Genomic DNA, 111,209 nt, shown 5'->3' on the forward strand with positions numbered 1-111,209 from the left:
GGCTGTTGAGGTCGGCCAGATGTGTAGCAAGACCGTTGATTTCAGCCAGCAGTGCACCATAGAACAAGTAGGTGTGCCGCTGGTCGATCGCCACCGGCCCGGCCTCGGCCTCCAACCCCGACATGTAGGCGGCGGCTATCGTCGCCAGCGCACTTTCCGTAGCCGCCACATCAGCGAAAAAGTGCGGCTTGTCTGTAGCTTGTGGGTTAGGGATGCGCCAGATACCGCCGCCTTCACACGTGGCCTCGGCAACCGTGAGGTCACCGACTCGTGCTTCAATCCGGTCAAGATGGTTGACGATAGTTACCTCAGGCACGATGGTTTCCCTTTTCTGGTAGTGGCGGTTTCTGGTTGCGCAGCTGCGCGGATAGGCGGGTTTCGGGCACGCTCATGACGGCGCCCCGGCGTCGCGGTATTCGACGAATTCGATGTAGTCAATGACGTTGTGACCCAGGCTGTCTCGCAGACGAACGGGCATGTGGTGGCGACCGAAACGTGGATAGACAACCGCCGCCTTGACGGCACCACTGGCCGCGTACCGCACATCGGCGATGCGCTCGCCATCCGGACTCACGTAGCGTCGGATGAATAGACCGACCGCCTCGCTGGTCCACTGGCCAGCGGCTGCGGCCCGCTCGATGGCCTTGCGCTCATTTCGGGTACTACGATGCGGCACGCCGCACCTCCTAGCGGGGTGTAGGTGAATGAGGGCGTCGGTGGCGGGAATTCTTTGGCGAGAGAACCGCCATCGACGTCTATTCAGTTGTCGTAAGACAATCGATTACGCTGATATACTTCTGTATTCGATTGCTGCCCATTCGATTTGGGCACGCTGTGTGCGCTGTAGGCGCAGCAGTGCCCGCATGACCTCATAGGCCGACAGAGGCACCGCGTTCGTCTCGGCGATCGAGGCCGCGATAGCGGTCAGCTCATGCGGACCGCTCTCCAGGGTCATACCCGCACGTGCGGCCAGATCGGCCAAAGTTGGGACAGCATCGGGGCGAGCGGTGGTCATGCCGAGACCTCCTGTCGTTCCACTGCCGCGCTTCGTGCGAATACCGTGCGGCGCAGCACGGCGATCTGCGTCGCTGTCAGCACACGGCCTTGCGCACGGGCGGCATCACGTTTGGCTGCAGCGGCAATCGCCGCCGCATCCGTTGCAGAAACAGCCATCACCGTTACCGCCCCGCCACGGTGGTCAGCAAGGTGCCTGTAGCCACCCCGAGAACACGTTCGATGGAGGCGACCATCGCCGGTGTGCACGAGGAGCGCTTACCCGAGACCAACAGGTGGATCATCTGGCGGCTGCACGCCACCTGCCGCGCCAACGCCGCCTGCGACAGGCCACTGCGCCGCAGATAAGCCACCAACAAGGGCCCATCAACGCTCACACTGCCGGGCACATCCCCCGCCATACTGTTGGACTTCATCACCGCTGTCATCACCGGCTGCCTCTCGTCATTCATCTGGATCTCGGATTCGTCAACAGTCTGACACCAATATCCGACAAACCAGGCGATCCTTGTTGACAACAAAGGCGGCACCGGCCTACTCTGACCACTGTTAGTGCAGATCACTGACCTGTTGACACGAAAGAGAACTGTTGACAACAAAGGGTTGACAGTCATCGTGAATCGGCCCGCCAACAAGGAAACGAGGCCCCCTGTGGCGCACGCTTTGAGCCGCTGGCTCAACGATCAGCTCGCCGCCTACCACTACACCGTCGCCGAGCTGGCCGAGAAGGCACAGATCTCGCGCACCTACGTCTACAAGCTGCTCAACGACGAACGCACCTACCTGCCACAAATGCCCAGCAGCGCCCTGTTGGCAGGTCTAGCCGACGCGTTCCCTGACGTTGACGAAGCCCTCGTGCGCTCCATCGCCCTACAAGCCACCGGCGCGGCCGACAATCCCGCCGCCAGCACCGAGGATCTGACCGAGGTAGTCACCAAAATCCCCACCGGGCTCCTACTCGCCGAACTCGCGCGCCGCGACGCCATGCTGCGCGATGCCGTCCAAGCACTGGCCGATGAACTCGACCAAGTCAACTACGACCGCGACAACATCAACGCCCTGCTACACACCCCCGAAAACGAAAATAGGCGGCACGCCCGCCGCCGCAAAACCCCCTGAAATTACACGAATGTAAGACAAAGACGCAGGTCAGGGTGGGTTTACTTGTCGGAGGCCCGCTCTACCGTGTGCGCCATGACCAACGTGGATACCCTCGACGCCCGCTACCACCCATGGCGACACCTCGGACAGCGCTACCCGAACATCCGGGTCATCTACACCGACCACCTGCCCGCCAAGACCCCGGCCCGCCACGACGGACGAATCATCTGGCTCTCCACCGACCTCGACCAAGCCGCACGGCGCAGCCGCATCGCGCACACCATCGTGCACCTGCAGCAACACCAGCACTGCAGCCCCGGTGGCGAGTTCGTCGCCGACACCACCGCCGCCTACCGTCTCATCGGCTTACCCGATTTGATTGACGCCTACCAGCGCCACCCGCACGGCAGCATCACTAAACTCGCAGCGCACCTCTGGGTCGACGAACACACCCTGGCACACCGGCTAGCCACCCTGGACCCCATCGAGACCGCCGAACTCGAACACCACACCAACGGCACCTGGACCCCACCAACCCTCGGCTCCGGCAACTCCCGCTAACCGTCAACGCCACTCAATCGCAACATCATCAGGATTAAACCTGCGAGTGCCTACCGTCGACTTCAGAATCGTCACCTTCGCCAACGACCGAATAACGTCACGCTTCTCAATCAACGTCAATCGATCCCACCGCAACCGCGCCTCCGGCCCCGCAAGTCTCTCCGCCAGGGGGTTGGACATCGCCACGTTAGCCTTGCTTTCCATCTCAGCAATCTCCGCCAACAAGCTGCCCTCAATGCGCATGAACGACTCCGGCGACACCTTCCCCTTCGACGCTAATTCCGCATACTCAGCCAACCGGTCGCGCAACACCTGCGCCTGTTCCAAGGCCGCTACCGATTCGCGATCATCACCACTGGCGAACACAGACGCGTCAACCGACGTCAGGAACGCTAGTACCGCTTCTTGAACACGCGTATCGACCAATTCCGCACGCCTGGCTACACAATTCCTAAGCGAACATAGATACCTAGGCCTGGAACTGCTTGACGGTGGAGCGAAGAATCGCATTACACCCCCACATACGCCACACACTGCAATCCCTGTCAATAGGTGTTTAACCTCACACCCCCTGTGAGTGACCCTGCGAGAGTCAGTCAGCAAGCGGACTAATTGACGGTGTTCTTCTTCGGAGATTAATGGCTCCCACGAAGCCTTTCCGATGACCACTCCTTGATGAATCCGAAGTCCCGCGTAGCTGGGCGACATCAATGTCTGCCGCAACTTCTGCGGCTTCCACTCCCCCGGCTGACCAGGCTTTCTCGTTGGTGCCGGGACTCCGCGTTCCTCTAGCTCCCTAACAATCGGCCACAAAGACTGACCGGCCAGAACCTTCTCGACCACCTCGCGAACAACTGGGGCCAACTGCTCGTCTGGAACCCACCCAATGGACCGACCGCTGACGGAATCCCGTTTAGTCCGATAACCCCAGATCGGGCGAGTTGGCGGACGGCCCGCCAACGCTGCTGCTCGCTTACCCCTGAGTACACGCTCACGGATCTGCTCAGCTTCTTTCTCCGCAAGCAATGCATCCAGGCCTGTTCCGAACCGGTCGTCACCCTGCGACAAATCGAACGTCCGCCCGCTGTAGGACCACAACACTCCACGCTCAAAGCACAGATCCCGAAGCTCTACATAGGCCCGGAGGTCACGCTGAGCCCTTGACGCCTCCCACGTCACCAACACGTCGCCAGGCGACAAGATCTCCTTCAACTTCAGATACGCTGGCCGGCCCTTACCCGAGAATCGGGATGCTCCAATATCGTTGTCGCACAATACTTCACGGACCATCCAACCCTGCCGATCGCACTCGGTCCGACATTCGCGCTCTTGATCATCCGTCGACCGCGACCGGCCCGACTGGTCGTTAGACACCCTCGTATAGATCACCGCAGTAGGCATGCCGTCAGCATAATCGATTAGTACCTATTATGAATGATGGTCGAAGCCGATGTCTGAAATAGGTATAGATGGCACTCGCGCGAAATTAGATCGTGAGCTGCGCTTTCTCGCCACGGTGCGTGAGGCTATCCGCACGCAAGTTGAACCCGGATCGATCATTCCTACGACAACGATCGACCGGCTCCTCGATGAACGCAACGCAGTCGGCGAAAAAGCCCACCCGGACGAACTCCCAACGGGCAGTGGCTGAGTTACGACCGAACAGCTAAGCCGGACCGTCATCGGCGCTGGTCCCGACTTTATGACGCAGGCACGACGCAGTAATCGTGTATCGGACCCTCGTGAAAATCCGCGAGATGGGCTCGGTCTAAACAGGCTTGGGTGATAGCGACAGTGCGTAGGTCACCCCGTTTTCCAATCTCGCTCAGAATTGAATCTTGATCCCAGACCGCGCATTTCCCTGCCGGTAAAGGGTATGAGCGGCAATGATCGCCGAGCGCCTGTTTCCAGTTCTCGGGTACGCAGCCGTGCTTTAACGCGTACATTCCTGGCTCTGTTCCGGGCTGGACCACCCAGTAGTTGAAGCAATTGCCAACTGGGTCGCTGAAGTCGCGCAGCCATGGCCCGTCCCAGTAGGGACGAACACCGCTCGTCGTGGTCGTAGTCGTCGCAATGGTGGTTGTTTCGGTAACAGTGTGCGTAGTCGCCCATGGCGCTGAGATTGGAGTCGTCGCCGCTGGTAGCGAAGGTGTTGTCCATGCCAACTGACTGGCACGCGCAGTATCGCTATCGCTGGTACCCGAGTACTTCTGGACGAGCGCGATGCCAGCCAGTAACACGGCAATACCGATGATGGGTACCAGAACAGAGGCCCGCAGTAGCGGCTTCGGTTGCCTGTATGTGTCGGCATGTGACTCAAGCGGAGCAGCAGGGGGCGACGGAGGTTTCCTAACTGCTGCGGCGGTACCTGCATCCCACGTTGGACGATCACTTTGTGCACATTCGGCCAGTGCGGCAGCGAAATCTCGGCAGCTGGGAAACCTATCGCCAGGGGTGGGTGCTAGCGCCTTGCCGATTACCGTATCGAATGAGGCTAATTCGGGCTTGATGGCGCCAAGGCGCGAACCCACAGCCATGTGCTCGCCGGTGAACAACTGAAACGCGGTCGCTGCCAGCGCATATTGATCTGCGCGCGCGTCGATCCGTGTGCCAGCGAGCTGTTCGGGGGCGGCGTATCCGAAGGTGCCCACCACCATGTTCGTGGCGGTCAAGCCGCCGCTATCTTCCAAACCACGCGCAATACCGAAATCAGCGAGGAATACTCGCCGTTGACCGGGGTGTGAATCAGTGATCAGGATGTTGGCGGGCTTCACATCTCGGTGCAAAAGATTGCGGGAGTGAGCGTAATCGAGAGCGTCCGCAACAGCGGTCACTATCTTGATCACATCGTCCTGAGCGAAACCGGCAGGATATTTGGTCTTCAGAAGCCGGGCGGTGTCCAGTCCGTCGATGTAGGCCATCGAAATCCACAATCGGCCCTCATACTCTCCGCAGTCGTGCACGCCAACGACGTTCGGATGCGCCAGCTGCGCGGCCAGGTTCGCCTCTCGCAGAAAGCGGGCACGCAAACCTGCGCTTTCCGCGTCCACATCGGCCCGCAGAATCTTCAGCGCCTCATCACGCTGCAGACGGGGGTGGCGAACTAGATACACCTCGCCCATGCCACCAGAGCCCAGCAGCCGCACAACCTCAAATCCCGCGAACAACTCACCCTTGCGCAACGGCATAACTTCAGACCCTAATCTGCGAATCGCGGTCGACGCGGATATATATCTAGCACTAACAGAAGATCTAAGCTAACGAAGAACGCGCGCATAATCAGTTCGTTCCCCCCGCAACCTCGGCGCCCGGCGCGGCTGGCGCCATGACTGTCAGAGCCAAAGTTAAATAATGCTCAGCTTCGGCTTCGTCATTCCAATCCCGTTGCGCAGTGGCAGCCATACTGCGAGCGAGTGTCACTACAGCGTTGGCGATCAAGTCCAGATCAGTCCATTCGGTGTCAGGGTCACCTTTTATCCATCCGGCTACTCGACGCCGCTGTGCGGCCGTTGGGGCAATCGGGTTGGCCTGCGCTTCGGTGAGCGGAGTCGACGGAGTAACCCGCACGAGCGGTAATTCCATGTCACGCGCCACGTCATTGATGAAGTAATTACCGTCGCGACTTTCGATGGCCTTCCCCCAACGCGAATATGCGGTCTGTTTTCCAATTCCTACACTGGCTCCAATATCGGCCCATGATGCCCCCATATCACGCGCCGACAAGACAATCTGTTCGATTTGAGCCGCTAGAGCTTTCTGCCACTGTGCGGCAAAGTCAAGAAGGTCAAGAGTCTGCTGACGGTCAGTCCTACCAGGCTCAACCGCCTGAGCCTCATGCAGGTAAAACACAAGGACGAGCCCAAGAGGGTCCACGTTCCGGTGTCGCGCAAGTGCGCGACCAAGCCGCTCAGCGGCGTCGTTGGTGTCAACATCTACGTTCATTGCGTAAACTTTATCAGACGATCGTATGATATTTGGTACGCAACCGCGTGGGTGCATTCGGTGGCAACATCCAGAGGTCGTCGACCTACCACGCCGAGCCCCTTGCTATTGTGGCTATCTCCCCCGTTGCAGAGGGTCCGCCGCTGGATCCCATTCCTGACCGTCCGCGCCGACATCGCGGCGCTTGACGGTTGGCGTCGGTGGGCGGATCAGTTTCTTCAACCCCGCCAAATCCGCGTATTGTGCACGCAATTCGCGCACACGCCCCGCGAGCATGGCATCACCGGATACATCCGCTGCGATCCGTGCGTACACCATGTCCAACTGTCGCAACGCTTCCACGTACGCGCTGGCATACGCCCGCTCAATGGCTCGGCTCAATGCCTCCGGTTCTACACTGACTGCTTCCGGACTCAAGTTCAGCTGTTGCAACTCCCCACGCACCGACACCGTCACCGTGCCGACTCTGGCCGCTGGGGGACGCTGAATCTCGACGGTCCCGGCAACCTTGTCGACCCAGCTGCCCAACCACCCAACAAGATCATCACCAGCCAACTCATCAAAACCCATGAGGATTGGTCAAGCCCGATGATGCGGGTCGTCGTACGACTGCGGCCCATCCTTGGTGATGATCGCGGGCATCAGCCCGTCATAGCGAGATTCTGGCGCCGGGAAGTAGGGCGACGTCCAACTCATGCTCACGCTGCCGCGAGCTCCACGATAAATGTCGAAGCGATACCCGTCTTGCGTACGTCCGAAAGCGGAGCGTGTCGGCGAGTCTGCAGGCTCTGCTGACTCGATCCAGCCCCAGGTGTTCCATACGTTGACGAAGGCATCGAACACCTCGTCTCCGGAGAGGTCACCGTAACCCCACACCCAATAACCCACGTCGAAGTTCCACTCCCCATTCGGGCCGACTGCACCGCTACCTGCGCTGAGTGGGCGGAATCCTGGCGCTTGGAATCCAACGATCCAGCCGTCAGGGAGGTGTTTGAGGGTCCCAACGATGTGCTCAGCAGTGCGTTGGCGCGCGAGTGCTTCGGTGAGCTTGGGGTGGATCTGCGGTGCGGTCATGTCGTATCCCATGGTAGTGACGTGCATGTGCTTCTAGCGCCGGATGCCTGCGATGATTTCGCCGATGATCTGCAGGCTCTTGCTGTCGTCTGCCCAGTAGGCGTGGGTGTGGGCCTTGATGCTGGCGGGTAGATGTTTGAGGGGCCAGGGGCCGGTTCTTTCGCTGATGCGTTCGGGGTGTGCTCCGAAGTCGTCTTTGTAGGTCAAGCGACCGTGCCCGATCGAGGTGCGATCGGCTGGCCCAAGGATGCGGATCGGATCGTTGGGATGGATCAGCCCCCATACGGGTGCCGACCCGGGTTGGAGTGGAACCCCTTGCAGGATGAGGTCTTCGACGGTGCGCGCGTGCATACCTGCCCCGCCGAGAGTGACCAGCGAGTGTGCGTTTAGTCCTGCGTCTTGGGCGGCTTCCCCGACGACGACCGCGCCATAGGAATGCCCGATCACGGTGCGATGCGCGTCCGGTATCTGGCTGGTGTGATCGAGGCGATCGAGGAAGTCGCGTAATCGTGGGGCCCCGGCTTCAGCGAAGCTGTCCCGCGCGGCACCTGGGAGAAGGGATTGCGGGGCACGGTAGTTCTGCCAATCCACCACCGCGACACCACTGCCTTCGCCCTCTAACCGCCGCTCGGCGCTGTACTGGAAGCGTCGGCTGACTTCCACGTAGCCAGTGTCCTTGGCGCTAGGGATGAGTTTGGTTGCGTCGGTGAATGTTCCGGGCACGAACACACCGGTGTGTGAGGCTAGATCGGGGTTACCGATCGAGACGATGGCGCGCCCATCGGTGGGTTCAAATCCGAGTAGGAACCGCTGTGGCTGGTTCAGGTGCTGCTGGACGGCTTCTTCGATGCTGCGATAGAGCGGATCATCGGGTACACGTTCCAGCCAATAGTTGAGTGCATCGCGGGCGTACTCGTCACACAAGCTAACGGGTAGACGGGCTTTGTCGCCGAACATGGGGTCTTGCCGGAACAGGTCCGTGCGTTGAGCAGGGTTCAGGTGATCCCACAGTTCACGCATCCGGCCCGGCTCGGTGGGCGCATCGGAGGCGCCGTCGATGAACTTCTGGACCCATTCGGGCCGCTCCCCGTGCGCCCCGAGAAGAGAACCGATGTCGGCGGGTGGTTTTGGTGGCTCACCGCCATCATGGCCGCGCCCGCCACCCGGGACGGGCTCTGCGGGACGCTCGGGGCCAGGACGCCCATTGGCTGCGTGGCGTTCGGCAGGTGCGGGTTCGTGTGCTCGGGCTGCTGCCGGGGTCGCTTCGCCCGGTGTGGTCTTGGCCAGGGAGGGTTTGGACTCCACCGGTGCGGGCGGCTCGTGTAGCGGACGGTTGGGGGTCAGCGGTTCGCGGATGGGTTCGCGCAGCGGTGTGATGGTGGACGGCTTGACGGGCTCTCCGTGCGCGGCAGGCGTACTGGGGGCGTGAGGCGTGGCGGGTGGCGCCGAATGCGGCGGCGCTGCTGGCCCGGCTGGCGCAGCGGGCACGGTGGGTGTCGCTGCGGGTGGTGTGTGCTCGCTTGCTGCGGGGGTGCGAGCGGGAACGGGTTCACCGTGCTCGGGCAGCGCGTTGTGTGGTGCGGGTGCGCGTTCGGGCGGGACCGGGCCGTCTGTGGGGCGCGGGGTTTCGCCGGGATGAGTCGGTGTGCGCTCGGCGGGTACGGGTTCGTGTGGGCGCTCACCCGGTGCCAGAGGGCGTTCGCCAGGTGGGGTGCCGTGCTCGCTGGGTGCGGTGGGCCGCTCGCCGGGGAGGTGGTCGCCGGGTGTGGGTGTGCGTTCGGTGAATTGGGGTGTGGTGGTTTCCGAGGGTCCGGGTCCGGGCCGATCCGGGGGCGTAGGATGCGCCGACGATGGGGCGGGTGTGTGTTCGGCGGGCCCGGCGAGCGCGGGCTCGGTGGCGCGTTCACCCACCGGCACGGGGCGCTCAGCCAGGGCGGGCACACCGTGTCCTGGTGCCTCGCTGTAGGCGGGGCCACCGTTGTGGCCGAGCAGCGCCGCGTCGTCAGCCGGTTTGGGCTCGGCGCGCTCCAGCGCGGGGGCGCCGCGATGTTCTGCTTGTGCCGGAACGCCGCTGCCCTCGGAAACGGGTTGGGCGATAGTGGGTTTGGTTTCAGCAGCCGGAACGCCGGGGTGTTCGAGGGCGCTGGGCTTAGGTTCGCTGATGGTGGCCGTTGGTGGGTGTATGTCGGTGGGCGGGCCGAGTTTGAGTTCGCCGGGGTTGATGCCGTCAGGCAGCTTTCCGAGTGTTTCGGTGATCTTGCTGGTCTGGGCTCCGATCTCGGCCACCGGGTTGATGGCGGCGGCGTCCCGACCGAGCGCAGTGGTGGTTTTGATTTCCGCGTTGGCCACGCCCCCACCGACGCGGGCCGCATCGGTGCCCACGGTGGCGGCCCTGGCCGCGCCGCCGCCGGGGACCAGGAACGTGGCGGCAGTGGTGAGGTTGTAGCCGACCGCCTCCCACGGGTCGCCTTTCTTGACGTCTTCCCAGTCCACCAGGGCTTTGACGGTTTCCAGGGTTTTGTCGGTCTGCCCACCAGGATCGGAGACAAGTTTGGAAATCTCGCGGGCGGTGGTGCCGACCGGATCTAACGCGCTCAGCCCGGTTTTCGCCAACCCGCCCCACGCCTGCTGTGCGCCCTGGGTGTCGTAAGCGAACCGGGTCGGGTCTAGCCCGGCCACATATGCCAGCGGGCCGGTGAACATGCCGGTGATGTTTTTCAGCGCCCCAGCATCCATACTCACCAACGCATTGATGACCGGAGCCGCCGAGGGAAACTCTTTGGACACCCAGTCTTTGATTGCGTCCTTGGCCGCATCGATCTGCGCCCCGATACCCAGCAGATCGGATTTACGGGCCTCAACCTGATTGCCGTGATTATCGAGCACGCCCTTGATGTCGCGGGCCACGGCCTTGATCTCCTCGATCGGTGATTCGCCGTGAAACAGAAAGTCGCCCAACGTGTCCAACATGTTCGACGGCGACAACCTCCGCAACAAATCCCGCACACTGTCTTGGGCGTGCTGCACCTCGTCGGCGAACCCTTCCAGCTCATGGGCGAGCTTGCCCGACAGCTGCGCCAGCTGAGTCAGCGAGGACGTGATGGTGTCGATCGCCTTACCGATGGTCTCGGCCTCGGGCATCGTCTGCGCCGAGATCCCGGCCTTAGCAGCCTGCATTTGTGCGGCGACCCGAGGAAGGGCCTGCCACAACGCTTTCCACGGCGCAGCCACTTCCCTAGCGCCGGATGGGTCGCCGTTGGGCCACACATCGCCGACGAAAAATTCGACCACCGACCACAGCGCCGGGGCCATCACCCCGCCCCCGTTAGCGTTGGAAATGCTCACAGAGATTTTCGGATGATGGGGTTTGGCCGGCATCGACACCGACGGGCTTGCTTGCGGGATGGTGGCGGCGGCATCGGCGAGGGCGTAGTTGGCTGCTGACACCCCGATCCCGTGCCCGACGGAGCTGGCAGCCCCGAGCGTTTGGAAGAGGGCCTCAACGATCTGGCGGGCGCTCGCGGTGTACTGCTCGCCGAAATTTTCCCCGGCATCGTCTTGGCCCGCATTGAAACTCAGGCGCGCACCGGAGAGGGCTTGTGCCGCAGCCCGCAACGCATCGGCAGCCTCGTCCACCGCTTTGCCGGAGGCGGCTAGCTGCGGCGGATCGACATCGAGCTGCGTCCCGCCCCCTGCTGACCACATGTCGGTGTTGCTTTTGGTGGCCTGCACATAGCCCTCGCGCGCCCCGTGTAGGTAGTCGACGATCTTGCCGACCATCTCACCGAGTTCACCGTTGGCGCTCACCCACTTGCCGGTCGCCTCATCGGCACTGGTGGCAGAGCGCCCGTCCCACGCCGCTGCCATCTTGTGTTGCCCGTCGCGGCCCTGCTCGACGGATTCACCGATCAGCGTCCGCAAGGCTGCGACCGCCTCGGCCATATCGGCCATCGCGGCCGGATCAACCCGAAACCGGGTCACAGGCGCTCGCTGGCCTCATGAAGGTGCTGTGCACTGTCGCGCGCCTTGGCCGTGGTGTTGGTCAAGGCTTTCGCCGAATCGGCGGCTTGTTCATGCCAACCGTCCCAGATCGGGGAGAACGAGGACGCCGCGCCCCCAGACCAGCCATGTCCCAGTACCGAGCGCACCCGTCCATCAGCGGTGCGCACGCCACCGCCCAGACGCTGTGCAACATCGGCGAGCAACGCAAACGCACTGGACAGGGCAGGGGCATCGATCCGCAACACCTCATCAGAAGGACCGCTCATGGCCGCACTCCTTCCCCGTTGCCCGCGCGGGCAGAAAAACTAGAACCGGGTGACACAGTTCACCCAAAGTTGACGATGAATGTAGTAGCCAATGCGGTCGCCGTCTAGCCAGACGGCGCAATTCAGGGCAGAGTTGACAGATTTGCCCGTGTGCGATCCCCGCCGCCGAATAGCGAGTACTGCGCATTTGCCGCCGCACCCGCTCGGTGCCATTGGGCCGGGGTGAGGATGGCACAGCTATAGCCGCCATAACGAATATCCTAAATTGGGATACAAGGTGGTGCAAGAGTGCGCTAGAACGCGTGGACAAGTCCATCGTGTCAGCCGAGTACCAGCGCCTGTGCGCGCTGCTGCGGCAGATGCGCGAACAAGCGGGCCTGACGCAGGTACACATAGCCGAACAATTAGATGTGCCACAGTCGTTCGTCAGCAAATACGAATCCGGCGAACGGCGCCTCGATGTCATCGAACTCGCACACGTCGCCACCGCCATGGGCACCACACTCGCAGCCATAGTCCAGGCGTGGGAGCAGGAAAGCACTATCTGAGCAACCCCTGGACCCATCGGCCCTCACGAGATCGTGATCGATGACAGGTCGATCACGGCGTCGGCAGTGTTGGGTGCGGTGAATTTTCGGGGTTTGAGGTGCCGGTCGTGGCTTTTGTTGAATACCACCTCGGAGAACTCGACCCGGTAGATCAATGCCTCGTCGGGTAGCTCGATGGCGGCGGTGTTGGCGACAAGCCAGATATCGGTTTGTGTCGCCGAGGTTTTCAACACACCATCATCGAGTCTGCCCACGACCGGGCACAGGATTTCGATGTGTGGTGCGCCGTCGATCGTGGCCACGACTTCGGGGTATTCGATGTTATTGACCAGTGGGGTTAGGGTGACTCTGGCGTTGATGCCTTTGCGGTCGGGCACCAGGTTCTCGTCGACCTCGTCGGTGACTACCGCATCCATGAAGCCGGTGAGCCTGAAGTACTCCAGGCCGGGTGTCGGTGTCGTCACTGTCGCCCCTCCTCTTCATCGGTGGGCGCGCTGCTGCGGGGGAGGTGGGCGGTGGCGACGATCTGGCCGCCCACAACGAATATCGTTGAGATCAGGTTCAACCACAGCGGCGCGGCTTTCTCATCGACGATGTTGTAGTAAAGCATCAGCGAAAACAGTGCGACCGCTACCGAATACAGCCACAGCCGCACTTTCGGCGAGAGCAGTTCTTTGCATTTCATTTGGACCACACCTTGTCGCGCAGTGTCATACCTTTCGATGCCCAGGCTGGGTCACCGGGGCCAAGTTGGGCGGCGATGTATTCGAGCAGCTCGCGGTCGGACAGATCCTGCGGGAAGCTCTTCTGAACCGGGGCTGGCGGCTGGCTTGGCGTATAGATGCCGAGGAATCCGGCGCGGAGCTTGGCCGCGAACGCGTCGTTGCGTGTGTCGCCCTCGGGCCATGCCATCTGGTAGTGCATTTCGTCGGCACGGTTCCAGTCCGCACCCCAATACACCGCTCCTTCAAAGAGTTTGAGTCCCGCACGGACTTTAGCGATGCGGGCGGCGGGCATCGTGCGGTCACCCCACGGGTACTTGGGTGCGTTGATGTCCACGGCGGTGCCCGCCAGGTGATTCGAGTTGGCGACGTCGTTGGTGGCTGACCAGCCCCACACTGGGGAGGTGATTTCTTCGACGTTGCGGTCATACCAGTACAGCCAGGCGCCCAGGATAGTGAGCGGTGCCCCCGTGCGCAGCGGCGCAGTGTCAACCAGGTACAGCTCGGGGATGCGCACGATGTCGCATTCGTCGCGGTTGCACATGCGCCAGCGGTTCTCCGAGTAGGTGTTGCCGTAGGCGGTGCGAAAACTCATGGTGTGCCTTTCTTTTAGGGTACAAAGAAGACCCCCGTGCGGATGTCACGGAGGCCGAGTTGGGGTTGGCGGCGATGCCGCGTGTGTTGTTAGGTGATCGAGTGCCCGAGGGCCTCTAGCGCCTCGGTGTGTGTCGTGCCGGGTGCGAATTCGTAGAGGCGTTCCAAGCTTGTAGCGCAGGCGTTTTCATCGACTGCGATGACCACGGTGGGCCGCTGTGTGTACGTGTATGGGGCGCCGCGGGTGATCTCGTCTACGTGCCGGTCGTGGCGCTCTTCGGGGGTGTCGATGTCAATGACGACATACGACCCGTCCGCTAGGCGGTAGTGCTTACAGCCTGCGGGCCATGTGCTCAAATCAGTCGGTATTTCAACAGCTTTCACCATTTTCTATCCTGTCTTGTAGATGATGAATGCGACACCGTTAGGCGCGGTCCCTGGCTGGCCCGCTACTTGGGATGAGCCCACCGAGCCGCCGCCTACTGCGGCACCGCCGCCGCCAGAGCCGCCGCCGGGGTAGCCGCCGTTGCCGCCTTTACCGCCCGTCTTGGTCCCCGAGCCGGTGGAACCGTTGCCGCCGCCACCACCGCCGCCACCACCGCCTGCCTTGGTCGGGCCGGTTAGCGACGCTGGACCCCCGTCTCCGCCAGCGGTGGCGGTGCCTGACCCGCCTGTCTTACCCGCACCGCCTGCACCCCCAGCGGCCAGCGGCGTGCTACCTCCTGGTTGCCCCGCACTGCCAGCCGAACCCGTGGCCTGCCCCCCAGCACCACCCTTACCGGGTGTGGAGGAAGCCGGGGTGAATCCGGCGATCGTGGATATGCCGGAGCCGTTCGGCGACGAGGCCACCAGCGAGCCAATCGAGGTAATGGCGCCGTTAGCTCCATTGGTGGTTGCCCCGGTCCCGACCGTGACCGAAAGCGACGCCGGTACGTCTGCCGGTGCGATCTGCTGGGCAATGTAGCCACCCGAGGAGCCTTCGACGCCGCCAAGCCTTACATCGGAGTTGGTGGCCGAGGTGGTGCCAGGCATGGCCTTGCCGCCGCCACCAATGCAGATGCCCCACCATTCAATGAGGTTGGCGGGCTTGGTCCATGTGCCATTGGACGTGAAGGTGTCGACGGTGTAGCCGCCGATGACGGCTTGCTTGATCGCCGCAATCGTCTGCTGCACCTCGACGGGTGTCCCGGCTGCCTGATCACTGCCGAACCAGGTGTTGAAGATGTTCTGCGCGACATGCGTGACCCCAGAAAGCGCGTCGCTGGCGGCTGATTGTGCGGCGTTGGCAAGGGAATTGGCGTTACTGGCGGCTGATTGGGCATTGCCTGCAGTCGTCTGCGCGCTCGATGCCGCCGATTGTGCGGAGGTGGCGGTGTTGCGGACTCCGAACACCGAATTGAACAAGTCCGTGATGAACGAGTTGCCTGGCGTCGGCGCTGAGCCGCCCGTGGCGCCGTTGCGTATCGCGTCGAGGGCGCCCCGGATGAATGAGCCTGCGTCGCCTGCGTCGCTGTCGGGGTTGCCGGTGATGATCTCGAAGAAGTCGCCCAGGACCGGGATGTTTTCGACGCGCTCTTGCAAGTCCGCAATCGAGGCCCACTTGCCGCCGAGAAAGTCGCGCAGCTCTTCTAGTGGGTTGTCGGTCTGACCGAGGATGGTCTGCAAGACACGCTGCCCGAGTCCCCACAGGGGGCCGAGAGCGTCACCGAATACCTTTCCGGCGTCGCCGAGTTCAGCCTCCCATCCGAGCAGGTTTTTCAGCGGGTTGTGGTCGTCGTCCGGTACATGCCTGTCAAAGGCCCCGTTACGCGCCATCAGCTCGCCGGGAGCACCACGATGTCGGCTTGAGCACCAGCGTTGTTGAACGAATAGGCGCCGCTGCCGCCGATCTTGACCAGCGAGAAGTAGATGGTGGCCTGAGCGCCCGTGGAGCCCGCCACGATGCGGCCTACGTTGGTTCCGGGGGCGAATGCGCGTGATGGGCTGCCAGCGTCCGAGGTGTGCGCCCCGAAGTTGGCTTCGGCCATCTGCGTTAGGCCGTCCATGTTCATGCCCGAGAACAGTGAGCGGGATAGCAGAACGCCCGTGGCGGGGTCGCCGAGGCGGGCCTCGACGATCACCTGCGCCGAGGAGAACAGTTCGCGCTTCCAGATGAGATGGCCCGACACCCGAGGGACCACGTCTATCTCGTAGGGCGGCACGGTGAAGGTGGCGATCTGTTGGCGATTGGCCGATCCGCCTGGGCTGTAGTTGTTGAAGAGCTGTTCAGGGACCGAGTACAGCTCCCCTGCCATCGGGTTGATGTCTTGGGAGGTGATCCCGCCGCCTGCGCGGATGACGAGGGCCTGGCCGACCTGTGTGCCGCCTGCGGGGGTGTGGAAGTCGCCAGCGTCGAGAATGCGGGCGTTGTCCCCGGTGTCGCCCTTGAGGGTGGGCACCTTGAGGTGAATGTGCGGGTCCTCGGGCGTGCCGGACGGAATTGCCTCGAAGGGGTCAGTCGGCCCTACCGATTCACCGGACATCGTCAGCCTCGGCGTCACGCCCGGAGGTCCGGCCCAGCCCATTGGGCGTACCAGCCAGTCGTTGCCGATCCATACGTGCGCCATGTTGTTGATCCACCACGCGCGGTTGGCGTCGGTCTCATCGAGGTTGGTAGGTAGGTCGGCGGGATCGGTGATCGAGGAGTCCTGCCAGATGACGGCCTTGCCTGGTGTGCCGGGATCGCCCTTGTCGCCTTTGATCGCTTCGAGGGTGACCACGCCATCGGGTCCGAGCAGGGTGAAGGTTCCGCCGATGCCGGGCGGATCGCCCGGATTGCGGACCATGGCGTAGAACTTGAGCAGCGCAGGGTGTTCCCCGAGATATACGGGTTCGGTGGGCAGGGGGTCAGTGACACCGATCATTGCGTTACCCCTTCTGGGTTGTCGTCGGGTGTGAATGTGCGTGTGGCACCGCCCAATTCCTGTAGGCGGTTGACGAGTCGGTCGCGGACTCCGGCGCTCAGTGATCCGGCGCGCTCGATGAGAAGCTCTTCGATTTCCTTGGCGACCTGTTCGGCTTCGTCTTGCGGGTCATCGGGGGTGTCGATGGACACCCATTCGTGAGCGCCCTTGAACATGCCGGTCTGATCGCGGTAGGGGCGACGCTTGATCAAAGCCTTCTCGGGCACGACGCGTACGCCTGCGAGGGCGAAGTGAAAGCACCACGACTTGAGCAGATCGGGCAGCATGCCGAGGGTTTGACCACCGGGGCCGATGCCGTCTAACGCTGCCTGATACAGCTCCTCGATTACGTCGTTGACCTCGATGGCCTGCTCGCGCGTCAGCTTGTAGTTCGGTGGGTTCATCAGTTTTCTTGCAGGACCGGCCATCTGGGAAACCTCCTAGAACATGTCTCCGGAACCGGCGAGCAGGGCGGCGAAGTTGGCTACGTTGGCGATCTGGGCGAATCCCCGCGAGATGGGGTCCTCTTCGCGAGAGTCGTCGCCAAGAGAGATGAGCGGACGATGCGAGACCAGGCGCCCACCACTGCGCCGGATCGCGAGCACCTGATCGGTGTGCAAGATGCCGCGACGCTCGGCCTGTATCCGGTCCCCTAGCTCGAAGTCCTCGCCGAGCTTGTACGGGAAGCCGTCCAGCACATCGAATTTGAATGTGGTGTACGCCTGGCACTTGTAGTCGCCCTGGCGCAGGCTTTGTACCCCGTTGATGGTGTACGCCGAACCTGTTCCGGGCTCGAAGTACTCGCGCCGCGCATACGGGCCGACCGTGGCCGACCGTCGTGGGTCGACCCACCGCATGTAGGCCAGGAACACGTCGTCGAGCTGGCCTTGATAGAGGTTGTCCAGGCCCTCTGTGCCCTGCGCCTGCCCGTAGAACGCGATGGTCTGGGCCAATTGGGACAGGGCATAGCGGATAGCGAAAGTGATGGCCTGGTTGACCCATTGGGGCGATTTGCCCCCGGTGACGATGTCGGTGGCCTGGCTCTTGTGGATTGTCATCGTCGACTTGAGTGGCCCGCCGTATCCGGCGTCGCGGTACACGATGGGCGGGGGTGCTGGGGCCACCCCTAGAAGACGCCGGATGAACGGGTCCGTCTCCCCGTCCCCGTCCGCGTCGATCGGGAACAGGAACTCTGTGATCATGTCGTCAGCGGTCGCCGCGATCAGGTTCATGCCGCCATCGAGAGCTGTACCCGTCCAGCCGGTGACACCCGACTTGTTCTGAAAATCGACGATGAAGCACGCCCGCGACGGCTTGAGGGTGTCAGCCAGTGGACCGAACATGGTGTACGGCGGCGGATCTCCCGGCAGCCAGCAATAGACCTTCGCGACAACGCCGGCATTTTTGAGCAGCGGATCGAAGATCGTATGCGCGTCTTTCCATTTCGCGCCGAGCGTGCACCACCGCGACTGGTCCGTGATCGGATTGAGCGGCATGACCTGTACCGGCCAATTCAGCGGCGAGACGTTCTCCAAGTAGGTCTCGGGCGCGAAGAGGTTGCGCGGCAACGGAAAGAACCCGTTGAGGGTGTAGAGACGGAACAGGTTGATCCACAGAGCCGAGGCACAGGCGGTCGCCGTGGGGCCACCCCACAGGAACATCTTCGGCAGCTGTATCTCCTGCGGAAACACAGGATTGCTTGCCAGCAAGGTTGTTTCGAGGTAGCGCCGACCATGCAGGCACTTGAGGACGGTTCGGGTGGCCTTGCCCTGCTCTTCGGTGTCAGTGATCGTGTCGACGAATCCGCCCCACCGGTTGCGCCAGTCGTGCGGCTTGTCCGGGTCGAAGTCGAACGTGATGAACAAGTCCTCTTCGGGCTTGGTGTCGTAGACGATGATTTCGCGCAACCAGGCGTTGGCCTCGCCGACGATCTCGATCGTCGCCTCGCCCGCGTTGTGGGCCAGCTCTTCGGCGTCCCACGTCTCCGGCAGGGCGATACGGGAGATGAGCTTGAAATTCTTGTCCCACAACCGGATGAGAGGAGGCTTTGTCTCCCGATTGAGGTAGGCGTGCTGTCTTTCGAGCAGTTGGCTTTCGATCTCTGGCGTCAGCACATGGCCGAGGTCAGGCGTGGGCACGCTCAAATCTCTGCGGTAGCAGTACCCCGACCTTGCCGCCCGGTGTCGGGTGTATCACCTTGAGTGCGCCGACCTCACCCGGCGCTATGGGGCGCGTAAATCCCTGCCCGTGAAAGCGTTTCAGGACAGATTCGCCCGTATCGCCGTAGTTCCCGAGCAGCCATGACAGAAGCTCGGAGTTGCGTATGAACTTCTTGAAGAAGTCGTCAGCCGGATCGGTGGCCGAGATCGCGATACGGTGCGTCGGGTCGGTGTCGATAATGCAGTGCTCGCCGGGCAACAGCTCAGGGACGGGCACCATTTCGCCGCCGTTGCCGTTGGCGAGCTTGATGCCATGATGCGGTGCCGGGGCCGAGACAAAGAACACCGGCCATGCCTCGGCCTCCTTGCTCTGGTTGGCCACATACAGCGTCGCTTCGGCCTTGCCCTGGTTGATGTATCGGTCAACCTTCGGGGGCCTGCGCCAGCGGGGGTTACCGGACTGAGCCAGGTCCATCGTCCAGATCTGATGGTTGTTCCCGTTCAGCCCTGCCGGGTCGTCTTCCATCTCGGTCTCGGTGGGCTTGTCGCGCATAACCGGAATCCACAACTCGCCGAGTCGACGTGTCCACATCGAGAGCCATCCGGGGACGCCGACCGGCCAGTCTTCCCACCACTTCGCCTCGGTGTCGAACCACCCGAATTTGGTGTCCGACATGAGCAGCACATCGAATCCGGGTGTGCGCTTGCCGTCCACGGTGCGCTCAAATTCCGGTGCCCCGTAAGCCGGTTCGGTCCACACCGACTCGTACGGCATGTGCCACAGTCCGCGTATCGGGCCGTTGATCATGGCGCCCTCGGCTCCGGCGTTCCATCCGGTCAGGTGCCAGATGCGGCCCGAGCGCGGCGCGATGTACTTGATGCTGATGCCGTCGCATCGAAGATGTTGGGGAAGGTCTTTCCAGAGCGTCATCTACCCACCCACCGGGGTTCGTCCGCGTAGGCGGTTCTGGTTGCGCTCGGAGATCCCCTGCACCTGCTCGGGCGTGTACCCGACGTTGCCGTTGATCGTGACCGAGGCGTCGTAGGAGGTCCCGCCGTCCACGCCGTCGCCTGCGCCCGCACCGATGGGCGGTGCGCCCTGCGGTAGTTCCATGCCATCGGGCGACTGCCCGCCCTTGATGCCCATGATGGCGTCGGCCATCTTCACGACGCCAAGTTCGCGGATATCGGGCAGCCACGACCCGTCGAGTCCGAAGGTCTCCAAGATGCCGCCGCCGAAGATCTTGATCAGGTCGCCGAGGTCTCCCCCGCCGCCACCACCTGCGCCGCCGGAGCCTCCGCCACCGCCGAACACCGACCCGAGTCCGCCGCCGCCAGCTCCTCCGCGTTGCGCCACGCCGAACTTGCGCAAGTCGCTGTCTTGCTGCGCGGCCTTGCTCGCCTTGTCCCTGGCGCGTGCCTGTCGCTCGGTGGCGTCGGCGAGTTCGCGTTCGGCGACCTCTACGCGCCGCTGTGCGGCGTCCATCTGCTCTTGGCTGTGCTTCTTACCCTTGACCTCTTCAAGGGAGGCCTTGGCCCGCTCTAGCCGGTACTGGTGGTCATCGACAGACTGGTCAGCATTCTTGAGTGCCGTGTTCGCCGAGGTGACCCGATCGCCCGACGCGGACAGCTCCGAGCCGGTCGCCGAGCGATATATACCGCCGCCACCGGAGGATCCGCCACCGGGGGCACGGAATGCGCCGCCGCCTCCGCCGCCGTAGGTCGGTGCGCCAGCGTCAAGCCCTCCGAAGTATTCGGGCGGCAGGTGGGCGTGCTGAGTGAACTGGCTATCGCCCGCACCAGCTGCTGCGCCGCCGAACTGGCCGTTGCCGCGTCTGCCGCCCATCTCGAAGTTGGTGCCATCGGGCAGTGTCGCGGCGGTGTGACCGCCACCTGGCCCGCCGTTGACCCATCCGATATTGAGCGAACCGGCAGGGCCAAGGCCGGATTTGAAGCCGCGCTTGGCCAGTTCGCCTTGCTCGGTCGCGGTGGCGAATCGGGATCCAAACGGTGCCATTCCTGTCGCGTAGTTCGCCAGTGCGCTCACGGCGCCCGAGCAGTCGCCCCAGTTGGTCCCGCCCCACACGTAGGGCTTGCCTTCGACGCCGCTGGCGAAGTTGGTCAGCTGGTCGGCGGAGATGACACCGCCACCGGCCAGCCCGACGAGGCTGTTCAGGTACTCAGGCGATGGCACCCACCCGGCGTTGAGCGCCGCGACGAGCACCGAGCCGCCGCGCCCCATTGCTCCGGCGTTCACTACGCCCTCGCCCTTGGAGACGCGCACGGTGGGTACGCCAGTGGCGTCGATGCCGACCAGGCTGTCTGAGGTGCCGGTGCCGGGGCCGTAGAAGACGCCGGAGTTGGTGCGGCCCGCGATGGTGCCGCCAGTGTTGAGGCTTTGAAGTGTCTGCCCCCAGCTCTTGACGGCACTGGCTCCGGGTATGTCGAAGCCAAACACCTTGTCCGGTAACGCTGATAGGAACATGCCGAGCAGCTTGAGCGGGGCCTTCAGGATGCCAACTACTCCGTTGAAGGCGCCCCGGAATGCGTCACCGATGCCCGAGGCGATGCCCGAGACGGTGTCGCCGAGGAATTGCATGCCGCTGCGAATCTTGTCGATGACCAGCTTGATGATGTCCCAGCCGGTGGTAAAGGCGAGCTTGATGCCTTCCCAGGTGGGCGTGAAGACGTTGCGCCACAGCCACATCGACTTCTCGCCGACCCACTGCATGCCTTCCCATATGCCTTTGATGGTGGGTTGTAGGACCTGCGTCCAGGCGGCTTGCGCGGCGACCTTGATGCCATTCCAGGCGCCTTGCACGATGTTTCGGAATGTCTCGGATCGCCGGTAGGCCAGCACGACCGCAGCGCCGAGGGCGACCAGTCCTGTGATGATCAGGCCGACCGGGTTGGCGTTGAGTGCGACATTCAAGAGCCACTGCGCGGCGGTCCACGCTTTGGTGGCGGCGACGAGCGCGTTGTAGCCGACCGCGACCGCTGCCTGGCGGGCGAACGCCAGGGTCGTTGCGTACAGGGACGGCAGAAGGGCGGTTGTCACGACAGCGGCCAATGCCGCTGCTACGTCACGGTTTTGGTTGAACCAACCCACGGTGGATGTGACCGCGGTGACGACGCCTTCGACGGTCGAGAACAGGGCCGAGAATGCGCCCTTGACTACGTCGATGACTCCGGCCTGATCGAGGGCCGAATAGAAGCCTTGCACGACCGGCACGGCGCCCTTGAAGGCCTCTTCGGCGCGGCCAATGCCCGCCGCAAGGTTGTTCGTGAACTGTTCGGTCGGTCCCTTCACCACGTCGTAGATCGACAGTGCGAACGACTCCACCGAGTTCTGCACGCGCTCCCACGCGCCGGGCAGTCCCTTTGTCTTGGCAGCCGCTACATCAGCGGCGGCGCCCGTCTTGCCCATGGCCTGCGCCATGGCGGCGAAGCCCTGCGCGCCCTCTTTGGCCCCGATGCCTGCCAGGCGGGCGGCGTCCGAGCCGAATGCGAGGGCCGCGTTCTCTTGAAACAATTGCGGGGTGAGGCGCTTCGAGGCGTCTTGCAGCTGGCCCATGAGCGCCTGTAGGCCGACGAAATTGCCCTGTGCGTCGTAGGCCTTCACGCCGAGGGCATCGAGCGCGCCGGAGGCCTGATCGCTCGGTGCGGCCAGGTGCAGTAGCGCGGACTTGAGCAAGGTACCGGCGTCAGAGGACTTGATGCCGTTGTTCGCGAGTAGGGCAAGGGCCGCTGCCGTGTCGTTGGCGCTGATGCCGAACTGGTTGGCGACTGCCGAGCCTGCCTGTAGGCCGTAGGCGATGTCGGTGATCTCGGCACTTGACGCGTTCGCGGCGTTGGCCAGGATGTCGGCCATTTTGCCGGCAAAATCTGCCTTGAGACCAAACGCGTTGAGCGCGTTGGCCTGTATGGTCGCGGCTTCGCCCGCTGAGATCCCGGCAGCTGCCGCGAGTTGCAAGGTGCCCTTGGCGCCGTCCATGGCCTGTTGGACGTTGAATCCGCCCTTGGCCAGTTCGGTCATGGCGTTGGCGGCGTCGTTGGCCGAGGTGCCCGGCAGGGAGATGTCGTTGCCGAGTTCGCGTGCTCGCGCCGATACCTGGGCCATTTGGTCGGCTGTTGCGCCGGACACCGAGGCCATGGTGTTCATGGTGCGCGTGTAGTCCATGCCGACCGTGAAGGCCTTGGAGAGCATTCCGGTTACCGCTGCGCCAGCGCCGACGATGCCGACCTTTCCGGCCAGGCTGGTGGCAAGATCCTTGGCCCCGGAAGCGGCGCCACCGAATACACCTGCGAGCTTGGACCCGATACCCGCCTGGCGGGTGGCCGCTGCCGTGGCGGCGTTCTGGGCCTGCGCAAGATCCCGCGTGGCGTTCGTGGCCGACTGTGTGGCTAGCACTTGTGCACGGCGGACGCGTGCCAAGGCCTCCTCGGCGGCAACGACGCGATCGTTCTTCCCGGAGTCGCGGGCAGCCTGTAGCTTGGCCTCGGCCACGCGCACGCGGCCCACGGCATCCTCTTCGGCCTTGCGTGCCTTCGCCAGTGCGTTGGACGCTGATTGCACGCGCGCCTTGGCCGATTCCAGTCCCGAGGCGAAGGCCTTGCCTGTGTCGGCGCCAGCCTTGCGTCCGAAAGCTGCCAGCGGCCCGGACATCTGGCGGTTGACCGCCTTGTCGATGTCCTTGATGACCGGGATGACCTGTAGGGGGTAGTAGCCGATCGGGTCGGAAGCTCCAGCCACGGTTATACCCCCTTCTGTGATAGGTCTCGGTTTCTGATGACGTTGGCTTGCGCCTCGGCGATCGACTCGTCGACGATGCGTTGCCTCTCGGCCTGTTTCGCCTTGGCACGGTTCGCGCGGGCTCGGCGCTCTTCCATGACCGCCGCCATCTCGCGGGCCTTGGCCTTCTGGTCCGGCGTCAGCGGGCGCGAGGGGTGCGGCTCACCGGTGAGGGCGTGCACCACGTCGGAGATCAGGTAATCGGCAAGGCTCCAAGGAATTTCACCCTCGGCACGTGCCAAGGCTTTCGCGATGGCTGAATCGTGATCGAGGTACGAGACGCGGTTATGGATCATCCGCAAGGTCAGCTTGCGCCGACCGTGCTCGTCGAAACGCCAGCGGTCCCGGTAGTCGATCCCGTGGAACCGTGACAGGTCCGAATCCACTGCCGCCTCGTACTCGTCGAGCAGCATGTAGAGCCAGAGCATGTCGCCGAATGACCCTCGGGCCATCGCGGCGACAAGCCCCTGGCATGCCGTCCAGCGCCGCAGCGCCAGAGCGGTCGCTATTTTCCCAGGCTGTCCATTCCGGTTGCCTTGGCGATCACATTCGAGAACTCCTCGAATTGCTTGTTGGTGGGCTCGGTGCCGAGATACCGGACCCACTGTTCGCCGCCGAGCAGTACTCGCAGCGCGTCAATGGGATTGCCGCGCAAGATAGCCTCGGTGAAGAGCATCGGGAAGTCATCGTTGGACGCCGGGACGGTGTACGACTGACCGCCGTACTCGACCACGATCGTCTCGACGCCCTCGGCCTCATTGCGTGCCGGTGAGTCCGCGCTGCCGGTCTTAGCCATTGTCTTGCCCTTCGGTCTCGGTGTTCTGTTCGGTCTGGTCGCCCTTGGCCTTGTCACTGGTCTGCGCGCCCTTGGGCGGATACCGCACAGCGTCTTTGCGCCGGATCAGGGCCTCGGCCGAGTTTTCATCGACTGAAGCAACCTGGCCCTTGGCGAAGTCGCCCACGTTCTTGACGAACTGGATCGTGATCACGGTGTGGGGATGCCCTTCTGGACGAGGTACAGCGAGAAGTCGCCCTTGGGGAAGATGCGCGAGGTGAACTCGTAGCCCTCGACCGATCCCTCTTTCTTGTTGACGTTCTGCGCCCAGTGGCGGGCCTTGGTTGCCGAGATGTAGCGCTCGATGCGCCCCTCGTCGTCCTTCAACTCGAAGGCGATGTACCGAAGCGCAGGCTTGGGCACCACGATCTGCGTGTCGGTGGAACCGGGCCACAGTAGGTCGTAGGTGACCTTGTTGTCTTCGAGCGCAGTCCATTTGCGCTCATCCTTGTAATCCTTCGAGGCGACCTTGATCACGCCGTAGCCCCAGGCCTTCACGTCGGACTCGTCCCACTCTCGGGACTCCTCGAATCCGGCGTCGCCGTTGAGCATTCCGGCGACCGTCCACAGTGGCGCGGGGCCGGTGCCAGCGGGGAACGGGTCGGCGATCGTCGCCGGAAGATGCGTCGCGGGATCGAACGTGGTCGACCCGTTGAACACATAGACGTTGGCCTCCGGCCACAGCTTCACATTGTCAGCACTACCCGCCATAGCGGAATCTCCCTGTCTCCCAAAAGGGTCTAGGTGGTTTTTACGGTTCTCGTGATCGCTTTGACCACGAACGACGCGAGCAGTGCGCCGGTGTCCTTATCTCTGCCGTCACGGACGGTCATCGAGCCCTGCAAGCGGGCAATGCCCTCGGGCCTGTTGGCGCGAAGGTGTGCGGCGCAGCGAGTTATCAGGTTGCGCAGCGGATCACGCGAGTTGCCGAAGGCAACGACGCGGATGATGGGATCGGTGTAGACGTTCTCGAGTCCCCCGCCACCGTCGTCGGCCACGAGCACGAACACGGGCTTGGCGGGGGTCCAGGCCGCGGGCAATTCCAGGCCAGCCGAAGCGCCGGTCAGCACCGTGGGGACGTATACGGCAAGGGCGTTTTTGATGCGCTTGGCAGGATCGGCCGGCCCACGCGATTCCCCACTTCCCCAAGTCAATTGAGTACCGTTCCGTCAGGGGCAGCCTTGGTCAGCACGCCGTATTTGTCTTGCGAATGGGCGTCAACGGTGACCGCAGAGGCGCCACGGTCGGTCTCGTATTCGGCGACTACAACGAACTGGGCGCCGTTATCCCTGGCGTCCTGGGCGATCTGCTCGGCGATCCTGCGGCGTGCCGCCGCGATGCCGGGATCTCGCTTGAGGATCTTCGAGACGGTCTTGGCGTTGCGTACGAACCGGGCCATTAGTCGCTGGCTCCGTGGGCGAGAACCGCGACCCCGATGCGATCGGTCCATGGCGATACCCAGCGATGGACGTATGCGATCAGGTTGTCGCCGCGCACTTTGATCCGGTGCCCGGTCTGGGTGGGGATGTCGTGCTGAAAGAACGCGGTGTATTGCACGTTCGCGATGTCGCGCCCGACCTCCCAGGCGAGCAGTTGGTTTCCCGGTGCGACGGCCTTGGCTTCAAGGTCATACGGGGTGCCGTCTGGCGGTTGGTTGCCGTCCGCGTCGCGCCGGAATGTCGGTGTGACGGTGACGGTTTCCATCTACGGCTTCGGCTCCAGCGCGTAGAGGTCGATGATCGCCTTCTCGGCGGTCGTGAATGCCGAGCCGGAAACGACAGCCTCGGCACCGAGCCATTGGAACGGCCCGAGGATTTCGCGGTCTCCCGACTGATGTCCTGTGACCGAGGTAATCGCCTCGGTGAACGCCGCCATGTCCGCCTCGGCGAATCCGTGTTCGATCTCGATCACGATGCCCCCGAGGCGATCAGTCCATGGCAACCGTCCGGCCTTGAACACGCGCCCATCAGTCGACCATTCGAGGGTCGCGGGGTCCATGTCGACACCGTTCTCCCGCACGGAAAGGATGGCGCCGAGCCGAAGAGTCGGGAGCCGCAGAAGTGCAGCCCCCGACCCATTCAGCCGCAGGGTATGCGTCTTGACTGGGGTGACGTGCCACCCGCAGTACCGACGCACCAGGACGCCGACAGCGCTAGCGCTGAGAGCCATTCCCGCCCTTGTTGCGTGGCGTGTGAGCCTTGTTGGCGGGCTCGTGGGCCTTCGGCTGGACAAGTCCGCGACGCTCGGCCTCGGCCCTGTCCAGCTGCAACGTGGTGGTCATCCCGTTGATCTCCACATCCACCTCGACGAGGTTGGACGCTTCATTGCCGGTCATGACGGCCTTGTCATCAACTTCGACGCTCATCAGGACAGGGCCACCTTCACGAACGCGGTCGGGCGGGTGACCGCGAAGGCCAGCCGCTCTTCGGCCAGGACTGCCACCATGTTTCGGGTGAAGAAGTCCTCATGGCTGTCGGAGATCGTGACCGTGGTCTGCTCGCGGTCCCACACGACAGCCTTGGAGAAGTCGCCGAGCAGAGGGACGCCCGCGGGCTGGTCCTCGGCCTCCACGATCGGACGGCCCCAGAGGGTCCGCTGACCGATCGCGAATGGCCCGCCGTAGTAGAAGTCGCCCTGCGCGTTGCGCAACAGATCGATCGTCTCGGCATCGGTCGGGTTCATCACCCATGCGTTCGGGTTGACCCGGCCCACGACGCGGGCCTTGGTGATCGCCTTGCGCGTGGTGGTGAACAGGTCAGTGGTGAACGCCTGCGTCTGGACACCCGACCAGCTGTTGATACCGGTGAAGTTCTCCCCGGAGCCGTCACCGACGAGCAGCTGACGCTCTTCGGCGTCCTTGACGTCCAAGGCCAGCTCGTCGTTGATCAACCCTTCGAGCGCTCCCACGTCGGACAGCGACCGCTTGGTGGCGGGCACCCACTCGGCGATCGTCTTCACGTTCGCCTGACGGCGGGCGTAGGACCACGAGCCCTCGGGCTTGTAGCCGCCGTCCGGGTTGCGCACCAGCGGTCCGGCAGAGCCCGGCGCGGTCGGCGCTGCCGAGCTGGTCGCCTCGGGCACGGGCGCGGCTGCGTTCGTGTGGGCGGTCTGCTCGATGTACTCGACGACATCAGAGCCGGTGCGGCGCACCGACACCAGGTCACGCACCACCAGGGGCTTGCGACCGAGCGTCTCGACGATGCCCGACTGGTCCGGCACCACGAATGCGCCAGCGCTGGTGTCGTTGCCACCGACAAACAGGCCCTTCATGGCGATCGGGCTGGACTGCACTCGGGACTTCTCGGGCACCCGGCCATCGGGGAAGCCGGACATCATCGCCTTGAACTCGGGCGACTCGACCACCTGCAAGCCGAGGGACTTCACGCGCTCGCGCACCGGCACAGCCGCGCCCTGCTCGTCGATGTCGCCCTTGGCACTTCCGGGCAGGCCGATCTCGTCGGCCATCGCCTTGGCCGCGTCCAGCAGGTCGCGGTCGCGGCGGGCCACCTTGATCTGCTCCAACAGATCCTTGCCCTTGGCCATGTGCCGGTCGTAGTCGGCGGTCATGTCGTCGGTCCAGCCCGATTCGAGGGCCTTCTCGGCGATCTGGCGGGCGTCAGCGACGGCCTTCTGGGCTTCGCCCTTGAGGTCGTCCAACTTGGTCTTGGTGAGCATGGTTTCTCCTTATCCGTCGTGGATTGTTAAGCGCCGCACTCGATGTCGATATCGAGTGACAGCATTTCCAATGCCGAGGTATCGACGGACGGGTTATCCGCAGCCTTGCCCTCGCTTGATGCGCTGTCGAGGACCAACAGAACGCGTCCGATCGCCTCGTGCGCGGTCCGTAGCTCGTCCTCGTTTTTGGCCGACAGCGCGCGGCCAGCCTTGATGTCCTCGGTCACCTGATCGGTAATGGCCTTGATGGCTACCACCGAGGTGTCCTGGTTCGCGCCGATGGGCACGAACGAGAACTCGTACACCTTCAACTCGCGCAATTCGTATGCGCGAATACCATTTTCAAGCTCGACGCCCTTGGCATCGATGATGTCGTAGGCGAAGCTCAGTTGCGTTATGCGGCGATCCCTGACCAACCGGTAGGTCTGTTTGCCCTTCGGCGATTCGAGATCGAAGACGCCCTTGACCCACCAGCCGTGCTCGTCCTCGCCCATGTCGAGCGCCGAGGCGACGTAGTAGTCGGGGTCGTCCATCCGATGCCCGAACAGGCCCGGCAGGGTGTTGCCCGAGTTCTTCCATGTTGCAATGGTTTTCAGGAACGCACCGGGTGCGACAATGTCGCCGTAGCTGTCCGGGGTCTTGATGAACGTCGAAGGGTAGACGATGAATTCGCCCTCATTCAGACCGTCGTCGGGGCCTGCCTTGACGTTCAGCGCCGCCGTGTTCTTTGTGAGCATCAGTCCTCGCTCTCGTCCTCTTCCGGCTTGTCGGTCGGTCGAGGCGTAATCATGGGATCGGCCTGCGCCAGGGTCGGTTCGTCGTCGCCGTTCTGTGTGACGTTGAGCGGCTGCACCAGCTCGTCGCCGCCCTCGATCGGCGGCAGGTTCTCAAGGGCCCTGGCCTCATTGCGCGTGCGCCAGGGCGCGCCGGTCGACTTCTGGATAGCCTCTTGGCGCTGCTCGAAGTTGCCGCGTAGCTTCTCGTCGAGGTTGAACTCGACGTACAGGTCCGAGTTGTCTGTCATGTCGGGCACCAGCTGCAAGGCGATCTCGTCGCAGATCATCGACAGCCATGGGCCGAGGGTGTCCTGATACAGCATTCGGTGCTGCTCGGTGATATTCGAGAAGGTCGCGTTGTCGAGCAGGCCGAGCATCGGTGGCGGGATGTAGTACGCCGCCGCGACCTCTTCGCGGGTCAGCTTGCGGGCCTCGATGTACTGCAAATCCTTGGGCGTCTGATTCGCCTCGACGAACTTCATGCCGTCTTCGAGAATCGGCGTGCCGCCCGCCTGCGGCCCATCCCCCGCGTACTGCGCCTGCCACTCGCTCTTGAAGCCGATCTTGGCCTCGTCGGACCACTTCACGCCCGGTGGACGTTCGATGTAGCCGGAGGTACGGGCGCCATTGCGCAACACCTGCGAGCGCATAACTGATGCGTTGTGGGACTCTTCGAGCACCTCGCGCAGCGCTTCAATCGGCGGGACACCGCCCACATCCGAGCTGCCGCCGTTGTATCCCCGAAAGAACACCACCTCTTCGGAGGGGATTCGTATGGTGCCCTTGGACCCTCGCAGCTCGAATACCTCGGGGTAGAACCAGTTGTCGCCCTTCGGCAACACCCGCATCGGGTCCAGGCGTATCAGCCCGAGGCCGTGCTCGGTCTTCACCTTCCGCAGGTACGACGCATCGAAGATGCCGAGGTCGTGCACGAGCGCTTCGAGCATCCGGTAACGCGTGGTCCATCCGTTCGGCTGCCGGATCAGCTGCGCCAGCGGGTGGTTTGTCAGCCGTTCACGCTCGTTGTCGCCATGGCGTCGGTAGACGTGAAGGCCGAGTTGCGCGATGTTGCGGGCCAGGTAGGACACCGTGGTTCGCACCGCGTAGTGCTTACGCCAGATCTGCAAGTAGTCCTGTGACAAGCCACCGATGGCCAGCCTGGCGGGCTTGGGCGAGTCGAGCCGGCCAAGGCGTTGCACCTCGCCTGCGGAGACGACAAATCCCATGTGTCGCCTCCTTTTACGTGATCTGTATGTAGTCGATCTGGTTGCGGTCGATCAGGATCTCTCCGTCTACCGCGACCGGGTGTGATCCGGCCTCGTGCACGTGCGCGTCTTTGATCACGCAATAGGTCCGGGTCGCTTTGACGACCACACCCGAGATCGCCGCGCCAGACCACAGGTTGACGAAGGCGCGCCGGTGAAGCGCGTAGCGCAGTGGTCCGGGGATCGGAAAACCGAACATGCCTTCCCCTTTCAGACGGTCATCAGGTGGCCGGTCTCGTACGCGCTTTCGTACTCGACCTCGCGCGCAGCGGTCGCCCTGGCCAGGGCCATGATCAGCGCCACAACGCCGTCGATCTTGTCCCCGGCGTTCGCCTTGTCCGGCTTGACGTTTCCTGCCGGGTCCAAGGCAACGCCGAAGTTGTCGATCTGCCAGCGCATCAGCGGATTGCCGCCGTGCCGGATGAGCGGCACCTCGGGTGTTCCCCGCTTGATGAGCCGCTGCAAGTCCTTGGTCGGCGCGGACATCGAGGCGAAGCCCTGCCCCATCGTCGACATCGGCGCACCATCGGTCGTCAGATCGTTGACCAGCTGCGTGGCGTTCCAGCGGTCGTACGCGATCTCCTTGACCACGAACGCGTCACGGTCACTGGCGATCTGAGCTTTGATGAAGTCGTAGTCCGTGACGTTGCCCGGTGTGAGCGTGAGCCAACCGGCCTTCGCCCACACGGACGCCGAGCCCGCGGTGCGGGCATCGAGTGACTCCAATGAAGCCTCGGGCGCCCAGCTGCGCACCAGCACGTCGAAGGCATCCCCGTCTGGGAACACCCACGCCAGCGCGCACAGATCAGACGTTGACCCGAGATCGAGCCCGCCATAGCACTCGCGGCCCTTGAGCCGGTCGACATCGACGATCGAGGCGTTGTTGTCCCACGCCCCGAGATCCAGATACCGGGTCAATTGCTTGGTCCGAATACCCAAGTGCAGCCGCAGAAATGACGCCAGCTCAGCGGGCGAATCCTGCGCCTTCTTAGCCGCCTGCTGCATGAACCGCTTGGTCGGCGAGATCCCGAAGCCGGGATTGGCCTTGCGCCAGGTCGACTCGGCGAACGGGTCATCGCCCTTGACCAGCTTGCCCTTCTCATACTCGGGCTTCTCAGCGGCCCAGATCACGCCATAGGTCGTGTGATCGGTGAGCGCGCCACGGGCAAGCTGCTCGATCCGGTTGCGCTTCGCGTCATACGGCGTATGCCTGCGGCCACTGTCGGCGGTCGTGATGTACAGGATCAGGGGCTGAATCCTTGAGCCCGTGCCCGTTTCCAGCGCCTCAATCAGGTCGATCGTCTTGTGCAGGTGCAGCTCGTCGACGATGCCGCCGTGCAGATCCGCGCCGTGCTGCGCGTCACCGACATTGGCGACAGGCTGAAAGTAACTCCCCGTCGCCGGATGAGTGATCCTGTTGCGGAAGGCCTTCACGTACTTCTTGAGACCCGGCGCCGAATCGGCCAGCTGACGTATCGGATCGAACGCGAACCGCGCCTGATCCGCCGTCGTCGCGGCGCAAATCACCTGCGCGCCCGGCTCACCATCGGCAGCCGTCAGATAGATCCCGATGCCACCGGCCACCGTCGTCTTGCCGTTCTTACGCGGCAACTCGACATACAGCGTCGTGATGATCCGGGCGTAATCGCCGGTATCGACCGAGGGCGCAACCCATCCGGCCCACGGGGCGATGATGTACGCCACCTGCCAGCAGTCCGGCTCAAGCGTCTGACCGGCGAAGCGGCCCTTGACGTGGCGCAGCTGCCGGAACGCTCGAATGACCTTATCGACGCGCTCGGGGTCGAATGCCGCGCCCGGAACCTCTCGCGGCTCCGGCGTCTTGTGCAGCGGCGGGCAGTCCGGCACCGGATAGCCGCGCGATTCGAGGTACCAGGCGACCTCGGGTGAAAGCTTTAGCGCGTCAAGGTCGGCGTCGGCCCACGTGCTATTGGCCCGAGGCGAAGGGGTTGTCTCCGCCGCCATCCGGGTCACCGGCCCCTCGGGCGATGTTCTGCTCAGACGAAGGTGTCAACCCGAAGTGCTGCGCATACCGCAGTAGCTCCCGACTCGCCGTCTGCGCCACCGTCACCGCAGGGTGCACCGACTCGCGCCCCGACTGCGGATTGATGATCGTCAGGCCCTCGTCCTTGTACATCCGCACCGCTTGCACATACTGTGCCCACGCGTTGCAGTAGGCCGCGAAAGCCGCTCGATCTTCGGGTTTGATCAGCTTCAACGTCGCCAGGGTCGGTGCAACACGAGCCCATTCGGCCTTGCCCTCGTCCGGCAACCACTCGGGAGCTTCCGGCACCTCGCCATGCTCGAAAGCCGCAGGCGGTGGCACTTCGCGGCCACCAGAGTCGCGCCCCTGGCTGCGCCCATTGATGAGCTTTAAGTGTGCTGGCGCAGCGATACGGCCCATCTACAGGCCCCACCCAAAAAACGAAACGAATTCTGAGCACGCGCGAGAAAAGCCACCTCGGCGCAAGTCTGGGCGCCAGAACGTAGAGATAGCGACCCCACTACCCCCCGCGCGCCGTCTACGCATCGACGTGTCCTGCCTCGATATCGTGGGCTCTGAACTCGTCAGCGAGATGCGGCAGCGTAACGTCCAAGGTGACCGCGTTCTCGCCGACCTTACGCGCTCTGGCCTTGGCATCAAGTGTCACAACAACATCGGCGTTGCACTGCGGGCACGCCACGGTGGCAGTGCCCATGTCCCGGCCAATGTCCTGACCAATCTCGTCGATTGTAGCCATCGTGCTCACCTCGCTCTCTTTTTGCCGCGCAACGCATCCTGCGTCGTCTTCTCGGTGTGGTGTGGGTCGCATAGCGACTGGAAGTTCTCGGGGTCGTACTTGTCGCCGCCCTCGGCCAGGGGCCTAATGTGGTCTACGGCATCGGCGATGCGCGCGCATCCGGTGTGCTCGCAGAAGGGGTGCGAGCGCAGGTAGTCATCACGTGCACGCACCCATCGCTTGTCGCCAGCGCCAGTGTGCGTCGAGCCTTCCCATGCCGGGCGGCACTGGCAGGGCGCGCCTTTGACAGCTAGGCCCTTGCACCTGGCGCACACCCGTGGGGGCGCACTGGGCATCAGTGGTCCTCGGCCAGGCGGTCGGTCAGATCATCAAGCGCGGCCTGCGCCTCTTCGATGGCGGAGAAATCGCCTCGGGCTTGGGCGTCGGCGAGCAGCTGTGCCTGGTCTTCGATGCGCCGTAGCAGCCCGAGGGTGGACATCTAGAGTGTGCGCCTGGCCCTCTTGCGTGTTGCCGCCTCGGCCTTGGCCACGTCGAGCAGGCAGTACAGGTTGCGCCGACGCCGATCTTTACCCGCAACAGGCAGTTTCACCCATTCCCCAGTCGGGCAACGGTAGCCGCGATTGGCCCAGCCCCACACAGTCACCTTGGACACCTTGCAATGCCGCGCCGCCTCATCGGCGTCCACGAGCGTTTGAATGCCATCGGGCAGGATCAAAGGCGCAGTCATGTTCGTCTCCCGAAACAACAAAACCCCTCGCGCTAATGCGGTGGAGGGGTTTGGATATAGCTATGTCAGCTCCCTGCACTATACCCGAATAGTTGGGCGGACGCGAAATCCGCAGGCGCTCAGGGCGTGTCCGGCGTCCGAGACCTACGCCGAGGCCTACTGGTCTTTCTTCTCCTGGCGGTCTGCGCCACCTCCACCGCCCCACTCGACTTCGGGAGATCGCTTAAGCAGCCTCCACGTATCAGCGTGACTCCACATACGACTGCGTTTCAGCCGATGCTCAATGTCTCCTGGCGGGGCGAACATGGCGAATACCCCTTCTCTCGGCTGCACCTCAACGACATCATCGTCGTCTCGTTGTCGGTCCACGCGATACCAGAACTCAGCCCGTGGATTGATGACAAACCACTGCGCGCCCAACGCTGCGGTGCCCCGAATTAGCAAGAAGCCGACTATCCAGGGCAAGTCGGCCAGACTCCCTACAGCGTGAGCAAGTATGTAGTTCAGCCTGTCTCGGAGTCGATGGTATCGAGAACCAAAGCGACTCACGTGCACTTGCGCGACAACGAGAGCTATCGCCACCGCGATAAGCAGCATCGCCCATGCCGCACAACCCGTCTCCCGCAGGACACCTAAGCCGATCCAGGTCAGGCTCACGTGAAGGTTCTCGACCGCATTCACGCGATACCGAGCCGCCCAATACAACCCTGAGCACAAGGCGATCACACCCACTAGCCAAGCAAGTTGATTCTGGGGCTGCTGATTCAGCCATTGCCCCACCTGGGTCAGCCAGCGCTCAGCAGGAGCAAGGTGTGCACGATTAGCGATGGACGCCAGCAGCCCGGTCGGTGTTGACGGATACGGATAAATGGACTTTTGCAGCACCGCGCACCCCAATGTCGCAATACCGATCAGCGACGCCACCATCCGCCATAGCGCTGGCAGGAGTAGTTCGGGCTTCAATTTCGACAGCGCCCACTCAATCAAAGACATGGTTTGAATAATTCCTCACAACGTCGAGGTGTCAAGGCGTGTTATCGATCGCTGACATCGCATCCATGACATACCGGAAATATGTGTCAGCGTAGAAGCGGTAGTGGCTTGTGGTGATCGTGCTCTGGCAGTTGCCGCATTCGATCCAGTCGCCGCCGAAGTCCGAGATCCGCACCAGGGCCGCTACCTCGCATTGGGGGCAGGGCATCGGCACTGAGATGCGTGGGCGTGAGAGTCCGAGTTGGCCGCGCACCTTGGCGTGTAGGTCGATCCATTCAGTGATGATGTCTGGCGCGTAGTCGGTGCGGCACAACTCGACGATGCGCACGGACAGGTACTTGTACGCGGCCCGGACGCGGGCTACCTCACCGGCTCCAGGGTGGGGCGGGGGCGTCTGCCCGAGCGTGTCCGCCAGCGAATCATGGTCCGCGTTAAGGCATTCAGCGATGTCCGCCGCCATGACCGAGGCCCATTCGGCGGGGTGCCCGTACTCCTTGACCTTCGCCGTCCGCTGTTTCTCGCCCTTGTTGGGTGCCGGGAGCGTGGCATGCAGCGTGACCCAGTCCATGACAACACGATCGAGTGCGCGTGCGACTCGGCGCTGGCACGGCTCACACACACCGAGTTCGGTGTAGACGGGTTCCCCTCTGTCGCGCTTGCAGTCCGGATGTGCGCAGCGCGCTACGGTCGTCGTCATTCGTCAGCACCTCGAGTAATCATTGAAGTTTCAACAGTCGTGGTCTCGGCCAACGGGGCAGACCACTCGGTTGCGGAGACGGGGACTTCGAGAGTGACCCTTACCCCTGGCGTTTCGGCTGGCTCGGCGATGCGCTTGCGCGCCGTCAAGCTAATGATCTGAGAGTCATCGAGGTAGCAGACGGATGTCATGGCATCGAGGCACGCTCGAGCCAGCTTGTCTATGTCGGGCCTTTTGGTCGCAAACCTGGTGAACGTCTTGGGCGCCGTCTTGGGCCGGGGCATCACGAATTCGAGGTCTACGCAGAGTGGACCATCATCGGGGCCTTGTGCGTGAGCGTGGGCAGCTAGTGCGACCCGCTCACGCCACGGGCCGACCGCCTTGGAGGATTCGATGAGAATGCCTCTGCCAACGTGACGTTTGGAGCCTTGAGGCGCTGGCGAGCCAGGCACGAAGAATTGAATGGTCACTGACTGATCCCTTCACTGTTGCCGGTTCGCCGGTCCGAGGTGGACAAAGGTGGACAGGTGGACATGTCCACCTCGCACTCACGCGCGTCATGAATTGAAACTATTGTTAGTTTTCCTAAATACTTTGCATATGCGCTGGTAGAACCGCTGCGCAAAAATTGGCGAATTAGGGCACCCTTATGAAAATTGGCGTGAACGCAGACGCGGGCGTTGTCCACCTGTCCACTTTGTCCACCTTCGACGGCCTGTATCTGCATTTGCTAGCTCCCAACCTTCTGCCACTGATCGCCGTCGTGCCAGGCCAGCTCGTTGCCCTTCAAGGTGGCCAGCGCAAGGTCCAGCAGCGCGCGGTCTCGACTGGCCAGCCGCTTGCGCAGGGCACCCTCGGTGCTCGGCATCTTCTCCAGCAGTAGGCGAGCGACCCGGACCACGCGTTGTTGCTTCTGGTACGCCTGCTCGGCGTCGGAGGCTTCGCGCGCGACCCCGGCCATGCGCCCCTTATGGGATGCCTCCTCGACCTCGGACACCGCCAGCTGATCAATGACCCACTGACGCACCGCGTCAGAGACTCTGGCCGCGATCCCGGACAGCTCCCAGTCCTCGATCGACATCACCGCCCTGCCATCGAGCACCGCCAGCGCATAGGCGAACTTCTCCCGGCAGAACAAGGCGTGACCGTCCAGCGCCGCCGTATCGCCCCGAGCCGCCTTCACCCGCTCAGACCGAATCAGCCCCTCGCACTCGGCGGGCACCGTGAGCACACGCGGGTACTGCCAGTCCGTGAACGACGGCAGCGACAGCGACCCGGACGGATACGGCGACGACGCACTGATCCTCTGGTCCGTCCCCGGAAACCACATGAACCGCTGAGGAGTGCCACCACCCGAGTCAGCGAGCAGACCACCGGCCCTGTCCGGCTGAATCGACGCCACCAGGGTCAGCCGGTAGGTGTGCGCCAGCAGCATCGGCAGCTTGTTGCGGTAGGCGAAGCCGAGGGTCTCCCCCGAAAACGCCTGCCGCAGAATCGGCATGATCGTCGCACCGGAACGCCCACCCACCGCCGACAAGGTGTCAATCTCGTCCACCGTGAACATCAGCGCCTCGCGCGCGTCATCGCCCCGTGGATTGCCCTCGTCATCGCGACCGCCATACGCCGCGATCAACCCCTCGCCGCTACCCGGCGTGCGGGCATGCACATGCTCGTCGACCAACTCGCGAGCTGTCGCGCTGGCCGCACCCTTCCCACCGCCCGACACCGCCGTCACCGCACCAAACCAGTTCAGCGAGCCAGGACCACCCACGATCGGCGGCAACTGGATATGAGGCGGCACCAGAGTCAAGGCACGGGCAGCGCAGTGCGCCAACACCGCCCACGGCGAGCACATGCGGAACATCGCCGTCTCGTAGACGGTGCGCAGGCTGTCGCGCGCATCCCAGAACCCGCCTTCAAGCGAGCACACATCGAAGTCCTTCGCCTGCGGATGGTCAGCCTCCGTGACCGCCACCCGGCTCGGCATCGCCACCACATTCGAGTTCTCCGGCGGATACCGGGGGTCGCGGCGACCCGAGTTCATGCCCGAGCGAATCGTGGCCCGGATCTCCGAATCGGTCAGCGGCTCCTTACCGTTGCGGCTCGCCGACCACGCCGCATTGGTCAACGCATCGACCACCTCCTGCTCGTCGAGCAGGTGCGGCACCAGCTGCCCCAACGCGAACGCCGACTTGTTCAGCTGATCGTTGCGGCCCGGCTCGGTGGCCTCGGACATGATCCGGCACTCATCCGCCAGAGCGGCCATCGCCCAAGCATTTTCGGTATCCCGCGGTTTGGCCGGCAAGCGCTCGACAGCACGCTTCTCGCCTTTGCCGGGCAGCAGCCCGTAGCGGGTCAGGTTGTCGACGAAACTCTCTGGCTCACTCACAGGTGCAGCCACCGCCGAAACGCCTGCCACCGTGCTGAGCAGACCTCGTGCAGCCCCATCCACGCTCTGACCACGCGGGACGCGGGCATGTCGTCTAGTTGGTCGATCAGACGATCGACGTGGTCGGACATCGACCATCCGTGCGTTGTGCCGCCCCACGGCCCGATCTCGTGGCCGTCCTCGTCGATCACCAGCGCAGGCCCATCGCCGCTCACGTATCCGACTGGCCGGAAGTAGGGATCGACATCGTCTCCGGGCATCCAGGTGCGGCCATACACGCGCGCTGGCTCGCCGCCGCCCCATTGGATAGCCTCGATCTGATCGACATAGACAGCAGGGGCAGGCGCGATGTCGTCGAGCGGAATCTCGGCAGTCAGTTCGCCCACCGTGGCCGGATCGAGGGTGATTGAGCCACCGGGGTATCCGAGCATCGTCCGAATCTGATCTTCGATATACGCGATGGTCTGCTGCATCAGCTCGGTCACCCAATCCGGCGTGTCCTCAAGCTCGGCGGTTGACGCAACCAGGTTGAAGTCCGCGTCCCAGAGCCTCACTACGGGGCGCGATGACCACCGACGCGATCGCATAGCCATCAGGTCGGCGACGGTGTAACCCTCGCCGGGGCCGACCATCTGCAGTGTTCCGGTCCTGACTCTCGATCGGCTCCATCTCCACCGGATGCGTTGCGGTCCAGTGGTGGCCGATGCTCCGGGGCAGCCGACGAGACGCCCGTGGTCATGCTGGTCATACTCGCCGAGATGCGCATAGTCGATACCAGTCCACGCCTCGCCATGCCACGCACCGCCGCACAGCGAACACCTATCGATGTTGACGGCTCGGGCGCGGTCGCGGTGTGCGATCTCGCCTCCGACCATCTGCTCATCAACCAGCGCGTCAATGGCATCGATCACGTCATGCTCGGGGTTGATGCTCACGCTGACAACGCCTTTGACTCGGTGCTGGTCAGCGCCGGTGAGGGGCGGTAGGACCATGACCAGGTTCGGCCAGGCTCGCCGAGGGTCGACGGCGGGGCTACCACATAGCCGCCTCGACTGCGGATATCGATGCCTGGCAGTAGGTTCACGGCGTTGCCGCGCCCGGCGCGCTCAATGTACAGGTGCACACCGCCGCTGGCGGTGGCGACCTTGCCGTGCACCTCGGGTATCGGGCTCTTGCCTGTGTGTGGATCGCCCAGCGCACGCAGTTGCAGATACGAGTGCATACCGGTGGGTGGGTCTATGTCGATGACGTCGAACCGGATGCCGGTCGGCAAACCGATGTTGTACCGGGGGTTGGTGTTCCACCATGCCTTGATCTGTCGCGGGTCGGTGGTGGCGTCCTTGAACCCGGCCCGAGTCGCGGGCACCTTCGAGTACGGTTTGAGTGGGAACACCGGCCAGCGGTATACCTGCGCGTAGTACAGCGCCGAGGCCTTCAAACGTGGCGGCATCCCATCAAGTCCGTCGATCTCGACTTGCAGGGCATCGGCTTTCGCGTCGTCGCCCGCTATCGCCGCCTCAAGCCAACGTGCCGTCAACACCTCGATCGGAGTCAGCTGGTCTGTGTCCTCACACAGGGGGTGTGTCGTCTGGCCGAACGCGATGACGGCCATCCCCTGGCCGCAGACCCGACATGTCGAGAACTCCCTCATGACTTCCCTTCTGGTGGTGCTTGGTCGGTGGCTGTGGGGGCCTGGATGCCTAGACGCTGGCCGATCAGCTGCACGTAGTGGCTTTCCTGTTCGATCCCGATGCAGGACATGCCCTGCTCGCGGGCGGCCTGCAAGGTGGTGCCGCTGCCCGCGAACGGATCCAGCACCAGCCCGCCCACGGGAACCGTGAGGCGCACCAGCCATTTCATGAGGTCCAGCGGTTTGACGGTTGGATGCGCTATGGCCCGCCCGTTGACCTCGATGCGGGGCCGCTGCGCGCTCGGAGCTTTTGGCTGGTATCGGAACACCGGAAAGTACCGGGACGCACCGCCATTAACCGATGCGGTGTCTTCATCGAGTAACGTCGCCGCGTCGTGGTCCAGGGCTACGTTGGTGGGCCAGCGCCCCGTCACCTGCTGGGCGGCAACGGTCCCGGAGAACTTGAACACGCCCACCTCGGGGTCGCGGTGCTCGACACGGGCTGGATGGGTGCGCACCTGATTACCGACCCGGCACGCGTCAATGTGCAGCGCTCCGGCGCCGTGTTCCAGGACATTCGCCGCTACAGTGCCTCGTAGCGGCTTGCGCGCCAAAATGATCGGCTCGAACGCTGGTTTGAGGGCGGTGCCCCAACCCTGCCACTGCCGTGCTGCGTCGGTGATCGGGTCACCTTTGTCGGTGCGCTGGTAGTTGCCGCCGCTCATCGAGCCGTTGGCCGATGTAGGTGTTCCGGCGCGACCCCGCCAGATCCCTCTGCTCTTGTCGATGGCTTTGGCCACGCCCACCGATTTCGGGAAGCCCTGGCCATAAATCCAGGCGATCTGATCGCGTAGCTCGAATTCGGCGTCCTCGATCGCTACGGCTAATCGGTGCCAGGTACGTGATCCACCGAAGGCCAGCAGGTGTCCGCCAGGTTTGAGAACACGTAGGCATTCACGCCAGACCTCGGTGTTGAACGCGATACCTGTAGCGTCCCAACCCTTGCCCATAAACCCGAGCTCATACGGCGGGTCGGTGATCACCGCATCGACGCTGGCGGCCTCGATGGTGGGCAGCCAGTGAAGGCAATCTCCGGCCATCAGTGTGACGGCCCCATCGGCTTGGGTGTTCATCGTGGCCACCATGCGGGCGTGTTGGGCGCCAACAGGTCCGCGATCCACTCGGGCAGCTCACTGCCCTGGCACCACAGCTGCATGCCCTCGGCGAGAACCCCTTCTGCTTCGATGCGGCGACCGGCGACGTTCACCTCCAGCTGGCACGCCTGTCCGCGCCGCACCCAGCAGGCGTGCAGGTGACTCACGCGCAGGCGCCCAGTCCTGTCTTCACCGTGGGTGGACAGTGTCCACTCGCGGCTGCTGTCGATGAGATAGAGCTGCACCGACTCGCGTTGATATTCAACAATCTTCACCGCGTTTAGTCTCCTTACCTGGTTGGTTGACACGTGATGAGATGGGTCGCTGGCCGTGGCGGGCGACAGCACTGGATCTCATCGCCCGCCACGGGTGCTACTGGGCAGCGATCACCAGGGCGGCTCGTCGTCGGACACCGGGCGCGACGACTGCGCCGAGGTGGTCGGCAACGTGCCGCCGCCCCGCTTGAGGCGAACGTCGAAGATCTTCGCCGTGCCATTGGAGGTCTTGACGAATTCGGTCAGCTCGATCTTGACCAGGTCGCCGACTTCCGGCGCCGCCTTACGGATCGCCTTCTTGAGGTTCACGCCACCGGCTGTCACCGAGACCTCTTCGCCTGCATCGAAGTCGGTCCGGTCACCGGACTTGTTGAACGACGCCGCACGCTCGGCGAGGACCAGGGTCAACTCCGGGCATGGACTCCCGTTGAAGTCAGTGCCGGTGCGATCTCCATACTCGGTGACCGTTCCGATGACCTTCTGGCCCTCGCGGTTGCCCCAGCCGATGAACGCGCCCGCAGGCACCTCGATCGGGTCGATGTCGTTCCAGTCCACATCTGCACTCATTGCGTATTTCCCTTTCTTTACTTACTTGTTCGCGCAAGCTGTTGCCTGCGTTCAAGGCATGCCGCCTTGAAGTCTTCGGTCAATTCACCGGCCGATTTGGCCTCTAGCCACACATCACGCAACGCATCGGCATTGCACGCCAACGTGATCCGCTCATGCAGCGATGGCGCTGCTTCGTTGAGTTCGACGCCGCGCCCCATCGGCATCAACTTCCGGCCCCGGCCCTTATCGCGTTTGGCCGCTGCGATCTTCAAATCAGCGCGGCCCTTCGCCAAGTCGGCGGACACCAGTTCGCAGCTGCGCGACATCATCGGCAGATGCACGACGATGCCCATCTTTTTGTCGTAACCCATTGCCTCTAGTCGTACTTCGGCCTGCACGTCATACGGGACGCTCTCGCTGTAGCCTCCGAGCTGCGCCTCGATCATGCGCGGACCAGGCCGCTCAAATACCTTGCCGGTCTTCAAGTCGACGATCTTCGGCTTGCCCTGAGCTTTGCCCATCTTCCGGTAGGTCGACACCCGATCCGGTGTGCCAGCGATCCGGTACCCGTCATGCACATGCATCTGCTCAACGAGATGGTGCCTCAAGCATCGGGTCGCCAAGTGGTAGGCGTCGGCGTCGCGTTTCGCCTCGGGTGGGACACGCTGGTAGTCCTTGATGTTTTCGTTGAACCACTGGCGCGGCATCATCTCGCCCCGGTCCATGGCGGCGGTGACCTCGTGCATCATCGAGCCCCACTCCTGCTCGATGTCCCGGCCGCCGAATCTGGCGGCACGCAACGCGATCGAGGTTAGGTCGCGGTCAGTTTCGGCGTTGAGCCATTCGGCCTTGAGGTCATCGCAGTCGCGCAGGCCCCGCAGCACGTGGCGTTCGGTCCAGATGCGCAGGCCTTCGCGGTTGTCCTCAAGGTGGTCGATGAAGTTGGTCACCCGCTGATATGCGACGCGCTTGCCGCCGCCCGCGGGCATGATCATCGGCTGGTTGTTGCCGTTGCGGATGACCCCGAAATGGTCGCGTTCGGCGATGTCACCGCCAGCGACCGTGACGTCCCAATCGATCTCTGTGGTGCTCATGATTGAGGCTCCCTGATGTCGAATAGTGCTGCGCCGCCGTTGTTTCGATCGGCTTCGTCTTGTTGCTTGCAGAGCTGACAGAGCATCTTGATGTTGTCCAGCGACAGGTTGTCGTCGTGGCCGTCGAGCGCGACCGCGACCAGGACCACCTTGCCGACACCGCCGCCGATGTCTTCGCCTTCACCCCACGGGCAAGCACGCGACGCAAGGTGCAGGTGTCCACATTCGCCCGCGCATTCGCAGTGGTTCTTGGCGCGGCGTTTGGCCTCGGCCACCGCGTCACGCCGGGCAGCGATCTTGCCCAGCTGCGCAGCCCGCCCCTGCGCCAATTCCCTAGTGGCATAAGACCGCTTCTCAGCGAACCCACCGTTGCCGAAGAGTCTGACGACACGATGGCGCCCGCCGATGACCTCACGCACCCCATAGCGGGTACTCATTGCCAGCCCCCGCCGCCCGCCTCAAAGGCGTACCCGATGGCCTTCAGAACGCCCACCGCGTCGGCACGGTCCGGCACGTCGAACATCGGTAGGTGCTCGGCGATACCGCTGGGGTCAACCGTCCACGTACCGCCTTGATCGAGACTGGCCGAGGCCAACGGCTCCTCCACACCGACAACACGTAAGTCCAAGCTGTCGCCGTCATCGTTGATGAGGTGGCTCATACCCACCGCCGCACGTAGCTCGCGGCGCTATTGCTCTTGATCGCCGCGATTGCCTCAGCCACCTCGGCGGCGAACTCTTGGGCGGCAGACTCATTGAGAGTCAGGGCCAATGAGTGATCTGTCGATGCCACCAACAGGGTTGTGCCATGTGCCTGTGCGCACAGATACACCTCGGCACTGACCTGAGTGACGACAACACCGGTGACAACCTTCGGGGCGCTCACAGCGTCGTCACCTGCACCTCGCGGGTGGCCTGCGAGGACCGCACGAGCACCTGCGCACCCTCGACAGCGTTGATGATCTGGGCGAGCACATCCAGATGCGCACCATGGCTGGTGATGTGCACTTGACGGCTGTTGAGGTCGGCCAGATGTGTAGCAAGACCGTTGATTTCAGCCAGCAGTGCACCATAGAACAAGTAGGTGTGCCGCTGGTCGATCGCCACCGGCCCGGCCTCGGCCTCCAACCCCGACATGTAGGCGGCGGCTATCGTCGCCAGCGCACTTTCCGTAGCCGCCACATCAGCGAAAAAGTGCGGCTTGTCTGTAGCTTGTGGGTTAGGGATGCGCCAGATACCGCCGCCTTCACACGTGGCCTCGGCAACCGTGAGGTCACCGACTCGTGCTTCAATCCGGTCAAGATGGTTGACGATAGTTACCTCAGGCACGATGGTTTCCCTTTTCTGGTAGTGGCGGTTTCTGGTTGCGCAGCTGCGCGGATAGGCGGGTTTCGGGCACGCTCATGACGGCGCCCCGGCGTCGCGGTATTCGACGAATTCGATGTAGTCAATGACGTTGTGACCCAGGCTGTCTCGCAGACGAACGGGCATGTGGTGGCGACCGAAACGTGGATAGACAACCGCCGCCTTGACGGCACCACTGGCCGCGTACCGCACATCGGCGATGCGCTCGCCATCCGGACTCACGTAGCGTCGGATGAATAGACCGACCGCCTCGCTGGTCCACTGGCCAGCGGCTGCGGCCCGCTCGATGGCCTTGCGCTCATTTCGGGTACTACGATGCGGCACGCCGCACCTCCTAGCGGGGTGTAGGTGAATGAGGGCGTCGGTGGCGGGAATTCTTTGGCGAGAGAACCGCCATCGACGTCTATTCAGTTGTCGTAAGACAATCGATTACGCTGATATACTTCTGTATTCGATTGCTGCCCATTCGATTTGGGCACGCTGTGTGCGCTGTAGGCGCAGCAGTGCCCGCATGACCTCATAGGCCGACAGAGGCACCGCGTTCGTCTCGGCGATCGAGGCCGCGATAGCGGTCAGCTCATGCGGACCGCTCTCCAGGGTCATACCCGCACGTGCGGCCAGATCGGCCAAAGTTGGGACAGCATCGGGGCGAGCGGTGGTCATGCCGAGACCTCCTGTCGTTCCACTGCCGCGCTTCGTGCGAATACCGTGCGGCGCAGCACGGCGATCTGCGTCGCTGTCAGCACACGGCCTTGCGCACGGGCGGCATCACGTTTGGCTGCAGCGGCAATCGCCGCCGCATCCGTTGCAGAAACAGCCATCACCGTTACCGCCCCGCCACGGTGGTCAGCAAGGTGCCTGTAGCCACCCCGAGAACACGTTCGATGGAGGCGACCATCGCCGGTGTGCACGAGGAGCGCTTACCCGAGACCAACAGGTGGATCATCTGGCGGCTGCACGCCACCTGCCGCGCCAACGCCGCCTGCGACAGGCCACTGCGCCGCAGATAAGCCACCAACAAGGGCCCATCAACGCTCACACTGCCGGGCACATCCCCCGCCATACTGTTGGACTTCATCACCGCTGTCATCACCGGCTGCCTCTCGTCATTCATCTGGATCTCGGATTCGTCAACAGTCTGACACCAATATCCGACAAACCAGGCGATCCTTGTTGACAACAAAGGCGGCACCGGCCTACTCTGACCACTGTTAGTGCAGATCACTGACCTGTTGACACGAAAGAGAACTGTTGACAACAAAGGGTTGACAGTCATCGTGAATCGGCCCGCCAACAAGGAAACGAGGCCCCCTGTGGCGCACGCTTTGAGCCGCTGGCTCAACGATCAGCTCGCCGCCTACCACTACACCGTCGCCGAGCTGGCCGAGAAGGCACAGATCTCGCGCACCTACGTCTACAAGCTGCTCAACGACGAACGCACCTACCTGCCACAAATGCCCAGCAGCGCCCTGTTGGCAGGTCTAGCCGACGCGTTCCCTGACGTTGACGAAGCCCTCGTGCGCTCCATCGCCCTACAAGCCACCGGCGCGGCCGACAATCCCGCCGCCAGCACCGAGGATCTGACCGAGGTAGTCACCAAAATCCCCACCGGGCTCCTACTCGCCGAACTCGCGCGCCGCGACGCCATGCTGCGCGATGCCGTCCAAGCACTGGCCGATGAACTCGACCAAGTCAACTACGACCGCGACAACATCAACGCCCTGCTACACACCCCCGAAAACGAAAATAGGCGGCACGCCCGCCGCCGCAAAACCCCCTGAAATTACACGAATGTAAGACAAAGACGCAGGTCAGGGTGGGTTTACTTGTCGGAGGCCCGCTCTACCGTGTGCGCCATGACCAACGTGGATACCCTCGACGCCCGCTACCACCCATGGCGACACCTCGGACAGCGCTACCCGAACATCCGGGTCATCTACACCGACCACCTGCCCGCCAAGACCCCGGCCCGCCACGACGGACGAATCATCTGGCTCTCCACCGACCTCGACCAAGCCGCACGGCGCAGCCGCATCGCGCACACCATCGTGCACCTGCAGCAACACCAGCACTGCAGCCCCGGTGGCGAGTTCGTCGCCGACACCACCGCCGCCTACCGTCTCATCGGCTTACCCGATTTGATTGACGCCTACCAGCGCCACCCGCACGGCAGCATCACTAAACTCGCAGCGCACCTCTGGGTCGACGAACACACCCTGGCACACCGGCTAGCCACCCTGGACCCCATCGAGACCGCCGAACTCGAACACCACACCAACGGCACCTGGACCCCACCAACCCTCGGCTCCGGCAACTCCCGCTAACCGTCAACGCCACTCAATCGCAACATCATCAGGATTAAACCTGCGAGTGCCTACCGTCGACTTCAGAATCGTCACCTTCGCCAACGACCGAATAACGTCACGCTTCTCAATCAACGTCAATCGATCCCACCGCAACCGCGCCTCCGGCCCCGCAAGTCTCTCCGCCAGGGGGTTGGACATCGCCACGTTAGCCTTGCTTTCCATCTCAGCAATCTCCGCCAACAAGCTGCCCTCAATGCGCATGAACGACTCCGGCGACACCTTCCCCTTCGACGCTAATTCCGCATACTCAGCCAACCGGTCGCGCAACACCTGCGCCTGTTCCAAGGCCGCTACCGATTCGCGATCATCACCACTGGCGAACACAGACGCGTCAACCGACGTCAGGAACGCTAGTACCGCTTCTTGAACACGCGTATCGACCAATTCCGCACGCCTGGCTACACAATTCCTAAGCGAACATAGATACCTAGGCCTGGAACTGCTTGACGGTGGAGCGAAGAATCGCATTACACCCCCACATACGCCACACACTGCAATCCCTGTCAATAGGTGTTTAACCTCACACCCCCTGTGAGTGACCCTGCGAGAGTCAGTCAGCAAGCGGACTAATTGACGGTGTTCTTCTTCGGAGATTAATGGCTCCCACGAAGCCTTTCCGATGACCACTCCTTGATGAATCCGAAGTCCCGCGTAGCTGGGCGACATCAATGTCTGCCGCAACTTCTGCGGCTTCCACTCCCCCGGCTGACCAGGCTTTCTCGTTGGTGCCGGGACTCCGCGTTCCTCTAGCTCCCTAACAATCGGCCACAAAGACTGACCGGCCAGAACCTTCTCGACCACCTCGCGAACAACTGGGGCCAACTGCTCGTCTGGAACCCACCCAATGGACCGACCGCTGACGGAATCCCGTTTAGTCCGATAACCCCAGATCGGGCGAGTTGGCGGACGGCCCGCCAACGCTGCTGCTCGCTTACCCCTGAGTACACGCTCACGGATCTGCTCAGCTTCTTTCTCCGCAAGCAATGCATCCAGGCCTGTTCCGAACCGGTCGTCACCCTGCGACAAATCGAACGTCCGCCCGCTGTAGGACCACAACACTCCACGCTCAAAGCACAGATCCCGAAGCTCTACATAGGCCCGGAGGTCACGCTGAGCCCTTGACGCCTCCCACGTCACCAACACGTCGCCAGGCGACAAGATCTCCTTCAACTTCAGATACGCTGGCCGGCCCTTACCCGAGAATCGGGATGCTCCAATATCGTTGTCGCACAATACTTCACGGACCATCCAACCCTGCCGATCGCACTCGGTCCGACATTCGCGCTCTTGATCATCCGTCGACCGCGACCGGCCCGACTGGTCGTTAGACACCCTCGTATAGATCACCGCAGTAGGCATGCCGTCAGCATAATCGATTAGTACCTATTATGAATGATGGTCGAAGCCGGTGACCCGGTGCAGATCTCCCCGATCCGCACCACCAACGCCGGGCAGGGATTCCATGGATTCTACCGACCCACTTCCTAGTTCCGGAGTGCCGCGGCCCGAGCCGCGTGCGAGCATCGATATGACAAATCGTGCTCGCACGCTGCGGGTCAAGGTGTCCGAATTCGGTCTACCGCTTGAGGTTCAGATCGAACCCGACATGCTCGCCCGCGGCTCGTCGGCAGTCGCACGGGAGATCTTGAACCTGTGCGAACTGGGGGCCGCGCGCTGCGGAGCAGCCCGCCGCGAAGAACTCGCCGAGACCGGTATCCCGGATTACATCCTGGACAAGCTCGGCCTGGCCACACCTGCCCAGGTCGCCGACCTGGAACTGCGCCAATCCGAAGAGCAGATGGAACGGAGATCCTGATGACGGAGCCAGACCTCAACTTCTTCAAGGCGCTCGAACAGCAGTATCAGGAGACCATGACGAAGGCTCGCGCCGGCGGCCACATCCTGAACAGTGCGGTCGAGGAGCTCAAAGACCTTCGCGGATGGGCGCGTTCGGCGCAGGGCCATGTGGAGGCGGAAGCCAACGGCAACGGCGCGCTGACCAACCTGCGACTCGACGACTCGGTCACCAAACTGTCTCCCAACATTGTTGGGCAGATCGTGGTGGCCACCGCCGCCGCCGCTGCGGGTCAGGCTTTCGATCACCGGGAGCGGGTCTTCGCTCAGCTCATGGTCGATCTGAAGAACCCACAGCCGTAACCGGCTTCGGGGCTAGAGCCCCACGCGGTCTCGGTGTGAATCGGTCAGAAAGACCGTATTTTTGGTGTCCCGCCAGTGTTGGCTGAGCCGTCCGTCTCGATAGGCGTACGGCCTCAGCCCGGCCGGCTGCAGCAGGGACACCACTTCATCCGACGGCGTCTCGATGATCATCACCGGACGTGAAGCACCGATCGTAGCCAGTCCACCGCGAATGACCGCCGCCTCCAGACCCTGCACGTCGATCTTGATCACCTGAGGATCCAGGCCAAAGTCGTCCAGCCGCCGAACCTGTACGGGATGGCGCTCGATCGTCAGTTTGGATGCGTCGAACCCCGCCAGGGTGTCCGGGTTGAGCCAGCCGCGCGCCTCGTTCTCATCGAGGGAGGCCAGACCGTCGTAAACGAAGTTCCGGTATCGGGGAACGAACAGATCGAAGGTACCGTCCGCGTCGGAGAGTCCGCAGGCATGCACGTGTACGGTCTTGCTTTCATATCGGTGTCTAAGCCGCTGAGCCAGAACGGCATTGGGCTCAAAACTAACGATCCGCTCCGGTGCCGCCGTGCGCTGCAGGGCACAGATGCTCTGGCCCCAGTTGCCGCCGATGTCCACCGCCTCCGAGATGGGCCCCAAGCGGCCCAGGAGGCGGAATTCGGGATCGATGCGCCACCCGAACAGCCGAGTGCCCATGTTGTACGCGCCGAACTTGAGCGGCCGCAGAAACGGCAGATAGGTTTGCGCCATTCTCAGCGCCGGCATGCTCACGTGGGCACATTAGCGGAAAAGACGAAGGCGGATCTGCGCCAAGGAATCACACCTCACCCGACCCGATGAGGCGCCGGGGGTCACCGTCACACCTACCGACCCCTCATATGTGCACCGGTAGGTGCTCGCGGCGACCAAAAATGTACGTGTGTGATCGGCCGAACGGCCGCCACACAGAGCACATCCACGCTGCGGGCGCGGCCCGAAGAGACAGGGTCCGCACTTAGCCCGCCGATCGCGGGAGCCAGCAGAAAATATCGCGTCTGACCTGCCCAGCGCAACCTTTTCGGAATACTCGCGGCCCTGCTCCGCACCCAGCGCTGATCGACCGCCGGCACGTGCTGCGCTGATAACATCCGAAGGTGGCACGCGAGTGGCTTCTGCTGGAAACACTCGGCGACGAGCCCACCGTCATAGCGTCCGGCAGTCAGCCCCGGAACATGATTCCGCTCAGCGTGTTCCTGCGCCGTAATCGAAATCTCGGTCTGATTCGCCGAGTCATCACCGCGGCGACCAAGGCAAACAAGGCCGCGAGCATCGGGCCACCCGATTCGGATTCGGTGATCGACATCCGGCCGATCGCCATGCCCGATGGTCGCGTACACGGGGTCTGGCTGTGGACAGGAGCAACACGCCCCTCCGCCGATCCCCCGCGCGAGGGCGGCGCGGTGGTCCTCAACGCCGATACCGGCGCCCTGCACATCAGTGACGGTGCCGCCCTGGCCATGGGAATGGCTCCCACCGAGCCGCACGCCCACATCAGCATGCCCGAGCTGTATCGCTACCTGGCGCCCAATCCGGGCGAAACAGATGTCCTGGGGCTCATCGTGACGGCGACCGAGGGCATGACCTACAGCGCGACCTGGCCCGGTGTGGACAGCGAGGGCAATCCCACGCTGTGCCATTTCGCCAGCCGACTGGTTCTGGAACCCAACCGGCAGGGCGTCCCCGAGCGTTTGGGGCGCGCGATCAACCTGCGAGTCGGCCAGCCGGCGCCGCCGGTCCCGCTGCTGGAGCAGCAGATCCTCGAGGCCACCGCCGAACCCGGCATGTATCGCGCGTTAGTCATGATCGCTTCGCGGAAATTGATCAAGTGGATCGATCCTCCTGCCCCGGAATGGCATTGGGAATTCGACCCACTGGGTCGCCCCAAGATTCACCCGGACGACCAGGCGAACCTGAACTTCATGATCGACAACGCCGTGTTTGGTGCGACCGAGGCGGTAATCCGGTTCCGCTGCCACGACGACAGCTGGGAACCGCTGCACTGCTCTACCCAACTCGTTCGGCTCAACGAGGATGCGACCGTCGCACTTATCACCCATCGGCGCCGGTAGCGGGGCCGAACGCACGCACCAGATCTTCGCTCAAAAATTGCTAACATCCCGGCATGGCCGGCGATTGGATGCTGCTAGAGACCCTGAGCGACGTGCCCACGGTCATAGCTATCGGATCGCAGGCCCGCAACATGACTCCGCTCGAATCGGTACTGGGCCGCAACCGGCACCGCCCATTGATCGAGGCGGCGATCGCCGACTGCCGTCGCACGGGTGATCCCGCAGAGGCCCTCACGCCGGCACGGGATCGCATCGTGCGCGTGCATCCGATAGCGATGGGACAGGTGCATGTTCACGGCGTCCAGGTGTGGTTTGGACCGGCAGACCTCGAGCCGCCGCCGCGCCCCGTTGCGGGGGCGTGCCTGGGCGATCTGGACACTTCGGTCACAACGCTCACCGAGGGGTACTTCGACGTGATGGGTTTCGACCCACAGAACAGATCCGAGAAACAAGCCATTGCCGAAGGCCTTGCCCCCGTCTTGCCGAGTCCGCACAACATCGAGTTGATGGCCAACGCCGTGAACCCAGAACTCGATTCGACGTTCTGCGGAACATGTCTGGCCGCCGACCACCAGGGAAACACCCTTCAAGTCCACTACGCCGGGCGGGCATCCAAGGAAACCGACGTGACAGGGACCGTGGCGCGCATCAACAGGATCGTGTGCACACGGGTGCAGAACAGTCCCGCTGAACCTCGGGTGGGACTGGCGCAGCAGATCCTGGATGCGGTCGCGATCCCTGGAGCACATCGGGTGCTGATCAACGTCGACACCTTCGCCGTCCTCAAATGGATCGACACGCCCTACCCCGACCTGGCATGGCGCTACGACCCCGATCGGCCCGAGAGCATCCATCCCGAGGACGCCGCGGTGGCGAGGAACATGCGTGAAGAGCTGCGGACAGGGTCGACCACCGGGGTGCTCCGGGTGCGCGCTGTCTCCGGCGGATGGCTGCGACTGCACGCCTCGGCCACAAAATTCGCGTTGCGTGACAATGCTTTTGCGGCCCTTGTCACCCTGACGGCCGCGCCGCGGCCGAATGCCCAGTCGTAGACCACCGGGGCCCGAGCGGCTCTGTTCGCCGCGCGTGTGCCAGTTCTCGCGGTGGGTCTTTCGCTCAACTCAGCCGTTCTGGCTAGGCTTGCCGCATGGCTGCTGACATCGTTCCCATCGAACTCGGGCTCACAGAGGGTGACGTGGTCACCCTGTGGGCCCCGCGGTGGCGCGACGCCGGAGACGAGTGGGAGGCGTTTCTCGGCAAGGACGACGATCTGTACGTGTTCGAGTCGGTGGCCGATCTGGTGGCCTTCGTACGGACCGACAACGACAACGATCTGGTCGATCATCCCGCGTGGTCGACGCTGGGTGCACTGTCGGCCGACGAACTCGAGCCCGACGACGACAATCGCTTCGATCTGATCGGGGTGCCGGAGCTGGTTGCCGACAAGCCGAGCGAGGACGCCGTCGACACGCTGCGTGCCACGTTGGCGATCGTGGCCTCCATCGGCGCGGTCTGCGAGTTGGCACCCATCAACAAGCTCATCAACGGCAACCCCGTGTTGGGCACGCTGTCGGGCGGGGCCGAAAGCTTCACCGGTAAAGACGGATTGAAGCGGTGGAACCAGATCGGTGCCATCGTCGGCAAGTCCTGGGATTCGGTGGTCGATGCCATCGACGAGATCGCCGCCACCCCGGATGTCGATGAGGAACTCTCCGCCGCCGCCGATGCCGAGCTGCTTGCTGCCGCGGAGAATGCCGTCGACAACGAGGACGACCTCGAAGATGACGACGAGTTGGAACTGCTCGACGAGGAATCCGGCTCGAACGCCGAGAGCTCCGACGACGACGCTGACGACGAGTCCGGCGACGAAGACGAAGACACCGAGGACGACGACACCGAAGACGAGGACGCCCCGGTTCTGGGCGGCGACGAGGACTTCTGGCTGGAAGTCGGTATCGACCCGATCCAGATGATCACCAACTCGGGGACGTTCTACACACTGCGCTGCTACCTCAACGACGAGCCGATCTTCCTGGGACGCAACGGAAGAATCAGTGTGTTCGGTTCCGAGCGGGCACTGGCCCGGTATCTGGCCGACGAGCACGATCACGACCTGTCCGACCTAAGCACCTATGACGACATCCGTACTGCCGCCACCGACGGCTCGCTGCGGATCGACATCACCGACGACAACATCTACGTGTTCACGGGCCTGGCCGATGACCTGGAGGACGGCGTCGACGAGGTGGACCGCGATCAGCTCGAGCTGGCGGTGGAGCTGCTGACCGATGTCGCCGAGTACTCCGAGGATGACAGCGTCGACGCCGAGCTGGATGGCGACACCGCGCTGGGCAAGCTGGTCGGGCATCTGCTCGAACCGGATAAGCACGACGAGCCGAAGGGCCCCTTCGCGGATGCGGCCGAGAGCTGGCGGACGCTGGAGCGCGCCCTGGAAGCGCGGCTGCGCCGCGAGTAGTGCGCGGCTAGCCAGTTTAGCCGATCAAGACCGCGTATCCGGGTTTAATCACGTCGTCGATGATCGCCAGCCGTTCATCGAACGGGATGAAGGCTGATTTCATCGCGTTGATGGTGAAACGCTGAAGATCACTCCAGCCGTACCCGAACGTCTCGACGAGCCGCAGCATCTCGCGGCTCATCGAGGTATCGCTCATCAGCCGGTTGTCGGTATTCACGGTCACCCGGAATCGCAACCGTGCCAGCAGGTCAAAGGGATGATCGGCGATGCTGGCGACCGCTCCCGTCTGCACATTCGAGCTCGGGCACAGCTCCAACGGCACGCGGGTGTCACGCAGCAGCGATGACAGTCGGCCAAGATGCGCCGTACCGTCCGGATCGATGTCGATATCGTCGACGATGCGCACACCGTGGCCCAGCCGGTCGGCACCACAGAAGGCGATCGCCTCGTGGATCGAGGGCAATCCAAACCCCTCACCGGCGTGGATGGTGAACCGGGCGTTGGCATTACGCATGTACTCGAAGGCATCGAGGTGGCGGCTCGGCGGATAGCCCGCCTCGGCTCCGGCGATGTCGAACCCGACGGCACCCCGATCGCGGAACTTCACGGCCAGCTCGGCGATCTCCCGCGACCGTGCCGCGTGCCGCATCGCGGTGACCAGGGTGCGCACCTTGATGCGCTTGCCGGCCGCGCTCGCCTGCCGTTCCCCGTCGGCGAAACCGGCCAGCACGGCGTCCATGACGTCGTCGAGGGTCAGGCCGGCATCGATGTGCAGCTCGGGAGCGAAGCGCACCTCGGCGTACACCACGCCATCGGCCGCGAGGTCCTCCACGCACTCGGCGGCCACGCGGTGCAGCGCCGCCGCCGTCTGCATCACACCCACGGTGTGCGCGAAGGTCTCCAGGTATTGCTCCAGAGAGCCACTGTCCGCGGCGGTACGGAACCACGAAGCCAGGGCACTCTCGTCCTCGGCAGGCAGGCTCTCGTACCCAGATTCCCGGGCCAGGTCGAGGACGGTGCCGGGCCGCAGCCCCCCGTCGAGATGGTCATGCAGAAGCGCCTTGGGAGCCTGGGTGATTGACACCAAATCAAGTTCGGCCGTCACACCGAAAGTCTATCGATGATGAGTGCGGCAGCGGGCGGCGCCGCACCGATACCCCATCCACCTTCCAGCGCGTCGAGCGCCGCGGGCATCCGTTCGGGGGTATCGGTGTACAGCGTGAACAGCGGTTCGCCGGCCACCACCGGCTCACCCGGGCGCCGGTGAATACGCACGCCCGCGCCATGTTGTACCGACTCTCCGGGACGGCTGCGCCCGGCCCCGAGCCGCCACGCGGCGACTCCAACCGGCATCGCATCGATGTGATGCACCACACCATTGGACGGAGCGAGCACAGTCTCCTGGCACTTGCCGACCGGCAACGGCACCAAAAGATCCCCGCCTTGCGCACTGATCATCGCCCGGAACACGTCCATCGCGGTGCCGTCGGTCAACGTCGCAGCCGGGTCCTTGCCGTCGATACCGGCAGCGGCGAGCATCTCGCGGGCCAGAGCCACCGTGAGGGCGACAACGTCATCGGGGCCTCCCCCCGCCAGCACGTCAAGTGATTCCTGCACCTCGACCGCGTTTCCCGCGGTGGCCCCGAGCGGGGTATCCATCGCGGTCAGCAGCGCACTGGTGGCAACTCCGTGTGCGGTGCCCAGATCGACCATCGCCGAGGCCAATTCGCGCGCCTGCTGCTCGGACTTCATGAATGCCCCGGCGCCCACCTTGACGTCGAGGACCAGCGCGGCGGTGCCCTCGGCCAGCTTCTTACTCATGATCGACCCGGCGATGAGCGGAATCGATTCCACGGTGCCGGTGATATCCCGCAACGCGTACAGCTTTCGATCGGCGGGCGCCAACGAAGCCCCGGCCGCACAGATCACCGCCCCGACATCGGAAAGCTGGTGACGTATCTCCTCGTTGGTGAGGTCGACCCGGATGCCCGCGATGGACTCAAGCTTGTCCAGCGTGCCGCCGGTGTGCCCGAGACCGCGGCCGGACAGCTGCGGCACCGCCGCCCCGCAGGCGGCCACGACCGCGACCAGCGGCAGGCTGATCTTGTCCCCCACGCCACCGGTGGAGTGTTTGTCCACGGTCGGGCGAGACAGTCCGGACAGATTCAGCCGCTCCCCTGAGGCCAGTATCGCCGCGGTCCATGCTGTCGTCTCGGCGGAGTTCATCCCGCGCAGATAGATCGCCATCAGCAGCGCCGCGACCTGCTCCTCACCGATGGCGCCACGGGTGTATTCGCCGATCAGCCAGTCGATGGCTCCCGGACTCAGTTCCCCGCCGTCACGCTTGGCAGCGATGATCGACGGCATATCGAACGTGTACATGTTTGCCATCAGAGCCGGCCTCGTTCCAGGTCATCGGGGCCAAAAGCCTCCGGGAGCAGCTCCGCGAGCCTTCGTGGCGCATCCGAGTGATCGATCAGCAGGTCAGGGCCACCGTGTTCGAGAAGTAGCTGGCGGCACCGGCCACAGGGCATCAGGGCCTCACCGCGCGAATCGACACAGGAGAGCGCAACCAGCCGCCCTCCACCGGTGGAGAACAGGGCGCACACCACAGAACACTCCGCACAGAGACCTAGCCCATATGAGACATTCTCCACATTGCAGCCGACGACGACCCGACCATCGTCGACGAGCGCGGCCGCACCCACCGGATACTTCGAATAGGGCGCATACGCATGCTTGGTGATCGCATATGCTTTGTCCCGCAATTCATTCCAGTCGATCAACATGATCGGGAATCCTCCCTGTCGACCCCATGAGAGTCGCGTCGGCTCATCATTTGCTCGTGCAAGGTTTACCTAACTTACTTTGGAGTACGGTGCATTTCGGCGCTTTTTCGCGCTCACGCGATTTCGGCGCCACCTCGGAATGGGTTTAGAGTTCGGATGACGGTTCGCCGACCACCGTTGGGCCATCGGTTGCGCGTCATGGACGCCCCCATTTACCGCGCCGTTTGGCCCCAGTCCACCATTGGTGTTGGAGGCCCACGTGACGACTGCGACGCCCGATACGGCCACATCTGGCCGTGAAGGTAATCGCCTCAAGCGATCGCTATACCGTGGTGATCCAGGAATGTGGTCCTGGGTCCTGCATCGCATTACCGGTGCCACGATTTTCTTCTTCCTTTTTGTCCACGTCTTGGATACCGCACTCGTACGGGTGAGCCCCGAGTCGTACAACTCGGTGATTGAGACCTATAAGACCCCGATCGTCGGGTTGATGGAACTCGGCCTGGTCGCGGCGGTGCTCTACCACGCACTCAACGGCGTCCGGGTAATCCTCGTCGATTTCTGGTCCAAGGGCCCGCGTTATCAGCGGCTCATGCTGTGGATCATCGGCGGCGTCTGGTTTGTGGTGATGGTTCCCGCGGTAACCCGGATTCTCATGCACATGGCGGAGCGTTTCCTATGACAACACCTCAGACCGGTCCGAACGCGAGTGCCCGCGCCAGTGGCCGCCTCGCTCCCGTCATGGAGCGCAACTACGACCGCCCTGCCGCACTGGACAATCCACGCGCACCCCGGCGGGCATCGGGTATGCCCAACTTCGAGAAGTACGCGTGGATCTTCATGCGTCTGTCGGGCATCGTCCTGATCTTCCTGGCCCTGGGCCACCTGTTCATCATGCTGATGTGGGACAACGGCGTGTACCGCCTCGACTTCAACTTCGTGGCGCAACGCTGGGCGAGCCCGTTCTGGCAGACCTGGGATCTGACGATGCTGTGGCTGGCTCAGCTGCACGGCGGCAACGGCATGCGCACGATCATCGCCGACTACACCCGTAAGGATTCGACCCGGTTCTGGCTCAATTGCCTGCTGGCACTGTCGATCATCTTCACGGTTGTGCTCGGCACGTACGTCCTGCTGACCTTCAACCCGAACATCGGTTAGGGGCGATTTCCACAATGATTCAGGAACATCGGTACGACGTCGTCATCGTCGGCGCGGGCGGCGCGGGTATGCGTGCCGCGGTGGAGGCCGGACCTCGCGTTCGTACGGCGGTACTGACCAAGCTGTACCCGACACGCAGTCACACCGGCGCCGCCCAGGGCGGCATGTGCGCCGCGCTGGCCAACGTCGAGGAAGACAACTGGGAGTGGCACACCTTCGACACCGTCAAGGGCGGCGACTATCTCGCCGACCAGGACGCCGTGGAGATCATGTGCAAGGAGGCCATCGACGCCGTCCTCGACCTCGAGAAGATGGGTATGCCGTTCAACCGGACACCCCAGGGTCGAATCGACCAGCGCCGCTTCGGTGGCCACACTCGCGACCACGGTAAGGCGCCGGTGCGCCGCGCCTGCTACGCCGCCGACCGCACCGGGCACATGATCCTGCAGACGCTGTACCAAAACTGCGTCAAGCACGACGTGGAGTTCTTCAACGAGTTCTACGCACTGGATGTCGTACTCACCGAGACGCCCAACGGCCCGGTGGCCACCGGCGTGGTCGCCTACGAGCTCGCGACCGGCGATATCCATGTGTTCCACGCCAAGGCAATCGTTTTCGCCACCGGCGGTTCGGGCCGCATGTACAAGACGACCTCCAACGCACACACCCTGACCGGCGACGGCCTGGGCATTGTGTTCCGCAAGGGACTTCCGTTGGAGGACATGGAGTTCCACCAGTTCCACCCGACAGGCCTTGCCGGTCTGGGCATCTTGATCTCCGAAGCCGTGCGCGGCGAGGGTGGTCGTCTGCTCAACGCCGACGGCGAGCGGTTCATGGAGCGCTACGCCCCCACCATCGTCGACCTGGCACCTCGCGACATCGTCGCGCGCTCAATGGTTCTCGAGGTGCTGGAGGGCCGCGGCGCGGGCCCCAACAAGGACTACGTCTACATCGACGTGCGCCACCTCGGTGCCGACGTGCTGGAAGCCAAGCTGCCGGATATCACCGAATTCGCCCGTACCTACCTGGGTGTCGACCCGGTCACCGAGCTGGTTCCGGTGTACCCCACCTGCCACTATGTGATGGGCGGCATCCCGACCAACATCAAGGGACAGGTGCTGCGCGACAACGACAACGTGGTTCCCGGGCTGTACGCCGCGGGCGAGTGCGCCTGCGTCTCGGTGCACGGCGCCAACCGGCTGGGCACCAACTCGCTGCTGGACATCAACGTGTTCGGCCGCCGGGCGGGTATCGCCGCAGCCGAGTACGCCGACTCCCACGACTTCGTCGAACTGCCGGAGAACCCGGCCACGATGGTCACCCAGTGGGTGGCGGACGTGCTTTCCGAGCACGGTGACGAGCGCGTGGCCGACATCCGCACCGAGCTGCAGCAGTCGATGGACAACAACGCCGCGGTGTTCCGCACCGAAGAGACACTCAAGCAAGCGCTGCAGGACATCCACCGGCTCAAGGAGCGGTACAGCCGGATCACGGTGCACGACAAGGGCAAGCGCTACAACAGCGACCTGCTCGAGGCCATCGAGCTGGGCTTCCTGCTCGAACTCGCCGAGGTGACCGTGGTCGGTGCGCTCAACCGCAAGGAATCCCGCGGCGGCCACGCCCGCGAGGACTACCCGAACCGGGACGACACCAACTACATGCGACACACCATGGCGTACAAGCAGGGTGCCGAGCTGCTGTCCGATATCCGGCTGGACTACAAGCCCGTTGTCCAGACCCGGTACGAGCCGATGGAACGGAAGTACTGAGATGACTGCGGTTATCGAGAAAGCCGAAGCCGGCGACCCGCCGCTGCCGCCGGTCCCCGACGGCGCGGTCATGGTGGAGCTCAAGATTCAGCGCTTCAACCCCGAAGATCCGGACGCCGCCGGCTGGCAGAGCTTCCGCGTGCCGTGCCTGCCGACGGACCGGCTGCTGAATCTGCTGCTGTACGTGAAGGGCTACCTGGACGGCACGCTGACCTTCCGCCGCTCCTGCGCGCACGGCGTGTGTGGCTCGGATGCCATGCGCATCAACGGTGTCAACCGGCTGGCCTGCAAGGTGCTGATGCGGGATCTGCTGCCCAAGAAGCCCAAGAAGACGCTCACCATCACCATCGAGCCGATCCGCGGGCTGCCCGTGGAAAAGGACCTCGTGGTCAACATGGAACCCTTCTTCGACGCATTCCGCGCCGTGAAGCCGTACATGATCACCAGCGGCAACCAGCCGACACGTGAGCACATCCAGAGCCAGACCGACCGCGCGCGCTTCGATGACACCACCAAGTGCATCCTGTGCGCCTGCTGCACCACCAGCTGCCCGGTGTTCTGGAGCGATGGAAGCTACTTCGGTCCCGCGGCGATCGTGAACGCACACCGGTTCATCTTCGACAGCCGCGACGAGGCCGCCGCCGAGCGCCTGGACATCCTCAACGACGTGGACGGGGTGTGGCGCTGCCGCACCACGTTCAACTGCACCGACGCCTGCCCGCGCGGTATCGAGGTCACCAAGGCGATCCAGGAGGTCAAGCGCGCACTGATGTTCGCGCGCTAACCGATCGACCCGTCTGCACCGCCGGGTGTGAGCGCCAATGCTCACGCCCGGCGGTTTTTTCTATGCCGAGGCGCGCCCTGTCACACATCCGAGGGCTGCCTCGTCATACGGATATGACCGCACAATCACGCAAAACAACCCGTATCAATCCAGTCCCCCCGCAACAAGCCTCCTTGCTCACACGCATCATGTACCGGGTCGCCAAGCGGCGATACGGCCAAGTGCCCGAACCGTTTACGGTGCTTGCCCACCACCGCAAGCTGATGGTGGCCGCCGCGACGCACGAACAGATGCTGGGCAGCGCATCCAAGGTTCTGCCGGCCAGCGTGCGAGAACTCGCGGTGTTCTGGACCGCCCGCACGGTGGGCTGCTCATGGTGCGTCGACTTCGGCTCCATGCTGCAGCGGCTCGACGGCTTGGATGTCGAGCGCCTCAAGGCCATCGACGACTACGCGACCTCGCCGCTGTACACCGCCGACGAGCGCGCAGCCATCGCCTATGCCGATGCGATGACGGGCAATCCGCATGACATCACCGACGAGCAGGTCGAGGATCTACGTCGGCGGTTCGGTGACGCCGGAGTGATCGAGCTGACCTACCAGGTCGGCGTCGAGAACATGCGCGCCCGGACGTACGCCGCCCTCGGAATCACCGAGCAGGGCTTCAATTCCGGCGATGCCTGCCGGGTTCCGTGGGCCATCGAGGACACGTCGGACGCCTAGCCGCTGCGCAATGGTGTACCGCTGAACTTGTCGGGATTGCTCACATCCCAGACCGCCAGCACCTTGCCGTCCCGCACGGTGTATCCGCTGACCCGCGGCAGCACCGGCCTGAAATCCGGGTCGGTGTCTGTCTCGGTCAGGTACATGCCGAACTGTCCGTTCACCAACGCCGGATTGATGGCCTGAATCATCTGCGGGCCGTAACGGTCCAGCAATCCGAGCAGGAACCGCGCCACCTTGTCGGGGCCGCGAATGACCCGCACCGCGGTGGGTGCCTTGCCATCGGAATCCCCCGTCATTGTCACGTCCGGATGCAACAGTCGGACAACGGCTTCCACACTGCCGGACATGAGGGCCTCGAGCAGCTGGCCGACCACCGCATTGTGCTCGGCATCGCCCACCGGCTCCGGCGTCGCACTCACCGTCCGACGCGCACGCGTGGCGAGTTGACGCGCGGCCACGTCGTTGATGCCGAGGATCTCGGCAATCTGTTTGAAGGGCACGGAGAATCCGTCGTGCAGCACGAAGGCCACGCGCTGATCGGGTGCCAGACGGTCCAGCACCACCATCGCCGCAAAGCGCGCGTCCTCACTGGCCACCAGCACGGCCAGCGGATCATTGCCGTCCAAACCGGTGACCACCGGCTCCGGAAGCCACTCCCCCACATAGGTTTCCCTGCGATAGACGGCCGACCGCAGCCGATCCAGGCCCAGCCGGGACACCACGGTGGTCAGCCACGCCGCCAGGTCCTCGATCTCGACGGTCGTAGAGTGCAGGCGCAACCACGCGTCCTGAACGATGTCCTCAGCGTCGGCGACGCTGCCGGTGAGGCGGTAGGCCACCGCCTGCAACCGAGGGCGCAGCGCCTCGAACTCGTCGGTGCGATCGCGAACCGGAACTGCCACCTCTTGAGCCTAGGCCTGCAATAAGGTGAGCCCATGGCCAAGCCGTCGATTGACCCCGTCCGCTGGCAGCCGCCCGGAGTGCGGGCACTATCCCTGAACCCACGGCCCCTACCCCCGCTCACGGTGGTGCCGCTCCCGGGCCATGGGCCCGAGGATGTCGTGGCCGATGCCGCGGGAAACATCTGGACGGGCGTGGTGGACGGCAAGATGCTCCGCATCTCCCCCGACGGTGCCGAGGTCACACACGTCGCGACCACCGAGCACCCACCCCTGGGCCTGCATGTCGCGCGCGATGGACGCGTGCTGATCTGCAGCCGCGACAAGCTGCTGGCCCTCGATCCGGCTTCCGGAGATATCGAGCCACTTGTCACCAAGGTCGATGGCCCCCCACTCATCTTCTGCTCGAATGTGACCGAAGCATCCGATGGGACAATCTATTTCAGCGAGTCGACGGCACGCTTCCCCTTCGAGGAGTATCGGGCCGCCGCCATCGAGGGCCGCGGCACCGGCAGGGTATTCCGCCGCGATGTCGACGGCACCGTCACCACCATCGCCGACGGGTTGTACTTCACCAACGGCGTCACCCTGACCGCCGACGAGTCTCGCTTGGTGTACGCCGAAACCATTGGCCGGCGCCTGAGCACGATCGCGCTGTCGGGTTCTGCGCAGGGACAGACCTCCAGGCTCGTCGAGGAATTGCCGTGCATGCCGGACAACATCAGCACCGGCTCCGATGGCCGGATCTGGGTCGCGATGGCGGGGCCCCGCAATGCCGCGCTGGAAACACTCGTGCCGCGCGCTCCGCTGCTACGCAAGCTCCTCTGGCGGCTTCCGGAATCGATTCAGCCTGCCGTCGCGGCCGACGCCTGGGTTGTCGCGTTCAATCCGGACACCGGGGCCGCGGTGGTGAACATCCGCGGCCGCGACCCACTGCTGCAGACCACGACCGGCGTCGTGGAGTCCGGCGGGCGTCTCTGGCTGGGCTGCATCGGATCGTCGGCCGTCGGTCATATCAACCTGGCCGATATCGCGCCGTCAGGGTAGTCGACCCAGAAGTCACATCCGACACAGGCGTAACATCCCCCAGTTCAGGGTGGTGGTCACTTACTGTGGCAAGGCGATGACCACCTGGATTCCTGCGCCCGATCGCCGCCCGTCGCTGCGAGCAGCCGCGACGCGCTTCGCCGCGGCCACCGCCGCCGGGCTGATCGTCGCCGCCCTCCCCATAAGCACACCGTTGGCCACTGCCGAGCCCGGGTTCACGCCGCCGGATACCAGCGGGTGCCCCTACAAGGTCGTCACGCCACCGGCAGTCGACACCTCCGAGGTTCCCAAGGCCGGTGGCGATCCGCCCGCGCCACTCCCGGTGCCCGCCAAGCCCATCGGCGGCGAGATGCTCGGAAGCTGCGATGTGATCACTCCTAACGGGGCGGGGCCCGTCCCCAATGACGTCTCTGCGGAATCCTGGCTCATCGCCGACCTGAACACGGGAAATGTGGTGGCGGCCAAGGACCCCCACGCCCGGCACCGACCCGCCAGTGTCATCAAGGTGCTGGTCGCCATGGAGGCCATCAACAACCTGAACCTCAACCAGGCGGTGGTGGGTACCCAAGACGACGCGAACAGCGAGGGCACCAGAGTCGGTGTCGACGTCGGCGGCACCTACACCGTCCGGCAGCTGCTCACCGGTCTGCTCATGAACTCGGGCAACGACGCCGCACACGCGCTGGCCGTCCAGCTCGGAGGCATGTCCGAGACCGTCGCCAAGATCAATGACATGGCGCAGAAACTCGGCGCGCGGGATACGCGGGTTGCCACCCCCTCCGGTCTCGATGGCCCCGGCATGAGCACCTCGGCCTACGACCTGGGCTTGTTCTACAAGTACGCATTCGCAGACCCCACCTTCGCCGATCTGGTGTCGGCTCCGAAGGCGACCTTCCCCGGCCATCCCGCCAAACCCGGTGAACCCGACGATCATCCGGCCTACGAGATGACGAACGACAACCGGCTGCTCTACAACTACCCCGGCGCGCTCGGCGGAAAGACCGGATACACCGATGACGCGCAACAGACCTTTGTCGGCGCCGCCGAGCGTGACGGCCGCCGGTTGGTGGTCACCATGCTGCGAGGCACGCGTCTTCCGATAGCTCCGTGGGAGCAGGCCGCCCATCTACTCGACTACGGGTTCTCGACGCCACGCGACGCCTCGATCGGCAAGCTCGTCGATCCCGACCCTGCGCTGCTGACCAAGCCGCATGCCGACAACGCGGCCACGCCCCAAGCCGCCGGTCTCACCACGGATGCGGTCAACAGCGTCCCGGTCCGGGTGGGCGTGACGATCATCGGCGCGATGATCGTCTTCGGTCTCATCCTGGCGGCGCGATCACTCAACCGCCGCCAGGCCTAAACCGCTAGTCGCCGCCGCGGCCTAGCCACGAAATACCCAGAGCACCAAGAGCTCCAGCGCCGAAGGCGGCGAGGACACCCAGCTTGGTGGGCCGCTCGACGGTCTCGATCCGCGTAGTGATGACCACCGGCTCGGGCGGCGGCACATAGACAAAGGGCCGGTTCCCATCGGAGGTGGCCGCCCACGCGGTGGCATACAACAGCAGACGCGCAGTGATGTAGGCGAACACCATGATGCCCAGCACCGGACCGAACGTGGAGCCCGCGGGACCGTGCATGATCACGCTCAGATAGATCGACGCGACCTGTTTGAACAGCTCGAAGCCGATCGCCGCGATGAGCCCGGCCCGCACCGCACTGGAGAACGGCAGCCGCTCTCTGGGTAGCCGCGAGATCATCCAGGTGAACAGCGCCCACGACAACACGGTCGCTATGGCGATGGTGACGACCTTGAGCAGCACTGCCGGTATCGAGACGTCATGCAGCCCGAACCAGCCGAGTACGCGCAGGATCGTTTTCTCATTACCGACAACGGTGACCGCGATGGTGAGAGCCAGCGCCACGAACGTCGACCCCAATGCCACCAGATCTGAGAGCTTGCCCCGCACGAACCCGTCGGAGTCGTTGGGCTGCTCCCACATGGCGCTCAGTGCCGCCCGCACGTTGGCCATCCACCCCAGCCCGGCCCAGGCCGCGGTCGCAAGACCCGCGATGCCCAGGCTGGTACGCGAGGCAATCGCGGTATCCATCAGATTGATTAGCTGATTGCCCACTTCGCCGGAGATGGCCCCGCTGATCCGGCCCCGTAACTCCGCAATCGTGTCCGGCCGCCTGGACAAGACGAAGCCCATGACCGCGAATCCGACCATCATCAGCGGAAACAGCGCAAAGACGGTGAAATACGTGATTCCGGCGGCGTAGAAGTTGCCGTTGACCTTCTGGTAGCGCTCCTGCATGCGCATGATGTGGTCGAACCAGGGAAACCTTGCGCGATAGCGGTCGAGAATCCCGGGCTTATCGTCTTCGGCCACCACTCACCGCCTCTACTGTTCGCTACCTCGCGGGCCGGACAAACCCTATCCGGTCATAGACCTCGGTGAGAGTTTTCTCTGCCAGCTCTCTGGCGCGCGCCGCACCTGCCGCCAGGATGTCGTCGAGCACCGCGGTATCGGTGAGCAGCTCGTTTGTCCGGTCACGCACCGGCGTGACGAACTCGACAAGCGCCTCGGCGGTGTCCTTCTTCAGGTCGCCGTAACCCCGCCCGGCATAGCCGTCGACGAGTGTGTCGATATCGGCGCCGGTGAGCGCGGACTGGATGCTCAGCAGGTTCGAAACACCCGGCTTGGCTTCCCTGTCGAAACGAATCTCCCGATCGCTGTCGGTCTGCGCCGACTTGATCTTCTTGGCCGAGACCGCTGGATCGTCGAGCAGGTTGATCAACCCGGCGGGCGTCGAGGCGGACTTGCTCATCTTCACCGTCGGGTCCTGCAGGTCGTAGATCCGCGCCGCATTCTTCGGCACGAATGTCTCCGGCAGCACGAAGGTCTCGCCATAGCGGCCGTTGAACCGCTGCGCCACATCGCGCGTCAGCTCGAGATGCTGGCGCTGATCATCGCCCACCGGCACCACATTCGTCTGATACAGCAGGATGTCGGCGGCCATCAGCACCGGATAGGTGAACAGGCCGACGGTGGTGGCGTCATTCCCCTGCTTGGCGGACTTGTCCTTGAACTGCGTCATCCGCGACGCCTCGCCATAGCCGGTCAAACATCCCAGTACCCAAGCCAATTCGGTATGCGCCGGGACATGGCTTTGCACGAAGATCGCACTCTCGGCCGGGTCGACACCCAGCGCCACGTACTGGGCAACTACTGCGCGCGTGCGTCGGCGTAGCTCCTCGGGGTCCTGCGCGACCGTGATGGCATGCAGGTCGACGACACAGAACAGCGCCTCGTATTCGTGCTGCAACCGCACCCACTGCTGCACCGCGCCCAACACATTTCCGAGATGGAGAGAATCGGCGGTGGGTTGAATCCCCGAGAACAGGCGTCCCCGGGCGGCGGTTTCAGCGGTCCTGTCGGCAGTCATAGTGCATCCATCCTGGCATGACCGGTCAAAACCATTTTTCCCGAGCACAGGACGCTCAATCGGCTAGTGCAGCCGGTACTCAACCGTCACCGGCGCATGGTCGGACCAGCGCAGCGCGTAGGCGTCGGCGCGTTCGACCCGCGCCGCGTGTGCGCGCTGCCCCAGATCGGCGGTCGCCAGGTGGTAGTCGATGCGCCAGCCCGCGTCATTGTCGAAGGCCTTACCCCGCCACGACCACCAGCTGTACGGTCCATCAACATCGGGGTGCAGCAGCCGGAAGGTATCGACCCATCCGGCCTCGAGCAGTGAGCCGACCCAGGCCCGCTCCTCCGGCAGGAACCCGGCCTTCTTCTGGTTCGCCTTCCAGGCCTTTATGTCTCGCTCGGTATGCCCGATGTTCCAATCACCGCAGATCACCGTGTCGCGCCCGCTCGCAACCAGTTTGGCCATCCTGGCGCCCACCGCCGCCATGAATCGTTCCTTCTCGTCCTGGCGCGCCGTGCCCGCTTCCCCGGTGGGCAGGTAGATGCTCGCCACCGTGAGATCGCCGACCTGGGCCTCCAGATACCGCCCGGCTTCGTCGAACTCGCCGCCATCGGCGTCGAGCGACACCTTGGTCGAGGTGGCCGGGACGCGGCTGAGAATCCCCACACCGTTACGTCCCTTCACGCTCGACGAGGCGTTCACCACGTGCCACCCCGCGGCCAGCGCCGGTGCCAGCGCCTCCTGGAGTTGCTCGTTCTCCGCACGCACCTCTTGCAGACACACGATGTCGGCGGTCGTCTGCTCCAACCAGGGCAGCAGCCCCCGGTTCTCCGTGGACCGCTCTTTGACCGCGGCACGAATGCCGTTGACGTTGATGGTGGTGACGGTGATCTTCTCGGTGCTCATCGATCGCCGACGATAGTCGAGAGGTCTGACAGTGATGAGCCGCTGAGGCTAAGAACAGCCGACAGTGATGGGCACCACGGGGCACGGTAAGTTGACGCAACAGACAGTAATGTCAACGCTGATGTTGGCGCACTAGGAGGACCGCATGCTGGAAGCCATTTTGTCGAAGTCGTCGAGCAAGCGGGCGCCCATCGAGATGGGTGAGGGCGAGCCGGTCCTGCTGCTGCATCCGTTCATGCTGTCGCAGTCGGTGTGGGAGACCGTGGCCGAGCAGCTCGCCGATGCCGGATACGAGGTGTTCGCACCCACCTACCCCGGACACAACGGCGGCGGACCGTTGCCCGCGCTGCCTCCGTTGTCGCAGCGCTCGGTCGATACCTACCTGGACCAGGTCGAAGAGATCATGGATGAGAAGGGCTGGGAGACCGCCCATCTGGTGGGTAACTCACTGGGCGGCTGGATCGCGCTGGGTCTGGCGCTACGCGGCCGGGCTCGCAGTGTCACCGCCATCGCGCCTGCCGGCGGCTGGACCAAGTACTCGCCGCTGAAGGCGGAGATCGTGGTGAAGTTCGCGGCCATGCTCCCCTGGCTGGCGTTCTCCCGGCTGTTGGGCCGCCGTGCGGCGGGCCTGCCGTTCGTCAAGTTCGCCACCGCCCGCGCCCTCTGCGGCGAGACAGAGGCGCTGAGCCTGCCGGACTTCCACAGCATTTTCGAGGACATCACGCACTGCCCGGCCTACTTGCCGTCGCTGTCGTCGATTCTGCCGGCACCGGGCCTGCAGAACCTGAACACCATCGCGGTTCCGGCACAGCTGGTGCTGTGTGAGAAGGACGAGATCGTGCCCCCGGGTCGTTTCGGCAAGCTCATCAGCCAGGGCCTGCCTGCCGATGCACGGCGGATCACCCTGGCGGGCATGGGGCACGTGCCGATGCTGGAAGCGCCCGGTCAGGTCACCGAGGTCATCACCGACCTGATCGACCCGCTGGTCGCCGCCAAGCGCGCCGCGGCCTCCGACGTCGGCTAGAGATCACGTCGAGTGTGAACCTGTGGCGGAGTTTCGACTGATTCGCCGCCCAGGTTTCACACTCGACGCGGTGAGCTATACCTCGACGGATGCCAGAACGGCGTTGAAGGTCTGGCTCGGCCGCATCACCGCAGCGGTCTTATCGGGGTCCGGAGAGTAGTAGCCGCCGATATCGGCCGGGCTGCCCTGCACGGCGGCAAGCTCGGCGACGATCTCGTCCTCGTTCTCGACCAGCTGCTTGGCCAGCGGCGCGAACAGCTCGGCCAGCTCGACGTCCTCGGTCTGAGCGGCAAGCTCGGCCGCCCAGTACAGGGCCAGGTAGAACTGGCTGCCACGGTTGTCGAGCTCTCCGGCCTTACGCGACGGGCTCTTGTCGTTCTCCAGCAGCTTCCCGGTCGCCGCATCCAGCGTGGTGGCCAGAATCTTGGCACGCGGGTTCCCGGTCTTGATGCCCAGGTCCTCCAGGCTGACGGCCAGTGCCAGGAACTCACCGAGCGAGTCCCACCGCAGGTGGTTCTCTTCGACCAGCTGGCTGACGTGCTTGGGTGCCGAACCGCCTGCGCCGGTCTCGTACAGTCCGCCGCCCGCCATCAACGGCACGATGGACAGCATCTTGGCGCTGGTACCCAGCTCCAGGATCGGGAACAGGTCGGTCAGATAGTCGCGCAGAATGTTGCCGGTCGCGGCGATGGTGTCCTTGCCGCGGATCAGCCGTTCCAGCGTGTAGCGCATGGCCCAGACCTGGGGCACAACCTGAATCTTGAGGCCCTCGGTGTCGTGGTCCTGCAGGTACTCCTTGACCTTCTTGCGCAGTTCCACCTCGTGCGGACGCTCGGTGTCCAGCCAGAACACCACGTTCATCCCGGATTCACGCCCACGGGTGACAGCGAGTTTGACCCAGTCCTGGATCGCCGCGTCTCGCACGATCGGCATGCGCCAGATGTCACCCTCTTCAACGTTCTGGCTCAGCAGCACCTCACCGGTGTCGATGTCGACGATGTCGGCGACACCCGCCTCGGCGATCTCGAAGGTCTTGTCGTGGCTGCCGTACTCCTCGGCCTTCTGTGCCATGAGACCCACGTTGGGGACGGTGCCCATGGTGGTCGGATCGAACTGGCCGTGGGTCTTCACAAAGTTGATCATCTCCTGGTAAATCCGGGAGAAGGTCGACTCCGGGTTGACGGCCTTGGTGTCCTTGAGCTTGCCGTCCGCGCCGTACATCTTGCCGCCGGCCCGGATCATCGCGGGCATCGAGGCGTCGACGATCACGTCGCTGGGCGAATGGAAGTTCGAGATGCCCTTGGCCGAATCCACCATGGCCAGCTCGGGCCGGTGCTCGTGGCAGGCATGCAAGTCGCGAATGATTTCCTCGTGCTGCGATGCCGGCAGTGCCTCGATCTTGCTGTAGAGGTCGGACATGCCGTTGTTGACATTCACGCCCAGCTCGTCGAACAGCTCCTGATGCTTGGCGAAGGCGTCCTTGTAGAAGATCTTGACCGCGTGCCCGAACACGATGGGGTGGCTGACCCGCATCATGGTCGCCTTGACGTGCAGGGAGAGCATCACACCGGTCTTGTATGCATCCTCGATCTGCTCCTCGTAGAAGTCGCAGAGCGCCTTCTTGCTCATGAACATGCTGTCGATGATGTCGCCCGCGCCCAGCTTCACCTCGGGCTTGAGCACGATGGTCTCGCCGCTCTTGGTGGTCAGGACCATCTTGACCTTGCGGTCGCGATCCAGCGTCAGTGACTTCTCACCGTGGTAGAAGTCGCCTTCCTTCATGGTCGCGACGTGGGTGCGCGACGCCTGCGACCACGTGCCCATGCTGTGCGGGTGCTTGCGTGCGTACTCCTTCACCGCACGCGGTGCGCGCCGATCCGAGTTACCTTCACGCAGAATGGGGTTCACGGCACTGCCCAGACACTTGGTGTACCGCGCCAAGATGTCCTTCTCTTCGTCGTTCTTCGGGTCCTCGGGGTAGTCCGGCAGCTTGTAACCCTTACCCTGCAGTTCCTTGATGGCGGCCAGCAGCTGCGGCACCGACGCGCTGATGTTCGGCAGCTTGATGATGTTCGTCTCGGGCAACTGCGTCAGGCGGCCCAGCTCGGCCAGGTTGTCCGGAACGCGCTGATCCTCGGGGAGGTACTCGGCGAACTCGGACAGGATGCGTGCGGCAACGGAGATATCGCTGGTCTGGATGTCGATACCGGCGGGGCCTGCGAAGGCCCGGATGATCGGCAAGAAGGAGTACGTCGCAAGCAGCGGCGCCTCGTCTGTCAGCGTGTAGATGATGGTCGGCTGCTGCGCACTCATGGTCACTCCCGGCATCGTTGATCGGACTTGTTGGTCGGTCAAATCTCAGGCATCCCGTGGGTCACACGGATGACCTATTCAGTATCACGTCGCTTCCAAGCCTAGGCGGGCGGACGGGCTGTGATCGCGCTCCCATCGTGGCCCGCAGACACCGCCGAGCCGCGCCTTGCATACCTGGTGGCAACCATTCGGTGCATTGCGATACGCTTTTAAGCGGTCATGAGTACCAGCGTCAAGCCCCGGCTCGCTGGTCGGCAACCCTCCAACCGCGGTGGGGTGCCCCGGGTGATGACCAGGTTGAGTAGCCGACTGGGTTATGAAAGGACAGTCGGCCACACGGCAAGCGCGGGTCCGATGACGGGCCCCGAGAAGACAGGTTGGCCCGATGAAGCGTTCGTCACCCGGGGGTGAGTCCCTGCATTCCTGTTGTCGGTGTTGTCGCTGTCGCATGCCCTAAACCGCCAGCCCCGCACCGACCACCCAGGAGGTTCCCATGACCGATATCGATCCCACCGCCCACTGGGCGTTTGAGACCAAGCAGATCCACGCGGGCCAGACCGCGGACCCGGCGACCAATGCCCGGGCCCTGCCGATCTACCAGACCACGTCCTACGTCTTCAACGACACCGCACACGCGGCAGCGCTGTTCGGGCTGTCCGAAGAGGGCAACATCTACACCCGTATCGGCAACCCGACCCAGAATGTCGTCGAGGAGCGCATCGCTGCCCTCGAAGGCGGCGTGGCGGCGCTGCTGCTGGCTTCCGGGCAGGCGGCAGCGACATTGGCCATCATCAACATCGCGCAGGCCGGTGACAACATCGTGTCGAGCCCGCGTCTGTACGGCGGCACATACAATCTGTTGCACTACACGTTGCCGCGCCTGGGAATCTCAACCACCTTCGTCGAGGATCCCGACGACCTCGACTCCTGGCGCCGCGCCATCACGCCACAGACCAAGGCACTCTTCGCCGAATCGATCTCCAACCCCAAAAACGACATTCTCGACATTCCGGGCATCTCGAAGATCGCGCACGAAGCGGGCGTCCCCCTCATCGTCGACAACACTGTCGCCACTCCCTATCTGATCCAGCCGCTGGCCCACGGCGCCGACATCGTGGTGCACTCGGCCACCAAATACCTTGGTGGACACGGCAATGCGATCGGTGGCGTGATCATCGACGGCGGCACCTTCGATTGGACCCAGGGCCGCCACCCCGGATTCACCACGCCGGACCCGAGCTACCACGGTGTGGTGTTCGCCGATCTGGGCGCACCGGCCTACGCACTCAAGGCGCGTGTTCAGCTGTTGCGTGACCTCGGGCCCGCCATCTCCCCGTTCAATGCCTTCCTCATCGCGCAGGGACTGGAGACGTTGAGCCTGCGAGTACAACGCCACGTCGAAAATGCACAGCGGGTGGCCGAGTACCTCGCCGCCCAGCCGGAGGTCACCGGCGTCAACTACGCCGGGCTACCCACCTCCCCCTGGCACGAACGCGCGAAATCATTGGCCCCCAAGGGTGCCGGTGCGGTACTCGCATTCGAACTGGACGGAGGAGTCGAGGCGGCGACCACCTTCATCGATTCCCTGACACTGCACAGTCAAGTGGCCAACATCGGCGATGTGCGATCGCTGGTCATACACCCCGCTACGACGACACACGCACAGCTGGCGCCCGCCGAACAGGTGGCCTCCGGCGTCACGCCCGGCCTGGTGCGGTTGGCGGTCGGTATTGAGGGCATCGACGACATCCTGGCCGATCTGGACACCGGATTCGCCGCCGTGCGGCGACTCAAACAGCCCGCAGCGGTGGCATCATCATGACCTTGACCGACGATCTTCGCGCAAGCGGCTCCGCCGACCACCAGCTTCCCCAGCCGAACATCGCCCTTCCACAAGGCGATGAGATCGCCTATGTGTCAATAGGTTCGATCACACTCGAAAGCGGTGCCGTCATCGACGACGCGACCGTCGCGGTACAGACCTGGGGAAAGCTCTCACCCCGCCGCGACAACGTGGTGTTCGTCTGTCATGCGCTGACCGCCGACTCACACGTGGTCGGAGCCGCCGGCCCCGACCACATCACCGGCGGGTGGTGGCAAGGAATCATCGGCCCCGGCGCGGCGATCGATACCGACCAATGGTGCGCCATCGCCACCAACGTGCTGGGTGGCTGCCGGGGTAGCACCGGCCCGACTTCCCTTGCCGCCGATGGAAAGCCGTGGGGCTCACGATTCCCCGAGGTGTCGGTACGTGACCAGGTGAACGCCGACATCGCCGCACTCGCACAACTCGGCATCACCGAGATCGCCGCCGTCGTCGGCGGTTCGATGGGCGGTGCACGCGCGCTGGAATGGGCCGTCATGCAGCCGGATTCGGTGCGTGCGGCGCTGGTGCTGGCGGTTGGCGCACGCGCCACCGGCGACCAGATCGGCACCCAGAGCACGCAGATCGCCGCTATCCGGTCCGATCCCGACTGGCAGGGCGGCGACTACCACGGCAGCGGACGCAGCCCGGAGAAGGGTTTGAACCTCGCCCGGCGCATCGCACACCTGACCTACCGCGGAGAGGTCGAGCTGGACACCCGGTTCGGCAATGATCCCCAGGTCGGCCCGGACGGGCCCGAGGATCCGTGGGCCGACGGCCGGTACGCGGTGCAGAGCTATCTGGAGCATCAGGGCAACAAGTTCGTTCGGCGCTTCGACGCCGGAAGCTACGTCATCCTGACCGAGGCGCTCAACCGCCACGACGTCGGCCGGAACCGTGGCGGTGTCGAGAAGGCGCTGGGCGGCTGCCCCGTCCCCGTCGTCGTCGGCGGTATCACATCCGACCGGCTGTACCCGCTGCGCCTGCAGGAGGAATTAGCCGACCTGCTCCCCGGTTGTACCGGCTTGCGGGTGGTCGAATCGTTGCATGGCCACGACGCGTTCCTCATCGAGTTCGACGCGGTGAGCGAGCTGGTTCGGGAGACACTCACCCTGGCCAAGTCAACACAGGCTTCGTAAACGGAACCCGAGGAGCGCGAATGCCGGACGCACAAGCAGAGCCCTCGCTTTCGTTCGGTTCACAGGCGGCCGCCTACGAACGGGGCCGACCGTCCTACCCGCCCGAGGCCATCGACTGGCTGCTGCCCGACGGAGCGCACGACGTCCTGGATCTGGGCGCCGGTACCGGGAAACTCACCACCCGCCTGGTGGAACGCGGGCTCAACGTGATCGCGGTGGATCCGCTCGCCGAAATGCTTGAAGTACTGAGCAATTCGCTTCCCGAAACCCCCGCACTACTGGGCACCGCCGAGGAGATTCCGTTACCCGACAACAGCGTGGATGCGGTGCTCGTGGCGCAGGCCTGGCACTGGGTGGATCCCGAACGCGCCATTCCCGAAGTCGCGCGCGTGCTGCGCCCGGGTGGGCGGCTGGGGCTGGTGTGGAACACGCGCGATGAGCGCCTCGGCTGGGTGGCCGACCTCGGCAGGATCATCGGCAGTGAGGACGATCCGTTCAACCACACGGTCAGCCTGCCCGCGCCGTTCAGCGGGCAGCAACGACACCAGGTCGAATGGACGAGTTACCTTACCCCTCAGGCACTTCTGGACATGGTGGCCTCACGCAGCTACTGCATCACCGCCCCCGAAGCCGCCCGGAAGAAGACCCTGCAGCAGGTTCGGGAACTGCTGTCCACCCATCCTGCGCTTGCCCAGTCGACGGGACTGGCGCTGCCGTACGTCACCGTGAGTATCCGGGCGACACTCAACCAGTAGAAGATCTGTGAATCGGGTGCCCCAATTCACAGAGACGAATAGGCCGCGTGCCGCTACGGTGTACCCGTGCGTACGGATCGCCGCCTGCTGGCAGCCCTCTTTGTCACCACCACATTCCTGACCCCGGCACTCGCCGGCTGTGGATCGGCGGGGTCACCTTCGGACACCAAGAACCAGTCCGAATCCAGCGCCAGCAGCGCGCCCACCGAACGGCACACTCGGCAGTTCATCCCCGAACTGGGCATCTACGTCACCCTCCCGCATGACTGGGTGGCCTTCGCCGACGGGGTGCACGACAACAAGGGGCAGGTGACCTTCCAGGTCCGGCCCAAGTGGGAGTCAACGGAATTCGCGCAGTACGTGCGCATCCGCAAGTTGACGGCTTCCGACGAGAACACGGCCGCACCCGAGGTAAAGGGCTGGCTCGAATCGTCGAATGCCGATGCGGTGAGCGACTTCGTCAAGAGCCGTAAGTCGAAAGTCACTGCGGATAAACGAGACTCATGGGACGGCCCCAACTTGCCCGGAGCCTCGGCAAGCCTGGAGCTGGAGAAGCCTCCCGTCGCGGAGGGCAAGCCGCCGTCCGCCGTGACACCCAAGATCTACGTGGCGTTTGTCGGGCAGGGCGATCAACGTTGGCAGATCGCCACCAGCAATACCGGCAGCCCCAGCGGAGAACCGTCAGAGCAGTTCTTCGGCGAGCAGGCCGATGCCATCGCACGCTCGGCGCAACTGCTCAAGTAGGTCTATCCGGTGCCCAGCGGGTCGATCGTCAACGCCAGGTAGACCATCACCGCAGCGACTGCACTGAGAGCACCGACGTCAAAGGTCTTGCTGCGCACCGCCAATAGGCCCGCGGTGTCATCGGCCAGCACCAGCCGCAGCGCCGCGGCCACTCCCACAGCGATCCCCACGACCAGCGCACCGCGGCGCCACCGGTCCGCGATCACCAATCCCAGCGCCACCAGAAAGACCGCCGATACCACCAAAATGGGCCACTGCTCACGGGCGAAGCGGCGGACGGCATCAAGAGCCGCCCCGAACATGTCCCGGGTAGTCGTCACGAACGTTCCGCTCGCTCGATCACGTTGCTAAGCAAGAACGCTCGGGTCAAGGGTCCGACTCCGCCCGGGTTGGGCGAGACGTACCCGGCGACATCCCAGACGTCCTCGGCCACGTCGCCGGTCAGCTTGTCGTCGACCCGGCTCACGCCCACGTCGATCACCGCGGCACCCGGCTTGACCATGTCCGCCGTCACCATGTGCGGCACGCCGGCAGCGGCGACGATGATGTCGGCCTGCCGGGTCAAGGCAGCTAGGTCACGGGTTCCGGTGTGACACAGGGTGACTGTCGCATTCTCCGAGCGGCGGGTGAGCAGCAGCCCGAGAGGACGGCCCACCGTGACGCCACGACCGATCACCACCACGTGCGCGCCGTCGAGCTTGACGTCATAGCGACGCAGCAGATAGACGATGCCCCGCGGCGTGCACGGAAGCGGGGCTTCCTTGCCCAGCACCAGCCGGCCCAAGTTCGTCGGGTGCAGCCCATCGGCGTCCTTATCGGGGTCGATGCGTTCCAGCGCCTCGTTCTCGTCGAGGTGCTTGGGCAGCGGCAGCTGCACGATGTAGCCGGTGCAGTCCGGGTTGGCGTTCAGCTCGTCGATGGTGGCGCACAGTGTGGCTTGATCGATATCTGCGGGCAGATCGCGGCGGATCGAGTTGATGCCCACCTTGGCGCAGTCGGCGTGCTTACCGCGAACATAGGCGTGCGAACCCGGGTCGTCCCCCACCAGGATGGTTCCCAGACCTGGGGTCTTGCCCGCCGCGGTCAGCGCCGCGGCGCGAGTGGCCAGCTCCACAAAGATCTCGTCGCGGGTGGTCTTGCCATCAAGTCGAGTCGCCGTCACACGGCCAGTATTCCAGCTCTCACCAAGTGTCCCAGTGCAGGACGTCGGCGACGGGCTGGCGCTTGGCAGGCCGGAAGTCGGTGCCGACGGTGTACGCGATGGGGAACAGCCCGCCCTGGGTGATCTTGTCGAACGGGATGCCCAGGATGTCGGCGGTGCGCTTCTCACCGTCGTCCATCAGGTGCAATGTCGTCCAGGCCGATCCCAAACCGCGGTTACGGGCGGCGAGCATGAAGCTCCACACCGCAGGAAGCAACGATCCCCACGACGACGCCGCGCCGACCACCGGCAGATTGTCGAGGCGTCCCTCGATGCAGGGAATGAGGAACAGTGGCGCCCGCTCGAAGTTCTCGGCGAGGTAGCCGGCCGAGTCCACAACCTTTTCCTTACGCTCGGCCCGAGTGTCACCTTCGGCGTAGGTGGCGCCTGCGCCCTTGGCGTACTTGTTCCAGCCTTCGCGGTAGATGTCGGCGATCGCCTTCTTCTTGTCGGCGTCCTCGACGATCACCCAGTGCCAGCCCTGATGGTTCGAGCCGGTCGGTGCCTGCAGCGCGATGTTCAGACATTCCTCGACAACCGCGCGCTCGACGGGCTTGTCGAAATCAAGGCGCTTGCGCACCGAACGGGTGGTGGTCAGAACTTCGTCGGCTGACAGATTCAGGGAGGTCATACGACGAACGTACATCCACCGGGCTTACCGAAAATTAGGAGTCCGCATCCAGAATTCGCCGTCCGTGGTCGCGGCGTAATCTCCCGCTCATGGGCAATGACGCCGCTGGAGTTCCCGACGTGTTGGCGCCCGCGCGACTCGGCCCCATCACGCTGCGCAACCGGACAATCAAGGCCGCCACATTCGAGGCCGCCTCACCGGACGCTTTCGTCACCGACGATCTCATCGAGTATCACCGCAGACCCGCACTCGGCGGGGTCGGCATGACAACGGTTGCCTATTGCGCCGTCGCCCCCGAGGGACGCACCGAATACGGCCAGGTCTGGATGCGTGAAGAGGCCCTGCCCGGGCTGCGGCGCCTCACCGGCGCCATCCACGACACCGGCGCCGCCGTCTCGGCGCAGATCGGCCACGCCGGTCCGGTGGCCAATGCGCGATCGAACGGGTCGCGTGCCCTTTCTCCGATCCGGTTCTTCAACCCGTTGGGCATGAAATTCGCCCGCCGGGCCAGCACTTCCGATATCGAGGGCGTGATTGCCGCGCACGCGAACGCGGCCCGGCTGGCCATCGAGGCCGGTTTCGACGCCGTCGAAATCCACTTGGGCCATGGCTATTTCGTGAGTTCCTTCCTGAGCCCACTGTTCAACAGGCGCAGCGATGAGTACGGCGGATCGCTGGCCAACCGCGCCAAGGTGGCGCGCGCGGTGGTGCAGGCAGTGCGCAAGGTTGCCGGCGATCGGCTGGCGGTGACCGCGAAACTCACCATGACCGACGGCATCCGCGGCGGCATCCCGATCGAGGAGTCTTTGCAAACCGCGAAATGGCTGCAGGAAGACGGCGGACTCGATGCCCTGGAACTGACTGCGGGATCCTCTCTGGTCAACCCCATGTACTTGTTCCGCGGCGACGTGCCGATCCGTGAGCTCGCCAGCGGCTTCCCCAAACCCATGGGTTGGGGCGTGCGGCTCACCGGGAAGAAGTTCTTCCGGTCCTATCCCTACCGCGACGCCTTCCTGCTGGACGATGCCCGCCGGTTTCGCGCCGAACTGGACATGCCCCTGATCCTCTTGGGCGGAATCGCCGGCGGCGACACCATGGACCTGGCGATGGCGGAGGGTTTCGATTTCGTGGCCATGGGACGTGCGCTGCTGGCCGATCCAGATCTGGTGAATCGGGTGGCGGCCGACCGGGCCGCCCATTCCCGATGCACCCACTGCAATCAGTGCATGGCCACGATTTTCAGCAGAACCCACTGCGTGCTCACATAGCATCGCTGCCATGACGGCGGCGCCCGAACACCCGAGACCGGGAACCGCCGAGTCCATCGTCAGCTGGCTGCTGTGGGTGCTGGTGACCGCGGCGGCAGGCGTCGTCGCGTTCGCCTCGATCTTCCCGCTCGCCTTCAGCGGCGCCGCACCCGAACAGGCCGACGCGGCAGCCGCAGTGTTCGTCTGGTCGCTGCTGACCCTGTTCACGTGCATGGCCGCACCCATCGCCATGGGCATCGGGCACTGGCGGCATTGGCACATTTGGTACTGGCCGGCGCTGTGCGTGTCCGTCCTCGTCAGAACGCTGTTTCTGCTGCACAACCTGTGAATTCGTACCGCAGTCCCTGTGAACGTCCGGCGCGGGACGGCTGGCCTTACGCCCCGACCCGATACAGTCGGGGGCGATGACTGGTCGGGAAGCACCCACTCTCACCGTGGTATTCGATGGTGACGAACGAAAGTTCGCACCCGGGCACGACATTCATATCGGCCGCGATATCCACGCCGATGTACGCATCACACACCCGTTGGTGTCGCGTATTCACCTGATAATCAGGTTCGTCGACGGTAAATGGATCGCCGAGGACCAACGCAGCCTCAACGGCATCTTCGTCAACGGCCGCCAGGTCGGTTGGGTCGAGGTGCGCGATGACACCGTGGTCAACCTCGGTGACCCGGGCGGACCGCGGCTGACGTTCGCCCTGGGCGGTCTCGGCAGCGAGACGCAGCTGGGAATCGCTCCCCCCACCATGCGTGGTCCGGCCTCGGGTCTGCAGCCGGCCCCCTATACCGGCGCTCAGCAGCACTACCCCACCGGCGGCTACCAATCCGCTCCGCAGACCTACGGGCAGCCGCCGAGCCAGCAGCACCCCTACGGCGCACCGCCCTCGGGGCCCCAAACCTATGGGACCTCCGGGCCCACCCGCCCCCGCCAGCAGTACCCGTCGGAGCCCACCCCGGTGCCCCCCGCCGCCTATGCCTACGAGCCGGTCGAGCCGTTCGGCACCCGTGCGATGCGCGCGCTCGGCATCGGCGGCGCGCCCAAACCGTCACCCGGTGCCATCACCGTCGGTCGCGCCCCCGACAACACGATCGTCGTCAACGACGTGCTGGCCTCGCGGCACCACGCCTTGTTGCTTCCGTCGGCCGGCGGCCTGGAAATCCAGGACCTGCACACCATTAACGGCACCTTCGTCAACGGTGTCCAGGTTGAACAGGCAACGGTGCGCGAGGGTGACACCGTCACCATCGGTAACGTCGACCTCGTCGTTCAAGACGGCACACTGGTCAAACCGACAACGGCCGCCCGCGTCGGCGGGCTTGAGGTGCAGGGCATCGACTTCACCGTCGAGGGCGGCAAGAAGCTGCTCGACAACATCAGCTTCTCCGCAGGCCCCGGATCGCTCACCGCGGTCATCGGCCCATCGGGTGCCGGCAAGTCCACCCTGGCCCGGCTGATCGTCGGCAACACCCAACCGTCGGCGGGCAAGGTGTCCTTCGAAGGTCACGGGGTCCACGCTGAGTACGCCGTCATGCGAAACCGCATCGGCATGGTGCCACAGGACGATGTGGTGCACCCGCAGCTGACGGTGAGCCAGGCACTGCATTACGCCGCCGAGCTGCGGTTGCCCCCGGATACCACCAAAGAAGACCGCGAACAGGTCGTGTCCCGGGTTCTCGAGGAACTCGAGATGACCAAGCACGCCGAGACGCGCGTCGACAAGCTCTCCGGCGGGCAGCGTAAGCGCGCCTCGGTGGCCATGGAGCTGTTGACCGGTCCGTCTCTGCTGATCCTGGACGAGCCCACCTCGGGCCTGGATCCGGCACTGGACCGTCAGGTGATGAGCCTGATGCGCCAGCTCGCCGACGCCGGCCGCGTAGTGGTGGTGGTGACGCACTCGCTGACCTATCTGAGCTACTGCGACCAGGTGCTGCTGCTGGCCCCCGGTGGCAAGACCGCATACTGCGGACCTCCACGCAGCATCAACCAAGAGATGGGCACGACCGACTGGGCCGACATCTTCGCCAATGCCGCGGCCGACCCGGACGGTGTGCACCAGGCCTATCTGGCCCGGCATCCCGCTGCGAACAAACCCGTCACCGCCCCGGTACAGCCCGGCGACCTCGGCAAGCCCCCGAAGACAAGTCTGCTGCGGCAGGTCTCCACGGTGGCACGCCGTCAGGGACGGCTGATCCTGGCCGACCGCGGCTACTTCATCTTCCTGGCGCTGCTGCCGTTCGTCCTTGCCGGATTGGTGTTGTCGGTACCCGGTAGTGCCGGTTTCAATGTGGCGCTGCCCGACAACCCGAACGAACCCGGACTGCTGCTGGCGCTGACGAACCTCGGTGCCAGCTTCCTGGGTCTGGCGCTGACCATCCGTGACCTGATCGGTGAACGCGTGATCTTCCGCCGTGAGCAGGCAGTGGGCCTGTCGGCCACCGCATATCTGCTCGCCAAGATCATCACCTACTGCGGAGCCGCCATCGTGCAGTCCGCCATCATGACGGCCGTCATCGTGATCGTCCGCGGTGGACCGACGCAGGGCGCGGTGCTGCTCGGGAACGCGAACTTCGAGCTGTGGGTCGCCGTTGCCGCCACCGCATGCGCGGCCACCGTGCTGGGCCTGGTGCTGTCCTCACTAGCCACCTCCGCCGAGCAGGTGATGCCGATGCTGGTGATCGCCACCATGACGCAGATCGTCTTCAGCGGCGGACTCATCCCGGTGACGGGACGTGCGGGGCTGGAACAGTTCTCGTTCCTGTTCCCATCGCGATGGGGCTTCGCTGCCACCGCCGCGACCACCGACCTGCGCAAGCTGGTGCCGGTGGGTCCGCAGGACGAGCTGTGGAATCACGATGCCGGAACCTGGCTGTTCGACATGGGCATCTTGGCGCTACTCGCGCTGGTGATGGCCGGATTCGTGCGCTGGCGCATCCGCCTCAAGGGCTGAGTTCTTTCGAAGAGACGGGGCCGCCTTAGCCGCCGTGCACGTCCAGTCCGTGCCCTGCGGCATATGCGACGGCTTGGGGCAGATCGACTTTCGCGGCCATCAGGGTTGCGGTGGTCCACAACGTCGGGTCAATGCGGGCACCCCGCAGGTCCGCGCCGTCGAGTTTGAGATTCTGCGTGCGGGCACCGGTGAAGTCGGCGCCGTGCAGATTGGCCTTGCGCATATCGGTGCCGACCAGGTTGGCCTCCCGGAAACGGCAGTCCGACAGGTCCATCTCACGCAGATCGAGCCCACCGAGCGAGGACAGCGTGAAGTCGGTCTCGGTGAACTTCGACGGGCGCACCCGGCAGTCGGTGAGCGTGGAGCCCAGCAGACTGCACTGGCGGAACTCCGAATGCCATAGCGATGTGCGACGGAAGGTGCAGTTCCGGAAGGCAGAGCCGATATGCAGCGACTCGGTGAGATTGGCGCCGCTGAAGTCGCACTCGGTGAAAACCACACGCTCGGTGTGCAGTTCACGAAAGTCCTCGTCGTAGAAGGTCTCTCCGGTGATCTCACGGTCAATCCAGTGCTCGGCCATGACTGACATCATGCCGGGCGGGTCCGTCAGACGTTTACGTCGAAACCCAGGTCGACATCGCAGGCCGCCTGACCTCCACGGATTCCCCAATTCTCTGTCGCACTCTCACGCAGCACAATGGTGACGTGATCCGGCGGTATCCCCAGTAAGGAAAGCCGTTTCACAATCTCGGCATAGAGATTTCGTTTCGCCCCTATCGATCGGCCCGCGAAGCAGTCGATGGAAACAAATGTGTACAGCTCCGGCTGGGCCAGGTTTGGCGCGTGCGAAAACCTGTGGGGTTCATGCACGACAAGGCGTACATGCTTATCCCCTTCCGGTATCTGAAAGGCAGCGACCAGCGCGCCATGGACCGCATCGATGATCGCCACCTCTTCAGGCTCGGTGTATCGCCGACGGACCTCGACCACTGAACTGGGCATGCCGTGGATCATCACACGAAGGGACTACACAGCCAACGGATTTCTCGTCCGGGTTGCGCCGACCGCGCGGGCTATCCGTGGATAAGCAGGGTCATGAAAGTACTGTTGGGGTCTTCGATATAGGAGTTGAAGGGGCCGCACTCAACAAACCCGTGCTTTCGGTAAAACGCCCGAGCAGGAGCGAAGAAGCCCATACTGCCGGTCTCCAACGACACTCTGTTCACACCACGGCTCTTAGCGTCGTTGAGGGCATGCAGAAGCAACGTTGAGGCGATGCCCTGGCCCCGTCGCGAAGGGTCGGTCCGCATGCTCTTGAGTTCCTCGTGTTGCGCGGAGATCTGGGCTAGCGCAACGGTTCCGACCAAATCGCGCCCGTCTCGAGCAACCCACAGTCTGACTCCAGAATCCTGCAGACCCACAGCATCTAGAGCGTGCTGACTGTCCGACGGCGCGGTCGGGGCGAGATCGTCCAGGTGGGCCTGCAAGAAGGTCAGGAACGCGACGTCCTGGAAATCTGCCACAGCGATCGAGAGCACCACGATCTGTTCTCCATCAGGTTCGCATATAAGGTGCGGCCCAGAGGACAAAGATGCCGCGAGACCAGGCTACTGACTGCCCTCCAGGGGCGGTCCGCATTACAGTCCTGTCCGCTAGACGAAGCTGCTGGAGGGCTGGTGAAGCCCGAATCGCACGCCCTGGTCGTCTCTGCAGAAGGTGAAGCGTCCGAAGCCTGGTTCTTCCGGCCCGGGATCTTCGGCCTCACCGCCAAGTTCGCGAACAGTCAGGACAGCTGCCTCGATGTCCGGGACACCGAAGAATATGTCGATGCGACGGTCTTCGTCATCGCTGTGCAGCCCGCCGTTTATGCCGCCCGTTTCGAGCCAGGCCTGCCCACCCTCGCCCATCGCGTGCGGAGCCCAGCCCAAGAGTCCCTGGTAGAACTTCTGTGCGCGCACCGCGTCGGGCACTCCGATCTCGAAGAAGGTCGGTTCGCCAGTCATCGTGAATTCCTCTCTGCCGGACGTGCTTGACGGCAGAGACGTTAGGACCGCGATGCACCCTCGTCTTGTACAAATGTTTCGCGAATAGCCGGATCGTGTATGCCGGGCAGTCCTTCGCATCGCAGCGCGGCCAACTCTCCCGGCGAACACCCGGCGAATATCCGGAAATCTCGGTTGAAATGCGCCTGATCGAAGTAGCCGCATGCCAGTGCGATGGAGGCGAGCGATCGATGCCCCGGCGCGGCCAGCAGCGTCATTGCGCGGCCAAAGCGAAGCACACGAGCGGCCGCCTTGGGAGTCAGGCCTATTTGGTGGCGGAAGCGATTCGCCAATCGTGCACGACTCCAACCGGTCTCGGCCACAATCTTGCCGACGGACGCTGTTCTATGGGTTTGGCTCAGCACGCTCCACGCCCAGACCACCTCGGGGTCGGGTTCTGGGCCATTGGCCGCCGCACGCACCAACATCGAATCCAACAGATCGAACCGGTGAGCCCAATCAGGTTCAGCGGCAAGGCGTTCTGTCAGGTGACGCCCCTCGTCGCCGAACAAGTCTTCGAGACTAACCGCGCGATTGCTGATGTCATTCATCGGCAGCCCGGTCAGCCGGTGCATCCCCAGCGGCGTCAACTGCACTTCAAGGCAGTGCTGCCTGCCCGAATGCAAGGTAGCTGTGGGCCCCTGACACGCACCGGCACCGAACGATTGCCACATCCGCGCAGACCGGGTGTCTGCGGCATCGGTAACAAGCAGCGGATCACCGAACTCCACGATGAGCACCGGGTCGACACCGGCGACCTCACGACGGTCCACGGGTTTGTCGGAGCACTCACGAAACTCGGTATATCCGTGCGCAATCCCGGCCAGCGTCGCGTCGGCCGATCGAGTCACCGACTCCCATGCTGCTTCGCCGGAGGTCCCGCACTCGAATATCGCCGGGCTTCCCATGGCTCCATCGTGCCTCAAATCGGCGAGCAGGGATACCGTGTTCCGCGTCGTCTTCCATTAGCCGGATATCTATTACCGCTGAACATGATCTGCTACTCGGAATGCAGCTCACCTAAGGTGTGAAGCAATGAGAACGCCGGACCCCGACTTCTACGTCGCATTGATGGCAGCTATCAGCGGAGGCATCTGCATATTCGCGGAACCGCGCGAAAGCACCCTCCAGAAGTGGCTTTACTGGGCTGTCGCACCGGCAGTCGCCGTCATATGCATATCGCTGGCCCTTAAGAGCGTGCTGGCGGGATTAGGGCTTGGAGTCTTCGTGGTCTCGTTCATGGCCATGGGCTACCTCAGGTACAAGCTCTAGCACCCCGCCAGATTGACCACCGCCGACCTTGCCGCAAGATGATGGGGTGTTCCGCATCATGTTCCACGAGCCCCGGATCGCCCCCAACACCGGGAACGCGATCCGGATGGTGGCGGGCACCGGGTGCGAGCTGCATCTGGTGCAGCCGCTATTCGACCTGTCGGAGGCCAAGGTGCGCCGCGCCGGCCTGGACTATCACGACATGGCGTCGGTAACGGTCCACGAAAGCCTTTCCGCTGCTTGGGAATCGCTACAGCCGCAACGGGTCTACGCCTTCACCGCTCATGCGACCGTCAGCTACACCGACATCGCCTACCAGCCGGGGGATGTACTGCTGTTCGGTCCCGAGCCCACCGGGTTGGACCCCGAAGTGCTGGCCGATCCGCACATCACCGAGAAGGTGCGCATCCCGCTGCTACCCGGCCGCAGATCACTCAACCTGTCCAATGCCGCAGCCATCTCCGCATATGAGGCCTGGCGTCAGCATGGTTTCGAAGGCAGCGTCTAACGGAAGTCCCGCGAGGCGGATCTGATACGCAGGTCCAGTGGTCGCAGCTGATCGGCCACCACGGTGATGGCTCCGCTGGCATTCTGCACCTGGCCACGAATGATCAGCGCCTGCGCGGTCACCGCCAGCTTGCGGTACCTCGCCCACAGCCCCACCGAGCACACCACATTCACCATCCCCGTCTCGTCCTCAAGATTGATGAACGTGACCCCGGCCGCGGTGGCAGGCCGCTGACGATGGGTGACCGCCCCCGCCACCAACACCCGCGACCCGTCCGGCACATCGAAGAGCCCCTTGGCCGGAACGACACCCAGCTCGTCGAGCTGTTTCCTCAGGAACTGGGTGGGATAGGCGTCGGGGGTGACTCCGGTGGCCCATACATCGGCAGCGGCCTGAGTCACCTCTCCCATCGGCGGCAGCACCGGGACCCGGGAGGACACCCCGACTCCGGGTAACCGGTCGGGGCGTTGCGCAGCGGCCGCACCCGCAACCCACAGCGCCTCACGCCGGGACATGCCGAAACAACCCAGCGCCCCTCCAGTGGCCAGCGCCTCGACCTGTGCCGTAGTCAATTGGATGCGACCGGTCAGATCGAGCAGAGAAGCGAACGGGCCATGCGTTTTTCGTTCCTCGACGATGGCGTGAGCCAGGTCGCTTCCGATGTGGCGGACGGCGCCCAGACCGATCCGCACTTCCAGGCCGGCATTCTCCAACGTCGCATAGGACAGGCTGGCATTTACATCGGGACCATGCACGGTGACACCGTGGCGACGAGCATCGGCCACCAAGGACTGCGGCGAATAGAAACCCATGGGCTGTGCACGCAATAGTGCCGCGCAGAATGCGGCCGGATGATGCAGCTTGAACCAAGACGAATAGAACACCAACGAAGCGAAGCTCTGCGCGTGGCTTTCCGGAAAGCCGAAATTGGCGAAGGCATAGAGCTTTTCGTAGATGCGGTCGGCTAGCTCTCCGGTGATGCCATGAAGGTTCCGCATGCCCTCATAGAATCTGCTGCGCAGCCTTTCCATCCGTTCCGGCGACCGCTTGGACCCCATGGCCCGGCGCAGCTGATCGGATTCGGCGGGGCTGAACCCCGCGACATCGACGGCGAGTTGCATCAGCTGTTCCTGAAACAGCGGCACTCCCAGAGTTTTATCCAACGCAGCCGCCATCGAGGGATGGTCATGCTCCCAGTCTTTGTCGATCTTGTTGTATCGCCGGATATATGGGTGTACCGAGCCACCCTGGATGGGTCCCGGCCGGATCAGGGCCACCTCCACCACCAAGTCGTAGAAACACGTGGGCTTCAGGCGGGGCAGCGTGGCCATCTGGGCGCGCGACTCCACCTGGAAGACCCCCACCGAATCGGCGCGGGCCAGCATCTCGTAGACCGCCGCCTCGGAGAGGTCGATATGGGCCAGGTCCACCTCAATGCTCTTGTGTTCGCGGACCAGGTCGATGCAATAGTGCAGCGCAGAGAGCATGCCAAGGCCGAGGAGGTCGAACTTCACCAAACCCACTGCCGCACAATCATCTTTATCCCATTGCAGCACGCTACGGTTCTCCATGCGCGCCCATTCGACGGGCACCACATCGGCCAGCGGGCGATCGCAGATGACCATGCCGCCGGAGTGAATGCCCATGTGCCGGGGAAAATTCTTGATCTGTTGAGCCAGGTCGATCACCTGCGACGGAATGCCGTCAACCTCCGCCGCGTCGGCCAAGCCGCCCCAGTGCCCGAGTTGCTTGCTCCAGGCGTCCTGCTGGCCCTGCGCGAATCCCAGAGCCTTGGCCATGTCCCGCACAGCCATTCGCCCACGATAGGTGATCACATTGGCCACCTGCGCCGCATACTCGCGGCCGTACTTGTTGTAGACGTACTGGATGGCCTGTTCCCGTTCGTCCGATTCGATATCGATGTCGATATCCGGTGGGCCGTCGCGAGCAGGCGACAGGAACCGTTCAAATAACAGACCATTGGCCACCGGGTCGACATTGGTGACCCCGAGCGCGTAGCAGACCGCCGAGTTGGCGGCAGAGCCGCGCCCCTGACACAGGATGTCGCTGCGACGGCAGAACTGGGTGATGTCATGCACCACCAGGAAGTAGCCCGGAAAATTGAGTTGGGCAATGATTTCCAGCTCGCGCTCAATTTGAGCGTAAGCCTTCTGTGCCCCCGCCCGGGGGCCGTATCGACGCGCGGCACCTTCGAGGGCCAGATGCCGCAACCAGCTGTCCTCGGTGTGGCCGGACGGGACGTCGAACGGCGGCAATTGCGGGGCAATGAGTCGCAGATCGAAAGCACACGCCTCCCCCAACTCGGCGGCCGCCGTCACCACCTCCGGGCAATGCGAGAACAGCCGCGCCATCTCATCTCCCGAACGCAGATGCGCACCCCCCACCGGCTCCAACCATCCCGCCGCATCATCGAGGCTCTTACGCGCGCGCACCGCCGCCATCGCCATGGCCAGGCGCCCACTCTCGGGTGTGGCGAAATGCGCTGCGGTGGTGGCGATGACACCGACACCGAATCGCGGAGCCAATGCGGAAAGCTCCGCGTTGTGGTCATCCTCATCCGGGTGGCCATGCCTGCTGATCTCGATGCTGACACGGTCGGCACCGAACCGGCCGACCAGATCGGCCAGTGCCGCCTCAGCCGCAACCGAGCCACCGGAGGCAAGCGCCCGTCGCACATGCCCCTTACGGCACCCGGTCAGGATGTGCCAATGTCCGCCCGCCGCCTCGGTAAGCGCATCAAGATCATAGCGCGGCTTACCCTTTCGGTCTTTTGGCGTTCCTCCCGACAGGTGCGCGGTGGCCATTTGCCGCGACAACCGCCGATACCCCTCCTGGCCGCGCGCCAGCACCAGCAGGTGTACTGAGTCCTCCGTATTGCCCTGCCCGCCAAGAGATAGTTCCGCACCGAACACGGTGGGCAGGCCGAGTTCCTTGGCCGCTTCCGCGAAACGGACAACTCCGTAGAAACCATCGTGGTCGGTGATGGCTAGCGCCTTGAGGCCAAGCCGCGCGGCCTCCTGTGCCATCTCCTCGGGCAGACTGGCACCGTCCAGAAAGCTGAACGCCGAATGCGCGTGCAACTCCGCGTACGACACCGCCGACCGCCCACGCTCACGAGTGGGCGGCTCATACGGCGGGCGCTTTCGGCTCCACGCCGGACCGTCCCCGCCATCCCCCGGAGGCGCATGGCGGTTGGGACGCCCATCAAGCACCCGCTCCATTTCGGCCCACGTCGGGGGACCTTGCGACCAGCCCATTCGAACAGTTTATCGAACATATGTTCTATGGTTCAATCGCTCGCTCGGGTTCCTATTGGCAAAGTAACTAACTAGATATATACATGTATGCTGACAAGGCCCCCGCACCTGGCGCGGCGGGTAAGCACCTAGCGAGAATCTGGAGAAGCGAATGCCACACCACGGCAACTACACGCCCGAGAAGGTCACCTTCCCCTCGCATGGCGAGGACATCGTCGGTGTCGTCCACCGCCCTTCCGGTGACGGCCCCTTCCCTGCGGTGGTCCTGCTGGGCCCGTACTCGTTCGAGAAGGAGCAGGCCCCGATTCACTACGCCACCCGTCTGGCCGACGAGGGCTTCCTGGCGCTGGCTTTCGACCCGCGCACCGTGGGCGAGAGCGGCGGCACCCCGCGCCGCCTCGAGAATCCGAAGATGAAGAACGAGGACGCGGTAGCGGCCATCGACTACCTGCTCACGCGCGATGACGTCGACGCATCGCGCATCTTCGGGGCCGGCGTCTGCCAAGGCGGACCCGAAATGCTCGACATCGCCTCATACGACGACCGGATCAAGGCCGTTGCCTCGGTGACCGGTTACTACCGCGATCGCGAGACCGATCTGTTCATGATCGCCGCGGGTGTCAGCGAGAACCCCTTCGATCCGGCTACCGCACCCACCACCGAACAACTGGAAGCGCTACTGGATGCCCGGCTCGAGCGGGCACGCGATGCCAAGACCCGGTACGAGCAGACCGGCGAAGTCATCTACGCGCCCCTGGTCTCTCCTGATCTGGGCGACCCCGTCGCCGGGTCTGATGCCGGGCTGCCCGGCCCACTGGTGTGGAGCTGGTACGGATCGTGGACGCTCAAGGGCTGGGAGAACCGTTACGCCATCATGAGCGACCTCGACCACTTCGACTACAGCACCGTGCCCGGTGCCGCCAAGCTCGACAAACCCGCATTGGTGATCCACTCCGATACCTGCATGAACCCGGCGGCGGCCCGGCGGCACTTCGAGTCGATCCCCTCCGACGACAAGAAGCTTATCTGGGAGAACGGCACCAACCACTTCCAGTACTACGACCAGCCCGACATCGTCGACCGCACCGTCGGCCACATCGCCGACTGGTTCAACAGCCACCTGGCCTGACGGGGGGCGCACCGGCTGGGTTGGCGGGCATAACCGCTGCCCCAGCCGGTGCGCTGCCGAAATCACGCGGCGGCATGCCTCTAGGCTCTTGGGATGCCGCCCGACGCCTCTGCCACCAAGAAGCGGCTGCTCGATGCCGCGTACGCAGAGTTCGCCGAGCACGGACTGGCCGGTGCCCGTGTCGACCGGATCGGCGCCGCGGCCGGTGCCAACAAACGGCTGCTCTACGTCTACTACACCAACAAGGAAACGCTGTTCGACACCGTCGTCGCGCATTCCATCCAGCGGATGTCCGATGCCGTTCCGTTCACTCCAGAGGACCTACCGGGATACGCGGGCGCATTGTTCGATCACCTCATCAAGCATCCCGAGCATCTGAGACTTGCCACCTGGGCGCAGCTGGAACGGCCTGTCGCCGGCCCAGCCGAAACCGCGGCCTACGCCGCCAAAATCAAAGCAATCGCTGAAACACGCTCTCTTTCAGGGCGTGTACAGCCTGCCGACATCTTGGCCCTCATCCTTGGACTCACGACGGCGTGGTTCGGTGCGTCGCCCGCCCTGCGCGGTCTCGCGGATTCTGAACCATTCTCTCCCCAGCGTCTGACCACCCACCGTGCCGTACTCATCGCGACCGTCGAGGCCCTCATCGACATCGCGGGGTAATGACTGACGCGCGATACGAACGCGGCTTGCTAGCCCTTCGACCGTCCTGCCGACCACGATTCACCTCACCCCGGCTACCAAATCACTTGATGCCGACTACCAGATCGCGCGTAGGTAACTAACTAGATAGTATCAGGAAGCGGGCGATTGCTCGTATCGATCGAGCAAGAGAATTTGGAGGAATGCCACAGTGGCTCAGCACGGCAACTACACAGTAGAAAAGGTCACCTTTCCCTCTCACGGGGAAACCCTGGTGGGCGATTTGTACCGCCCCAAGGGCGACGGCCCGTTTCCCGTAGTGGTGACGCTCGGACCGTACTCGTTCGAGAAGGAGCAAGCCCCCACGCAGTATTCGACCCGGCTAGCCGACGAGGGTTTCGTTTCGCTCGCTTTCGACCCACGTACGGTCGGCGAGTCGGGCGGCGAGCCACGTAGGCTCGAGAACCCGGTGATGAAGAACGAGGACGTGGTCTCGGCTCTCGACTACCTGGTGAACAGATCCGATGTAGACGCATCGCGCGTTTTCGCACTGGGTATTTGCCAGGGCGGTCCCGAACTGCTCGATGTGGCCTCCTACGACGACAGAATCACAGCGGTCGCCTGCGTGACCGGCTACTTCCGTGACGCGGACGCCGACCTGTTTCCCGTCACCGCCGGGATCGCAGCCAACCCGTTCGACGAGGCTTCCCTACCACCACGGGAGCAGCTGGAGACGCTGCTATCGGAGCGTCTACAACGGGCACGTGAAGCCAAGGAGCTCTACGAAACAACCGGGGAAGTCATCTACCAGCCGCTGGTCTCCCCTGATCTCGCCGATCCCACGGTGGGTTCCCGGGCGGGACTGCCTGGCCCGGCAGTGTGGGCGTGGTATGGGCCGTGGACGCTGAAGGGCTTTGAAAACCGCTACGCCATCATGAGCGACCTGGACCACTTCGGATATTCCACCGTTCCCGGCGTCGCGAAGCTCCAGAAGCCCGCGATTGTCTTCCACGGCGACTACTGCTTGAGCCCGATTTCCGCCAAGCGGCACTTTGAGTCGATTGCTACCGCAGACAAGAAGTTGGTCTGGGATAACGACGTGTTCCACTCGGACTACTACGACACACCCGATGTCGTCGACCGCACAGCGGGCGTCGCTGCCGACTGGTTCCGCGACCACGGAGCCTGAATAGTGCTGGACTCCGAATGGAGCCACCGCGAGTCTGAATTTGCAGGGCCGCAAACGAATTCAGGCGTTCCGGCTGCGCGGCAGAAGGCGGGGCGGGCCACTAAGCCCGTCCCGCTCCCCCAGCTCCGATGTCCTGCACCACGAAGGCCCCGTATCCGTTTACCACCACCGACCGCTCACTCTGGATGAATTCCGGCAACGGTTCCTTCAGGCCAGCGATGACCATGCGCTGTCGGACTCATTGGTAGACCGAAGCCTCGTCCACCAGCCCAAACAGCTTCTCGACAACATCATGTGCGGTCGCCGCATCCAGCCCCACGATCCGCAGCTCGCCCTGATCTGCGCGCACCACCACCATCGCCAACCCCAACACACGCGACAGCGGATCTTGCCGCAGTTCCACCGTTCGCACCAGTGCGAACGGGATGACCCAGAAAGACCTGAGCCACAACGTCTTCGATGCGATATACAGCAGATCGTCATCCAGGACACCCCACCGATATGCGCGATAACGCTGCAGTGGGCGAAGCACCACCCACGCCAGCGCACAGCAGATGCACAGCAGCCCCAACACGCCCGCGACATGCTCCAGCAGCGTGCTGGCGTGGGCCGGCGGCGCCGTCACCGACCACACCGCCGCCACGACGACAACCAGCGGACTGCATGCCAATGCGTACTGGATGGCCCAGAGGACGGGAGCCGACCTGCTGGCAACAACTCCCACCGGCATCACGGAAGTCGTAGGGGTCGTGTCGATCACCGCTACTCCCCCACTACCGGAGCGAACCGGCGCATCCATATCTGCCGTATCGCAATGGCCGCAAGCACGAACACCAGCACCGCGGTCGGCGACCAGGCGATCGTAGGATCGAGCCCCCCGAACGCATAGGTGATCAGGCACAACGAAAGGAAGGGTACGACCACCGACACCACGGCCGTCCACCTCCGAACGACGGCCAATTCGGCGATGGCCGCGACCACCACGACACCAAAGGCGATCCATACGACCACGCCCACCAGCTGCACGGCAGCTGGATTGAACGGCACATAGTCGGCGTAGCGGCGTGGCATGCCGTCGGTGAGCGGGGTATAGGCAGTCCACCCGTAATCCCAGCCCCGCAGGTTCAACCCCCTGTTCACCAAGGCGGCTACCACGAACGTCCACCAGGCAGCATTGCCGGTGGTGCGCGCAGCATGGAACACCCGAACGCGTGACATTCCTGGAGTATCCCCCATGGCTAACTCCCCAATGACGAACTTGTCACACATCGTTGACGAAACACCCCGAAACGGCAACGATGACTCCAAACGGGCCGATGAGCGGCCTAACAGTCTCAGGGGTAGCACGTGAAATACATCGTCACCGGCGGCACCGGATTCATTGGACGGCGGATTGTGACCCGAATCCTGGAGACCCAGCGCAATGCGGAAGTCGCCGTTTTGGTGCGGCGCGAGTCCCTGTCACGGTTCGAAAAGCTCGCCGAACAATGGGATGACCGCGTACAGCCGCTGGTGGGTGACCTCACCCAGCCCGATCTCGGCCTGCCCACCGAGGGAGATCCGGTCACCGCCGATCACATCGTGCACTGTGCCGCGATCTATGACATCACCGTGGACGACAAGGCACAGCGCGCCGCGAACGTCGAGGGCACACGGTCGGTCATCGGACTGGCCAAACGCACCGGCGCCACCCTGCACCACATCTCCTCCATCGCGGTCGCGGGAAGTTACCAGGGCGAGTTCACCGAAGAAGACTTCGACGTCAACCAGGACCTGCCGACGCCGTATCACCAGACCAAGTTCGAGGCCGAACTGCTCGTGCGCTCGGAACCCGGTCTGCGCTACCGGATCTACCGGCCCGCCGTCGTTGTCGGCGATTCCAAGACCGGCGAGATGGACAAGATCGACGGTCCGTACTACTTCTTCGGAATTCTGGCCAAGCTCGCGCGCCTGCCCCGGTTCACCCCGATGATGCTGCCCAAGGCGGGACGCTCCAACATCGTTCCGGTCGACTACGTCGTCAATGCGACCGTCGAGCTGATGCACCAGGAGGGCCGCGACGGGCAGGCCTTCCACCTGACCAACCCCGAGGTGACCTACCTGCGGGACATCTACTCCGGCATTGCCCCTGCCGCGGGCCTGCCGCCCGTGCGCGGGTCGCTTCCCCACGCCATCGCCACCCCGTTCCTGAATGCGCGCGGCACGCTCAAGGTCTGGCGCAACATGGTGGTCACCCAACTCGGTATCCCGCCCGAGGTCATCGATATCACCGAGATCATGCCCACCTTCGTCTCCGAATCCACACAGCAAGCCCTGCGCCCCAGTGGAATTACGGTTCCCTCATTCGGCAGCTACGCCGGCAAGCTCTACCAGTACTGGCGCAAGAACCTCGATCCCGAGCGATACCGCCGCGACGATCCCGCCGGGCCATTGGTGGGCCGGCACGTCATCATCACCGGGGCATCCAGCGGTATCGGACGGGCCGCGGCCATCGCCGTCGCCCAGCGCGGCGGCACCGTTTTCGCGGTGGCGCGTGATGCCGAGGCGCTCGACAGCCTGGTCGCGGAGATCCGTGAGGACGGCGGGCAGGCGTATTCGTTCCGCTGCGATCTGACCGACTACTCGGCCGTAGACGACACGGTGAAGAGCATCCTCGGCCAGTTCGGGCATGTGGACTACTTGGTGAACAACGCCGGTCGCTCCATTCGCCGCTCGGCGATAAACACGGTCGATCGGTTCCATGACTACGAGCGGGTCATGGCGATCAACTACTTTGGCGCTGTGCGGCTGGTGCTGGCGCTTCTCCCCCATTGGCGGGAAAGGAAATTCGGCCACGTCGTCAACGTCTCGACGGCCGGTGTGCAGACCCGCAATCCCAAGTACGCGTCGTACATCCCCACCAAGGCGGCACTGGATGCCTTCTCCGATGTGGTCGCGACCGAGACGGTGTCGGATCACATCACTTTCACCAATATCCATATGCCATTGGTGAAGACGCCGATGATTCAGCCTTCTCACAAACTGAATGTGGTGCCGGGACTCACCCCAGAACACGCCGCTGCCATGGTGATTCGCGGTCTCGTCGAAAAGCCGACCCGCATCGATCATCCGATGGGCACCTATGCCGACATCGGCAGGTACATGACACCGAAGTTGACCCGCCGGATCATGCACCAGATGTATCTGGCATATCCCGATTCTCGGGCCGCTCGTGGCCTTGAGCCGGTCGACGAACGCCAGGATGTGTCGACCTCGCGCCGCCGCCCCAGGGCCGCCAAACGTGTTGCGGCCGTGTCAAAGCTGCGCGTTCCAGGCCCCGTGATGAGGGCAGTACGCCTCATTCCCGGAGTGCATTGGTGACCTCCCGGGCCGCCCGGGTGCCCGCCTCGATGGCGCCATCCAGGTAGCCCGGGTGGTCGTGCGCCGTTTCGGTACCCGCCCAATGGATATCGCCCAGGGGCGCCGACGGGAGCGGCAACTGTTCGGTGAAACCGATATCGGGCAAGGCCATGTATCCGCCTCCGGCATGTTCGTCGAGGTGCCAGGACTTCTCGTGCCAGCCTGCCGGTTCGAGAACCTCCGGACCGACGTGCTCGGAGAGTGAGCCGAGCACCGCGCGGCGACGGCCGGCGGTGTCGAGCCCATCAAGTTCACGCGCCTCGGGACCGGCGACAAGCACGCACAGGTGGCCCGGACCGCCCGGAGCGGTGGTATCGAAGACTGCCCGGCCCGGGCCGTCGAGAACCATGAACTCGCCGCCGGATCGCTCTCGCCAGAAAGGCTTCTCGTACACGGCGATCGCCTTGTACACCGACCCCATGTACATGTTCTGCTGCATCTGGACACGCTCGGCCGGAAGCTGCGGGCTGAAGGTGATGCGGGCCGCCGTGGGCGGCGGCGCGGTGACAATGACCTTCGTGGCGTGCACCTGACCCGAGGCTGTGTCGAGGGTGACTCCGTGTTCATTCCGGCTGACCGAAGTAACGCGGTGTCCCAGCTTCACTCGGGGCCCCAGTTCGGCGGCCAGACTTTCCACGAGCGCACCCGCCCCTTCGACGAGTAGGGAGTCCTGCGCGCCGCCCTTGGTCGACAACATGGTCCGCAGACCACCTTGATGCCGGATCATCGAGATCATCGCGGGGATGGGCATCCGGTCCAGGTCCGCCGTCCAGGAGATCAAAGCGATGACCTCAAGTAGCCGCCGGGTGGTGCGGCCGGGCACCTTGCGCAGCCATTCGGCCGCGCTGGTCGCGTGCCAGCGCTTCGGCGTCCTGAGACGCGAGAACACCTCCAGGCCAGTGAGGATGAGCACGCTCGGCAGTAGGGACGGGATCTTCACGCGGCGGGGTCCGTCGATCACCGCGGGCAACGGACCCGTGTGCATGGGGAACTGCGTAAGGCCGAGTTCGGCGGCAAGCCCCATGACGCGGTGGTGATCATGGCCAATCCACTGGCCGCCCAAGTCCAGCCGTGAGCCCAGCACCGTGGTCTCTCCCATGACCCGCCCACCGATACGCTCCGCCGCCTCCAGCACGATCACGTCGACGCCCTGCCGGTGCAGTGCGCGGGCAGCCGTCAGACCCGACAGCCCGGCACCCACGACCGCCACAGTGGTCGTCTGCGGTAACTCGTCCTGATGCATCCCACACTCCTTCCTGACCGACCGCCCGGCAATAGACCGGACGCCCTGAAAGCAATACTAGCCGCAGATTCAGTCAGTCGTATGACTTTGATGATTACCGGTGCTCTACCGCTTGTCGCATCCGTACACGGAGCTAACTGACGGTAGGTTGACGTCCATGGTTCCCGTTTTTGCCGACGTTGATACCGGAGTCGATGACGCACTGGGATTGATCTTTCTCCTCGCTAGCGAGGATGTAGAGATTGTCGGCATCGCCTCTACTGCGGGCAATGTCTCGGTGGACCATGTTTGCGCGAACAACCTGGGCCTGCTGGAGCTATGCAAGGCCCCGCAGATCCCGGTGTCCAGGGGTGTCGCCGAGCCGTTGAGCGCGGCACTGCGCACCGCCGAAGACACCCACGGACCCACCGGCCTTGGGTATGCCGCACTGCCGGATTCCACCCGCACACTCACCGATTACGACGCGGCCGAGGCCTGGGTGCGGGCGGCACGCGCACACCCCGGTGAGCTGGTGGGCCTGGCGACCGGCCCGCTCACCAACCTGGCGCTGGCCCTGCGCACCGAACCCGAGTTGCCCAAACTCCTCAAACGGCTCGTGATCATGGGCGGCTCCTTCGACTACCCGGGCAACACCACACCGGTGGCGGAATGGAATGTCGTAGTCGACCCGGGTGCGACGGCAGAGGTGTACGCCGCCTGGGGAGCAGCTGGCGTACAAGAACTTCCGATCGTGTGCGGCCTGAATCTCACCGAGACCATCGCCATGACACCGGAACATCTGATCAGACTGGCCGAGGCCGCGGGCGCCACCACCACCCCCCTATCGGTGCTCGATCTTCCATCCAGCCGTTCGTCGGCGAACAACTCGCTGCTGCGGTTCATCGAAGATGCCGTGCGTTTCTATTTCGAGTTCCACATGAAGCAAGACGAAGGCTTCTTGGCGCACATGCACGATCCGTTCGCCGCCGCAGTCGCGCTGGAGCCATCGCTGGTCCAAACCCGCTCCGCTACTGTCGATGTCGAGCTGACCGGTGATCTGACCCGCGCCATGACCATCGCGGACTGGAAGGGTCAGTGGGGCCAGAAACCCAACGCGCAGATCGCGGTGGAGACCAATCCCGAGGTGTTCTTCGAGCGATTCATCGAACGAGTCAGCGTCTTCGCGCGAAGGTTTGACGGCGCGCGCTAATTCCGGCGAGGCCGTCATTCATAAACGCCCTCCACATACCACCGCTGCCGCCGAAAATGCAGGAGCAGCGCCTGACCACCGCCCTTGCCTTCCAGCAGCACTTGGGCCCGAGCGGCCACCGATGCCCGGGTAGGAGTCGGTTCCCGTTCCTCCCACCATCGCTCATCGATCGGCCATGGCCCTGCCCACCAACTCAACTCCCAACGGCCATCACCCCGCCGGACCCTGGCCGGTTCCCCCGAGAACATTCCCCGCCCGGTCACCGTCACCGGTGCTCCATCGACATCCAACAGCTCCACCGGTTCGCCATCCTCACCGAGCAGCACCGCAGGAGCCGGATCGGGCAGCCTCCCGGGCCACGGCGCATCAGGATCGGCCCGCGGGCGCAACTCATCCCCTAAGGGCACCAAAGTAATTCGTTCGGCTGGGCCCCGCCCACCGCTGACCACTCCCACCTGTACCGACTCCTCTCCCAACAGATCCTGAACTCGTGTCAATGCGCGGCGGGCCCGCTGGCGCTCCTCGGCGCCCACCGCTCCCCACAACGTCAACTGCAGCGCTTCGGCGGCCACCACTTCGACCGGCTCCAACCGCAACATCGCCACCGGCCCGTCCAGAGACCGGCGCCGGGCAAGCCAGCCGTCAAGCTGCCAGCGGACCCGGTCGGCCGTCGCCTCCTCGGTGAGCGGCTCGGCACACCGCCACACCCGCGACAGCTCCTGGCCGTCCACCGTCACCGCGTGAATGGCCAACCGGGAGCAGGCAACTCCTGCCGAGGACAGCACCTCGTGCAGGCTCATCGCCAGCGTGCGTCCCGCAAAAGCCGCCGCATCCACCCGGTCGATCGGCGGATCGCATGGCAGCGCGACTCCCAGCTCCGCCGGGACCGCATGCCCCGAGGGAGGGCGCTGCGGTTCGGCTCGCGCATGGCGGTGCGCCTGTACCGCGTCATCGTCGAACCGTGAGGCGACATCGGACCGCGCTAGTTCCGCGAAGGCACCCATGGTGCGTATTCCCATGCGCCACAGCAGATCAACCAAGTCTTCACGCTGCGGATGGCACAGGCTGGGTTCGGCGGCCATCTCTTTGATCGACAAGGACGCCAGGAACTCCGCATCCCCACCGGGCGGTACCAGTGCCGCATGCCGCGCGGCGTACACCGCCGTGGACATCTGATCGGCGATGCCCACCTGACATTCGGCCCCGGCCACCGACACCGCATCGGCCAGCCGCTCGGCCGCGGTCTGCTCGCTGCCGAAGTACCGGGCCGCACCGGCCACCGGAAGCGCCATCAGCCCCGGGCGCAAAATCTCGGCCCCCGGCACCAGGTCATCCACCGCGGCGATCATCGGCTCGAAAAACCGCGCATCGCGATCGACATCGGCCACCGCGATATGCAGCTGTGGACAACGGGCCTGGGACTCGCGGCGGCGCATACCCCGGCGGACTCCCAGCGCCCGCGCGGCGGCCGTGCACGCGGTGACCCTGTTGGCCAGGGTCACCGCCACGGGCCGGGTGGCAGGAAGGTCGGCCATCGCCGCGGCGGCCACCGCCGGCCAATCCGGGCACCAAATCGCCAGCACCCGTGGAGCTTTACGCTGTCGTTTAGGCGGACCTGATCGAGCCACGGCTGCCACACACCTCCCCGGCAGCTCTTGAGCTGGACGTCGCCGCCCCGGCGGCTCTGGGCGCCCTGCGCCCTGTTGCCCGGACCGTCGTCCGCACGCCACGAATTCGGCCCAGGCCACAGGCGGACACCCCGTCATAGCCGGTCACCCGGGCCTGCAACCGCACCGCGGCGCCCTCCCAGTCCCCATCGGCAACCAACAGCGTGCATCCGTTGCTGTGCGCCCGGGCCACCATCGCGCGCGCCGACGTCGAGGTCACCTTTCGTCCCCCCAGACCCAGCACCACCAGATCCATCCCGTCCATAAGCACCGAGGCCACCTCCACCGCACTCAGACCCGGGCGAGGAATCAACGCCAGACGGCTCAGGTCCGCTCCCTTTTCCACCGCCGCCAGCACACTCACCTCCGGCATACCCACAATCGCGGCGTACCCGCCCGCCGCGGTCACCGAAGCCACCACATCCAAGGGCAACGACCGGGCCCCGCTGGCCACCGCGACCGTGCCGCGCCGCAACACGTGCCCTATCGAGCTGGCCAGCGCATCGGATACCGGCAGCAAAGATTGAGCATCCGGTAACGCCTCGTGAAACCGCCCCGCCGATGACCTGTCTCCGCCAACCTTTCCCGATATCGCAGCCATCTGCTGCCGGAGCTTTTGTAGCTGGTCAGCACGGTTCACCAGCATCTCGTCGGCGGCCGTCACTGCCGTCACAACCGCACCTCCAGACACACTCGACTAGAACACATGTTCGATGACTGGAGTAAACACCTCGCCACCGACAACCGTCAAGGCAGGAGGTAGGAACTGGGCCGCTCTGCCGACACGCCGTGTCGTGGCGGATTCGTATCGCACATACCCGCCATGAGGCGCGGTGTCGACGAGACCTAGTCGAGCTGGCGGGTGTGCGCCCAGCGGGTCAACGCGTTGCGATTGGACTGCTGGGTCTTACGCAGCACATTAGAGGCGTGCGTCTCCACCGTCTTGACCGAGATCACCAGATCCTCGGCAATCTCCCGGTAGGTGTATCCGCGGGCAAGGAGCCGCAGCACCTCAAGCTCGCGTGGGGTCAACGAATCCAGCTCCGGATCCAGTGCCGGCTCCGGGGTATTCGACCGCCCGGTGAACGAATCGAGCACGAATCCGGCAAGCCGCGGGCTGAACACCGCATCCCCACCGGCCACCCGGCGCACAGCCTCGGCGAGTTCACTTCCCGAAATCGTCTTGGTGACATAGCCTCTGGCTCCCGCACGAATCACCGCGATGACATCCTCAGCGGCATCCGACACACTGAGCGCAAGAAAGACCGGTCCCGAGCCGCCGACTCCGTTGATGACGGCGACCCCTCCACCGGAGGGCATGTGCACATCGAGCAACACCACATCCGGTGCACTGGATCGTATTCCGGCGACCGCCTCGACAACCGAACCGGCCTCGCCCACGATCTCGATATCCGATTCACCGGCCAGCTCCGCCCGCACCCCGGACCGGAACACCCCGTGATCGTCGACCAGGAATACCCGCAGCATCACTCTTCTTTCTCGTCGACGTCGTAGAGCTTGTACGGCATGGTAATTCGCACCTCGGTGCCCTTGCCGATCTCCGACTTGATCTGCACCTGCCCACCCCGGCGCATCACCCTGGCTTTGATGGAGCGCACGATGCCCTGCCGATCCTGTGGCACCGCCTCCAGATCAAACCCCTTGCCCCGATCCCTGACGAACACACTGATCTGGCCGGGTTCCACCTCGGCATACAGGTTGATATCCGATTGCCCGGAATGTTTGGCAGCATTGACGAGTGCCTCGCGGGTTGCCCCGATCAGCGCTCGTCTGGTCTCGGGTTCCAGAGATAGGTCGGCATCACCGACGATCACCGAATTGACCACCACGGTATGCGCATCCTCCACCTCTCCGGCCACGGTACGTAGCTCCTGCGCCAGAGACGAGTCCGAGGACACCCCCGCGGAGAACAACCAGCTGCGCAGTTCGCGTTCCTGGCTGCGAGCCAGCCGTAGCACCTCGCTGGGGTTATCTGTCCGCTTCTGGATCAGCGCCAGCGTCTGCAGCACCGAATCGTGGAGATGCGAGGCGATCTCTTCACGCTCTTCGGTACGGATGCGCGCGGCACGCTCGGCACCGAGGGCACGCCACAACCGCAACCACAAGGGCACCGTCAGCAGCATTGCGCCCACCAGGGTGGCCGCGATCGCCACCAACGAGTCACGCAGCGAGGACAGATCCACATTGCGCAAGACCACCACGGCGATCCCGCCGAAGACCAGTGCGGCACCGGCAATCACCCGGACCAAGGTCAGTAGCGACGATTTGCCCGACTCCCCCAGCACGGCCGAACTCGGCCCCTGCGAATCGAATTCGCGCCACACCACGGCGAGCCCGACCAGTGCCAGCACGATGGGGAAAACCAGTGCCGCCGTCGAACCACTGACCGTCGACATCAAGATGATCAGCGCGGCAAGACTCAACAGCAATAGCCCCGTCGCCCGCCTGCGGTCCGTTGCGCTGACAGCGGCAACGTCGTCGCCCGGCGGCATCAGCAGCCACAGCAGCCCGTACGCCGCGATGCCCATTCCGCTGGCCGCGCCAAGCACTGCGAAGGCCAACCGCACCCGAAACACCGGAACGTCGAGATGATCGGCGAGCCCCCCGGCGACCCCGGCGATTACCCGGCCACCGGTACGCCGACGCAAGGGCGGGGCGGCAGTCAGCCGATTCCCGCTGGCGAAGGCATTCCGAAACGTGGGACTCACCTCTGCGATACTGCCATGGCAAAGCTCCATAGGGCATCGGGCTTATCCCTGAACCCCCGCCTTGCAAAGATCAGGGTGAATCCTGATGGCGGACATGCCCGCGACTGGGCAACATAGCTGTCATGGACACGGATACCACCACCAAACGGACGCCGTCCTCCACGCTCGGAGACATGTGGCGCACCCGGCCGTTGCGGCTGCCCGGGCACGGCAAGCTGGCGGGTGTTGCCGCGGGAATCGGCTACCGGTACAACGTGGACCCGCTGCTGGTGCGCGTAATCTTCGTGGTCACAACAATTTTCGGCGGGGCAGGCGCCATCATGTATGTGGCGTGCTGGCTGCTGATGCCCACCGCCCGCTACACCACTCCGTACCACGAGTCCAAGGTGAAGATGGTCTTCTGGATCATCGTCCTGCTGCTTGTCGGGGGACCCTTCATCGACCCCGACCGCGATCCCTGGGGATTCGTCAGTGCCGTTGTCCTGCTCGGGGGCTGGTATCTGCTCTATCAGCGCCAGACCGAAACCCCACCACCTCCGGCGAGTTCGACGACGCAGCCCGGCCCGGCCGAAGATGGCGAACCGAACAGCCATACCGCGGCCACCAGCCCTCTCTTACCGCCTCCCCCACCCAACTGGGATCCACTGCGGGCGGCCCCTTTCGCCTGGGATCTACCCGATCCGGCTCCCCTGCCGGCGCCTCCGGCCAAGCCCAAGTCGCCCGTACCCAAGGTAACCATCGGCGCGGCACTCATCGTCAGTGCTCTGCTCGTGGCCATCGGACTGCTGGGCGCCAACTGGGTGACACCCGTCGTGGTCGCGGCAGCGGCACTGGTCGTCCTCGGGGTCGGCTTACTGGTGGGCGCATGGCTTCGCAGCGGCTACTCACTGCTCTTTCTGGCGATACCGCTGGCCGGGTTCGTCGTCGTAGCATCCTCGATCGGTCCGCTCGAGGTGTCACTCAACGTCGGCGACCAAAATTACCGTGTTACAGAGGCTTCCGATATCGAGGAGTACTACGAGGTCGGCGTCGGCACGATCACCCTTGACCTCACGCAGGTCACGCTCACCAACGATAAAACGGTCTACCTCGACGTCGGGATGGGCGATATCCAGGTGCTCGTTCCCCCTTCGATGAATGTACGCACCTCGTGCGAGGTGGGCATGGGCAGCTTCGATTGCCTGCCCTCACCCAAGGGTGTCGGCCCCGTCCTGACAATCAACGCAACGGCAAATGTAGGAAGCATTGAGGTGCAACGTGTCTGAGAACATCGACGAACCAACGACCGGCACCGACAATGAGCTCACCGCGGAAAATCCCGTGGAGCCGACACCGGAGGCCGACACCGACGAGAAGGGCAGACCATCCATCTTGCTAGCACTGTCCGGGCTGGTCGCCCTGCTCGTCGGAGGCTGGGCTTTGACCGGCCAAGACTTCGGAGCGCTAGTGCACAGCAATCTGCTCGGCTGGATCGCGATTGCCGTGGCGATCGCCATCGGCGTTGCGCTGGTGGCGGTTCCAACCCGCCGTAACCGAACCTAGGTAGCTCACTCCCATTCAATGGTGCCGGGCGGCTTGCTGGTGATATCCAGCACTACCCGGTTCACCTCGGGAACCTCGTTGGTGATTCGCGTCGAGATCCGTTCCAGCACCTCATAAGGCAGGCGGGTCCAGTCAGCGGTCATCGCGTCCTCACTGGACACCGGCCGCAATACGATCGGGTGCCCATAGGTGCGTCCGTCGCCCTGCACCCCAACCGAGCGCACATCGGCCAACAGCACCACCGGGCACTGCCAGATGTTGCGGTCCTGACCGGCGGCGGTAAGTTCCTCGCGCGCAATGGCATCGGCACGGCGCAGGGTATCCAACCGATCGGAGGTAACCTCACCGACGATCCTGATGGCCAGCCCCGGCCCCGGGAATGGTTGGCGGCCAACGATTTCCTCGGGCAGACCCAGTTCACGGCCTACCGCGCGGACCTCGTCCTTGAACAGCAGCCGCAGCGGCTCCACCAGGGTGAAGGTCAGATCTTCGGGGAGCCCGCCCACATTGTGGTGGCTCTTGATGTTGGCAGTGCCACTGCCGCCCCCGGATTCGACGACATCGGGGTACAGCGTGCCCTGCACCAGGAACTCGATGCCATCCTCCGAGTTACCGATCGCATCGGAGACGGCGCCCTCGAACGCCCGGATGAATTCACGGCCGATGATCTTGCGCTTGGTCTCCGGGTCACTGACACCGGCAAGCTCACCCAGGAACTTTTCCGCGACATCGACAGTCACCAGCTTGGCGCCCGTAGCCGCCACGAAGTCGTGCTCCACCTGCGCCCGCTCACCGCTGCGCAGCAGCCCATGGTCAACGAACACACAGGTCAGGCGGTCGCCGATGGCGCGTTGCACCAGAGCCGCCGCCACCGCTGAGTCCACCCCGCCGGACAGCCCGCACAGCGCACGCCCGTCTCCGATCTGCGCGCGCACCTGCTCGACCAGCGATTCGGCGATATTGGCTGCCGTCCATGCCGATTCGATGCCCGCGAACTCATGCAGAAAGCGGCTGAGCACCTGCTGTCCGTGCGGCGAATGCAGCACCTCTGGGTGGTACTGCACCCCGGCCAGACGCCGTGCCCGATCCTCGAACGCCGCCACGGGAGCACCTTCGCTGCTGGCGACCACGGTAAAACCTTGGGGTGCTTCGGTTACCGCATCGCCGTGGCTCATCCACACGGGCTGAAGGCCGGGCAGGCCCTCATGCAGGTCTCCGCCCACGACCTTCAGCTCGGTGCGGCCGTACTCGCTGGTGCCGGTGTGTGCGACGGTTCCGCCGAGCACCTGCGCCATGGCCTGAAAGCCGTAGCAGATACCGAAAACCGGAACATCCAAGTCGAATACGGCGGGGTCGAGTTGAGGTGCACCCTCTTCGTAGACGCTCGATGGACCACCGGACAGCACGATGGCCCGAGGGTTGCGTTCCTTGATCTCATCGATGCTCGCCGAGTGCGGGATCACCTCGGAGAACACCCGCGCCTCACGCACGCGCCGCGCGATCAGCTGCGCGTACTGTGCCCCGAAGTCAATGACCAGAACCGGTCGGTCGCCATGCTGCTCCGTTTGCGCCACCGGCTTAGCTTAGTGGCGCTGGGGCTACTTCCCGCTTGCGGGGGACTAGCTGACCGACCGCACCGGTTCGATCGGCAGACTCCGCAATGCACCGGGCGCACCTGCCGGGACGACGGGGTGCGACGGGGGAACCGCCGCCATCCGCTGATACGGCAGACCCTGCTCCGGCCGCAGATCCGTCTCGCCCTTATTGGGCCACAACGACGCCGCTCTCTCGGCCTGTGCGGTGATGCTCAGCGATGGGTTGACGCCCAGGTTGGCCGAGATGGCCGCACCGTCCACGACGTACATGGTCGGGTAGCCGTACACGCGGTGATACGGATCGATGACACCGTCCTCCGGGCTCGTTCCGATCACGGCCCCGCCCAGGAAGTGCGCGGTCAGCGGAATGTTGAACAGCTCGCCCCAGGTGCCACCGGCCACACCGTCGATCTTGGCAGCCAGTCGCCTGGTGGCCTCGTTGCCCGCGGGAATCCAGGTGGGGTTGGGCTCGCCGTGGCCCTGCTTGCTGTCAAGCCGCCGCCAGAACAGCGTCTTCTTGGTGAAGGTGGTGATCGAGTTGTCCAGGTGCTGCATGACGAGGGCGATCACGGTGCGCTCGCTCCACTGCGTCACGTTGAGCATGCGCAAGGTGCCCCTCGGATCGGCACGGGCGGCCTCGATGAGCTGACGCCACCGCGATTTCTCCCCGTCTCCGTCGGTCATCAGGGTCTGCAATAGACCCATCGCGTTGGAACCCTTGCCGTAGCGCACCGGCTCGATATGCGTGTCGCTGGTCGGATGGAACGAGGACGTGATGGCCACTCCGTGGGTGAGGTCCAAATCGTCCTTGTACTCCAATCGGCCTGCACCGACGATGGATTCGGAGTTGGTCCGGGTCAGCACGCCCAGGCGCTGTGACAGCCGGGGCAGCAGACCCTTGTCCTTCATCTTGAACAGCAGGTTCTGGGTGCCCCAGGTACCGGCCGCCAGCACCACGTACTTGGCCGTGTAGGTCTTGCGCCGCTTGCGCACCCAGCGACCGGTGGTCTTGGTGGCGACTCGCCATATCCCGTCGGCGCCCTCCTCGACAGCCGTGACGGTGGTAAGCGGAATGACCTGGGCACCAGAAGATTCGGCCAGTCCCAGATAGTTCTTGACGAGGGTGTTCTTGGCGCCGACCCGGCAACCGGTCATGCAGGAACCGCACTCGGTGCAGCCCACGCGGTCGGGTCCGGCGCCGCCGAAGTAGGGATCGGCCACCTTGATTCCGGGCGCCTTGGCGCCCTCGGGCCCGAAGTACACACCCACCGGGGTGGCGACGAAGGTGTCGCCGGCGCCCATGTCGTCGGCGACTTCCTTGATGAGCCGGTCCGCGTCGGTGAAGGTGGGGTTCTTCACCACCCCGAGCATCCGCTGCGCCTGCTCGTAGTGCGGCGAGAGTTCGGAACGCCAGTCGGTGATGCCCCGCCACTGCGGATCGTTGAAGAACGGCTCCGGCGGCACATACAGGGTGTTGGCGTAGTTCAGCGAACCACCGCCCACCCCGGCACCCGCCAGGATCATGCAGTTGCTCAGCAGGTGAATCCGCTGAATCCCGAAGCACTTGAACATCGGCGCCCACAGGAACTTGCGCAGATTCCACGACGTCTCGGCGAACTCCTCGTCCGCGAACCGGCGGCCGGCCTCCAGGACGCCCACGCGGTAACCCTTTTCGGTCAATCGCATGGCGGTGACGCTCCCGCCGAATCCGGATCCGACAATGAGGACGTCAAAGTCGGTATCTGCTTCAGCTTTCACAGGGACTGCTGCCGGTGATGACATCGTTGGCTACCTCCGCATGGTCACGTTACTGCCCAGTATGGAATACAACGAGGGGGGTAATGTAAATTAGGTCACCCTAAGTAGACACATGTCTAAGAGTTGACGGTCAGCCCGACCTTCTGAAATTCCTTCAGATCGCAGTATCCAGACTTCGCCATCGAACGACGGAGCCCACCAACAAGATTCAACGTGCCAAACGGGTCATCGGAAGGTCCGACGAGCACCTCGCTCAGCGGCGGCCGCTCCCCCACCGCCACCTGCAGCAGCGCGCCACGAGGCAACGAGGGATGCGCGGCAGCATTCGGCCAGAACCACCCGTCACCGGCGGCCTCCTGCGCGGCGGCCAGCGGCGTCCCCAGCACGACGGCATCGGCACCGCAGGCGATGGACTTCGCGAGGTCACCCGAGGTGTGGATATCGCCGTCGGCCAGCACATGCACGTACCGGCCACCGGTCTCGTCGAGATACTCGCGGCGTGCGGCAGCGGCGTCCGCGATGGCCGTGGCCATCGCGACACTGATACCCAGCACCTCGCCGCTGGTCGTCGCGCCCGCGGTCTGCCCGTACCCGACGATGACACCGGCAGCACCCGTACGCATCAGATGCAGCGCCGTGCGGTGATCGATGACGCCACCGGCGACGACGGGGATATCCAGCTCGGAGATAAAGGTTTTCAGGTTGAGCGGCTCGCCGTCACGGGCCACCCGCTCGGCCGAGACGATGGTGCCGTGGATGACCAGCAGGTCGATACCGGCAGAGATCAAGTGCGGGGTGAGTAGCTGCGCATTCTGCGGGCTCACCCGCACGGCGGTGGTCACTCCGGCACTGCGAACTTCTGCGATGGCCGTCGCCAGCAGCTCGGGATCGATTGGCGCCGAATGCAACTGCTGCAGCAGGCGAATCGCGGCGGAAGGCTCGGGCTCCTTCTGGGCGACCTCGACCACCTCGGCGATGCGGGCCTCGACATCGGCGTGCCGGCCCCACAATCCCTCGCCGTTGATGACGCCTAGCCCGCCGGCCCGCCCGAGCTCTATGGCGAACTGCGGCGAAACCAGCGCGTCGGTCGGGTGCGCCACCACCGGAATCTCGAAGCGGTAGGCATCAAGCTGCCACGCCGTCGACACGTCCTGCGAGGAACGCGTGCGGCGCGACGGGACAATGTTCACGTCATCGAGTTCATAGGTACGACGAGCTGTTCTGCCCATGCCGATTTCGACGAGGTCACGCATGTTGACTTCCTTTGCGGTGCCGACTGTTAACGCACGTAGTAGTTCGGCGCTTCGGCCGTCATGGTGATGTCATGCGGATGGCTCTCCTTGAGCCCGGCCGCGGTGATCTGTACGAACTGAGCGCGCTGCAGCTCTTCGATGCTCGATGCCCCGGTGTACCCCATGGCGGCACGCAGGCCACCCGTCAATTGATGCATGACCGTCGACAACGGACCGCGGAACGGAACCCGGCCCTCGATGCCCTCGGGCACCAGCTTGTCTTCGGACAACACGTCGTCCTGGAAGTAGCGGTCCTTCGAGTAGCTCCGCCCGGTGTTCCCGGCAGCACCCCGTCCCTGCATGGCGCCCATGGACCCCATGCCGCGGTAGCTCTTGAACTGCTTGCCGTTGACGAAGATCAATTCACCGGGCGACTCGGCGGTGCCCGCCAGTAGAGAGCCGAGCATCGTCGTGGACGCGCCGGCGGCAAGCGCCTTGGCGATATCGCCCGAATACTGCATGCCGCCGTCGGCGATCACCGGAACACCAGCCAGGTGGCAGACCGCCGAGGCCTCCAGAATCGCGGTGATCTGCGGTGCACCAACGCCGGCCACCACACGGGTGGTGCAGATGGAGCCCGGGCCCACGCCGACCTTCACCGCGTCGGCGCCCGCCTCGATGAGCGCCGCGGCACCCGACCGGGTGGCGATATTCCCGCCGACCACGTCGACGCGCTCACCCACCTCGGCCTTGAGCTTGCCGACCATGTCCAGCACCTTGCGGTTGTGCGCATGCGCCGTGTCCACGATCAGCACATCGACGCCCGCGTCAACGAGCGCCATGGCCCGCGTCCAGGCGTCATCGCCCACACCGACCGCCGCGCCGACCAGAAGCCGTCCGTCGCTGTCCTTGGTGGCATTGGGATGCTGCTCGGTCTTCGCGAAATCCTTGACCGTGATGAGGCCCGTCAGACGGCCATCACCGTCGACGATGGGAAGCTTCTCGATCTTGTTGCGCCGCAACAGCCCCAGCGCAGCGTCGGCAGTCACGCCCTGGCGCGCGGTGATCAGCGGCGGCTTGGTCATCACCTCGGCGACCGGCTTGGACAGATCGGCCTCGAACCGCATGTCCCGGTTGGTGATGATCCCCACGAGCGCGCCCTGAGGATTCACCACCGGTAGACCCGAAATACGGAATCGCGCACACAGCGCGTCGACCTCGGCCAGGGTGTTCTCGGGCGAGCAGGTCACCGGGTTGGTCACCATGCCGGCCTCGGACCGCTTGACCGTCTCGACCTGGCCGGCTTGATCCTCCAGCGACAGGTTGCGGTGCAGCACGCCCATCCCGCCGGCACGCGCCATCGCGATCGCCATCCGGGCCTCGGTCACGGTGTCCATCGCCGAGCTGACCAGCGGCACATTGAGCCTGATCCGCTTGGTCAGCTGAGACGAGGTGTCCGCACCGTTCGGCAACACATCCGATGCCGCGGGCAGCAACAGCACATCATCGAAGGTCAGACCGAGCATGGCGACCTTGTGCGGATCGTCGCCGCCGGTGTGGACGGACCCTGCCGCAATGGTCATTCAAGCCTCCATGCCAGATAGCCGTCGTATACATCCCCAGTGCGCTATGGATGCGCAATAGAGCGGATTATGTCCATCCTATCGGCTCGCCTCGTTCTCGATATCCCCGGACATGCCCCAGGTGAGCTGGCGCGCGAACCCGCGAATTGCGTACTCTAAGAGTGTGCGCGACCACTTTCCGCCGGGATTGCCACCTGACCCCTTCGCCGACGATCCCCATGATCCGTCGGCCGCGCTCGATGCGATCGAGCCGGGCCAGCCGCTCGACCCGCAGGAGCGGATCGCGGTCGAGGAAGATCTCGCGGATCTCGCGGTCTACGAGGCGCTACTCGCCCACAAGGGGATTCGCGGGCTGGTCGTTTGCTGTGACGAATGCCAGCAGGACCACTATCACGACTGGGACATGCTCCGCGCGAACCTGCTGCAGCTGCTCGTTGACGGAACCGTCCGTCCGCACGAACCGGCCTTCGATCCCGAGCCTGAAGCCTATGTGACCTGGGATTACTGCCGCGGATACGCGGATGCCTCACTCAACGAGGCAGCGACCGACCGCGACGGATTCCGCTGATTTAGCCGCTTTCGGCTTACTCGCCGGCGCTCGCGCCCGAGCCGCTGCCGTGGCTGGACGACCCACCCCCGGGATTGGCCGGCGCCACCGGCACCGAAGTCATTGGCGGGGCGTGCCGCGACGGACCGTCTATCCCCGAACCCGCGCTTCCGCCACCGCCGGGGAATCCGTTGATGCTCCCCGAGCCCGGGTTGTTCACGGAACCAGGGCTGTTGATCGAGCCGGGGCTGTTGATGGAACCGGGGTTGTTCACGGGTGCCTGGAAGATCGGTACCGGGTTGTCGGGGGTCCGAGTGATCGGTGACGGCGCCTGAATCGTCGTCGGCGCGGTGATCACCGGAGCGTCAGCAGCTCCGTGCGGGGTGGTGACGATGGTCACTCCGGCGGGAGTCGTCGGGGCGGTCACGATCGATGCCGTAGACGGCACCACGGTGCTGACCGTCACGCTCGGCACCGACGTCGTCACCCCCGGGACGGACGTGGATGTCACGGGCGCCGAGGGTGCCGTCGTCGTCTCCGTCACGATGGACGGGGTCGACGTAGCCGTTGACGTCGATATGGACGGTGTCGAGGTCGCCGGCACCGTGGTCGACGGCGACGTGGAGCCGGCTGAGCCGGAAGTGCTCGTCGATGTCGAACCGGACGAACTGGGGGTCTCCGTCGGCGCCGAGGTGGTGGCGGTCGTCTCCGACGTGGATATGGACGGCGTCGTGGAGGTCGTATCCGACGCCGAGGTTGATATCGACGTCGTGGAAGTCGTCGAGGTCGTGGTGGCCGCAATCACCGGAGGCGACAACATGATTCGCGGCGTCGCGGTCGCCATCTCCGGCGGCACGGTCGCCACGGGGTCCTTGGCATCGATCCTGACCTCCGCCTGCTGCACCCGGCTGGCCAGTTCGGCCTTCTGCTGGGCGTCGCCGACCTCATTCACGCGCGCGGCGGCAACCCCAAGCTGCTGCTGCGCCCCTTCCCAATCACCTTGGGAAATAAGCTTTTCCACCTGGGCGAGTTCGGTCTGCGCCGAGAGCACCACGGGGTCGGTGCGCACCGCCGGGCCCGCGCCGAACAACGAGGTACGCAGCCCATACAACGCGTCACCGGGGTGCGATTGGTACACCGCCGCGCCGAATCCGCCGAAGAGCAAAGTGACAGCAGCGGCCGAACCCACCGTCGTGGCCAGCAGCCGGGAACGGCCACCGCGCTCACGCAGCGCGTTACGCGCCTGCCCGAGAGTGGGTTTGGCCGGCATCGGTTCGCGTCCAACATCCTCGCGCCACGCCGCCAGCATCATCGCCACGGCGTACTCGTCGGAATCGGAAGTCGCCACTGGCAGATCCGCCGCGATGGCATCGATCATCCGATTGGTGCGCCGCAATGCCGCCAGGTCCTCGGGACCCTCGTTCTCCTGCCCGCCCTGGCCGCCGGGGAACCATCCGCGTCCATCAGCCACGGTGATCACCGCCCGCCCGCGTCATCTCTGCCTTCAGTCTCTGCAGTGCCCGGTGCTGCGCCACCCGCACCGCGCCCGCACTACTACCCACCGCATCGGCGGTCTCTTCCGCCGACAGGCCCACGACGACCCGAAGGATCAGGATCTCGCGCTGCTTCTCGGGCAGCACCTCCAGCAGTGCCTGCATCCGCCGCGCCGACTCGGAGTTCAGCGCCTCCTGCTCGGGTCCCGCATGGCGGTCGAACTGCTCCGGAAGGCTCTCAGCCGGATCGGACTTGTCTCGAGCCATCGCACGATGCGCATCGGCCACCTTGTGCGCGGCGATGCCGTACACAAACGCCAGGAACGGGCGTCCCTGATCCTGATAGCGAGGCAGCGCTGCGATCACCGCGAGACACACCTCCTGCGCAACATCGTCTGCGGAGAGACCACTTCTTTCCGCCGTGCCGACCCGCGCGCGGCAATATCGCACCACGACGGGCCGGATGGCACTAAGTACCTCGGAGAGCGCGTCGCGATCGCCTTTGACGGCAGCAGCAACGACGTCGTCGAGCCCGCTCTCCGTACTTGTCATCGACTGCGCATTCCCCAGCGTTACGTGTGATGCACCGTGGTGGTGCTGTTACCTAGGACAATAGCGTTGGCTGCAGACGGGGAACGCATTTAGTCCACCGCCTCAAGACGCCAGCGGCCGCCCGCATGGGCTATCCAGGCGGCACAGTCGCGGCGAACAGCAACAAGGTCTTCGCGGCCCTGCCCCACCTCTCCGGAGGCCGGCAGACTCGCCAACAT

At 64.2% G+C, this 111,209-nt stretch carries 129 protein-coding genes, 2 pseudogenes and 1 riboswitch (2 of these 132 cut by a window edge); of the genes and pseudogenes, 36 read left to right on the plus strand and 95 right to left on the minus strand.

The window, feature by feature from the left end; all coding sequences use genetic code 11:
- The 5 genes from RHO23_RS14490 to RHO23_RS14510 all read right to left on the minus strand — a co-directional run.
- Positions 1-316, minus strand: the 5' portion of a protein-coding gene (locus tag RHO23_RS14490; RefSeq protein ID WP_423488021.1) for a hypothetical protein. It extends 131 nt beyond the left edge of the window; only the first 316 of its 447 coding nucleotides appear in the window; its start codon is at positions 314-316; its stop codon lies off the left edge, out of view.
- A 72-nt stretch (positions 317-388) separates the two neighbouring features.
- Positions 389-676 (minus strand): hypothetical protein, encoded by a 288-nt coding sequence (locus RHO23_RS14495; protein ID WP_423488022.1) that lies wholly within the window; start codon positions 674-676, stop codon positions 389-391.
- Between the two features lie 105 nt (positions 677-781).
- Positions 782-1,015 (minus strand): hypothetical protein, encoded by a 234-nt coding sequence (locus RHO23_RS14500; RefSeq protein ID WP_423488023.1) that lies wholly within the window; start codon positions 1,013-1,015, stop codon positions 782-784.
- A complete protein-coding gene (locus RHO23_RS14505) occupies positions 1,012-1,173 on the minus strand; it encodes a hypothetical protein (RefSeq protein WP_423488024.1) in 162 nt (53 codons plus the stop codon). The genes RHO23_RS14500 and RHO23_RS14505 overlap by 4 nt, the downstream gene beginning before the upstream one ends.
- Positions 1,174-1,178: 5 nt before the next feature.
- Positions 1,179-1,466 (minus strand): helix-turn-helix domain-containing protein, encoded by a 288-nt coding sequence (locus RHO23_RS14510; protein WP_423488025.1) that lies wholly within the window; start codon positions 1,464-1,466, stop codon positions 1,179-1,181.
- 199 nt (positions 1,467-1,665) lie between these two features.
- Between RHO23_RS14510 and RHO23_RS14515 the strand changes: the two genes are divergently transcribed.
- Both RHO23_RS14515 and RHO23_RS14520 read left to right on the plus strand, forming a co-directional pair.
- Positions 1,666-2,133 carry a hypothetical protein gene (locus RHO23_RS14515; protein ID WP_423488026.1) on the plus strand — a complete coding sequence of 156 codons (468 nt, stop codon included), beginning with the start codon at positions 1,666-1,668 and terminating at the stop codon, positions 2,131-2,133.
- A 75-nt stretch (positions 2,134-2,208) separates the two neighbouring features.
- Positions 2,209-2,676, plus strand: a complete 468-nt coding sequence (locus RHO23_RS14520; RefSeq protein WP_423488027.1) for a hypothetical protein — start codon at positions 2,209-2,211, stop codon at positions 2,674-2,676.
- 3 nt (positions 2,677-2,679) lie between these two features.
- Here RHO23_RS14520 and RHO23_RS14525 read toward each other — a convergent pair whose 3' ends face one another.
- Both RHO23_RS14525 and RHO23_RS14530 read right to left on the minus strand, forming a co-directional pair.
- Complete coding sequence (locus tag RHO23_RS14525) at positions 2,680-3,102, minus strand: hypothetical protein (protein ID WP_423489294.1); 423 nt, start codon at positions 3,100-3,102, stop codon at positions 2,680-2,682.
- Positions 3,103-3,339: 237 nt separating this feature from the next.
- Positions 3,340-4,077: pseudogene (locus RHO23_RS14530) on the minus strand (recombinase family protein); the annotation flags it as partial.
- 49 nt (positions 4,078-4,126) lie between these two features.
- Here RHO23_RS14530 and RHO23_RS14535 point away from each other — a divergent pair.
- Positions 4,127-4,327 (plus strand): hypothetical protein, encoded by a 201-nt coding sequence (locus RHO23_RS14535; RefSeq protein ID WP_423488028.1) that lies wholly within the window; start codon positions 4,127-4,129, stop codon positions 4,325-4,327.
- 49 nt (positions 4,328-4,376) lie between these two features.
- On the opposite strand, the gene RHO23_RS14540 is transcribed toward RHO23_RS14535, so the two are convergent.
- From RHO23_RS14540 to RHO23_RS14565, 6 genes are all read right to left on the minus strand, one after another.
- A complete protein-coding gene (locus RHO23_RS14540; RefSeq protein ID WP_423487973.1) occupies positions 4,377-5,864 on the minus strand; it encodes a serine/threonine-protein kinase in 1,488 nt (495 codons plus the stop codon).
- 91 nt (positions 5,865-5,955) lie between these two features.
- Positions 5,956-6,618, minus strand: coding sequence for a hypothetical protein (locus tag RHO23_RS14545; protein WP_423487974.1), 663 nt, complete (start codon positions 6,616-6,618; stop codon positions 5,956-5,958).
- Positions 6,619-6,732: 114 nt separating this feature from the next.
- Complete coding sequence (locus RHO23_RS14550) at positions 6,733-7,188, minus strand: hypothetical protein (RefSeq protein WP_423487975.1); 456 nt, start codon at positions 7,186-7,188, stop codon at positions 6,733-6,735.
- A 9-nt stretch (positions 7,189-7,197) separates the two neighbouring features.
- Positions 7,198-7,692, minus strand: a complete 495-nt coding sequence (locus RHO23_RS14555; RefSeq protein ID WP_423487976.1) for a hypothetical protein — start codon at positions 7,690-7,692, stop codon at positions 7,198-7,200.
- Positions 7,693-7,725: 33 nt separating this feature from the next.
- The gene (locus RHO23_RS14560; protein WP_423487977.1) at positions 7,726-11,673 is read right to left on the minus strand and encodes an alpha/beta hydrolase; all 3,948 of its coding nucleotides are present in this window, start codon (positions 11,671-11,673) and stop codon (positions 7,726-7,728) included.
- Entirely contained in the window at positions 11,670-11,960 is a 291-nt protein-coding gene (locus RHO23_RS14565) for a WXG100 family type VII secretion target (protein WP_423487978.1), read from the minus strand. The genes RHO23_RS14560 and RHO23_RS14565 overlap by 4 nt, the downstream gene beginning before the upstream one ends.
- Positions 11,961-12,262: 302 nt before the next feature.
- Here RHO23_RS14565 and RHO23_RS14570 point away from each other — a divergent pair, with 302 nt between their 5' ends.
- Complete coding sequence (locus RHO23_RS14570) at positions 12,263-12,508, plus strand: helix-turn-helix domain-containing protein (protein ID WP_423487979.1); 246 nt, start codon at positions 12,263-12,265, stop codon at positions 12,506-12,508.
- Positions 12,509-12,531: 23 nt separating this feature from the next.
- Here RHO23_RS14570 and RHO23_RS14575 read toward each other — a convergent pair whose 3' ends face one another.
- The 47 genes from RHO23_RS14575 to RHO23_RS14805 all read right to left on the minus strand — a co-directional run bounded on the left by RHO23_RS14575 (position 12,532) and on the right by RHO23_RS14805 (position 45,013).
- A complete protein-coding gene (locus RHO23_RS14575) occupies positions 12,532-12,972 on the minus strand; it encodes a hypothetical protein (RefSeq protein ID WP_423487980.1) in 441 nt (146 codons plus the stop codon).
- Positions 12,969-13,193: a hypothetical protein gene (locus RHO23_RS14580; protein WP_423487981.1), complete on the minus strand. Its 225-nt coding sequence runs from the start codon at positions 13,191-13,193 to the stop codon at positions 12,969-12,971. The genes RHO23_RS14575 and RHO23_RS14580 overlap by 4 nt, the downstream gene beginning before the upstream one ends.
- Positions 13,190-13,825, minus strand: a complete 636-nt coding sequence (locus RHO23_RS14585) for a M15 family metallopeptidase (protein ID WP_423487982.1) — start codon at positions 13,823-13,825, stop codon at positions 13,190-13,192. The genes RHO23_RS14580 and RHO23_RS14585 overlap by 4 nt, the downstream gene beginning before the upstream one ends.
- 89 nt (positions 13,826-13,914) lie before the next feature.
- Entirely contained in the window at positions 13,915-14,211 is a 297-nt protein-coding gene (locus RHO23_RS14590) for a DUF7572 family protein (RefSeq protein WP_423487983.1), read from the minus strand.
- Positions 14,212-14,214: 3 nt separating this feature from the next.
- Positions 14,215-15,639 (minus strand): hypothetical protein, encoded by a 1,425-nt coding sequence (locus RHO23_RS14595; RefSeq protein WP_423487984.1) that lies wholly within the window; start codon positions 15,637-15,639, stop codon positions 14,215-14,217.
- Complete coding sequence (locus tag RHO23_RS14600; RefSeq protein WP_423487985.1) at positions 15,639-16,727, minus strand: hypothetical protein; 1,089 nt, start codon at positions 16,725-16,727, stop codon at positions 15,639-15,641. The genes RHO23_RS14595 and RHO23_RS14600 overlap by 1 nt, the downstream gene beginning before the upstream one ends.
- Positions 16,724-17,194, minus strand: a complete 471-nt coding sequence (locus RHO23_RS14605) for a phage gene 29 protein family protein (protein ID WP_423487986.1) — start codon at positions 17,192-17,194, stop codon at positions 16,724-16,726. The genes RHO23_RS14600 and RHO23_RS14605 overlap by 4 nt, the downstream gene beginning before the upstream one ends.
- A gap of 12 nt (positions 17,195-17,206) precedes the next feature.
- A complete protein-coding gene (locus RHO23_RS14610) occupies positions 17,207-18,904 on the minus strand; it encodes a hypothetical protein (RefSeq protein ID WP_423487987.1) in 1,698 nt (565 codons plus the stop codon).
- Positions 18,891-19,856, minus strand: coding sequence for a hypothetical protein (locus RHO23_RS14615; protein WP_423487988.1), 966 nt, complete (start codon positions 19,854-19,856; stop codon positions 18,891-18,893). The genes RHO23_RS14610 and RHO23_RS14615 overlap by 14 nt, the downstream gene beginning before the upstream one ends.
- Positions 19,857-23,678 carry a phage tail tape measure protein gene (locus RHO23_RS14620; RefSeq protein ID WP_423487989.1) on the minus strand — a complete coding sequence of 1,274 codons (3,822 nt, stop codon included), beginning with the start codon at positions 23,676-23,678 and terminating at the stop codon, positions 19,857-19,859. It lies immediately after the preceding gene.
- Between the two features lie 2 nt (positions 23,679-23,680).
- Positions 23,681-24,169: a hypothetical protein gene (locus RHO23_RS14625; protein ID WP_423487990.1), complete on the minus strand. Its 489-nt coding sequence runs from the start codon at positions 24,167-24,169 to the stop codon at positions 23,681-23,683.
- A gap of 53 nt (positions 24,170-24,222) precedes the next feature.
- A complete protein-coding gene (locus RHO23_RS14630) occupies positions 24,223-24,513 on the minus strand; it encodes a hypothetical protein (RefSeq protein WP_423487991.1) in 291 nt (96 codons plus the stop codon).
- Positions 24,506-24,706, minus strand: a complete 201-nt coding sequence (locus tag RHO23_RS14635) for a hypothetical protein (protein WP_423487992.1) — start codon at positions 24,704-24,706, stop codon at positions 24,506-24,508. The genes RHO23_RS14630 and RHO23_RS14635 overlap by 8 nt, the downstream gene beginning before the upstream one ends.
- Complete coding sequence (locus tag RHO23_RS14640; RefSeq protein WP_074341521.1) at positions 24,703-25,263, minus strand: hypothetical protein; 561 nt, start codon at positions 25,261-25,263, stop codon at positions 24,703-24,705. Before RHO23_RS14640 ends, RHO23_RS14635 begins: the two co-directional genes overlap by 4 nt.
- A 29-nt stretch (positions 25,264-25,292) precedes the next feature.
- Positions 25,293-25,706 carry a hypothetical protein gene (locus RHO23_RS14645; RefSeq protein ID WP_423487993.1) on the minus strand — a complete coding sequence of 138 codons (414 nt, stop codon included), beginning with the start codon at positions 25,704-25,706 and terminating at the stop codon, positions 25,293-25,295.
- The gene (locus RHO23_RS14650; RefSeq protein ID WP_423487994.1) at positions 25,703-25,951 is read right to left on the minus strand and encodes a hypothetical protein; all 249 of its coding nucleotides are present in this window, start codon (positions 25,949-25,951) and stop codon (positions 25,703-25,705) included. The genes RHO23_RS14645 and RHO23_RS14650 overlap by 4 nt, the downstream gene beginning before the upstream one ends.
- Positions 25,951-26,256, minus strand: coding sequence for a hypothetical protein (locus RHO23_RS14655; RefSeq protein WP_423487995.1), 306 nt, complete (start codon positions 26,254-26,256; stop codon positions 25,951-25,953). Before RHO23_RS14655 ends, RHO23_RS14650 begins: the two co-directional genes overlap by 1 nt.
- Entirely contained in the window at positions 26,257-26,721 is a 465-nt protein-coding gene (locus RHO23_RS14660; protein ID WP_423487996.1) for a hypothetical protein, read from the minus strand.
- Complete coding sequence (locus tag RHO23_RS14665; protein ID WP_423487997.1) at positions 26,705-26,917, minus strand: hypothetical protein; 213 nt, start codon at positions 26,915-26,917, stop codon at positions 26,705-26,707. The genes RHO23_RS14660 and RHO23_RS14665 overlap by 17 nt, the downstream gene beginning before the upstream one ends.
- Entirely contained in the window at positions 26,917-28,227 is a 1,311-nt protein-coding gene (locus RHO23_RS14670) for a phage major capsid protein (protein ID WP_423487998.1), read from the minus strand. The genes RHO23_RS14665 and RHO23_RS14670 overlap by 1 nt, the downstream gene beginning before the upstream one ends.
- 26 nt (positions 28,228-28,253) lie before the next feature.
- A complete protein-coding gene (locus RHO23_RS14675) occupies positions 28,254-28,964 on the minus strand; it encodes an HK97 family phage prohead protease (protein WP_423487999.1) in 711 nt (236 codons plus the stop codon).
- Positions 28,964-30,229 carry a phage portal protein gene (locus tag RHO23_RS14680; protein ID WP_423488000.1) on the minus strand — a complete coding sequence of 422 codons (1,266 nt, stop codon included), beginning with the start codon at positions 30,227-30,229 and terminating at the stop codon, positions 28,964-28,966. The genes RHO23_RS14675 and RHO23_RS14680 overlap by 1 nt, the downstream gene beginning before the upstream one ends.
- 13 nt (positions 30,230-30,242) lie before the next feature.
- A complete protein-coding gene (locus RHO23_RS14685) occupies positions 30,243-30,467 on the minus strand; it encodes a hypothetical protein (RefSeq protein WP_423488001.1) in 225 nt (74 codons plus the stop codon).
- 11 nt (positions 30,468-30,478) lie between these two features.
- A complete protein-coding gene (locus RHO23_RS14690; protein ID WP_423488002.1) occupies positions 30,479-32,251 on the minus strand; it encodes a terminase large subunit in 1,773 nt (590 codons plus the stop codon).
- Positions 32,214-32,690 (minus strand): phage terminase small subunit P27 family, encoded by a 477-nt coding sequence (locus RHO23_RS14695; protein WP_423488003.1) that lies wholly within the window; start codon positions 32,688-32,690, stop codon positions 32,214-32,216. The genes RHO23_RS14690 and RHO23_RS14695 overlap by 38 nt, the downstream gene beginning before the upstream one ends.
- A gap of 118 nt (positions 32,691-32,808) precedes the next feature.
- Complete coding sequence (locus RHO23_RS14700) at positions 32,809-33,027, minus strand: hypothetical protein (RefSeq protein WP_423488004.1); 219 nt, start codon at positions 33,025-33,027, stop codon at positions 32,809-32,811.
- A gap of 5 nt (positions 33,028-33,032) precedes the next feature.
- Positions 33,033-33,239, minus strand: coding sequence for an HNH endonuclease signature motif containing protein (locus RHO23_RS14705; RefSeq protein WP_423488005.1), 207 nt, complete (start codon positions 33,237-33,239; stop codon positions 33,033-33,035).
- Positions 33,240-33,361: 122 nt separating this feature from the next.
- A complete protein-coding gene (locus RHO23_RS14710) occupies positions 33,362-33,505 on the minus strand; it encodes a hypothetical protein (RefSeq protein ID WP_423488006.1) in 144 nt (47 codons plus the stop codon).
- Complete coding sequence (locus RHO23_RS14715) at positions 33,506-33,754, minus strand: hypothetical protein (protein WP_423488007.1); 249 nt, start codon at positions 33,752-33,754, stop codon at positions 33,506-33,508.
- A gap of 156 nt (positions 33,755-33,910) precedes the next feature.
- Positions 33,911-34,747 (minus strand): hypothetical protein, encoded by an 837-nt coding sequence (locus tag RHO23_RS14720; RefSeq protein ID WP_423488008.1) that lies wholly within the window; start codon positions 34,745-34,747, stop codon positions 33,911-33,913.
- 31 nt (positions 34,748-34,778) lie between these two features.
- A complete protein-coding gene (locus RHO23_RS14725) occupies positions 34,779-35,444 on the minus strand; it encodes a hypothetical protein (RefSeq protein WP_423488009.1) in 666 nt (221 codons plus the stop codon).
- Complete coding sequence (locus RHO23_RS14730) at positions 35,441-35,914, minus strand: RusA family crossover junction endodeoxyribonuclease (RefSeq protein ID WP_423488010.1); 474 nt, start codon at positions 35,912-35,914, stop codon at positions 35,441-35,443. Before RHO23_RS14730 ends, RHO23_RS14725 begins: the two co-directional genes overlap by 4 nt.
- Positions 35,915-36,174: 260 nt before the next feature.
- The gene (locus RHO23_RS14735) at positions 36,175-37,833 is read right to left on the minus strand and encodes a DNA primase (protein WP_423488011.1); all 1,659 of its coding nucleotides are present in this window, start codon (positions 37,831-37,833) and stop codon (positions 36,175-36,177) included.
- Complete coding sequence (locus tag RHO23_RS14740) at positions 37,830-38,768, minus strand: hypothetical protein (RefSeq protein ID WP_423488012.1); 939 nt, start codon at positions 38,766-38,768, stop codon at positions 37,830-37,832. Before RHO23_RS14740 ends, RHO23_RS14735 begins: the two co-directional genes overlap by 4 nt.
- Entirely contained in the window at positions 38,765-39,484 is a 720-nt protein-coding gene (locus tag RHO23_RS14745) for a bifunctional DNA primase/polymerase (RefSeq protein ID WP_423488013.1), read from the minus strand. Before RHO23_RS14745 ends, RHO23_RS14740 begins: the two co-directional genes overlap by 4 nt.
- The gene (locus tag RHO23_RS14750; protein WP_423488014.1) at positions 39,481-40,596 is read right to left on the minus strand and encodes a DNA-methyltransferase; all 1,116 of its coding nucleotides are present in this window, start codon (positions 40,594-40,596) and stop codon (positions 39,481-39,483) included. Before RHO23_RS14750 ends, RHO23_RS14745 begins: the two co-directional genes overlap by 4 nt.
- Positions 40,593-40,892, minus strand: a complete 300-nt coding sequence (locus RHO23_RS14755; protein ID WP_423488015.1) for a hypothetical protein — start codon at positions 40,890-40,892, stop codon at positions 40,593-40,595. The genes RHO23_RS14750 and RHO23_RS14755 overlap by 4 nt, the downstream gene beginning before the upstream one ends.
- 111 nt (positions 40,893-41,003) lie before the next feature.
- The gene (locus RHO23_RS14760; RefSeq protein WP_423488016.1) at positions 41,004-41,459 is read right to left on the minus strand and encodes a hypothetical protein; all 456 of its coding nucleotides are present in this window, start codon (positions 41,457-41,459) and stop codon (positions 41,004-41,006) included.
- 17 nt (positions 41,460-41,476) lie between these two features.
- Positions 41,477-42,535 carry a hypothetical protein gene (locus RHO23_RS14765; protein WP_423488017.1) on the minus strand — a complete coding sequence of 353 codons (1,059 nt, stop codon included), beginning with the start codon at positions 42,533-42,535 and terminating at the stop codon, positions 41,477-41,479.
- Positions 42,532-42,972: a hypothetical protein gene (locus RHO23_RS14770; protein WP_423488018.1), complete on the minus strand. Its 441-nt coding sequence runs from the start codon at positions 42,970-42,972 to the stop codon at positions 42,532-42,534. The genes RHO23_RS14765 and RHO23_RS14770 overlap by 4 nt, the downstream gene beginning before the upstream one ends.
- Positions 42,969-43,196, minus strand: coding sequence for a hypothetical protein (locus tag RHO23_RS14775; RefSeq protein ID WP_423488019.1), 228 nt, complete (start codon positions 43,194-43,196; stop codon positions 42,969-42,971). Before RHO23_RS14775 ends, RHO23_RS14770 begins: the two co-directional genes overlap by 4 nt.
- The gene (locus RHO23_RS14780) at positions 43,193-43,420 is read right to left on the minus strand and encodes a hypothetical protein (RefSeq protein WP_423488020.1); all 228 of its coding nucleotides are present in this window, start codon (positions 43,418-43,420) and stop codon (positions 43,193-43,195) included. Before RHO23_RS14780 ends, RHO23_RS14775 begins: the two co-directional genes overlap by 4 nt.
- Complete coding sequence (locus RHO23_RS14785; protein ID WP_423488021.1) at positions 43,417-43,863, minus strand: hypothetical protein; 447 nt, start codon at positions 43,861-43,863, stop codon at positions 43,417-43,419. The genes RHO23_RS14780 and RHO23_RS14785 overlap by 4 nt, the downstream gene beginning before the upstream one ends.
- Positions 43,864-43,935: 72 nt before the next feature.
- Positions 43,936-44,223 (minus strand): hypothetical protein, encoded by a 288-nt coding sequence (locus RHO23_RS14790; protein ID WP_423488022.1) that lies wholly within the window; start codon positions 44,221-44,223, stop codon positions 43,936-43,938.
- A 105-nt stretch (positions 44,224-44,328) separates the two neighbouring features.
- Complete coding sequence (locus tag RHO23_RS14795; protein ID WP_423488023.1) at positions 44,329-44,562, minus strand: hypothetical protein; 234 nt, start codon at positions 44,560-44,562, stop codon at positions 44,329-44,331.
- On the minus strand, positions 44,559-44,720 hold the full coding sequence (locus RHO23_RS14800) for a hypothetical protein (protein WP_423488024.1): 162 nt from the start codon (positions 44,718-44,720) through the stop codon (positions 44,559-44,561). The genes RHO23_RS14795 and RHO23_RS14800 overlap by 4 nt, the downstream gene beginning before the upstream one ends.
- A 5-nt stretch (positions 44,721-44,725) precedes the next feature.
- Positions 44,726-45,013, minus strand: a complete 288-nt coding sequence (locus tag RHO23_RS14805) for a helix-turn-helix domain-containing protein (RefSeq protein ID WP_423488025.1) — start codon at positions 45,011-45,013, stop codon at positions 44,726-44,728.
- A 199-nt stretch (positions 45,014-45,212) separates the two neighbouring features.
- Between RHO23_RS14805 and RHO23_RS14810 the strand changes: the two genes are divergently transcribed.
- Together RHO23_RS14810 and RHO23_RS14815 are read left to right on the plus strand one after the other, a co-directional pair.
- Complete coding sequence (locus tag RHO23_RS14810; protein ID WP_423488026.1) at positions 45,213-45,680, plus strand: hypothetical protein; 468 nt, start codon at positions 45,213-45,215, stop codon at positions 45,678-45,680.
- Between the two features lie 75 nt (positions 45,681-45,755).
- Positions 45,756-46,223 (plus strand): hypothetical protein, encoded by a 468-nt coding sequence (locus tag RHO23_RS14815; protein WP_423488027.1) that lies wholly within the window; start codon positions 45,756-45,758, stop codon positions 46,221-46,223.
- Between the two features lie 3 nt (positions 46,224-46,226).
- Here the strand turns inward: RHO23_RS14815 and RHO23_RS14820 are convergent, their stop codons facing one another.
- A complete protein-coding gene (locus RHO23_RS14820) occupies positions 46,227-46,649 on the minus strand; it encodes a hypothetical protein (protein WP_423489294.1) in 423 nt (140 codons plus the stop codon).
- Positions 46,650-46,886: 237 nt separating this feature from the next.
- Positions 46,887-47,624: pseudogene (locus RHO23_RS14825) on the minus strand (recombinase family protein); the annotation flags it as partial.
- A gap of 103 nt (positions 47,625-47,727) precedes the next feature.
- Here RHO23_RS14825 and RHO23_RS14830 point away from each other — a divergent pair.
- Positions 47,728-48,081 carry a hypothetical protein gene (locus tag RHO23_RS14830; RefSeq protein WP_206193552.1) on the plus strand — a complete coding sequence of 118 codons (354 nt, stop codon included), beginning with the start codon at positions 47,728-47,730 and terminating at the stop codon, positions 48,079-48,081.
- Positions 48,081-48,422, plus strand: coding sequence for a YbaB/EbfC family nucleoid-associated protein (locus RHO23_RS14835; RefSeq protein WP_057964483.1), 342 nt, complete (start codon positions 48,081-48,083; stop codon positions 48,420-48,422). The genes RHO23_RS14830 and RHO23_RS14835 overlap by 1 nt, the downstream gene beginning before the upstream one ends.
- A gap of 12 nt (positions 48,423-48,434) precedes the next feature.
- On the opposite strand, the gene RHO23_RS14840 is transcribed toward RHO23_RS14835, so the two are convergent.
- A complete protein-coding gene (locus tag RHO23_RS14840; RefSeq protein ID WP_109535823.1) occupies positions 48,435-49,178 on the minus strand; it encodes an FkbM family methyltransferase in 744 nt (247 codons plus the stop codon).
- 368 nt (positions 49,179-49,546) lie between these two features.
- Here RHO23_RS14840 and RHO23_RS14845 point away from each other — a divergent pair, with 368 nt between their 5' ends.
- The 3 genes from RHO23_RS14845 (at position 49,547) to RHO23_RS14855 (ending at position 52,997) form a co-directional block, all read left to right on the plus strand.
- The gene (locus RHO23_RS14845; protein ID WP_064409437.1) at positions 49,547-50,521 is read left to right on the plus strand and encodes a GAF domain-containing protein; all 975 of its coding nucleotides are present in this window, start codon (positions 49,547-49,549) and stop codon (positions 50,519-50,521) included.
- Between the two features lie 53 nt (positions 50,522-50,574).
- Positions 50,575-51,573 carry a GAF domain-containing protein gene (locus RHO23_RS14850; protein WP_064409438.1) on the plus strand — a complete coding sequence of 333 codons (999 nt, stop codon included), beginning with the start codon at positions 50,575-50,577 and terminating at the stop codon, positions 51,571-51,573.
- Positions 51,574-51,668: 95 nt separating this feature from the next.
- On the plus strand, positions 51,669-52,997 hold the full coding sequence (locus tag RHO23_RS14855; RefSeq protein ID WP_070941321.1) for a primosomal protein: 1,329 nt from the start codon (positions 51,669-51,671) through the stop codon (positions 52,995-52,997).
- Between the two features lie 16 nt (positions 52,998-53,013).
- Here RHO23_RS14855 and RHO23_RS14860 read toward each other — a convergent pair whose 3' ends face one another.
- Genes RHO23_RS14860 through RHO23_RS14870 form a run of 3 tightly spaced genes read right to left on the minus strand, consistent with a single transcriptional unit; the run spans position 53,014 to position 55,786 of the window.
- Entirely contained in the window at positions 53,014-54,102 is a 1,089-nt protein-coding gene (locus RHO23_RS14860; RefSeq protein ID WP_030096831.1) for an adenosine deaminase, read from the minus strand.
- Positions 54,099-55,388 carry a thymidine phosphorylase gene (locus RHO23_RS14865; protein WP_418037397.1) on the minus strand — a complete coding sequence of 430 codons (1,290 nt, stop codon included), beginning with the start codon at positions 55,386-55,388 and terminating at the stop codon, positions 54,099-54,101. The genes RHO23_RS14860 and RHO23_RS14865 overlap by 4 nt, the downstream gene beginning before the upstream one ends.
- On the minus strand, positions 55,388-55,786 hold the full coding sequence (locus tag RHO23_RS14870; protein ID WP_064409441.1) for a cytidine deaminase: 399 nt from the start codon (positions 55,784-55,786) through the stop codon (positions 55,388-55,390). The genes RHO23_RS14865 and RHO23_RS14870 overlap by 1 nt, the downstream gene beginning before the upstream one ends.
- 343 nt (positions 55,787-56,129) lie before the next feature.
- On the opposite strand from RHO23_RS14870, the gene sdhC reads away from it, so the two are divergent.
- The 5 genes from sdhC (at position 56,130) to RHO23_RS14895 (ending at position 60,222) form a co-directional block, all read left to right on the plus strand.
- Positions 56,130-56,468 carry a succinate dehydrogenase, cytochrome b556 subunit gene (sdhC, locus tag RHO23_RS14875; RefSeq protein ID WP_030096828.1) on the plus strand — a complete coding sequence of 113 codons (339 nt, stop codon included), beginning with the start codon at positions 56,130-56,132 and terminating at the stop codon, positions 56,466-56,468.
- The gene (locus tag RHO23_RS14880) at positions 56,465-56,947 is read left to right on the plus strand and encodes a succinate dehydrogenase hydrophobic membrane anchor subunit (RefSeq protein ID WP_044105172.1); all 483 of its coding nucleotides are present in this window, start codon (positions 56,465-56,467) and stop codon (positions 56,945-56,947) included. Before sdhC ends, RHO23_RS14880 begins: the two co-directional genes overlap by 4 nt.
- A 14-nt stretch (positions 56,948-56,961) precedes the next feature.
- The gene (gene sdhA / locus RHO23_RS14885) at positions 56,962-58,716 is read left to right on the plus strand and encodes a succinate dehydrogenase flavoprotein subunit (protein ID WP_030096826.1); all 1,755 of its coding nucleotides are present in this window, start codon (positions 56,962-56,964) and stop codon (positions 58,714-58,716) included.
- A gap of 1 nt (position 58,717) precedes the next feature.
- Positions 58,718-59,500 (plus strand): succinate dehydrogenase iron-sulfur subunit, encoded by a 783-nt coding sequence (locus tag RHO23_RS14890; protein WP_064409442.1) that lies wholly within the window; start codon positions 58,718-58,720, stop codon positions 59,498-59,500.
- Between the two features lie 113 nt (positions 59,501-59,613).
- Positions 59,614-60,222, plus strand: a complete 609-nt coding sequence (locus RHO23_RS14895; RefSeq protein WP_064409443.1) for a carboxymuconolactone decarboxylase family protein — start codon at positions 59,614-59,616, stop codon at positions 60,220-60,222.
- Here RHO23_RS14895 and RHO23_RS14900 read toward each other — a convergent pair.
- Positions 60,219-61,127 carry a sigma-70 family RNA polymerase sigma factor gene (locus RHO23_RS14900; protein WP_418037396.1) on the minus strand — a complete coding sequence of 303 codons (909 nt, stop codon included), beginning with the start codon at positions 61,125-61,127 and terminating at the stop codon, positions 60,219-60,221. The two genes, RHO23_RS14895 and RHO23_RS14900, sit on opposite strands and share 4 nt — an antisense overlap.
- A gap of 33 nt (positions 61,128-61,160) precedes the next feature.
- On the opposite strand from RHO23_RS14900, the gene RHO23_RS14905 reads away from it, so the two are divergent.
- Together RHO23_RS14905 and RHO23_RS14910 are read left to right on the plus strand one after the other, a co-directional pair.
- Positions 61,161-62,171, plus strand: a complete 1,011-nt coding sequence (locus RHO23_RS14905; RefSeq protein WP_423488029.1) for an SMP-30/gluconolactonase/LRE family protein — start codon at positions 61,161-61,163, stop codon at positions 62,169-62,171.
- Positions 62,172-62,247: 76 nt separating this feature from the next.
- Positions 62,248-63,534 (plus strand): D-alanyl-D-alanine carboxypeptidase family protein, encoded by a 1,287-nt coding sequence (locus tag RHO23_RS14910; protein ID WP_064409445.1) that lies wholly within the window; start codon positions 62,248-62,250, stop codon positions 63,532-63,534.
- Positions 63,535-63,538: 4 nt separating this feature from the next.
- On the opposite strand, the gene yhjD is transcribed toward RHO23_RS14910, so the two are convergent.
- From yhjD to RHO23_RS14925, 3 genes are all read right to left on the minus strand, one after another.
- On the minus strand, positions 63,539-64,567 hold the full coding sequence (gene yhjD, locus RHO23_RS14915) for an inner membrane protein YhjD (protein WP_423488030.1): 1,029 nt from the start codon (positions 64,565-64,567) through the stop codon (positions 63,539-63,541).
- Positions 64,568-64,586: 19 nt separating this feature from the next.
- The gene (trpS, locus tag RHO23_RS14920) at positions 64,587-65,621 is read right to left on the minus strand and encodes a tryptophan--tRNA ligase (RefSeq protein ID WP_418037393.1); all 1,035 of its coding nucleotides are present in this window, start codon (positions 65,619-65,621) and stop codon (positions 64,587-64,589) included.
- 63 nt (positions 65,622-65,684) lie between these two features.
- Positions 65,685-66,512, minus strand: a complete 828-nt coding sequence (locus tag RHO23_RS14925; protein ID WP_064409447.1) for an exodeoxyribonuclease III — start codon at positions 66,510-66,512, stop codon at positions 65,685-65,687.
- A 145-nt stretch (positions 66,513-66,657) separates the two neighbouring features.
- On the opposite strand from RHO23_RS14925, the gene RHO23_RS14930 reads away from it, so the two are divergent.
- Positions 66,658-67,536, plus strand: a complete 879-nt coding sequence (locus tag RHO23_RS14930) for an alpha/beta fold hydrolase (RefSeq protein ID WP_064409448.1) — start codon at positions 66,658-66,660, stop codon at positions 67,534-67,536.
- 75 nt (positions 67,537-67,611) lie between these two features.
- On the opposite strand, the gene RHO23_RS14935 is transcribed toward RHO23_RS14930, so the two are convergent.
- Positions 67,612-69,849, minus strand: coding sequence for an NADP-dependent isocitrate dehydrogenase (locus tag RHO23_RS14935; RefSeq protein WP_064410408.1), 2,238 nt, complete (start codon positions 69,847-69,849; stop codon positions 67,612-67,614).
- A gap of 215 nt (positions 69,850-70,064) precedes the next feature.
- Positions 70,065-70,201: riboswitch (SAM riboswitch) on the plus strand.
- 141 nt (positions 70,202-70,342) lie between these two features.
- Between RHO23_RS14935 and RHO23_RS14940 the strand changes: the two genes are divergently transcribed.
- The 4 genes from RHO23_RS14940 (at position 70,343) to RHO23_RS14955 (ending at position 74,351) form a co-directional block, all read left to right on the plus strand.
- Positions 70,343-71,671, plus strand: a complete 1,329-nt coding sequence (locus RHO23_RS14940) for a bifunctional o-acetylhomoserine/o-acetylserine sulfhydrylase (RefSeq protein ID WP_057964495.1) — start codon at positions 70,343-70,345, stop codon at positions 71,669-71,671.
- On the plus strand, positions 71,668-72,852 hold the full coding sequence (metX, locus tag RHO23_RS14945; protein ID WP_155524981.1) for a homoserine O-acetyltransferase MetX: 1,185 nt from the start codon (positions 71,668-71,670) through the stop codon (positions 72,850-72,852). Before RHO23_RS14940 ends, metX begins: the two co-directional genes overlap by 4 nt.
- 20 nt (positions 72,853-72,872) lie before the next feature.
- Entirely contained in the window at positions 72,873-73,607 is a 735-nt protein-coding gene (locus tag RHO23_RS14950; protein ID WP_057964497.1) for a class I SAM-dependent methyltransferase, read from the plus strand.
- Positions 73,608-73,673: 66 nt separating this feature from the next.
- Positions 73,674-74,351 carry a hypothetical protein gene (locus RHO23_RS14955; protein WP_030096812.1) on the plus strand — a complete coding sequence of 226 codons (678 nt, stop codon included), beginning with the start codon at positions 73,674-73,676 and terminating at the stop codon, positions 74,349-74,351.
- A 2-nt stretch (positions 74,352-74,353) separates the two neighbouring features.
- On the opposite strand, the gene RHO23_RS14960 is transcribed toward RHO23_RS14955, so the two are convergent.
- From RHO23_RS14960 to RHO23_RS14970, 3 genes are read right to left on the minus strand one after another with little or no spacing between them, the layout of a single operon-like run.
- Complete coding sequence (locus RHO23_RS14960) at positions 74,354-74,653, minus strand: DUF3017 domain-containing protein (protein WP_057964499.1); 300 nt, start codon at positions 74,651-74,653, stop codon at positions 74,354-74,356.
- A 14-nt stretch (positions 74,654-74,667) separates the two neighbouring features.
- A complete protein-coding gene (locus RHO23_RS14965; RefSeq protein ID WP_030096810.1) occupies positions 74,668-75,513 on the minus strand; it encodes a bifunctional methylenetetrahydrofolate dehydrogenase/methenyltetrahydrofolate cyclohydrolase in 846 nt (281 codons plus the stop codon).
- Positions 75,514-75,532: 19 nt separating this feature from the next.
- The gene (locus RHO23_RS14970) at positions 75,533-76,183 is read right to left on the minus strand and encodes a nitroreductase family protein (RefSeq protein WP_057964501.1); all 651 of its coding nucleotides are present in this window, start codon (positions 76,181-76,183) and stop codon (positions 75,533-75,535) included.
- A gap of 89 nt (positions 76,184-76,272) precedes the next feature.
- On the opposite strand from RHO23_RS14970, the gene RHO23_RS14975 reads away from it, so the two are divergent.
- The 3 genes from RHO23_RS14975 to RHO23_RS14985 all read left to right on the plus strand — a co-directional run bounded on the left by RHO23_RS14975 (position 76,273) and on the right by RHO23_RS14985 (position 80,402).
- Positions 76,273-77,451 (plus strand): NADH:flavin oxidoreductase, encoded by a 1,179-nt coding sequence (locus tag RHO23_RS14975; protein ID WP_030096808.1) that lies wholly within the window; start codon positions 76,273-76,275, stop codon positions 77,449-77,451.
- 10 nt (positions 77,452-77,461) lie between these two features.
- Positions 77,462-77,779, plus strand: coding sequence for a hypothetical protein (locus RHO23_RS14980; RefSeq protein ID WP_064409450.1), 318 nt, complete (start codon positions 77,462-77,464; stop codon positions 77,777-77,779).
- A 76-nt stretch (positions 77,780-77,855) separates the two neighbouring features.
- On the plus strand, positions 77,856-80,402 hold the full coding sequence (locus RHO23_RS14985; protein ID WP_418037391.1) for an ATP-binding cassette domain-containing protein: 2,547 nt from the start codon (positions 77,856-77,858) through the stop codon (positions 80,400-80,402).
- Between the two features lie 25 nt (positions 80,403-80,427).
- On the opposite strand, the gene RHO23_RS14990 is transcribed toward RHO23_RS14985, so the two are convergent.
- The 5 genes from RHO23_RS14990 to RHO23_RS15010 all read right to left on the minus strand — a co-directional run bounded on the left by RHO23_RS14990 (position 80,428) and on the right by RHO23_RS15010 (position 83,352).
- Positions 80,428-80,982 (minus strand): pentapeptide repeat-containing protein, encoded by a 555-nt coding sequence (locus RHO23_RS14990; RefSeq protein ID WP_064409452.1) that lies wholly within the window; start codon positions 80,980-80,982, stop codon positions 80,428-80,430.
- Between the two features lie 26 nt (positions 80,983-81,008).
- A complete protein-coding gene (locus RHO23_RS14995) occupies positions 81,009-81,404 on the minus strand; it encodes a tautomerase family protein (protein WP_064410410.1) in 396 nt (131 codons plus the stop codon).
- 71 nt (positions 81,405-81,475) lie between these two features.
- Positions 81,476-81,943, minus strand: coding sequence for a GNAT family N-acetyltransferase (locus RHO23_RS15000; RefSeq protein WP_064409453.1), 468 nt, complete (start codon positions 81,941-81,943; stop codon positions 81,476-81,478).
- Between the two features lie 111 nt (positions 81,944-82,054).
- Positions 82,055-82,405: a VOC family protein gene (locus RHO23_RS15005; protein WP_057965760.1), complete on the minus strand. Its 351-nt coding sequence runs from the start codon at positions 82,403-82,405 to the stop codon at positions 82,055-82,057.
- 41 nt (positions 82,406-82,446) lie between these two features.
- Entirely contained in the window at positions 82,447-83,352 is a 906-nt protein-coding gene (locus RHO23_RS15010; RefSeq protein ID WP_418037389.1) for a helix-turn-helix domain-containing protein, read from the minus strand.
- Between the two features lie 127 nt (positions 83,353-83,479).
- Between RHO23_RS15010 and RHO23_RS15015 the strand changes: the two genes are divergently transcribed.
- On the plus strand, positions 83,480-83,716 hold the full coding sequence (locus tag RHO23_RS15015; RefSeq protein WP_064409455.1) for a hypothetical protein: 237 nt from the start codon (positions 83,480-83,482) through the stop codon (positions 83,714-83,716).
- Between the two features lie 46 nt (positions 83,717-83,762).
- Positions 83,763-84,224: a tRNA (cytidine(34)-2'-O)-methyltransferase gene (locus tag RHO23_RS15020; RefSeq protein WP_423488031.1), complete on the plus strand. Its 462-nt coding sequence runs from the start codon at positions 83,763-83,765 to the stop codon at positions 84,222-84,224.
- Here the strand turns inward: RHO23_RS15020 and RHO23_RS15025 are convergent.
- Complete coding sequence (locus tag RHO23_RS15025; protein ID WP_064409457.1) at positions 84,221-87,502, minus strand: error-prone DNA polymerase; 3,282 nt, start codon at positions 87,500-87,502, stop codon at positions 84,221-84,223. The genes RHO23_RS15020 and RHO23_RS15025 overlap by 4 nt on opposite strands.
- A gap of 151 nt (positions 87,503-87,653) precedes the next feature.
- On the opposite strand from RHO23_RS15025, the gene RHO23_RS15030 reads away from it, so the two are divergent.
- From RHO23_RS15030 to RHO23_RS15040, 3 genes are all read left to right on the plus strand, one after another.
- Complete coding sequence (locus RHO23_RS15030; protein WP_030096798.1) at positions 87,654-88,631, plus strand: alpha/beta hydrolase; 978 nt, start codon at positions 87,654-87,656, stop codon at positions 88,629-88,631.
- Positions 88,632-88,724: 93 nt separating this feature from the next.
- A complete protein-coding gene (locus RHO23_RS15035) occupies positions 88,725-89,294 on the plus strand; it encodes a TetR family transcriptional regulator (RefSeq protein ID WP_057969774.1) in 570 nt (189 codons plus the stop codon).
- Positions 89,295-89,484: 190 nt separating this feature from the next.
- Positions 89,485-90,462, plus strand: a complete 978-nt coding sequence (locus RHO23_RS15040) for an alpha/beta hydrolase (RefSeq protein ID WP_057969775.1) — start codon at positions 89,485-89,487, stop codon at positions 90,460-90,462.
- 100 nt (positions 90,463-90,562) lie between these two features.
- Here RHO23_RS15040 and RHO23_RS15045 read toward each other — a convergent pair whose 3' ends face one another.
- The 3 genes from RHO23_RS15045 to RHO23_RS15055 are packed head-to-tail and all read right to left on the minus strand — an operon-like array spanning position 90,563 to position 91,680.
- Entirely contained in the window at positions 90,563-90,688 is a 126-nt protein-coding gene (locus RHO23_RS15045) for a hypothetical protein (RefSeq protein WP_256364540.1), read from the minus strand.
- Between the two features lie 12 nt (positions 90,689-90,700).
- Entirely contained in the window at positions 90,701-91,222 is a 522-nt protein-coding gene (locus tag RHO23_RS15050; protein WP_371258685.1) for a PH domain-containing protein, read from the minus strand.
- Between the two features lie 2 nt (positions 91,223-91,224).
- Positions 91,225-91,680 (minus strand): hypothetical protein, encoded by a 456-nt coding sequence (locus RHO23_RS15055; protein ID WP_057967999.1) that lies wholly within the window; start codon positions 91,678-91,680, stop codon positions 91,225-91,227.
- Positions 91,681-91,809: 129 nt separating this feature from the next.
- On the opposite strand from RHO23_RS15055, the gene RHO23_RS15060 reads away from it, so the two are divergent.
- Positions 91,810-93,822, plus strand: a complete 2,013-nt coding sequence (locus tag RHO23_RS15060) for an SDR family oxidoreductase (protein WP_057968000.1) — start codon at positions 91,810-91,812, stop codon at positions 93,820-93,822.
- On the opposite strand, the gene RHO23_RS15065 is transcribed toward RHO23_RS15060, so the two are convergent.
- Positions 93,800-95,104, minus strand: a complete 1,305-nt coding sequence (locus RHO23_RS15065) for a flavin monoamine oxidase family protein (protein WP_057968001.1) — start codon at positions 95,102-95,104, stop codon at positions 93,800-93,802. The genes RHO23_RS15060 and RHO23_RS15065 overlap by 23 nt on opposite strands.
- 157 nt (positions 95,105-95,261) lie before the next feature.
- Between RHO23_RS15065 and RHO23_RS15070 the strand changes: the two genes are divergently transcribed.
- Positions 95,262-96,293: a nucleoside hydrolase gene (locus tag RHO23_RS15070; RefSeq protein WP_418037385.1), complete on the plus strand. Its 1,032-nt coding sequence runs from the start codon at positions 95,262-95,264 to the stop codon at positions 96,291-96,293.
- A gap of 14 nt (positions 96,294-96,307) precedes the next feature.
- On the opposite strand, the gene RHO23_RS15075 is transcribed toward RHO23_RS15070, so the two are convergent.
- The 4 genes from RHO23_RS15075 to RHO23_RS15090 form a co-directional block, all read right to left on the minus strand.
- Positions 96,308-97,828, minus strand: coding sequence for a DNA polymerase Y family protein (locus RHO23_RS15075; RefSeq protein ID WP_371258703.1), 1,521 nt, complete (start codon positions 97,826-97,828; stop codon positions 96,308-96,310).
- A gap of 70 nt (positions 97,829-97,898) precedes the next feature.
- Positions 97,899-98,633 carry a hypothetical protein gene (locus RHO23_RS15080; protein WP_057968010.1) on the minus strand — a complete coding sequence of 245 codons (735 nt, stop codon included), beginning with the start codon at positions 98,631-98,633 and terminating at the stop codon, positions 97,899-97,901.
- A gap of 173 nt (positions 98,634-98,806) precedes the next feature.
- Entirely contained in the window at positions 98,807-99,445 is a 639-nt protein-coding gene (locus tag RHO23_RS15085) for a response regulator (protein WP_191985278.1), read from the minus strand.
- A gap of 2 nt (positions 99,446-99,447) precedes the next feature.
- Positions 99,448-100,719 (minus strand): ATP-binding protein, encoded by a 1,272-nt coding sequence (locus RHO23_RS15090; protein WP_225421949.1) that lies wholly within the window; start codon positions 100,717-100,719, stop codon positions 99,448-99,450.
- A gap of 92 nt (positions 100,720-100,811) precedes the next feature.
- Here RHO23_RS15090 and RHO23_RS15095 point away from each other — a divergent pair, with 92 nt between their 5' ends.
- The gene (locus RHO23_RS15095) at positions 100,812-101,954 is read left to right on the plus strand and encodes a PspC domain-containing protein (protein ID WP_046254591.1); all 1,143 of its coding nucleotides are present in this window, start codon (positions 100,812-100,814) and stop codon (positions 101,952-101,954) included.
- Complete coding sequence (locus RHO23_RS15100) at positions 101,947-102,231, plus strand: hypothetical protein (RefSeq protein ID WP_057968003.1); 285 nt, start codon at positions 101,947-101,949, stop codon at positions 102,229-102,231. The genes RHO23_RS15095 and RHO23_RS15100 overlap by 8 nt, the downstream gene beginning before the upstream one ends.
- A gap of 5 nt (positions 102,232-102,236) precedes the next feature.
- On the opposite strand, the gene guaA is transcribed toward RHO23_RS15100, so the two are convergent.
- The 4 genes from guaA to guaB form a co-directional block, all read right to left on the minus strand.
- Positions 102,237-103,805, minus strand: a complete 1,569-nt coding sequence (gene guaA, locus RHO23_RS15105; protein ID WP_057968004.1) for a glutamine-hydrolyzing GMP synthase — start codon at positions 103,803-103,805, stop codon at positions 102,237-102,239.
- Positions 103,806-103,850: 45 nt separating this feature from the next.
- A complete protein-coding gene (locus tag RHO23_RS15110) occupies positions 103,851-105,608 on the minus strand; it encodes an FAD-dependent oxidoreductase (RefSeq protein WP_057968005.1) in 1,758 nt (585 codons plus the stop codon).
- Positions 105,609-105,700: 92 nt separating this feature from the next.
- On the minus strand, positions 105,701-106,837 hold the full coding sequence (locus RHO23_RS15115) for a GuaB3 family IMP dehydrogenase-related protein (protein WP_057968006.1): 1,137 nt from the start codon (positions 106,835-106,837) through the stop codon (positions 105,701-105,703).
- Positions 106,838-106,863: 26 nt separating this feature from the next.
- The gene (gene guaB, locus RHO23_RS15120) at positions 106,864-108,399 is read right to left on the minus strand and encodes an IMP dehydrogenase (protein WP_057968007.1); all 1,536 of its coding nucleotides are present in this window, start codon (positions 108,397-108,399) and stop codon (positions 106,864-106,866) included.
- A gap of 163 nt (positions 108,400-108,562) precedes the next feature.
- Between guaB and RHO23_RS15125 the strand changes: the two genes are divergently transcribed.
- Positions 108,563-108,967 carry a DUF5319 domain-containing protein gene (locus RHO23_RS15125; protein WP_005056069.1) on the plus strand — a complete coding sequence of 135 codons (405 nt, stop codon included), beginning with the start codon at positions 108,563-108,565 and terminating at the stop codon, positions 108,965-108,967.
- 16 nt (positions 108,968-108,983) lie between these two features.
- Here the strand turns inward: RHO23_RS15125 and RHO23_RS15130 are convergent, their stop codons facing one another.
- From RHO23_RS15130 to RHO23_RS15140, 3 genes are all read right to left on the minus strand, one after another.
- Positions 108,984-110,417 (minus strand): anti-sigma-D factor RsdA, encoded by a 1,434-nt coding sequence (locus tag RHO23_RS15130; protein WP_064410412.1) that lies wholly within the window; start codon positions 110,415-110,417, stop codon positions 108,984-108,986.
- Complete coding sequence (locus RHO23_RS15135; protein WP_046254595.1) at positions 110,410-110,991, minus strand: sigma-70 family RNA polymerase sigma factor; 582 nt, start codon at positions 110,989-110,991, stop codon at positions 110,410-110,412. The genes RHO23_RS15130 and RHO23_RS15135 overlap by 8 nt, the downstream gene beginning before the upstream one ends.
- Positions 110,992-111,080: 89 nt before the next feature.
- Positions 111,081-111,209 carry the end of a hypothetical protein gene (locus RHO23_RS15140; RefSeq protein ID WP_057968012.1) on the minus strand. It continues 699 nt past the right edge of the window, so only the last 129 of its 828 coding nucleotides appear in the window; the start codon falls outside the window, past its right edge — the gene reads right to left on this strand; it ends in the stop codon at positions 111,081-111,083.

Origin of the sequence: Mycobacteroides sp. PCS013 (genome assembly GCF_049532645.1) — a bacterium.
GTDB lineage: Bacteria > Actinomycetota > Actinomycetes > Mycobacteriales > Mycobacteriaceae > Mycobacterium > Mycobacterium gwanakae.

Excerpts from the sequence above, each read along its gene's own strand:
- RHO23_RS14500 (WP_423488023.1), bottom strand. The coding sequence starts at position 1,015 with ATGACCACCGCTCGCCCCGATGCTGTCCCAACTTTGGCCGATCTGGCC.
- RHO23_RS14505 (WP_423488024.1), bottom strand. The coding sequence starts at position 1,173 with ATGGCTGTTTCTGCAACGGATGCGGCGGCGATTGCCGCTGCAGCCAAA.
- RHO23_RS14510 (WP_423488025.1), bottom strand. The coding sequence starts at position 1,466 with ATGAATGACGAGAGGCAGCCGGTGATGACAGCGGTGATGAAGTCCAAC.
- RHO23_RS14520 (WP_423488027.1), top strand. The coding sequence starts at position 2,209 with ATGACCAACGTGGATACCCTCGACGCCCGCTACCACCCATGGCGACAC.
- RHO23_RS14535 (WP_423488028.1), top strand. The coding sequence starts at position 4,127 with ATGTCTGAAATAGGTATAGATGGCACTCGCGCGAAATTAGATCGTGAG.
- RHO23_RS14540 (WP_423487973.1), bottom strand. The coding sequence starts at position 5,864 with ATGCCGTTGCGCAAGGGTGAGTTGTTCGCGGGATTTGAGGTTGTGCGG.
- RHO23_RS14545 (WP_423487974.1), bottom strand. The coding sequence starts at position 6,618 with ATGAACGTAGATGTTGACACCAACGACGCCGCTGAGCGGCTTGGTCGC.
- RHO23_RS14550 (WP_423487975.1), bottom strand. The coding sequence starts at position 7,188 with ATGGGTTTTGATGAGTTGGCTGGTGATGATCTTGTTGGGTGGTTGGGC.
- RHO23_RS14555 (WP_423487976.1), bottom strand. The coding sequence starts at position 7,692 with ATGACCGCACCGCAGATCCACCCCAAGCTCACCGAAGCACTCGCGCGC.
- RHO23_RS14565 (WP_423487978.1), bottom strand. The coding sequence starts at position 11,960 with ATGAGCGGTCCTTCTGATGAGGTGTTGCGGATCGATGCCCCTGCCCTG.
- RHO23_RS14580 (WP_423487981.1), bottom strand. The coding sequence starts at position 13,193 with ATGAAATGCAAAGAACTGCTCTCGCCGAAAGTGCGGCTGTGGCTGTAT.
- RHO23_RS14585 (WP_423487982.1), bottom strand. The coding sequence starts at position 13,825 with ATGAGTTTTCGCACCGCCTACGGCAACACCTACTCGGAGAACCGCTGG.
- RHO23_RS14590 (WP_423487983.1), bottom strand. The coding sequence starts at position 14,211 with ATGGTGAAAGCTGTTGAAATACCGACTGATTTGAGCACATGGCCCGCA.
- RHO23_RS14595 (WP_423487984.1), bottom strand. The coding sequence starts at position 15,639 with ATGGCGCGTAACGGGGCCTTTGACAGGCATGTACCGGACGACGACCAC.
- RHO23_RS14600 (WP_423487985.1), bottom strand. The coding sequence starts at position 16,727 with ATGATCGGTGTCACTGACCCCCTGCCCACCGAACCCGTATATCTCGGG.
- RHO23_RS14605 (WP_423487986.1), bottom strand. The coding sequence starts at position 17,194 with ATGGCCGGTCCTGCAAGAAAACTGATGAACCCACCGAACTACAAGCTG.
- RHO23_RS14615 (WP_423487988.1), bottom strand. The coding sequence starts at position 19,856 with ATGACGCTCTGGAAAGACCTTCCCCAACATCTTCGATGCGACGGCATC.
- RHO23_RS14625 (WP_423487990.1), bottom strand. The coding sequence starts at position 24,169 with ATGGCCCGAGGGTCATTCGGCGACATGCTCTGGCTCTACATGCTGCTC.
- RHO23_RS14630 (WP_423487991.1), bottom strand. The coding sequence starts at position 24,513 with ATGGCTAAGACCGGCAGCGCGGACTCACCGGCACGCAATGAGGCCGAG.
- RHO23_RS14640 (WP_074341521.1), bottom strand. The coding sequence starts at position 25,263 with ATGGCGGGTAGTGCTGACAATGTGAAGCTGTGGCCGGAGGCCAACGTC.
- RHO23_RS14650 (WP_423487994.1), bottom strand. The coding sequence starts at position 25,951 with ATGGCCCGGTTCGTACGCAACGCCAAGACCGTCTCGAAGATCCTCAAG.
- RHO23_RS14655 (WP_423487995.1), bottom strand. The coding sequence starts at position 26,256 with ATGGAAACCGTCACCGTCACACCGACATTCCGGCGCGACGCGGACGGC.
- RHO23_RS14660 (WP_423487996.1), bottom strand. The coding sequence starts at position 26,721 with ATGGCTCTCAGCGCTAGCGCTGTCGGCGTCCTGGTGCGTCGGTACTGC.
- RHO23_RS14665 (WP_423487997.1), bottom strand. The coding sequence starts at position 26,917 with ATGAGCGTCGAAGTTGATGACAAGGCCGTCATGACCGGCAATGAAGCG.
- RHO23_RS14670 (WP_423487998.1), bottom strand. The coding sequence starts at position 28,227 with ATGCTCACCAAGACCAAGTTGGACGACCTCAAGGGCGAAGCCCAGAAG.
- RHO23_RS14675 (WP_423487999.1), bottom strand. The coding sequence starts at position 28,964 with ATGCTCACAAAGAACACGGCGGCGCTGAACGTCAAGGCAGGCCCCGAC.
- RHO23_RS14680 (WP_423488000.1), bottom strand. The coding sequence starts at position 30,229 with ATGGGATTTGTCGTCTCCGCAGGCGAGGTGCAACGCCTTGGCCGGCTC.
- RHO23_RS14685 (WP_423488001.1), bottom strand. The coding sequence starts at position 30,467 with ATGTTCGGTTTTCCGATCCCCGGACCACTGCGCTACGCGCTTCACCGG.
- RHO23_RS14690 (WP_423488002.1), bottom strand. The coding sequence starts at position 32,251 with ATGGCGGCGGAGACAACCCCTTCGCCTCGGGCCAATAGCACGTGGGCC.
- RHO23_RS14695 (WP_423488003.1), bottom strand. The coding sequence starts at position 32,690 with ATGGGCCGTATCGCTGCGCCAGCACACTTAAAGCTCATCAATGGGCGC.
- RHO23_RS14700 (WP_423488004.1), bottom strand. The coding sequence starts at position 33,027 with ATGGCTACAATCGACGAGATTGGTCAGGACATTGGCCGGGACATGGGC.
- RHO23_RS14710 (WP_423488006.1), bottom strand. The coding sequence starts at position 33,505 with ATGTCCACCCTCGGGCTGCTACGGCGCATCGAAGACCAGGCACAGCTG.
- RHO23_RS14715 (WP_423488007.1), bottom strand. The coding sequence starts at position 33,754 with ATGACTGCGCCTTTGATCCTGCCCGATGGCATTCAAACGCTCGTGGAC.
- RHO23_RS14720 (WP_423488008.1), bottom strand. The coding sequence starts at position 34,747 with ATGTCTTTGATTGAGTGGGCGCTGTCGAAATTGAAGCCCGAACTACTC.
- RHO23_RS14725 (WP_423488009.1), bottom strand. The coding sequence starts at position 35,444 with ATGACGACGACCGTAGCGCGCTGCGCACATCCGGACTGCAAGCGCGAC.
- RHO23_RS14745 (WP_423488013.1), bottom strand. The coding sequence starts at position 39,484 with ATGAGGGAGTTCTCGACATGTCGGGTCTGCGGCCAGGGGATGGCCGTC.
- RHO23_RS14750 (WP_423488014.1), bottom strand. The coding sequence starts at position 40,596 with ATGAACACCCAAGCCGATGGGGCCGTCACACTGATGGCCGGAGATTGC.
- RHO23_RS14760 (WP_423488016.1), bottom strand. The coding sequence starts at position 41,459 with ATGAGTGCAGATGTGGACTGGAACGACATCGACCCGATCGAGGTGCCT.
- RHO23_RS14765 (WP_423488017.1), bottom strand. The coding sequence starts at position 42,535 with ATGAGCACCACAGAGATCGATTGGGACGTCACGGTCGCTGGCGGTGAC.
- RHO23_RS14770 (WP_423488018.1), bottom strand. The coding sequence starts at position 42,972 with ATGAGTACCCGCTATGGGGTGCGTGAGGTCATCGGCGGGCGCCATCGT.
- RHO23_RS14775 (WP_423488019.1), bottom strand. The coding sequence starts at position 43,196 with ATGAGCCACCTCATCAACGATGACGGCGACAGCTTGGACTTACGTGTT.
- RHO23_RS14795 (WP_423488023.1), bottom strand. The coding sequence starts at position 44,562 with ATGACCACCGCTCGCCCCGATGCTGTCCCAACTTTGGCCGATCTGGCC.
- RHO23_RS14800 (WP_423488024.1), bottom strand. The coding sequence starts at position 44,720 with ATGGCTGTTTCTGCAACGGATGCGGCGGCGATTGCCGCTGCAGCCAAA.
- RHO23_RS14805 (WP_423488025.1), bottom strand. The coding sequence starts at position 45,013 with ATGAATGACGAGAGGCAGCCGGTGATGACAGCGGTGATGAAGTCCAAC.
- RHO23_RS14815 (WP_423488027.1), top strand. The coding sequence starts at position 45,756 with ATGACCAACGTGGATACCCTCGACGCCCGCTACCACCCATGGCGACAC.
- RHO23_RS14830 (WP_206193552.1), top strand. The coding sequence starts at position 47,728 with ATGGATTCTACCGACCCACTTCCTAGTTCCGGAGTGCCGCGGCCCGAG.
- RHO23_RS14835 (WP_057964483.1), top strand. The coding sequence starts at position 48,081 with ATGACGGAGCCAGACCTCAACTTCTTCAAGGCGCTCGAACAGCAGTAT.
- RHO23_RS14840 (WP_109535823.1), bottom strand. The coding sequence starts at position 49,178 with ATGCCGGCGCTGAGAATGGCGCAAACCTATCTGCCGTTTCTGCGGCCG.
- RHO23_RS14850 (WP_064409438.1), top strand. The coding sequence starts at position 50,575 with ATGGCCGGCGATTGGATGCTGCTAGAGACCCTGAGCGACGTGCCCACG.
- RHO23_RS14855 (WP_070941321.1), top strand. The coding sequence starts at position 51,669 with ATGGCTGCTGACATCGTTCCCATCGAACTCGGGCTCACAGAGGGTGAC.
- RHO23_RS14865 (WP_418037397.1), bottom strand. The coding sequence starts at position 55,388 with ATGGCAAACATGTACACGTTCGATATGCCGTCGATCATCGCTGCCAAG.
- RHO23_RS14870 (WP_064409441.1), bottom strand. The coding sequence starts at position 55,786 with ATGTTGATCGACTGGAATGAATTGCGGGACAAAGCATATGCGATCACC.
- sdhC (WP_030096828.1), top strand. The coding sequence starts at position 56,130 with ATGTGGTCCTGGGTCCTGCATCGCATTACCGGTGCCACGATTTTCTTC.
- RHO23_RS14880 (WP_044105172.1), top strand. The coding sequence starts at position 56,465 with ATGACAACACCTCAGACCGGTCCGAACGCGAGTGCCCGCGCCAGTGGC.
- sdhA (WP_030096826.1), top strand. The coding sequence starts at position 56,962 with ATGATTCAGGAACATCGGTACGACGTCGTCATCGTCGGCGCGGGCGGC.
- RHO23_RS14890 (WP_064409442.1), top strand. The coding sequence starts at position 58,718 with ATGACTGCGGTTATCGAGAAAGCCGAAGCCGGCGACCCGCCGCTGCCG.
- RHO23_RS14895 (WP_064409443.1), top strand. The coding sequence starts at position 59,614 with ATGACCGCACAATCACGCAAAACAACCCGTATCAATCCAGTCCCCCCG.
- RHO23_RS14905 (WP_423488029.1), top strand. The coding sequence starts at position 61,161 with ATGGCCAAGCCGTCGATTGACCCCGTCCGCTGGCAGCCGCCCGGAGTG.
- RHO23_RS14910 (WP_064409445.1), top strand. The coding sequence starts at position 62,248 with ATGACCACCTGGATTCCTGCGCCCGATCGCCGCCCGTCGCTGCGAGCA.
- trpS (WP_418037393.1), bottom strand. The coding sequence starts at position 65,621 with ATGACTGCCGACAGGACCGCTGAAACCGCCGCCCGGGGACGCCTGTTC.
- RHO23_RS14925 (WP_064409447.1), bottom strand. The coding sequence starts at position 66,512 with ATGAGCACCGAGAAGATCACCGTCACCACCATCAACGTCAACGGCATT.
- RHO23_RS14930 (WP_064409448.1), top strand. The coding sequence starts at position 66,658 with ATGCTGGAAGCCATTTTGTCGAAGTCGTCGAGCAAGCGGGCGCCCATC.
- RHO23_RS14935 (WP_064410408.1), bottom strand. The coding sequence starts at position 69,849 with ATGAGTGCGCAGCAGCCGACCATCATCTACACGCTGACAGACGAGGCG.
- RHO23_RS14940 (WP_057964495.1), top strand. The coding sequence starts at position 70,343 with ATGACCGATATCGATCCCACCGCCCACTGGGCGTTTGAGACCAAGCAG.
- metX (WP_155524981.1), top strand. The coding sequence starts at position 71,668 with ATGACCTTGACCGACGATCTTCGCGCAAGCGGCTCCGCCGACCACCAG.
- RHO23_RS14950 (WP_057964497.1), top strand. The coding sequence starts at position 72,873 with ATGCCGGACGCACAAGCAGAGCCCTCGCTTTCGTTCGGTTCACAGGCG.
- RHO23_RS14960 (WP_057964499.1), bottom strand. The coding sequence starts at position 74,653 with ATGTTCGGGGCGGCTCTTGATGCCGTCCGCCGCTTCGCCCGTGAGCAG.
- RHO23_RS14970 (WP_057964501.1), bottom strand. The coding sequence starts at position 76,183 with ATGACCTCCCTGAATCTGTCAGCCGACGAAGTTCTGACCACCACCCGT.
- RHO23_RS14975 (WP_030096808.1), top strand. The coding sequence starts at position 76,273 with ATGGGCAATGACGCCGCTGGAGTTCCCGACGTGTTGGCGCCCGCGCGA.
- RHO23_RS14980 (WP_064409450.1), top strand. The coding sequence starts at position 77,462 with ATGACGGCGGCGCCCGAACACCCGAGACCGGGAACCGCCGAGTCCATC.
- RHO23_RS14985 (WP_418037391.1), top strand. The coding sequence starts at position 77,856 with ATGACTGGTCGGGAAGCACCCACTCTCACCGTGGTATTCGATGGTGAC.
- RHO23_RS14990 (WP_064409452.1), bottom strand. The coding sequence starts at position 80,982 with ATGGCCGAGCACTGGATTGACCGTGAGATCACCGGAGAGACCTTCTAC.
- RHO23_RS14995 (WP_064410410.1), bottom strand. The coding sequence starts at position 81,404 with ATGCCCAGTTCAGTGGTCGAGGTCCGTCGGCGATACACCGAGCCTGAA.
- RHO23_RS15005 (WP_057965760.1), bottom strand. The coding sequence starts at position 82,405 with ATGACTGGCGAACCGACCTTCTTCGAGATCGGAGTGCCCGACGCGGTG.
- RHO23_RS15010 (WP_418037389.1), bottom strand. The coding sequence starts at position 83,352 with ATGGGAAGCCCGGCGATATTCGAGTGCGGGACCTCCGGCGAAGCAGCA.
- RHO23_RS15015 (WP_064409455.1), top strand. The coding sequence starts at position 83,480 with ATGAGAACGCCGGACCCCGACTTCTACGTCGCATTGATGGCAGCTATC.
- RHO23_RS15025 (WP_064409457.1), bottom strand. The coding sequence starts at position 87,502 with ATGGGCTGGTCGCAAGGTCCCCCGACGTGGGCCGAAATGGAGCGGGTG.
- RHO23_RS15030 (WP_030096798.1), top strand. The coding sequence starts at position 87,654 with ATGCCACACCACGGCAACTACACGCCCGAGAAGGTCACCTTCCCCTCG.
- RHO23_RS15035 (WP_057969774.1), top strand. The coding sequence starts at position 88,725 with ATGCCGCCCGACGCCTCTGCCACCAAGAAGCGGCTGCTCGATGCCGCG.
- RHO23_RS15045 (WP_256364540.1), bottom strand. The coding sequence starts at position 90,688 with ATGGTCATCGCTGGCCTGAAGGAACCGTTGCCGGAATTCATCCAGAGT.
- RHO23_RS15055 (WP_057967999.1), bottom strand. The coding sequence starts at position 91,680 with ATGTCACGCGTTCGGGTGTTCCATGCTGCGCGCACCACCGGCAATGCT.
- RHO23_RS15065 (WP_057968001.1), bottom strand. The coding sequence starts at position 95,104 with ATGCATCAGGACGAGTTACCGCAGACGACCACTGTGGCGGTCGTGGGT.
- RHO23_RS15070 (WP_418037385.1), top strand. The coding sequence starts at position 95,262 with ATGGTTCCCGTTTTTGCCGACGTTGATACCGGAGTCGATGACGCACTG.
- RHO23_RS15075 (WP_371258703.1), bottom strand. The coding sequence starts at position 97,828 with ATGGCCGACCTTCCTGCCACCCGGCCCGTGGCGGTGACCCTGGCCAAC.
- RHO23_RS15090 (WP_225421949.1), bottom strand. The coding sequence starts at position 100,719 with ATGGAGCTTTGCCATGGCAGTATCGCAGAGGTGAGTCCCACGTTTCGG.
- RHO23_RS15095 (WP_046254591.1), top strand. The coding sequence starts at position 100,812 with ATGGACACGGATACCACCACCAAACGGACGCCGTCCTCCACGCTCGGA.
- RHO23_RS15110 (WP_057968005.1), bottom strand. The coding sequence starts at position 105,608 with ATGTCATCACCGGCAGCAGTCCCTGTGAAAGCTGAAGCAGATACCGAC.
- RHO23_RS15115 (WP_057968006.1), bottom strand. The coding sequence starts at position 106,837 with ATGCGTGACCTCGTCGAAATCGGCATGGGCAGAACAGCTCGTCGTACC.
- guaB (WP_057968007.1), bottom strand. The coding sequence starts at position 108,399 with ATGACCATTGCGGCAGGGTCCGTCCACACCGGCGGCGACGATCCGCAC.
- RHO23_RS15135 (WP_046254595.1), bottom strand. The coding sequence starts at position 110,991 with ATGACAAGTACGGAGAGCGGGCTCGACGACGTCGTTGCTGCTGCCGTC.